Source organism: Arthrobacter sp. Y3225209, from assembly GCF_059090685.1.
On record NZ_JBNHFW010000003.1, the window covers coordinates 1 to 115,343 of the forward strand.

At 64.9% G+C, this 115,343-nt stretch carries 93 protein-coding genes and 1 pseudogene; 30 read left to right on the top strand and 64 right to left on the bottom strand.

Annotation, left to right across the window (positions count from 1 at the left end):
* Positions 1-515, bottom strand: a pseudogene (locus AC5RVB_RS02890) (hypothetical protein); the annotation flags it as partial.
* Positions 516-883: 368 nt separating this feature from the next.
* The gene (locus AC5RVB_RS02895; RefSeq protein ID WP_494141900.1) at positions 884-1,681 is read right to left on the bottom strand and encodes an excalibur calcium-binding domain-containing protein; all 798 of its coding nucleotides are present in this window, start codon (positions 1,679-1,681) and stop codon (positions 884-886) included.
* 198 nt (positions 1,682-1,879) lie between these two features.
* Here AC5RVB_RS02895 and AC5RVB_RS02900 point away from each other — a divergent pair, with 198 nt between their 5' ends.
* A complete protein-coding gene (locus AC5RVB_RS02900) occupies positions 1,880-2,575 on the top strand; it encodes a DUF6650 family protein (protein WP_494141901.1) in 696 nt (231 codons plus the stop codon).
* Here AC5RVB_RS02900 and AC5RVB_RS02905 read toward each other — a convergent pair.
* The 6 genes from AC5RVB_RS02905 to AC5RVB_RS02930 all read right to left on the bottom strand — a co-directional run bounded on the left by AC5RVB_RS02905 (position 2,546) and on the right by AC5RVB_RS02930 (position 7,972).
* The gene (locus tag AC5RVB_RS02905) at positions 2,546-2,989 is read right to left on the bottom strand and encodes a hypothetical protein (RefSeq protein WP_493990704.1); all 444 of its coding nucleotides are present in this window, start codon (positions 2,987-2,989) and stop codon (positions 2,546-2,548) included. The genes AC5RVB_RS02900 and AC5RVB_RS02905 overlap by 30 nt on opposite strands.
* 44 nt (positions 2,990-3,033) lie before the next feature.
* Complete coding sequence (locus AC5RVB_RS02910; protein ID WP_494141902.1) at positions 3,034-3,783, bottom strand: SDR family NAD(P)-dependent oxidoreductase; 750 nt, start codon at positions 3,781-3,783, stop codon at positions 3,034-3,036.
* Positions 3,784-3,886: 103 nt separating this feature from the next.
* Complete coding sequence (locus AC5RVB_RS02915) at positions 3,887-4,666, bottom strand: SDR family NAD(P)-dependent oxidoreductase (RefSeq protein ID WP_493990706.1); 780 nt, start codon at positions 4,664-4,666, stop codon at positions 3,887-3,889.
* A complete protein-coding gene (locus AC5RVB_RS02920) occupies positions 4,663-6,033 on the bottom strand; it encodes an MFS transporter (RefSeq protein WP_494141903.1) in 1,371 nt (456 codons plus the stop codon). Before AC5RVB_RS02920 ends, AC5RVB_RS02915 begins: the two co-directional genes overlap by 4 nt.
* A 44-nt stretch (positions 6,034-6,077) precedes the next feature.
* Positions 6,078-6,962 (bottom strand): polysaccharide deacetylase family protein, encoded by an 885-nt coding sequence (locus AC5RVB_RS02925; protein WP_227905360.1) that lies wholly within the window; start codon positions 6,960-6,962, stop codon positions 6,078-6,080.
* 53 nt (positions 6,963-7,015) lie between these two features.
* A complete protein-coding gene (locus tag AC5RVB_RS02930) occupies positions 7,016-7,972 on the bottom strand; it encodes an asparaginase (RefSeq protein WP_494141904.1) in 957 nt (318 codons plus the stop codon).
* 181 nt (positions 7,973-8,153) lie between these two features.
* Between AC5RVB_RS02930 and AC5RVB_RS02935 the strand changes: the two genes are divergently transcribed.
* Complete coding sequence (locus AC5RVB_RS02935) at positions 8,154-9,155, top strand: LacI family DNA-binding transcriptional regulator (protein WP_494141905.1); 1,002 nt, start codon at positions 8,154-8,156, stop codon at positions 9,153-9,155.
* A gap of 5 nt (positions 9,156-9,160) precedes the next feature.
* On the opposite strand, the gene AC5RVB_RS02940 is transcribed toward AC5RVB_RS02935, so the two are convergent.
* From AC5RVB_RS02940 to AC5RVB_RS02955, 4 genes are all read right to left on the bottom strand, one after another.
* A complete protein-coding gene (locus tag AC5RVB_RS02940) occupies positions 9,161-10,273 on the bottom strand; it encodes an EcsC family protein (protein WP_494141906.1) in 1,113 nt (370 codons plus the stop codon).
* A 33-nt stretch (positions 10,274-10,306) separates the two neighbouring features.
* The gene (locus tag AC5RVB_RS02945; protein WP_494141907.1) at positions 10,307-11,503 is read right to left on the bottom strand and encodes an ROK family transcriptional regulator; all 1,197 of its coding nucleotides are present in this window, start codon (positions 11,501-11,503) and stop codon (positions 10,307-10,309) included.
* Positions 11,504-11,618: 115 nt separating this feature from the next.
* The gene (locus AC5RVB_RS02950; RefSeq protein ID WP_423724621.1) at positions 11,619-12,674 is read right to left on the bottom strand and encodes an ABC transporter permease; all 1,056 of its coding nucleotides are present in this window, start codon (positions 12,672-12,674) and stop codon (positions 11,619-11,621) included.
* On the bottom strand, positions 12,671-14,203 hold the full coding sequence (locus AC5RVB_RS02955) for a sugar ABC transporter ATP-binding protein (RefSeq protein WP_494141908.1): 1,533 nt from the start codon (positions 14,201-14,203) through the stop codon (positions 12,671-12,673). Before AC5RVB_RS02955 ends, AC5RVB_RS02950 begins: the two co-directional genes overlap by 4 nt.
* Before the next feature lie 118 nt (positions 14,204-14,321).
* On the opposite strand from AC5RVB_RS02955, the gene AC5RVB_RS02960 reads away from it, so the two are divergent.
* The 3 genes from AC5RVB_RS02960 to AC5RVB_RS02970 all read left to right on the top strand — a co-directional run bounded on the left by AC5RVB_RS02960 (position 14,322) and on the right by AC5RVB_RS02970 (position 17,818).
* Positions 14,322-15,365, top strand: coding sequence for a substrate-binding domain-containing protein (locus AC5RVB_RS02960; protein WP_423723784.1), 1,044 nt, complete (start codon positions 14,322-14,324; stop codon positions 15,363-15,365).
* 200 nt (positions 15,366-15,565) lie between these two features.
* Positions 15,566-16,771, top strand: coding sequence for a Gfo/Idh/MocA family protein (locus AC5RVB_RS02965; RefSeq protein WP_494142014.1), 1,206 nt, complete (start codon positions 15,566-15,568; stop codon positions 16,769-16,771).
* Between the two features lie 45 nt (positions 16,772-16,816).
* Positions 16,817-17,818 (top strand): sugar phosphate isomerase/epimerase family protein, encoded by a 1,002-nt coding sequence (locus AC5RVB_RS02970; protein WP_290245567.1) that lies wholly within the window; start codon positions 16,817-16,819, stop codon positions 17,816-17,818.
* Positions 17,819-18,217: 399 nt separating this feature from the next.
* Here AC5RVB_RS02970 and AC5RVB_RS02975 read toward each other — a convergent pair whose 3' ends face one another.
* The 5 genes from AC5RVB_RS02975 to AC5RVB_RS02995 form a co-directional block, all read right to left on the bottom strand.
* Positions 18,218-18,649, bottom strand: coding sequence for a hypothetical protein (locus AC5RVB_RS02975; protein ID WP_227905372.1), 432 nt, complete (start codon positions 18,647-18,649; stop codon positions 18,218-18,220).
* A 3-nt stretch (positions 18,650-18,652) separates the two neighbouring features.
* Positions 18,653-19,237 carry a hypothetical protein gene (locus AC5RVB_RS02980; RefSeq protein WP_494141909.1) on the bottom strand — a complete coding sequence of 195 codons (585 nt, stop codon included), beginning with the start codon at positions 19,235-19,237 and terminating at the stop codon, positions 18,653-18,655.
* Complete coding sequence (locus tag AC5RVB_RS02985; protein WP_227905378.1) at positions 19,188-20,192, bottom strand: hypothetical protein; 1,005 nt, start codon at positions 20,190-20,192, stop codon at positions 19,188-19,190. The genes AC5RVB_RS02980 and AC5RVB_RS02985 overlap by 50 nt, the downstream gene beginning before the upstream one ends.
* Positions 20,189-20,677 (bottom strand): hypothetical protein, encoded by a 489-nt coding sequence (locus AC5RVB_RS02990; protein ID WP_494141910.1) that lies wholly within the window; start codon positions 20,675-20,677, stop codon positions 20,189-20,191. The genes AC5RVB_RS02985 and AC5RVB_RS02990 overlap by 4 nt, the downstream gene beginning before the upstream one ends.
* A gap of 101 nt (positions 20,678-20,778) precedes the next feature.
* Positions 20,779-21,399, bottom strand: a complete 621-nt coding sequence (locus tag AC5RVB_RS02995) for a phosphatase PAP2 family protein (RefSeq protein ID WP_494141911.1) — start codon at positions 21,397-21,399, stop codon at positions 20,779-20,781.
* Positions 21,400-21,525: 126 nt separating this feature from the next.
* Here AC5RVB_RS02995 and AC5RVB_RS03000 point away from each other — a divergent pair, with 126 nt between their 5' ends.
* A complete protein-coding gene (locus AC5RVB_RS03000; protein WP_494141912.1) occupies positions 21,526-21,879 on the top strand; it encodes a hypothetical protein in 354 nt (117 codons plus the stop codon).
* A 30-nt stretch (positions 21,880-21,909) separates the two neighbouring features.
* On the opposite strand, the gene AC5RVB_RS03005 is transcribed toward AC5RVB_RS03000, so the two are convergent.
* Positions 21,910-23,358, bottom strand: coding sequence for a basic amino acid/polyamine antiporter (locus AC5RVB_RS03005; RefSeq protein ID WP_494141913.1), 1,449 nt, complete (start codon positions 23,356-23,358; stop codon positions 21,910-21,912).
* 176 nt (positions 23,359-23,534) lie between these two features.
* Positions 23,535-24,806, bottom strand: coding sequence for an arginine deiminase (locus tag AC5RVB_RS03010; protein ID WP_494141914.1), 1,272 nt, complete (start codon positions 24,804-24,806; stop codon positions 23,535-23,537).
* A gap of 133 nt (positions 24,807-24,939) precedes the next feature.
* On the opposite strand from AC5RVB_RS03010, the gene AC5RVB_RS03015 reads away from it, so the two are divergent.
* Positions 24,940-25,275, top strand: a complete 336-nt coding sequence (locus tag AC5RVB_RS03015; RefSeq protein ID WP_494142015.1) for a type I restriction-modification system subunit M N-terminal domain-containing protein — start codon at positions 24,940-24,942, stop codon at positions 25,273-25,275.
* A gap of 13 nt (positions 25,276-25,288) precedes the next feature.
* Complete coding sequence (locus AC5RVB_RS03020; RefSeq protein ID WP_494141915.1) at positions 25,289-25,507, top strand: N-6 DNA methylase; 219 nt, start codon at positions 25,289-25,291, stop codon at positions 25,505-25,507.
* A gap of 300 nt (positions 25,508-25,807) precedes the next feature.
* Here AC5RVB_RS03020 and AC5RVB_RS03025 read toward each other — a convergent pair whose 3' ends face one another.
* The 5 genes from AC5RVB_RS03025 to AC5RVB_RS03045 all read right to left on the bottom strand — a co-directional run bounded on the left by AC5RVB_RS03025 (position 25,808) and on the right by AC5RVB_RS03045 (position 37,129).
* Positions 25,808-31,273 (bottom strand): ATP-binding protein, encoded by a 5,466-nt coding sequence (locus AC5RVB_RS03025; RefSeq protein ID WP_494141916.1) that lies wholly within the window; start codon positions 31,271-31,273, stop codon positions 25,808-25,810.
* Positions 31,274-31,371: 98 nt separating this feature from the next.
* Complete coding sequence (locus AC5RVB_RS03030; protein ID WP_494141917.1) at positions 31,372-32,811, bottom strand: hypothetical protein; 1,440 nt, start codon at positions 32,809-32,811, stop codon at positions 31,372-31,374.
* A gap of 6 nt (positions 32,812-32,817) precedes the next feature.
* Complete coding sequence (locus AC5RVB_RS03035) at positions 32,818-35,262, bottom strand: hypothetical protein (protein ID WP_494141918.1); 2,445 nt, start codon at positions 35,260-35,262, stop codon at positions 32,818-32,820.
* Positions 35,262-36,617, bottom strand: a complete 1,356-nt coding sequence (locus AC5RVB_RS03040) for a DNA cytosine methyltransferase (protein ID WP_494142016.1) — start codon at positions 36,615-36,617, stop codon at positions 35,262-35,264. Before AC5RVB_RS03040 ends, AC5RVB_RS03035 begins: the two co-directional genes overlap by 1 nt.
* A 74-nt stretch (positions 36,618-36,691) precedes the next feature.
* Positions 36,692-37,129 (bottom strand): very short patch repair endonuclease, encoded by a 438-nt coding sequence (locus tag AC5RVB_RS03045; protein WP_494141919.1) that lies wholly within the window; start codon positions 37,127-37,129, stop codon positions 36,692-36,694.
* A 138-nt stretch (positions 37,130-37,267) separates the two neighbouring features.
* Between AC5RVB_RS03045 and AC5RVB_RS03050 the strand changes: the two genes are divergently transcribed.
* Entirely contained in the window at positions 37,268-40,018 is a 2,751-nt protein-coding gene (locus tag AC5RVB_RS03050) for an RNA polymerase sigma factor (protein ID WP_494142017.1), read from the top strand.
* Between the two features lie 22 nt (positions 40,019-40,040).
* Here the strand turns inward: AC5RVB_RS03050 and proA are convergent, their stop codons facing one another.
* A complete protein-coding gene (proA, locus tag AC5RVB_RS03055; protein ID WP_494141920.1) occupies positions 40,041-46,484 on the bottom strand; it encodes an anti-phage protein ProA in 6,444 nt (2,147 codons plus the stop codon).
* Positions 46,485-46,712: 228 nt separating this feature from the next.
* On the opposite strand from proA, the gene AC5RVB_RS03060 reads away from it, so the two are divergent.
* The 4 genes from AC5RVB_RS03060 (at position 46,713) to AC5RVB_RS03075 (ending at position 51,078) form a co-directional block, all read left to right on the top strand.
* Complete coding sequence (locus AC5RVB_RS03060) at positions 46,713-49,223, top strand: sigma-70 family RNA polymerase sigma factor (protein ID WP_494141921.1); 2,511 nt, start codon at positions 46,713-46,715, stop codon at positions 49,221-49,223.
* 489 nt (positions 49,224-49,712) lie between these two features.
* Positions 49,713-49,982 carry a hypothetical protein gene (locus AC5RVB_RS03065; RefSeq protein ID WP_494141922.1) on the top strand — a complete coding sequence of 90 codons (270 nt, stop codon included), beginning with the start codon at positions 49,713-49,715 and terminating at the stop codon, positions 49,980-49,982.
* A gap of 56 nt (positions 49,983-50,038) precedes the next feature.
* Complete coding sequence (locus tag AC5RVB_RS03070) at positions 50,039-50,689, top strand: DUF8548 family protein (RefSeq protein ID WP_494141923.1); 651 nt, start codon at positions 50,039-50,041, stop codon at positions 50,687-50,689.
* Positions 50,686-51,078, top strand: a complete 393-nt coding sequence (locus AC5RVB_RS03075) for a TY-Chap domain-containing protein (RefSeq protein ID WP_494141924.1) — start codon at positions 50,686-50,688, stop codon at positions 51,076-51,078. The genes AC5RVB_RS03070 and AC5RVB_RS03075 overlap by 4 nt, the downstream gene beginning before the upstream one ends.
* Positions 51,079-51,093: 15 nt before the next feature.
* Here the strand turns inward: AC5RVB_RS03075 and AC5RVB_RS03080 are convergent, their stop codons facing one another.
* The gene (locus AC5RVB_RS03080; protein ID WP_494141925.1) at positions 51,094-51,747 is read right to left on the bottom strand and encodes a TY-Chap2 family putative peptide chaperone; all 654 of its coding nucleotides are present in this window, start codon (positions 51,745-51,747) and stop codon (positions 51,094-51,096) included.
* Between the two features lie 126 nt (positions 51,748-51,873).
* On the opposite strand from AC5RVB_RS03080, the gene AC5RVB_RS03085 reads away from it, so the two are divergent.
* Positions 51,874-53,547: an NERD domain-containing protein gene (locus AC5RVB_RS03085; protein ID WP_494141926.1), complete on the top strand. Its 1,674-nt coding sequence runs from the start codon at positions 51,874-51,876 to the stop codon at positions 53,545-53,547.
* Between the two features lie 224 nt (positions 53,548-53,771).
* Positions 53,772-57,305 (top strand): TM0106 family RecB-like putative nuclease, encoded by a 3,534-nt coding sequence (locus tag AC5RVB_RS03090; RefSeq protein ID WP_494141927.1) that lies wholly within the window; start codon positions 53,772-53,774, stop codon positions 57,303-57,305.
* A gap of 10 nt (positions 57,306-57,315) precedes the next feature.
* On the opposite strand, the gene AC5RVB_RS03095 is transcribed toward AC5RVB_RS03090, so the two are convergent.
* Positions 57,316-57,984, bottom strand: a complete 669-nt coding sequence (locus AC5RVB_RS03095) for an NUDIX hydrolase (protein WP_494141928.1) — start codon at positions 57,982-57,984, stop codon at positions 57,316-57,318.
* A 105-nt stretch (positions 57,985-58,089) separates the two neighbouring features.
* On the opposite strand from AC5RVB_RS03095, the gene AC5RVB_RS03100 reads away from it, so the two are divergent.
* The 3 genes from AC5RVB_RS03100 (at position 58,090) to AC5RVB_RS03110 (ending at position 61,088) form a co-directional block, all read left to right on the top strand.
* Complete coding sequence (locus AC5RVB_RS03100) at positions 58,090-59,565, top strand: ADP-ribosylglycohydrolase family protein (RefSeq protein ID WP_494141929.1); 1,476 nt, start codon at positions 58,090-58,092, stop codon at positions 59,563-59,565.
* 81 nt (positions 59,566-59,646) lie between these two features.
* Complete coding sequence (locus AC5RVB_RS03105) at positions 59,647-60,558, top strand: LEM-3-like GIY-YIG domain-containing protein (RefSeq protein WP_494141930.1); 912 nt, start codon at positions 59,647-59,649, stop codon at positions 60,556-60,558.
* A gap of 260 nt (positions 60,559-60,818) precedes the next feature.
* Entirely contained in the window at positions 60,819-61,088 is a 270-nt protein-coding gene (locus tag AC5RVB_RS03110) for a hypothetical protein (protein WP_494141931.1), read from the top strand.
* A 30-nt stretch (positions 61,089-61,118) separates the two neighbouring features.
* On the opposite strand, the gene AC5RVB_RS03115 is transcribed toward AC5RVB_RS03110, so the two are convergent.
* The 6 genes from AC5RVB_RS03115 to AC5RVB_RS03140 all read right to left on the bottom strand — a co-directional run bounded on the left by AC5RVB_RS03115 (position 61,119) and on the right by AC5RVB_RS03140 (position 67,280).
* The gene (locus AC5RVB_RS03115; protein WP_494141932.1) at positions 61,119-61,457 is read right to left on the bottom strand and encodes a hypothetical protein; all 339 of its coding nucleotides are present in this window, start codon (positions 61,455-61,457) and stop codon (positions 61,119-61,121) included.
* The gene (locus tag AC5RVB_RS03120; protein WP_494141933.1) at positions 61,454-62,602 is read right to left on the bottom strand and encodes an ATP/GTP-binding protein; all 1,149 of its coding nucleotides are present in this window, start codon (positions 62,600-62,602) and stop codon (positions 61,454-61,456) included. Before AC5RVB_RS03120 ends, AC5RVB_RS03115 begins: the two co-directional genes overlap by 4 nt.
* A gap of 69 nt (positions 62,603-62,671) precedes the next feature.
* Positions 62,672-63,370 carry a hypothetical protein gene (locus tag AC5RVB_RS03125; protein ID WP_494141934.1) on the bottom strand — a complete coding sequence of 233 codons (699 nt, stop codon included), beginning with the start codon at positions 63,368-63,370 and terminating at the stop codon, positions 62,672-62,674.
* A gap of 285 nt (positions 63,371-63,655) precedes the next feature.
* Positions 63,656-65,500, bottom strand: coding sequence for a cytochrome b/b6 domain-containing protein (locus AC5RVB_RS03130; protein ID WP_494141935.1), 1,845 nt, complete (start codon positions 65,498-65,500; stop codon positions 63,656-63,658).
* Positions 65,500-66,492, bottom strand: coding sequence for an electron transfer flavoprotein subunit alpha/FixB family protein (locus tag AC5RVB_RS03135; RefSeq protein WP_494141936.1), 993 nt, complete (start codon positions 66,490-66,492; stop codon positions 65,500-65,502). Before AC5RVB_RS03135 ends, AC5RVB_RS03130 begins: the two co-directional genes overlap by 1 nt.
* Before the next feature lie 11 nt (positions 66,493-66,503).
* The gene (locus tag AC5RVB_RS03140) at positions 66,504-67,280 is read right to left on the bottom strand and encodes an electron transfer flavoprotein subunit beta/FixA family protein (RefSeq protein ID WP_494141937.1); all 777 of its coding nucleotides are present in this window, start codon (positions 67,278-67,280) and stop codon (positions 66,504-66,506) included.
* A gap of 245 nt (positions 67,281-67,525) precedes the next feature.
* Between AC5RVB_RS03140 and AC5RVB_RS03145 the strand changes: the two genes are divergently transcribed.
* A complete protein-coding gene (locus AC5RVB_RS03145; protein WP_494141938.1) occupies positions 67,526-68,737 on the top strand; it encodes an FAD-dependent monooxygenase in 1,212 nt (403 codons plus the stop codon).
* A 48-nt stretch (positions 68,738-68,785) separates the two neighbouring features.
* On the opposite strand, the gene AC5RVB_RS03150 is transcribed toward AC5RVB_RS03145, so the two are convergent.
* From AC5RVB_RS03150 to mdlC, 13 genes are all read right to left on the bottom strand, one after another.
* A complete protein-coding gene (locus AC5RVB_RS03150; RefSeq protein WP_494141939.1) occupies positions 68,786-69,538 on the bottom strand; it encodes an IclR family transcriptional regulator in 753 nt (250 codons plus the stop codon).
* Between the two features lie 94 nt (positions 69,539-69,632).
* Positions 69,633-70,490, bottom strand: coding sequence for an IclR family transcriptional regulator (locus AC5RVB_RS03155; RefSeq protein ID WP_494141940.1), 858 nt, complete (start codon positions 70,488-70,490; stop codon positions 69,633-69,635).
* Between the two features lie 55 nt (positions 70,491-70,545).
* Positions 70,546-72,030: an aldehyde dehydrogenase family protein gene (locus AC5RVB_RS03160; RefSeq protein ID WP_494141941.1), complete on the bottom strand. Its 1,485-nt coding sequence runs from the start codon at positions 72,028-72,030 to the stop codon at positions 70,546-70,548.
* A gap of 9 nt (positions 72,031-72,039) precedes the next feature.
* A complete protein-coding gene (locus AC5RVB_RS03165; RefSeq protein ID WP_290245596.1) occupies positions 72,040-72,843 on the bottom strand; it encodes an enoyl-CoA hydratase/isomerase family protein in 804 nt (267 codons plus the stop codon).
* Positions 72,840-74,078, bottom strand: coding sequence for a CaiB/BaiF CoA transferase family protein (locus tag AC5RVB_RS03170; protein WP_494141942.1), 1,239 nt, complete (start codon positions 74,076-74,078; stop codon positions 72,840-72,842). The genes AC5RVB_RS03165 and AC5RVB_RS03170 overlap by 4 nt, the downstream gene beginning before the upstream one ends.
* Positions 74,075-75,220 (bottom strand): hydroxymethylglutaryl-CoA lyase-like TIM-barrel protein, encoded by a 1,146-nt coding sequence (locus AC5RVB_RS03175; protein ID WP_494141943.1) that lies wholly within the window; start codon positions 75,218-75,220, stop codon positions 74,075-74,077. The genes AC5RVB_RS03170 and AC5RVB_RS03175 overlap by 4 nt, the downstream gene beginning before the upstream one ends.
* Positions 75,217-76,596 carry an MmgE/PrpD family protein gene (locus AC5RVB_RS03180; protein WP_494141944.1) on the bottom strand — a complete coding sequence of 460 codons (1,380 nt, stop codon included), beginning with the start codon at positions 76,594-76,596 and terminating at the stop codon, positions 75,217-75,219. Before AC5RVB_RS03180 ends, AC5RVB_RS03175 begins: the two co-directional genes overlap by 4 nt.
* Before the next feature lie 25 nt (positions 76,597-76,621).
* Entirely contained in the window at positions 76,622-77,809 is a 1,188-nt protein-coding gene (locus AC5RVB_RS03185; protein WP_290245600.1) for an acyl-CoA dehydrogenase family protein, read from the bottom strand.
* 66 nt (positions 77,810-77,875) lie between these two features.
* Complete coding sequence (locus AC5RVB_RS03190; protein WP_494141945.1) at positions 77,876-79,201, bottom strand: MFS transporter; 1,326 nt, start codon at positions 79,199-79,201, stop codon at positions 77,876-77,878.
* Between the two features lie 149 nt (positions 79,202-79,350).
* A complete protein-coding gene (locus AC5RVB_RS03195) occupies positions 79,351-80,454 on the bottom strand; it encodes an ABC transporter substrate-binding protein (protein WP_290245602.1) in 1,104 nt (367 codons plus the stop codon).
* Positions 80,455-80,519: 65 nt separating this feature from the next.
* Complete coding sequence (locus AC5RVB_RS03200) at positions 80,520-82,334, bottom strand: ABC transporter permease (RefSeq protein ID WP_290245603.1); 1,815 nt, start codon at positions 82,332-82,334, stop codon at positions 80,520-80,522.
* The gene (locus tag AC5RVB_RS03205; protein ID WP_290245604.1) at positions 82,331-83,446 is read right to left on the bottom strand and encodes an ABC transporter ATP-binding protein; all 1,116 of its coding nucleotides are present in this window, start codon (positions 83,444-83,446) and stop codon (positions 82,331-82,333) included. Before AC5RVB_RS03205 ends, AC5RVB_RS03200 begins: the two co-directional genes overlap by 4 nt.
* A gap of 8 nt (positions 83,447-83,454) precedes the next feature.
* The gene (gene mdlC / locus AC5RVB_RS03210) at positions 83,455-85,035 is read right to left on the bottom strand and encodes a benzoylformate decarboxylase (protein ID WP_290245605.1); all 1,581 of its coding nucleotides are present in this window, start codon (positions 85,033-85,035) and stop codon (positions 83,455-83,457) included.
* Between the two features lie 111 nt (positions 85,036-85,146).
* On the opposite strand from mdlC, the gene AC5RVB_RS03215 reads away from it, so the two are divergent.
* From AC5RVB_RS03215 to AC5RVB_RS03225, 3 genes are all read left to right on the top strand, one after another.
* Positions 85,147-86,088 carry a LysR family transcriptional regulator gene (locus AC5RVB_RS03215; RefSeq protein ID WP_290245606.1) on the top strand — a complete coding sequence of 314 codons (942 nt, stop codon included), beginning with the start codon at positions 85,147-85,149 and terminating at the stop codon, positions 86,086-86,088.
* A 116-nt stretch (positions 86,089-86,204) separates the two neighbouring features.
* Positions 86,205-87,236, top strand: coding sequence for a cupin domain-containing protein (locus AC5RVB_RS03220; protein ID WP_290245607.1), 1,032 nt, complete (start codon positions 86,205-86,207; stop codon positions 87,234-87,236).
* Positions 87,236-88,090 (top strand): fumarylacetoacetate hydrolase family protein, encoded by an 855-nt coding sequence (locus AC5RVB_RS03225; RefSeq protein ID WP_494141946.1) that lies wholly within the window; start codon positions 87,236-87,238, stop codon positions 88,088-88,090. Before AC5RVB_RS03220 ends, AC5RVB_RS03225 begins: the two co-directional genes overlap by 1 nt.
* A gap of 3 nt (positions 88,091-88,093) precedes the next feature.
* Here the strand turns inward: AC5RVB_RS03225 and AC5RVB_RS03230 are convergent, their stop codons facing one another.
* From AC5RVB_RS03230 to AC5RVB_RS03245, 4 genes are read right to left on the bottom strand one after another with little or no spacing between them, the layout of a single operon-like run.
* Positions 88,094-89,143, bottom strand: a complete 1,050-nt coding sequence (locus AC5RVB_RS03230; RefSeq protein WP_494141947.1) for an MBL fold metallo-hydrolase — start codon at positions 89,141-89,143, stop codon at positions 88,094-88,096.
* Positions 89,140-91,833: an aconitate hydratase AcnA gene (gene acnA, locus AC5RVB_RS03235; RefSeq protein WP_494141948.1), complete on the bottom strand. Its 2,694-nt coding sequence runs from the start codon at positions 91,831-91,833 to the stop codon at positions 89,140-89,142. The genes AC5RVB_RS03230 and acnA overlap by 4 nt, the downstream gene beginning before the upstream one ends.
* Before the next feature lie 36 nt (positions 91,834-91,869).
* The gene (locus AC5RVB_RS03240) at positions 91,870-92,664 is read right to left on the bottom strand and encodes a citryl-CoA lyase (RefSeq protein ID WP_494141949.1); all 795 of its coding nucleotides are present in this window, start codon (positions 92,662-92,664) and stop codon (positions 91,870-91,872) included.
* On the bottom strand, positions 92,664-93,896 hold the full coding sequence (locus tag AC5RVB_RS03245; RefSeq protein ID WP_290245612.1) for a CaiB/BaiF CoA transferase family protein: 1,233 nt from the start codon (positions 93,894-93,896) through the stop codon (positions 92,664-92,666). Before AC5RVB_RS03245 ends, AC5RVB_RS03240 begins: the two co-directional genes overlap by 1 nt.
* A gap of 238 nt (positions 93,897-94,134) precedes the next feature.
* On the opposite strand from AC5RVB_RS03245, the gene AC5RVB_RS03250 reads away from it, so the two are divergent.
* The 3 genes from AC5RVB_RS03250 to AC5RVB_RS03260 are packed head-to-tail and all read left to right on the top strand — an operon-like array spanning position 94,135 to position 96,750.
* Positions 94,135-95,076, top strand: a complete 942-nt coding sequence (locus AC5RVB_RS03250; protein ID WP_494141950.1) for a transporter substrate-binding domain-containing protein — start codon at positions 94,135-94,137, stop codon at positions 95,074-95,076.
* A gap of 7 nt (positions 95,077-95,083) precedes the next feature.
* On the top strand, positions 95,084-95,956 hold the full coding sequence (locus tag AC5RVB_RS03255; protein WP_290245614.1) for an amino acid ABC transporter permease: 873 nt from the start codon (positions 95,084-95,086) through the stop codon (positions 95,954-95,956).
* Positions 95,953-96,750, top strand: coding sequence for an amino acid ABC transporter ATP-binding protein (locus AC5RVB_RS03260; protein ID WP_494141951.1), 798 nt, complete (start codon positions 95,953-95,955; stop codon positions 96,748-96,750). The genes AC5RVB_RS03255 and AC5RVB_RS03260 overlap by 4 nt, the downstream gene beginning before the upstream one ends.
* Before the next feature lie 22 nt (positions 96,751-96,772).
* Here the strand turns inward: AC5RVB_RS03260 and AC5RVB_RS03265 are convergent, their stop codons facing one another.
* From AC5RVB_RS03265 to AC5RVB_RS03275, 3 genes are all read right to left on the bottom strand, one after another.
* A complete protein-coding gene (locus AC5RVB_RS03265) occupies positions 96,773-97,942 on the bottom strand; it encodes a GDSL-type esterase/lipase family protein (RefSeq protein ID WP_494141952.1) in 1,170 nt (389 codons plus the stop codon).
* 151 nt (positions 97,943-98,093) lie between these two features.
* Positions 98,094-98,351: a hypothetical protein gene (locus AC5RVB_RS03270; RefSeq protein WP_227905479.1), complete on the bottom strand. Its 258-nt coding sequence runs from the start codon at positions 98,349-98,351 to the stop codon at positions 98,094-98,096.
* A complete protein-coding gene (locus AC5RVB_RS03275; protein WP_494141953.1) occupies positions 98,348-100,027 on the bottom strand; it encodes a hypothetical protein in 1,680 nt (559 codons plus the stop codon). Before AC5RVB_RS03275 ends, AC5RVB_RS03270 begins: the two co-directional genes overlap by 4 nt.
* Positions 100,028-100,397: 370 nt before the next feature.
* Between AC5RVB_RS03275 and AC5RVB_RS03280 the strand changes: the two genes are divergently transcribed.
* The 3 genes from AC5RVB_RS03280 to AC5RVB_RS03290 all read left to right on the top strand — a co-directional run bounded on the left by AC5RVB_RS03280 (position 100,398) and on the right by AC5RVB_RS03290 (position 102,891).
* Positions 100,398-101,075, top strand: coding sequence for a bifunctional 4-hydroxy-2-oxoglutarate aldolase/2-dehydro-3-deoxy-phosphogluconate aldolase (locus AC5RVB_RS03280; protein WP_494141954.1), 678 nt, complete (start codon positions 100,398-100,400; stop codon positions 101,073-101,075).
* Positions 101,072-102,031: a sugar kinase gene (locus tag AC5RVB_RS03285; protein ID WP_494141955.1), complete on the top strand. Its 960-nt coding sequence runs from the start codon at positions 101,072-101,074 to the stop codon at positions 102,029-102,031. The genes AC5RVB_RS03280 and AC5RVB_RS03285 overlap by 4 nt, the downstream gene beginning before the upstream one ends.
* Before the next feature lie 110 nt (positions 102,032-102,141).
* Complete coding sequence (locus AC5RVB_RS03290) at positions 102,142-102,891, top strand: hypothetical protein (RefSeq protein ID WP_494141956.1); 750 nt, start codon at positions 102,142-102,144, stop codon at positions 102,889-102,891.
* Positions 102,892-102,971: 80 nt separating this feature from the next.
* On the opposite strand, the gene AC5RVB_RS03295 is transcribed toward AC5RVB_RS03290, so the two are convergent.
* Genes AC5RVB_RS03295 through AC5RVB_RS03315 form a run of 5 tightly spaced genes read right to left on the bottom strand, consistent with a single transcriptional unit; the run spans position 102,972 to position 107,761 of the window.
* The gene (locus tag AC5RVB_RS03295; protein ID WP_227929147.1) at positions 102,972-103,985 is read right to left on the bottom strand and encodes an ABC transporter substrate-binding protein; all 1,014 of its coding nucleotides are present in this window, start codon (positions 103,983-103,985) and stop codon (positions 102,972-102,974) included.
* Positions 103,982-104,854 (bottom strand): ABC transporter permease, encoded by an 873-nt coding sequence (locus tag AC5RVB_RS03300; RefSeq protein WP_227929148.1) that lies wholly within the window; start codon positions 104,852-104,854, stop codon positions 103,982-103,984. The genes AC5RVB_RS03295 and AC5RVB_RS03300 overlap by 4 nt, the downstream gene beginning before the upstream one ends.
* Positions 104,854-105,648: an ABC transporter ATP-binding protein gene (locus tag AC5RVB_RS03305; RefSeq protein WP_227905488.1), complete on the bottom strand. Its 795-nt coding sequence runs from the start codon at positions 105,646-105,648 to the stop codon at positions 104,854-104,856. Before AC5RVB_RS03305 ends, AC5RVB_RS03300 begins: the two co-directional genes overlap by 1 nt.
* Positions 105,649-105,662: 14 nt before the next feature.
* Positions 105,663-106,505, bottom strand: coding sequence for an NAD-dependent epimerase/dehydratase family protein (locus AC5RVB_RS03310; RefSeq protein ID WP_227905491.1), 843 nt, complete (start codon positions 106,503-106,505; stop codon positions 105,663-105,665).
* Entirely contained in the window at positions 106,502-107,761 is a 1,260-nt protein-coding gene (locus AC5RVB_RS03315; RefSeq protein ID WP_494141957.1) for an FAD-dependent oxidoreductase, read from the bottom strand. Before AC5RVB_RS03315 ends, AC5RVB_RS03310 begins: the two co-directional genes overlap by 4 nt.
* A 135-nt stretch (positions 107,762-107,896) precedes the next feature.
* On the opposite strand from AC5RVB_RS03315, the gene AC5RVB_RS03320 reads away from it, so the two are divergent.
* Complete coding sequence (locus AC5RVB_RS03320) at positions 107,897-108,826, top strand: LysR family transcriptional regulator (RefSeq protein ID WP_494141958.1); 930 nt, start codon at positions 107,897-107,899, stop codon at positions 108,824-108,826.
* Here AC5RVB_RS03320 and AC5RVB_RS03325 read toward each other — a convergent pair.
* Positions 108,786-109,586 carry an AraC family transcriptional regulator gene (locus AC5RVB_RS03325; RefSeq protein ID WP_494141959.1) on the bottom strand — a complete coding sequence of 267 codons (801 nt, stop codon included), beginning with the start codon at positions 109,584-109,586 and terminating at the stop codon, positions 108,786-108,788. The genes AC5RVB_RS03320 and AC5RVB_RS03325 overlap by 41 nt on opposite strands.
* A gap of 98 nt (positions 109,587-109,684) precedes the next feature.
* Between AC5RVB_RS03325 and AC5RVB_RS03330 the strand changes: the two genes are divergently transcribed.
* Positions 109,685-110,218, top strand: a complete 534-nt coding sequence (locus AC5RVB_RS03330) for a VOC family protein (protein ID WP_227905499.1) — start codon at positions 109,685-109,687, stop codon at positions 110,216-110,218.
* Here AC5RVB_RS03330 and AC5RVB_RS03335 read toward each other — a convergent pair.
* The 5 genes from AC5RVB_RS03335 to AC5RVB_RS03355 form a co-directional block, all read right to left on the bottom strand.
* Complete coding sequence (locus AC5RVB_RS03335; RefSeq protein WP_227905501.1) at positions 110,215-110,631, bottom strand: VOC family protein; 417 nt, start codon at positions 110,629-110,631, stop codon at positions 110,215-110,217. The genes AC5RVB_RS03330 and AC5RVB_RS03335 overlap by 4 nt on opposite strands.
* A gap of 89 nt (positions 110,632-110,720) precedes the next feature.
* Positions 110,721-111,926, bottom strand: coding sequence for a multiple monosaccharide ABC transporter permease (gene mmsB / locus AC5RVB_RS03340; RefSeq protein ID WP_423723785.1), 1,206 nt, complete (start codon positions 111,924-111,926; stop codon positions 110,721-110,723).
* Entirely contained in the window at positions 111,923-113,470 is a 1,548-nt protein-coding gene (gene mmsA, locus AC5RVB_RS03345) for a multiple monosaccharide ABC transporter ATP-binding protein (protein ID WP_290245633.1), read from the bottom strand. Before mmsA ends, mmsB begins: the two co-directional genes overlap by 4 nt.
* Before the next feature lie 31 nt (positions 113,471-113,501).
* Positions 113,502-114,617, bottom strand: coding sequence for a multiple monosaccharide ABC transporter substrate-binding protein (gene chvE, locus AC5RVB_RS03350; protein ID WP_269436346.1), 1,116 nt, complete (start codon positions 114,615-114,617; stop codon positions 113,502-113,504).
* Positions 114,618-114,827: 210 nt separating this feature from the next.
* Positions 114,828-115,220 (bottom strand): hypothetical protein, encoded by a 393-nt coding sequence (locus AC5RVB_RS03355; protein WP_290245635.1) that lies wholly within the window; start codon positions 115,218-115,220, stop codon positions 114,828-114,830.
* Between the last annotated feature and the right edge of the window lie 123 nt (positions 115,221-115,343).

Consider the following 115,343-nt stretch of genomic DNA (forward strand, 5'->3'; position numbering starts at 1 on the left):
CGTTCCGCCCGCTGCGCTGCCAGCCGTTCGGCGGCGGCCCGCTCCATCCAGACCAGGCGCCCGGCGTCGTCCTGTGTGCACCGGTAGTCCGCATCGCCCAGGCCGCGGGCATCCCCCGGCGTGGCACACGCGGCACCGGCAAGCGACGTGCCGGAGTGCGGCATCCCGCTCAAAACGTTGGTCTCCGCCAGGTCCGGATCCGGTGCCACCGCAGGAGGCTCCGCCGGCAGGGGAAGCGGCGGGGGCAACGGTTCGGACTTCGGCCACTCTTCCTGCGGAACGTCCTCCGCTGTGGGCTGGGCGGGGCGAAGCTGCGGTGCCGCCACCGCGCCGGCAGCCATGCCCGCCACCAGCACCAGACCGCTGCCGGTCAGGGCCAGGCGTTTTTGCTGCACGGTGTCCAGCGCCGCCCAACTGCGGCGGCGAAATCCCAGCGAGTACAGCGCGGTGACCAACAGCAGCAGCCCCACGGCCAGCATCCACGCGGCAATCCCCACCGTTCCGCGCAACGCCAACACACAAAGCAGCACTGCGGCCAGGCCCAGCACAAGCCAGGCTGATCTGGGACTTCGCCTCGGCCCCCGCGGCTCCGGTATCCGGCTGCCCGACGCCGGCTTTCCGGACGGCCGCTGTCCCGGCCACTGTCCCGGCCGCGGAGAATCAGAAGGAGATGGGACGGGGTCTGCGTGGTGGGACATGGCGCCTCAGCGGGGATCTGCCGGAGCCTGCCGTGGCAGGGCCCCGGTCCGGCTTCTGATGCGGCAACATGCCCGGACGCTGTGGCCCGTTTTTGCTCCGGCGGATGTTGCCCTCGAAACAACGCTAGGCGGGTCCGAGGGCAACATCTAGAGCTAACGCAAACCCCGGCGCGGGTCCGGCCGACTTACTCGCAGCCCACGCCGTCGCCGTCGCGGTCCAGGTGGGTGCCGTAACCGGGCTGGCCGATCCGTACCGGCGCTGCGCCGGCGGCGCGGGCCGCGGAACAGTTCGGATAGTAGGCCGGGGCCGGAGCGGGCGGCGGAATCACCGGAGCGGGTGCGGGCGGTGCAGGTGCCGGGGCAGGAGGTGCTGGTGCCGGGGCAGGAGGAGCCGGTGCGGGAGCCGGCGGTGCCGGAGCCGGGGCAGGTGGAGCCGGAGCCGGACCGGGATCAACCGGCGGCGGAGCCTGCTCAGAGTTCCTCTTTTTGTCCTCGGCGGCTTTCCGTTCCTCCGTCTCTTTCCGGTCTGCGAGCAGTTTCTCCGACTCGTCCTTCTCCATCCAGATCAGCTTGCCGTTGTCGTTCTCGGTACACACGTAGACAGTGCTCTGGACGGTGGTGGTCGGCGAGGGTGAGGCCGCAGTGGTGCTCGGAGAGGAGGACGGCGACGCCTTTGCCGAGGTCTTCGACGGCGTCGGCGTGGGGCTGGCCGTAGCCTGCTTCACCGTTTGCGTGGAGCCCGCCGAGTTGCAGGCCTTGTTCGCGATCTGCGTGACGGTGGGCGTAGGAGACGGCGAGGGGGACGACGTCGTTTTGGCGGGCGAGGGCGTCGCAGCAGCCTGCTCCATCTCACCCCCTCCGCAGCCGGTGAGAACGACGACGGCGCTCAGCGCCACAGCCCCGAAGGCCAACGGCCTGGTGCGGCGAGAAGAAGAGATGTGTTCCGTCATCGAAGCGATGCGGACGCCGGGCAAAGCAGGCATAGGTCCCCCATGGACAGAAAAGCGAAAGTCGATGCGAATGCATCGAGGCACACGCTACCGCACCTGTGGAGGACCAGTTGACCAGGGCTCGCCAGTAGTTTTGAGCTGAAACCGGGTAGCGGGCCCGGTACCGGCCGTCCCCTCTGGTTGATACCGGCGCGCAGCCGTAGCCTCTCCATGCATCGACAGGAGGCTGGGATGGATTGGATCTGGATTGTCGTGATGCCGGTGACGGGCGTGGTGCTCGGATTCGCCGCCGGATGGCTGACGAAACGCGGCCTGGCCCGCAGGGAGGAAGCCCGGGCGCTCAATGAACTGGTCACATATCTGCACCTGAAACGGATGCTTGCCCCGATGGATCCCCGTTCCGCGGAAACTGCGGCCCTGGAACCGAGGTTCCGCAGCTCGGTGCACGATATCCGGGAAAACCTGATGGAAACCCTCGCCCGGCTTCAGCCCGGTTCCACCGCAGGCGAGGTCCTGATGCGTATGTCCGCAGCCTGCAACCGCTACCTGCGCATCACTGCAGCGGAGCCACACCAGTACCAGTTTGAGCTGATGGAGCTGCGCCGGAACCTCGACGAGGACCTGCGGATACTGACCGACGGCCGCCGGGACATCCGTTATCTCAGCCCCGGCGAAGCTCCGGGCCGCCGGGACCGGCCGCATTCAGCGACGCCGGGGACGACGACGGGGACAACACCGCCGCCGGATACCTCCACGGAGCCTGACCCTGGCCCTGACCCAGCACCCGGTTCCAGCCCCGCACTTGGCTCCGGCCCCACTCCGGCCGTCGGCATCGCACCCGGTTCCGACCCAGCACCCGGTTCCAGCCACTCCCCTGCTGCCGGCCCCGTCCTTGGGTCAGTCCCGGGCTACAGCGCCGGTACCTGAGCCGGCACGATTGGCCGCATGCACCAGCAGCCCCGCCGCAAACTCCCCGGCGGTGAGTTCCGGCCGGGGAGCATCCGGGGACAGCGGGGCGGCGGCAATCTCCTGCAGCACGGGCAGCGCCGGGCAGGACAGGTCCGGGACCCGGCCGGTAACCTCCTGGCCGGTGAGCCGGGCAACCGCGTCCCAGTCCAACGGCCCCGCCGCCACCGCTGCGGCAACCTCTTCCAGCCCGGGCAGCACCTGCTGCTTCCCGAGCCGGTCGCGGACAGTCCAGGCATCGCCGAAGGCCCGCACGGTCAGCCGCCGACCGGCAATCTCCTGCAGCACCCCGGCCACGGAGGAGCGGATTCCGGCCAGCGCGGCATACGCCGACAGCCGTGGGATTACCGTTCCGCCGGGACATGCTCCGCACATGCTCTGCCTTCCTGTTGCTGGACCTGCTGGTGGGGTTTCGGGACCTACGGCATCACGTCGCCGCTGTTCGGGCCCAGTGTCTGCCCGGTGTACAGGTTGCCGCCGGGCGAGGAGGCCAGCAGCAGCGCGGTGGGTGCCACTTCCTCCGCCGTGCCGAACCGGCCCACCGGCAGTTCGGCCTGCTTGGCGGCTTTCCAGTCCTCGGAGAGCCCGTCGATCAGCGGCGTGAAGATCGGGCCCGGCGCAATGGCGTTGACCAGGATCGAGTGCGGTGCCAGTTCCAGGGCCAGCGCCTTGGTCAGGCCGATGACGCCGGCCTTCGCGGAGACGTAGTGCGCCAGCCCGGTGCCGCCCTTGATGCCCAGCTGCGAGGAAATGTTGATGATCCGCCCGCCGCCGCGTTCCACCATGTGCGGCGCGGCCCACCGGGCGGCAAGGAACACGCCGCGCAGGTCCACGTCCAGGGTCCGGTCGAAGGTTTCCGGGCTCAGTTCCAGGAACGGGGTTTCGTCCAGGATGCCCGCACTGCTGACCAGGATGTCCAGTCCGCCCAGCTCCCCGGCGGCGGCGTCCATGGCGGCACGGACATCCTCGCTGTCCGTTACATCCACGCGCCGGGCAGTGGCTTTCACGCCCAGGGCGGTGCACTCGGCGGCGACGGCGCCGGCCTGGGCCTCATCCAGGTCCAGCAGGGCCAGGTCCGCGCCTTCGGCAGCGAAAAGCCGGGCAATGGCGGCACCGATGCCGCTGCCGGCTCCGGTGATAACGGCGGTCTTGCCGCGAAATGAGCTCATGGATACATCCTTTGCAAAAGTTGAGGCTCCGGCCGCGGAGCCGGGGGAAACTCCACGGCCGGAGGGTTGAGGGGGCCTCCCGGGGGAAGGCCTGGCGTGCGGCCTAGCTGGGCCAGCGGACGGTGAGTCCGCCGTCGACAATCAGCTGCTGGCCGGTGACATAGGCGGAGTCATCGCCGGTGAGGAAGCGGATCACGCGGGCGGCTTCATCCACGTTGCCTACCCGGCCCCACGGAATGATGCTGCCGGCCGCCTCCAGGCCGTCCTTGCCCAGCGAGTTCACGCCGTCCAGGGACTGCGGGCTTTCGATCAGCCCGGGGATGACGGCGTTGACCCGGATTTTCCGGGGCGCCAGTTCGACGGCGAGGGAACGGCACATGCCCAGCAGGCCGGCCTTCGCGGCGGCGTAGTGGCTGTGGTCCTCCCAGCCGTAAACCCCGCCGGCAATCGAGGAGGTAGCCACCATGGCACCGCCGTGCTCCATCCGGGCGGCGCAGGAGCGGAAAGTGCGCATCACGCCGGACAGGTCCACCGCCATCATGTCCTCCCACGCCTCGTCGGTCATGTCCGCCAACGAGGCGCGGCGCAGGATCCCGGCGGCGGCCACGGCAATGTCCAGCCGGCCGAAGCTATCCAGCGCGGCCTGCGCCAGGGCTTCGGTGTCCGCGTAGCTGCGCACATCCACCGGCACCGGAACGCACTTGGCTCCTGCGGCCTCCACCAGCGCCACCGTTTCGCCGACGTCGTGCGGATCGTTTTCCAGGTAGCCCACCACGGTGTTGGCTCCGGCCCGGGCGTAGGCCACGGCCAGGGCCTGGCCGATGCCGGAGGCACCGCCGGAGATTACTGCTGTTTTGCCTTCGAATCCGTCATCGCGGTTCATGCGGTTACCTTCTTTTCGGTCGCTTTGCCGGTGGCCTGGTCCACCTTGCGGGTGCCGATCATGCACAGTGCGGAGATGACCAGGCCGCCGGTGCCGGTAATGATGGCTGCGGTCTGCATGCCCAGTCCCATAAAGAGGAAGAGGCTGAGCAGGCCGGAGCCGGCGATGCCGCCCAGCGGCGCCATCACGTGGGCCACGTTGGTGCCCATGCCGCGGACGTGCGCGGGGTAGGACTCGCCCATGTAGTAGAGCAGGGCGGCGTAGGGGCCGGTGAGGAAGAACAGGGTCAGGGCGTACATGATGATGATGAAGACCTCGCTGCTGGGTCCCAGCAGCATGATCAGGCTGGCGGCGCCGCCGCCGAACCAGCCGAGGATAACGGTCTTCTGCCGGCCGATGCGGTCACCGAGCCAGCCGTGGAACACGTAGCCGGCAAAGCCCACGGCGTTGGCCAGGACCAGGATCAGCAGGGCGTTTTCGAAGGAGACGTCCTTGGCTTCCACCAGCACGGTGGTGCCCAGCACGGAGAAGACCTGGATGGCGGCCCAGTTGAACAGCCAGGCCAGGGAGAGCAGGGTGGTGTGGCGGCGCAACTCGGGGGTGAAGACGTCCTTGAAGCCGGTCTTGTGCTGGCTGCCCTCTTCCAGATCGTGCTCGGCGGCCAGCGCCCGTGCGCCTTCAACGTCCCCTGCGTCCTGGCGGCGGCGGACTTCCTTGATGGCGGCGAAGGTGGGTGATTCGGGCAGCCGGGAGGCCATCACGGCCACCAGCAGCGCCATAACGGCGGCCACCACAAAGCTCCAGCGCCAGCCGATAACCGGCAGCAGGGCTGCGGAGAGTCCGGCGGAGAGCAGTGCGCCCACCGGCCAGCCGCCCTGGACGATCGAGTACATCAGGCCGCGGTTCTTGACCTTCTTGTAGATCTCGTTGAGGTAGACGGCGTTCACCACTTCCTCGGACATGGAGAATCCGGAGAAGGAGCGGATGATGATCAGGCTGACGGCGCCGGCGGCCAGGCCGGTGAAGCCTGCCGCGGCGGCGCCGCCGAGCATCAGCACAATCAGCGCGTTCTTGCGGCCGAGCCGGTCAATGATGGTGCCCACCACGAGCGCCACAATAAAGATGCCCACGTGCGCAATGGTGTTCACTGCGGTGGATTCCGCGGCGGTCCAGCCGAAGTCCTCGGCGATGACCGGCAGCAGCGTGCCGAAGAGGGTGAAGTCGTAGACCGACACTACCCAGGCGATGAAGCAGACCAGCGAAACCTTGCGGACCACCTTGGGGGTGATCTCCACGTCCCAGGGGGCGACGTCGCCAACCCGGCGGCCGGTTCCGGTGGGCGGGCGTTTATGGGGTGCAGCGCTCATTGAGGGGGGGTCCTATCCTGTACCAGAGGGATCTTGAGTGGGGGTTAAGTGGTGCGGGGGTTGCGGGCGGCGAAGTCCCGGGCAATGGTTTCCATGTTCACGAACTCCACGCCGTCGTGGCCGGCAATGTGGTCGAAGAGCCGCTCGAGCATCAGCAGGTTCTGCGGCCGGCCGGAGACGTCCGGGTGGATGGTGATCGGGAAGACGGCGTAGTCCATTTCGCGGTAGACCCAGTCGAACTGGTCCTTCCACATCTGCTCGATGTCCCGCGGGGAAACGAAGCCGTGGCTGTTGGCGCTGCCCTTGATGAACATCATGGGAGGCAGGTCATCCAGGTACCAGTTGGCCGGGATTTCGATCAGGTCGGTCTCCTCGCCGCGGACCAGCGGCTTCATCCATTCCTTCGCGGACGCGGCGTCGTAGTTGATCTTGGTCCAGGAATCGCCCACGCGGACGTAGTACGGGGTGAAGTCGTTGTGCATGAGCGAGTGGTCGTAGAGGAAGCCGCGCTCGAGCAGGATCTCGTTGGTGACGTTGGAGAATTCCCACCAGGGGGCCACGTAGCCCACCGGCTTTTTGCCGGTGCGGGTGGTGAACAGCTCGATGCAGTGGTCCAGCACCTCGGTTTCCTGCTCGCGGGTCATGGCGATCGGGTTTTCGTGGCTGTAGCCGTGCACGCCCACCTCGTGGCCGGCGGCGACGGTGGCTTCGAACTGCTCCGGGAAGGTTTCAATGGAGTGGCCGGGCCAGAACCAGGTCACCGGCATCTGCCGGTCGGTGGCCAGCTTGAGCAGGCGGGGCACGCCCACCTCGCCGGCGAAGATGCCGCGGGAAATATCGCCCGGCGAATCCTCGCCGCCGTAGGAGCCGAGCCAGCCGCCCACGGCGTCGACGTCGATACCGACTGAAACTTGGATTTTCTTGCTCATGGTGTTCCTCCTGGGTTCGTGCGTGGTGGGGGTGGAAGTAGGGACGGGGTGGTCTAGGCGTAGGCGGAGAAGCGTTCGGGGAACGTCTCCGACGACGGATCCAGGGCGAGCAACAGCGCGGCCAGGATGCGGGACTGGAACGGGTTCAGGGTGCGGGCCGTGACGGCTCCGGCGCGGACCAGGTCCTTGCCGCCGCCGTTGCCGTAGGTCGGGATCACCGGGCCCCACGGGGTGCGGCTGGCCAGGATCACGTGGACGCCTGCCCCGGTCAGGTCCGCCACGGCTTCGGCGAAGCCGGGTCCCGCGTTGCCGATGCCGGTCCCGGCCAGCACCACGGCCTGCGCACCGTCGGCCGCCGCGTGGCGCAGCAGGTTCGGAGTGGCCCCGGGGTAGGCGGTAATGATCTCCACCCGGGCGGCATCAAAGGCGGCGCCGGGCAGGGGCAGCGGCGGGCAGCGGTCCGGGCGGGCGGCCACGACGACGTCGTTCCCGGCCAGGTGCGCCACCTCCGTGCCGCCGGCAAAGGGGCTGGCGGCAGTGGTGTGTGCCTTGCGGGCGCCGCGGGCGGTGCGGACGGTTCCGGCGAAGCTGATCAGCACTCCGGTGCCGTGCAGCTGCTTCTCGGCAGCGGCCTCCACGGCTTCGGCGAGGTTCTGCGGGCCGTCCGGGTTGGCGCTGTCGGCCGGCTGCTGGGCGCCGGTAAAGACCACGGGTTTGGAGCCGGCATGCACCAGGTCCAGCAGGAACGCGGTTTCCTCCATGGTGTCGGTGCCGTGGGTGACTACGACGCCGTCCACGTCCTCCTGCGCCACGGCGGCGGAGGCCGCTTCGGCAATGGTCCGCAGGTTGCCCAGGTCCAGCCGGTAGCTGCCCGTGGTGAGGATGTCCCGGGTGGTCACCGTGTGCCGGCCGGTAAGGGACGCGGCGAGTGACGCCGCGCCGTCGGCAGCCACGGCTCCCTCCGGACCCTGTCCGCGGGAGGCGATGGTGCCGCCTGTACCCAAAACCACAATTGAAGCCACTGCCCAGTTCCGTTCGTTGATTGCCTCTGGCCGGCCGAACGATTGCCGCATACGATTGCCGCAAACGTTTGTGTAACCGGTGGAAGAGATACTATGGGGCAGATCATGTGAAGCGCAACACATTCACACACTCGTTACATTTCCCCGACATACGAAACGAAACGGAAACATGCCATCCTCAGGACAGGTCACGCTGAAGCTGCTGGCCAAGGAGCTCGGCCTGAACGTCTCCACCGTTTCCCGCGTCCTGAATGATCCGGCCGGAACCGAGTCCAAGTGGGCTGCGCCGGCCACCACGGAGCGGATTTTCAGCCTTGCCCGGGAGCGCGGCTACAGCCGTAATCCGCATGCGGCCTCGCTGCGGACCTCCCGCTCGGACATTGTGGGCGTGATTGTTCCCCGGCTGCAGGACTTTGTCCTGGCCACCATTTACGAGGGCGTTGACGAGGCCGCCGCCGAAAACGGGCTGTTCGCCGTGGTGGCCAACTCGCTGGATGATCCCGGCAAGCAGCGGGCCAAGGCCGAGATGCTGCTGGGGCGGCGTTCCGACGGGCTGATTTTCGGCGACGCCCATCTGCATGAGCCGTATCTTCAGGAGCTGGCCGGCCGCGGGGTGCCGCTGGTGCTGGTCAGCCGGTCCTCCGCCGGGCATGTCAGCGTGACCTGCGACGATTACGCCGGCGGACGGCTGATGGCCGAACATTTCCTGGCCTCGGGCCGCCGGTCCTTTGCCCTGGTGGCCGGTTCCGCGAATACCTCCACCTCGCAGGGGCGTACCGGCGGTTTCCTGGACGTGCTGTCCGAGGCCGGCATGGAGGTTCCGGAAGAGTGGATCATCCACAACGGTTTTGACGCGGCCGCCGGCCAGGACGCCGCCCGGCGGATCCTTGCCTCCGGCCGGGTGCCCGAGGCCGTGTTTGCCGTGAATGACTTTGCCGCCATCGGCGCCACGGGCGTCTTCCGCGAGCGCGGGCTCAGCGTTCCCGGGGACGTGGCCGTGGGCGGGTTTAATGACACCCCGCTGGCCGGCGGGATCAACCTGACCACCATCCGCTCCCCCATGCATGAAATGGGCCGGCGCGGACTGCTGGCGCTGCAGTCGCTGATGGGCGGCGGGTCCGCGGAGAGCCTGCGGCTGGCCCCGGAACTCGTGGTCCGGGCCAGCGGATAAGCCGGTTAGGTCAGCTCCGGCCCGCCCACCCGGGCAAGCTCGGCGAGCACACTGATGGCTTCGTCAGCATCCTCGTCCGCCTCCGGGTCAATCACCACGCCGGGGGCATCCTCCGCACCGAACTGCGGGTACTTCTCCAGCAGGAAGCGGCGGCGGTAAGCGGCGTCGGCCGCGTCCACCACGGATTCCAGCGTGGCCCAGTTGAACCCGCCGCCCACCAGGATGCCCGCCGCGGGCACCACCTTGCCCCGGGACTGCCTGCTGATCCGCATCGCGAAGGCCTTCGTGAACTCCGCGGAGACCCGGTCAACCACCGGTGCCTGCAGGTCCGCCCACGCCGTGCGGCGGACCAGTGCCTGGGTCAGCCGGGACACGTCAGCCACCGCGGCGGTTTTCGCGCTGGCGGAGAGGGCCGTGCCGGCGTTCACCACTGCCAGGATGAACAGCTTTTCGGCGGGCTCGTCGGGGTCATAGCCGTAGAACAGCCCCACATGCCCCGCCGACCGCTGCGCCAGTTTCAGGAGCACTGCCGCGTCGCCTTCGGCTCCGGGAACATTTCCCCCGGCAGGTACCGCAGCGGTACCGGTGGCGGCGGCGAACAATGCCCCGCCGGACATCACCAGTCCGGCGCCCATCCCCGACACTGCGGCGGCAATCGGGTAGTACAGGTTCACTCCCCGTCCGCGCACGGCGTCGAGCTGGGCCAGGTCCAGCCGGCGCAGGTCCGCCAGGGAGGACACCTCGTGGCCGCGTTTGCGGTGGGCCTCGAGCACCCAGCGCGGATTCAGTTCCGTCCGCCCGGCCCGTGCCAGCACCCGGTTCACGGAGTCGACGGCGGAGCCGCCCCAGTCGGCCACGGCCTCGGGAACGGACCCGGCGGTTTTGCGTGCTCCGGCGCGCAGGGCCTCGGCACCCCGGCCGAAGAGTTCCTGTCCGCGGGAGACGGCCGCCTTGGCACCGGGGCGGTCCCCGAGGTATTTGGCGGCGCGCCGGCCCAGCCCTTCCGCGCCGTCGGCCACCTGCCCGCTGGCCTGTTTCATCACCCGCGAGACCGGACGGGACCGGACCCGCTGAAGCCGGCGCCAGGCGTGGATCTCGTAATTCGAGGGTTTTGTCATGAGGGGAACTATAGGGCCCCGCGCGGGCGCGCCCTACCCCACCCGGGCGGCCAGCATGCCGTCCACGCTCTCCGGAGAGAGGGCGTGGTGGATGGCCAGCATGCTCGCTCCGAGCATGCCGGCGTCCGGCCCGGACGCGGACTGGACTATCTGCAGGTGCTGGGTGGCCAGCGGCATGCTGCGTGAGTACACCGCTTCCCGGACCCCGGCAATAAAGTGCTCGCCGGTCAGGGCCATGGACCCGCCGATCACAATGACGGCGGGGTTCATCATGCTCAGGCAGGCCGAGAGCACCTCGCCCACGTCCCGGCCGGCCTGGCGGACCGCGCGCACCGCGTCCTGGTCGCCCCGGTTTACCAGGTCCACAACGTCGCGGCTGTCCTCGGCGCTGTGTCCGGCGGCCTGCAGTTTCAGGGCCACCGCGGGTCCGGAGGCCAGTGCCTCCAGGCAGCCGACGTTGCCGCACCGGCACAGCAGTTCCTCGCCGCTGGCCACCCGGATGTGCCCGATGTCCCCGGCCACGCCGTCGGCGCCGCGCAGCAGCTCACCGTTGCAGATGATCCCGGCGCCGATGCCGGTGGCCACCTTCACGAAAATCAGGTTTTCGACGTCGGGCCAGGCGGTTTCCCGCTCCCCCACCGACATCACGTTCACATCGTTGTCCACCAGCACCGGCACGCCGAAGTGCCCGTGCAGGTAGCCGGGCACGTCGAAGCCGTGCCAGCCGGGCATGATGGGCGGGTTGATGGGGCGTCCGGTGCTGTGTTCCACCGGTCCGGGCAGGCCCACGCCCACCGCCAGCAGGTCAGCGGCGGACCGGCCGGCCTCCGCCAGCACGGTGGTGGCCAGTTCCACCACGGCATCCAGGACGGTCCGGGGTCCGGCGCTGACCAGCAGTCCGTCCCGGAAGGCGTCCGCCAGGGCGGTGCCGGAGAGATCGGTCAGTCCCACGTGCAGATGCGAGGCGCCGATGTCCACGCCCAGGACCAGCCGGGTGTCGGTCTGCAGCGCCACCTGCGCCGAGGGCCGGCCGCCGGTGGAAATGGCGTCCTCCACCGGAGCCACCAGGCCCAGGTCCATCAGCGCATCCAGCCGCAGCGCCACGGTGGAACGGGCCACTCCCACCAGGTCCGCCAGCTCGGTCCGGGTGCGGGGCTGCCCGTCGCGCAGCAGCTGGAAGAGTTCGCTGGCGCCGGCCGGAGCCGACGCGGTTTTCCTTATATCGACCACTGGCCAATTGAAGCATAGTGACCGGCGTTACCCGGCAGCGCCCGTAACCCGGCAGCCGGGGAACAGCTCCCCGCAGTTCCCGCCGGGCGCTCCCCCGTGTTCCCTGCCCGGCGGTTCATAGTGCGCCCTTGCGCCGGGTGCCGCGCACCGCGAAGCGCTGCTGCAGCAGGACGGCGGCCACGATGATGGCACCCTTGGCCACCTGCTGCACCGAGGTGTCCAGGTTGTTCTGCGTAAACACGTTGATGAGGATGCTGAACAGCAGCACACCCAGTACGGTGCCCACAATGGTGCCGCGCCCGCCGATCAGCAGCGTGCCGCCCACCACGACGGCGGCGATCGCGTCCAGCTCGAACAGCAGGCCGTGGGTGGAGGTGCCGGCGGTGGTGCGGCCCATCATCATCACCCCGGCAATTCCCACGGTGGTGCCGGAGAGTACGTACAGCCAGACGATGTGCCGTTTGACCTTGATGCCGGCCAGCCGGGCTGCCTCCAGGTTGCCGCCGATGGCCACGGTGCGTCGGCCGAAGGTGGTGCGGTTGAGCAGGAACCAGCCGGCGGCGGCCACCAGGGCGAAGATCCAGATCAGCAGGGGCACGCCCAGGAAGTTTGAGCGCATTACGGACAGGAAGTCCGGTTCAATGACAATCTGCGTCCGCCGTCCGGAGATCAGTTCCGCGGCGCCGCGGGCGGCCACCAGCATGGCCAGGGTGGCCATAAACGCCACCACGTTGCCGTAGGCGATGATCACCCCGTTGATCAGCCCGGCAAACATTCCGACGGCGAGCGCCACGGCCACCATCAGCAGCCAGCTGGTCTCCCCGGCGGTGCGCTGCACTGCGGTCAGCGACGCCACCACGGTGGTCAGTCCCATCACCGAGCCCACGGAAAGGTCGATGCCGCCCGCGGTGATCACAAACGTCATGCCGATGCAGATCACCCCGGTGATCGAGGCGTAGCGAAGGATGGTCAGCATGTTTTCCAGGTTCAGGAACCGGTCCCCGCTGGTTGCCGCGCCTACTACGCACAGCAGCACCACGGCCAGCGCCAGGCCCAGGTTGCGCCCGGCGGAGCCGCCGAGCCAGGTACGCATCGGGTTCTGCCGGATGGCCGGGGCGGTGGCGCCGTCGGCCGGGGGCGGCTGGACCGCCGCCGTTTTGGACTCACTCACTGCGCGTTTCCTTTCAGCACGAGGTCAAGCACGGCGTGCTCGTCCAGATCAGTGGCATTGCCGGTGGCGAGCACCCGGCCGGCGTCGAGCACAAGCACCCGGTCCGCCAGCCCGAGCACCTCCTCCAGTTCGCTGGAGACCACCACCACGGCCACGCCGTCGGCGGCCAGGTTGCGGATCAGTGTGTAAATCTCTGTTTTGGCGCCGACGTCGACGCCGCGGGTAGGTTCATCGAGCAGCAGGACCTTAGTGCCGTGCAGCAGCCAGCGGGCCAGCAGCACCTTTTGCTGGTTGCCGCCGGAGAGGGTTCGGGCGGGCCGGTCCGGATCCGCCGGATGCAGCTGCACCGCGGCCGCCTGGGTGCGGGTGGCCTCCTTCTCCCGCCGCTCGTTGAGCAGCCCGCGCCGGGCGAACCGGGCGAAGGTGGAAAGCGTGGCGTTGCGGTAGATGGGCTCCTCCAGCAGCAGGCCCTGGCTTTTGCGTTCCTCCGGGGACAGGCCGAGGCCCACGCCGATCGCCGCCGGCACGGAGCCGGGCTGCAGGGTGGTGCCGTTGACCCGCACCGTTCCCGCAGTGGCGCGGCGGGCACCGTAGATGGTTTCCAGGATTTCCGAGCGGCCCGAGCCCACCAGCCCGGCCAGGCCGAACACCTCCCCGGCGCGGACGGTGAAGCTCACCCCGGTAAAGGAGCCGGCCAGGCCCAGGTCCTGGACCTCGAGCACCACGGGCGCCGCACCGGGCACGGGGATCCGCGGCGGAAAGGCGTGGGCAACGTCGCGCCCGGTCATCAGCCGGACCAGGTCCGCCCGGGACGTGCCTTCCACGGGCAGCGAGGAGGCGGTGCTGGAGCCGTCCTTGATCACCGAGATCCGGTCCCCGATCTGCCGGATCTCCTCCAGCCGGTGCGAGATGTAGACAATGGCGATGCCCTGGCCGGTGAGCTCGCGGATCACCCGGAACAGGTTGGCCACCTCCCCCACGTCCAGGATGGCGCTGGGCTCGTCCATGATGATCAGCCGGGCGTTGCGGGAGAGGGCCCGGGCCATGCTCACCATCTGCTTGCCGGCCGCGGACAGGCTGCCCACTTCGGCGGACGGGGAGATGTCGGTGTGCCCCAGCCGGGCGAGCAGTTCCCGGGCCCGGCGGCGGGCGTCCCGAACCCGCAGTACGCCGGCCCGGGAGTCCTCGTGGCCGAGGAAGATGTTCTCCGCGACACTCAGCCCGTCCACCACGTCCAGTTCCTGGTACATGGTGGCAATGCCCAGCTCCAGCGCCGCCGTCGGGCCGGAGAGTGTCACCGGTTCCCCGTTCCAGCGGATCTCGCCGGAATCCGGCTGGTGCACACCGGAGAGGGCCTTGATCAGGGTGGACTTGCCGGCACCGTTCTGGCCGAGCACGCAGTGCACCTCACCGGGAAGTACCTGCAGATTCACTGCTTTGAGCGCGCGGACTCCGGCGAAGCTCTTGCTGAGATTGTGAACCTCGAGCAGCGCAACGGCGGGCTCGGAGGAGACGTGGGATGCGGCCATGTGACGGAGCTTACACACTTATGTCGATTGCCAGTAGTATCTTGGCGCTTTATCGTCGGACTTCTGTTACTGTGACGCATGTCACCCCAGTAGTGCTCTATCGACAGAGGAGAACACCATGCATGGACGCATGACGGGCAGGAGGCAGTTCGCGGCCACCGCGGCGTGTATTGCCGCTGGCGCGCTGGTCCTCACCGGATGTACCAGCGGCGATGAAAGCAACAGCGAACCAACCAACAACTCGGCCGAGGGCAACCAGGCTGAGGGCGAAACCGCCGTCATCGGGTTCTCCGGCCCCGCGGCAGACCACGGCTGGCTGGGCGCCATCAACTCGGCGGCCCTGGCGGAGGCCGAGAAATACCCGGACATTGACCTGCGCGTGGCGGAGGGCACCAATGACGCCAACCTCCAGATCAGCCAGGTGGAACAGTTCATCAATGACCAGGTGGACGCGATTGTCCTCCTGCCGACGGACGGCGCCGCCCTGACCGACGTCGCCACGCGGGCCATGGAGGCAGGGATTCCGGTGATCAACGTGGACCGGGAGTTCTCCAGCCCGTTTGCCGCCCGCGCCACCGTGCTGGGCGATAACTACGGCATGGGCGTCAGCGCAGGCACCTATATCTGTGAGCAGGTGGGCGATAACCCCGACGCCGTTGTGGCGGAGATCGCCGGCATCGACTCGCTGCCGCTCACCCAGGACCGCAGCCAGGGCTTCGAGGACGCCCTGGCCGGCTGCGGGCTTGAGGTCAGCAACCGGGTGGCCGCGGACTTCACCGTCCAGGGCGGCGAGGCCGCAGCATCCCAGCTGCTCTCCGCCGCACCCGAAATCGATGCCCTGTGGAACCACGACGACGATCAGGGCATCGGCGTCCTGGCCGCCATCGACGCCGCCGGACGCGACGAGTTCATCATGGTGGGCGGCGCAGGCTCGGCCAACGCCATGCGCGAGATCCAGTCCGGCGACGGCGTTATGCAGGCCACCATCATCTATCCGCACACCCAGGCCGCGGACGGCATCCGGCTGGCCCGGCTGCTGGTGCAGGACAAGGCGATGAGCGATCTGGTGGAAATCGAAGTACCCAACCGGGTGGTGCTCAACGCCCCGGTGGTGACCTCGGAGAACGTGGAGCAGTACCTGCCCACCGCGTTCGAATCCTGACCGTTCGAGTCTTGACCGTTCGAATCATGCCGTTCGATTCGTGACGCGGCCTGGTCCCGGCCAAACCCGGGGAGCCCGACGGCGGGACGCACCGACACACGCGTCCCGCCGTCGGCCGCACTATCCAGCACTACCCAGCCGCACCCGTACGGCCCGGAAAGAGGAAATCCATGCAGGAGAACAAGCCCCTGAAAGTGGCCATGATCGGGCACGGTTTTATGGGTGCCGCCCATTCACAGGCCTGGCGGGTGGCACCGCGGTTCTTTGACCTGCCGCTGCAGCCGGAGCCCACGCTGCTGGTGGGCCGGGATGCCGGCCGCACCGCCGCTGCCGCCGCGAAATGGGGCTGGGCGGAAACTGCCACCGACTGGCGCGAGGCAGTGGCGCGGGAGGACATCGACGTGATCGACATTGTCACCCCCGGTGCCTCGCACGCGGAGATCGCCATTGCGGCGCTGCAGGCAGGCAAACACGTGCTGTGCGAAAAACCGCTGGCCAACACGGCCGAAGAGGCACGTGCCATGGCCGAGGCAGCTGCGGTGGCCCGGACCTCCTCCGGTGCGCGGGCGATGGTGGGATTCACCTACCGCCGGCTGCCCGCCACCACCCATGCCCGGAACCTCGTGGCCGCCGGGGCCGTCGGCGACGTACGCCAGGTACGGGCGGTCTACCTGCAGGACTGGCTGGTGGACGAGGACGCCCCGCTGACCTGGCGGCTGCAGCAGGAACAGGCCGGCTCCGGCGTGCTCGGAGACCTGGCCGCCCACGCCGTGGACCTGGCCCAGTACATCACCGGGCTCCGGCTGTCCGAGGTCAGCGGCACCATGGAAACCCTGGTTCCCACCCGTCCGATCCCTGCGGACTCCCCCGCCGCTGCAACAGACGACGCCACAGACTCCCCCGGCGGGAAGGCACGCGGCGGCGGGCTGGGCGGGACGGCCGGCAGCAGCCAAGAGCGCGGGCCGGTGACCGTGGACGACGTCGCGCTGTTCACCGGACGCTTCGACACGGGGGTGCTGGGCAGTTTCGAAGCCAGCCGGATGGCCACCGGGCGCAAGAACGCACTGCGGGTGGAAATCTCCGGCACCCGCGGGGCGCTCAGCTTCGACCTGGAGGACCTGAACTTCCTGGAGTTCTATGACTACACCGCTCCGGCTGACCGGCAGGGCTTCACCCGGATCATGGTCACCGAACCCACCCATCCCTACATGGAGGCCTGGTGGCCGGCCGGACATTCGCTGGGCTACGAGCACGGTTTTGTGCACCAGGCGAAGGACTTTGTTGAGGCCGTCGCCGCCGGAACCGACCCGTCGCCGTCGTTCGCTGACGGCCTGCAGGTCCAGGAAGTGCTGGACGCCGTATCCCGCAGCGCAGGCAAGTCCAGTGTTTGGACGCCTGTCGCCTGACCCAGTTAGTCACCGTCGATAATCCCCGTCCCGAAGGAGCCAGCCATGCCCCGTCCTGTCACCCTGTTTACCGGCCAGTGGGCCGACCTGCCGCTGGAGGAAGTAGCCCGCCTTGCCTCGGAGTGGGGCTACGACGGCCTGGAGATCGCCTGTTGGGGCGATCATTTGGACCCGTGGCGGTGGGATGACGAAGAGTACGTGCAGAGCCGCCGCGACATCCTGGAGAAGTACCATCTGAAGGTTTATGCCATCTCCAACCACCTCAAGGGCCAGGCAGTCTGCGATGACCCGATTGACCAGCGGCACCGGGACATCCTGCCGGACCAGGTCTGGGGCGACGGGGAGCCGGAGGGTGTCCGGCAGCGGGCCGCCGAGGAAATGAAGCACACCGCCCGGCTCGCCGCCGCCCTGGGGGTGAAGACCGTGGTGGGCTTCACCGGTTCCTCGATCTGGAAATACGTGGCGATGTTCCCTCCCGTATCCGCCGAAGCGATCGACGCCGGCTACCGGGACTTCGCGGACCGCTGGAACCCCATCCTGGACGTGTTTGACGAGGTAGGCGTTCGGTTTGCGCACGAGGTGCATCCCAGCGAAATTGCCTACGACTACTGGACTACGCAGCGGGCGATGGAAGCCATCGGGCACCGTCCGGCCTTCGGCCTGAACTGGGACCCCAGCCACTTTGTCTGGCAGGACCTGGATCCGGTCAGCTTCCTCTGGGACTTTGCCGACCGGATCTACCACGTGGACTGCAAGGACACGAAGAAGCGCATGTCCAACGGGCGCAACGGCCGGCTCGGCTCGCACCTGGCCTGGGCCGACCCGCGGCGCGGCTGGGACTTCGTTTCCACCGGGCACGGCGACGTGCCGTGGGAGGACGCCTTCCGGATGCTCAACAGCATCGGCTACGAGGGGCCCATCTCCGTGGAATGGGAGGACGCCGGGATGGACCGGCTGGTCGGCGCCCCGGAGGCGCTGGCCTTTGTGAAGTCGCTGGCGATGGATCCGCCGGACGCTGCCTTTGATGCGGCCTTCAGCTCGCGGTAGTTGCCGCCGGAAAACAGCGAAGCCAGCGGACGGTATCCGCTGGCTTCTGTTGTCATCACGCACTGTCCCCCCACAGGCAGCGGATGATCCGGACTCGGGGGCGCCGAGGCACCTGATCCGATCCGCAACAAACGCCGTACGGGGCACGCCCCGCTGATTCACTCCCGATCAAGGACCGAGCCACCAACCGGAAACCAGCGGAACTCCTGCGGCGGAGAGATTCGGCGGTGACCCCCCAGTCACGGTGCACAAACATCCCCGGACCAGGATTGCCCCGTCCAGCGTTTATCGAGTTATCAAACACGTCTCACACATGTGTGAAACGTGTTTGTGAGCGTACCACTGCCCTTTACGGGGCGTCAAAGTTTCTCGCGGATGTAACTATTCGGAAGAGGAGGCTTAGTCGCTCTCGTCCAGGATCTTCGCAATGGCCTTCAATGCCTCCGGGTCCACCGGGCCCAGGGCACGGGCAGCGAAGTTGCGCACCTCGGCCCGGCGCATGCTGCGCAGCAGTTCCAGCTCGGCCTCCACCCGTTCGGGCAGGTTGCCGTCCTCCAGCAGCAGGTAGTCCGGGTCCACATCGAAAACGGCGGCAATGGCCCGCAGCGCTTCGTCGGGGACCACCTGCTCCTTGCCGGATTTCAGCAGTGACCAGCGGGTGCGGGAGAGGTAGTAGCCGGCCTTCTGCGCCCCGTCCCGGATGGCCGGGTAGTCAAAGGGCTTGCCGGACTCGGACATGATGACGTCCAGCAGGAGGTTGATCTTCCGGGCCAGCGTTTCGGCGCGCCGAAGGCCCGCAGTGCGCTCCGGGGGAAGATCAAAATCGTTCACGTGTCAGCTCCAAGTCATCACTGCAAGGAAGCAGCAGAAGGTTGCCAGTCCCAGGGCGGCGCCGGACAGCGCCTCCCGCAGGCTGTGTTCGCCGAGGGACACCCGGCTGAGGATCATCAACGGCGATAATATCAACAGCCATGCCCAGCCGGCCCCGTAGGTCGCCATCATCCAGAGCACGCCGAAGGTCAGCACGGACACATGCGCCGAGACGTTGAGCCAGCGGCGGAAAAACACCAGGCCCAGGTTGCCGAGCAGCAGCCCGGTCACCGTTTGCGGCACCGGCGGGGCCACGGGCAGCAGGTAACAGACCACGGCGCCGGCCAGCATCAGCGCAGCCACTATCGCGGCCCGCCACCGGTCCGAGATTCCGCGTCGCCGGAACCATCCCTTGGTGCCCTTGTAGATCGCCCCGGGCACCACCACTATGCCGACCAGCAGCAGGAGCACGCCCGGCAGCCGCAGCCCGGCCTCGATGCCGGCCGCGATGATAAGGACCGCCAGCACCAGGGCCGGCGGCAGGATCTTGGAGTACCAGCTAGCCGCCGGAGAGCGCTGCGCGGCGGGCCGGTGTTCCAGTGTCTTCAATTCTTCTGCCTATCTGATCAACAATGCGGGTCTCCTCCGGCGAGAGCAGCCCGGGTTCCAGGACCCGGATGTCGCCGATGAGGATGAACCAGCGGTAGAGCTGGGTCTTGGAGGTGCGGGCGGCGAGGGACACGTTGGCTGCTTCCAGCGCCCGGGTGCCTTCGCAGGTCGTCATCAGGCGGCGCACGATGGGCCGCAGGGCGTCCAGGTCCTCGGCACGACGACGACGGGCGGCGGCGGCGGTTTTCATCCGCGCGTAGGACGGCACCGCGAACCCGACGGCGAAGCCGAGCATGGTCAGCGCCATGAGGATGCGGTAGCCGATGTAGAGGCCAAAGGGCGCCTGCATGCCGAAGAACTCCATCCCGATCAGCAGCATCTTCACCGCCACGGCGCCCACGCCGGCGAGGCAGCCGGCACTGAGGATGCGCACGCCGATGCCGAATTCCCGGGATTCCCCTGCCTTGTCCCGGCGCAGGCATTCGATGCCGGTGTAGCCGAGCACCACGCCGATCCAGGCGAAGAAGCTGGCCTGGTAGGGGGCGATCGTGGGGATGGACGCGAAGGCGTCGGTGAAGTTGGTGGCGGAGCCCGGGGTGTCGGACACCAGCAGCAGGGTCGTCTGGATCACCGCGAGGACAATACCCAGGCCGACCAGTACCCGGATGTGCCGCCCGCCGTCGTCGTCCGTCCTGCCGGTGGCCTTGAGCAGCAGCCGGCACAGTTCGGTCATGCCGGCGCCCATGATCAGGTGCACGATCAGGTTGAGCAGGTTCCGCTCCCCCAGCAGGGAATCAACGTAGAGGTAGACCTGGTCAATGTTCAGGGTTGCGCCGGTGGCAACGGCGGCGATGCCGGGCAGGATGCCGGGCTTCCAGCCGAAGCGCAGGCCGATCAGCCGGATGACCACGAGCGTCCAGAGAGCAGCGGCCGGCAGCATCTGCAGGGTGATCACAGGAACGTCCGTTCAAAGCTGCTGGGGCTCTCGGGTTCCTTGGGCAGCAGGGTCAGGGAGAGCAGGTAGGCCACCTGTTCGGCGGCGCGTTCGGTCTCGTTCCAGGTCAGGGACCGGGCGAGCATCCGGCGGATGCCCTTGCGGCTGCCGATGTGCTGGAACAGGGAGGGCATGGTGGTTTCCACGCCGCCACAGCCCTGGTGGCGCAGCAGGATGTGGCCGAATTCGTGGCACGCCGCGTGCGTGCGGTGCAGTTTATTGTCGCCGGAGGGCAGCAGGATGATGGACTTTTTGTCCTTTTCAATCCAGAGGCCGGTGACGGAGGGGATGACGGCGGAGTCAATGTCCCGCAGTTCGATGGGTTTGCCGTGTGTCTTGGTGACGGCGGCGAGCAGGTCATCGAAGGTGACGTGCTCGCCCAGGTTGAGGGCGTCGACCACTGCTTTTGAGGTGGCCCGTTCCCCGGCGGACTTCCCGAAACGCATTGTCATTCTTTCCCCATCGTTGTTTTTCACACTTTTCGTGCTGGCTTGGTGTGAAGAGACTGTCCTGACTTTATCGCAATCCGGGGATGCTTCGGCGGGGCTTAGGGCAGCAGCAGGGCGAGGGTGAAGGCCAGGCAGCCGGCGATGTGTCCGGCGAGGACCTGGGTGGGCGTGTGGTCGCCGAGCTTCACGCGGGACCAGCCCGTGGCCGAAGCCAGCAGCAGGGCCAGCGCCGCACCGAGTGTGGGGATGGGTGCGAGCAGCGCCAGCCCGACGTAGGCGGCGACGGCGGAATGCACGGACAGCTTCCACACCAGGTTCGCTGCCAGGCACAGCATCATGCCGATGAACACGCCGCCGATTTCGCCGAACATCGCCGCGGGGGCATCCAGCAGCACCAGGAGCAGGGCGCCGATGCCCATCGAAACCGCAGAGGCGGCCAGGATCGGTGCCCGCTGGGTCCGCACACCCACGTGATGGTCGGTCACTTTGCCGCGCCGCTTCAGCACCAGGATCCCGGCGAAGGGCAGCCCTACGGTGAACAGTGCCGCCGTGATGCCCTGCAGCCAGGTCACGTCCGGGGTGAGCAGGGGCTGCAGCAGCAGGAGGATGCCCACGAGGACCGCCGGGGCGGAAGCCTCGGTGACGATCCGGGCCAGGCGGGTGGAGGCGGTGGTGTGGTGCGGCGCGGCGGACGTGGCGGGCTGCAAGGTTTCGGGCATCGGTCGATTCTACGGGGCTTCCGGGCAGGTCCCGCTGTAGTGCCTCATCCACCATCACGGCCGGTGAAGGGATCCGCGTCTGGTTGCGGGGCTCACTTTCCGGCCGGCGCGCAGCAATAATGGGGCATGGACCGGCGCAGCGCACTGCTTAGGGCGGTAAAGGCTCTTCACACGTTTTTGTGGTTCACCATTGAGGCCTGCATGCTCTACGTCCTGTACGCCGGGTTCCGAAGGCAGTCTGACCGGAGGGCGGGGATCGCGGCCGCGGTGGTTGCGGCGGAGACCCTGGTCTTCGCCGGCAACGGATTCCACTGCCCTTTGACAGCGGTGGCACGCGACCTCGGCGACAGTACGGGCTCGGTCACCGACATCTATTTACCGCGCTGGCTGGCTCGAAACCTCCCGGCCATCCACGTGCCCCTAATCGTTATTGCGGTGGTCCTTCATTGGCGGAACCTCTCGGCCCGGGCCAGCCAGTGACCCGCCGTCGTCGTCAGTCCAGCGGATCCCCTAGAGCTCTATCCAGCCCCGGGCCAGGGCGAGCACGCATGCGACGGCTCCTGCCAATGTAATAAGGAAAAGAACCAGCTCCCCTCCCCGGAAGACGCGTTTGCCTTGTTCACGGCGCGCGATCACAAACAGGACGGTGGCGGGAGCGTAGAAGATCATCGAAAGCAGCACCAGGGGCAGGCCGGCGGCGTAGACCAGGAACACCGAGTAAATGGTGGCAATGAGGGCAATGGCCAGGTCGCCCCTTCGAATGCGGCTCGGGGCTCCTTCATATGTTTCGCCGGTCCAGCCCAGCTTGAGGGCGTAGAGGGCCGCGAAAAAGAGGGAAAACAACGTCAGGACCGCGGTCATGTCCAGGGCGAAGTTGAAGGCGTCCTCGGAGAAGTAGGTGATGACCATGACCAGTTGGCTGAGCAGGGTGCTCAGCAGCAGGGCGTTGACCGGAACGTCGTCATCACTGACCCGGGACAGGAACCGCGGCATGTCCTTCTCCCGGGCGGCCACATACAGAACCTCCGCTGCCATCAGGCTCCAGGCCAGGTAAGCGCCCATCACCGAAATGATCAGGCCTGCGCTGACGAACACCAGCCCCCAAGTCCCCACCCCCGCTTCCAGGACACCCGCCATGGACGGTTGGCGCAGCTCGGCGAGCTGTTCCATCGGCAGGACGCCGTAGGAAACGATCGTGACCGAGGCAAAGATGGCAAAAACGCTCAGAAAGCCGAGGATGGTGGCCCGGCCAACGTCCTCCCGCCGTCGGGCATGGCGCGAATACACGCTGGCACCTTCAACACCGAGGAACACGAAGACCGTTACCAGCATCGTGTTGCTCACCTGCTCGAACAGCGGCCCCGTAGAGTCCGCCCCGGTAAGGTTTCCCGCGAAGACGGCGGGGTCGAACAGGAAGACAGCAAAGAGCACAAAGACCAGGATGGGAACAACCTTGGCTATCGTGACTATCCGGTTTATGGCCGTGGCTTCCCTGATGCCGCGCCTGATCAGGAAGAAGAATCCCCACAGCCCGGCCGAGGACAGCAGGACGGCGAGGAGGGTGTCCCCTGCACCCAGCTGCGGAAACAGGGCTCCCAGCGTGGACATGGTGAGCACCCAGTAGGTGACGTTTCCAACACAGGCACTGGCCCAGTACCCCGCTGCGGAGAAGAACCCCACGTAATTTCCGAAGCCGGCCTTGGCGTAGGCGAAGACCCCCGCATCAAGCGCCGGCTTGCGCATGGACAGCCGCTGGAACACGAAAGCCAGCATCAGCATGCCGGACCCCGCAATCAGCCAGGCGACCAGCGCACCCCACACCCCGGTTTCCTCGGCGAAGCGCTGGGGCAGGGAAAACACCCCGGCCCCGACCATGGACCCGATCACCACAGTGGTGAGGGTCAGCAGCGAGAGTTTGGCCGCTGGGGTTTTGTCCCCCGAAGCAGGCGCATTAGACACGGTTCTTTTCCAATCGGATGTAGCGGCCACTAAGGCAACACCGCTTAGATGGAGAAACCGACCGCTTCCTGCGGGGAACTCCTCCGTCAGCGGCTCACCACAATCCTCTCAGAGGGAGACGGCTGGCTCCGAATCGGCGGCCGGCCGACGCCGCGTCCGGCCCGCCGCCGTCGTCGTTAGTCGAGCGGATCCCGGATGATCGGGCAGGTCATGCAGTGCCCGCCGCCGCGGCCGCGGCCCAGCTCCGCGCCGACGATCGGGATGACCTCCACGCCCGCGTTGCGCAGCGCAGCGTTGGTCTGGGTGTTGCGGTCATAGGTGAACACCACGCCCGCTTCCAGGGCGACGGCATTGTTCGCGCTGTCCCACTGCTGGCGTTCGGTGGCGTGGTAGTCCCCGGCGGTCTCCACCAGGCGCAGTTTTTTGTAACCCATGGCCTCGGCGACCACGTCCACGAAGCGGCGGTCCCGGTGGTCGCGGACCTCCAGGCCGGGGGCCTTGTCCGAGGGGTGGATGGTGAAGGGGTGGATGCCGTCCACGATGGCCGGGTGGATGGTGGCCAGGTCCCGGTCCGCGAAGGTGAATACGGTGTCCAGGTGCATCGCGGCGCGCAGCTTGGGCATGCCGGCGACGACGATCCGTTCCGCCGCTTCGTCCTGGAACAGGGCCTGCGCCAGTTGGGTGATGGCCTGCCGGGAGGTCCGCTCCCCCATGCCCAGCAGCACGGTGCCGTTGCCCACCGGCATGACGTCGCCGCCCTCCAGGGTGGCCTGGCTCCAGTCCTTTTCCGCGTCGCCCCACCAGATTTTCGAGCCGGTGTAATCCGGGTGGAACCGGTAGATGGCCTGCATCAGCAGGGTCTCGTCGTGCCGGGCCGGCCAGTACAGCGGGTTCAGGGTCAGCCCGGAGCCGATCCAGCAGGTGGTGTCGCGGGTGTAGAGGGTGTTGGGCAGCGGCGGCAGCAGGTACTCGGGCCGGCCGGTGGATTCCCGGACCAGGCCCACATAGCCACTGAGGTAGTCCACCGGGAGGTCCGACGTCGTGAGCCCGCCGATGAGGAAGCGCGCCAGCTCCGCGCCGGTGAGGGAATCCAGGAAGGCCCGGGTGCCGGGGACCAGGCCGAGGCCGACCCGGTTGGCGATGATCTTGCGGTCCAGCAGCCAGGCCCTAGCCTCGGGAATGTCCATGGTGGCGCCGAGCAGGTCGTGGAGTTCGACGACGTCGACGCCGTGGTCTGTCATTTTGGTGACGAAGTCGGCGTGGTCGCGCTGGGCGTTCTCCACCCACATCACGTCGTCGAAGAGGAGGTCTTCCCGGTTGGTGGGGGTGAGCCGTTCGTGGGCCAGGCCGGGGGCGCAGACCAGGACCTTGCGGAGTTTCCCGACCTCGGAGTGCACGCCGTAGGCGGAGGCGGGCCCTTGTGCGGCGGCGGGGGCGGGGGAAGGCATCGGGAACTCCTTTATCAGCAGGCTTACCAGCATCCTTCCAGACGGCGGGGCGGGGAGGCGAATTGGGGATGGGCGCCGTCCTCGAGCCTCAGCCGGGGCGAAGAAGGACCTGAACATCCCGCTAGACACCTTCCTGCAGAAGACCTCCGGGTACAGCTTCTTCAACACGTCGCCCTTCAATTTTGACCGTCTGCTGAATGACTCCAGCAACAAAAAAGCCAACATCGAGAACTACATCCAGGGCTTCTCGAATAACACCCGCGACATCTTCGAACGCGTCGAGTTCTACAACACGCTCGAGAAGCTGGATGCCGCTGACTTGCTCTACCACGTAACCAAGGCCTTCGACACGATCGATCTCCACCCGGACACCATCACAACACCGAGATGGGCCTCATGTTCGAGGAGCTCATCCGCCGCTTCGCAGAATCATCCACGAGACCGCAGGCGAGCACTTCACCCCGCGTGAGGTCATCCAGCTGATGGTCAAGCTTCTGCTGAACTACGACAGCGAAGTCCTTACCAAGCCTGGCGTCGTCCGCAGCATCTACGACCCGACGGCAGGAACCGGCGGTATGCTCACCGTCGCCCAGGAACACCTGCACGAGCATAATCCGAGCGCGTCACGAGGGCGGGTCCCGCATCGGCATCGTCCTCAACGGCACGCTAAATCATTTGACATCCACGCTTTTCCCCTATGATGCATTGATGGCTCTCATACGAAAACTTGAAAAAGGAACCTCCAACGTAAGGCCGCACGATTCCGAAGTGGATGCCACCTACCAAATTCTTCATAACTCGAACGGCCAACCGCTCCTACATATTGCTACTTATGGATCGGATTATCGACAGAGCGATCCAAAGGTAAGCCAAACCGTCCAGCTCGATCAGTCAACCGCCTTGGAACTGGGCAATATTATCGAAAGAGTATTCGGCAGGAGCGAGCGTTAAACCAATGAAGGTGGGAGGAAGCCTTCTGCGCCCTCCCACCTTCGCTGCTGCTATTTGCCTAGTTCATAAAACGGAGTTCCCCTCACGAATACCCCCGGGAAATCCAAGGACTTATATAGCGCTTCATGGACCTTCAAGTTTGTGATCCGCTCCGCCGTTTCCTTGGGCATCCCGCTAAAGCCAAGCTGCTCTAGTTCCTTCGGTGTCACATTGGGCACCTTGTGGATAAACCAGGTTAGCAACGGTTCGCCGTAGTTGGTATGCGAGTTCTTGAAGTGGGAGAGGTACTGGGAAGCCAGGATAACCCCGAAGCCGAACTCGCGGCCCTGAAGCATGATGTCCATGAGCACAGGGAAGTCGTACTTCATGATGTTGACTGCTTCGTCGACAAGGAGGAATGAATTCAGCCGACGCAGCTGCTCACCCGACTCCGAGGTCGCATACGGCCACTTTTCACTCTGCAGCTTGTAGTCGTAGTACATGTTGAGGAAGAGCACTACAAGTGCATTTTTCGCGTTCTGATCAGCACCCAGATCGCTGAGCGTGACTACGAGGACAGTGTCTTCCAGCAAGTCGCCAAAGGGAACGAGATTGTCCGGATCGTCACTGAATATCTCGCCCAGGACGAACGTGCTCAACATACTCGTGACAGAGTCCGCCGTGCCGGTTACTTCGCGGTATTCATCGAGGATCTGGGACAACGTAGGCGGCCGCCCGTTCTGGTCTGCGTAGAGTCTGGTTATGACGGTAACGAGCCGCTCACGCTGAACCGGTCCGACACCGGAATAGATTTTTGCCAGAATGTCGGTGAAGGCAGTTGCCCGCTGATAAGCCGCGAGTTTTGTATAGCCATTGGGCAGGGCAAAGATGTTGAGCGGGATGCCCTGCGGGCGCAGGACCCGGCCACCAACCACTTCCAGGAACTCTTCATCCTGAAAGTCCCTCTTGTAGTCGAAAATCAAGGTGGACACGGGGGTTTCCTGGGTACCGGCGCCCTGGGACCGCAGCTGCGTAATGAGCGCTTTGAGCAGCTGTGTCTTGCCCGTTCCTAGATCGCCAACTACGCCAACGTTCATTTGGTTCAGGGCAGTGTTGCCCGGCCAAAAGACGGCTTCCTTGTCGCCGATCGAGTTGAGCACCCGGCCGACCGGGAACTTTACGCCCTCGCGGCGGATACCCTCCCTAAAACGTTCCGTGGCTGTCTCTGTCTGTGGCACCATCTCGCTGACGGGCTCCGGCTCCGGCTCCACATCAACAACAGGCGGGAGTCCCTCCACAGGCGCCCGATCGTCATCGAGCGTCGTTACAGCGTCAGCTCGGATGGAATCGTCGGGGTCCCGCACTACTTCCACGGTCCCATTATCCGGGTCCACAAGGTGGACCATACTCGTTTGGTTGCCGTTCGTGTTGGCGTCCTGCGTAGCGGACCACTTCAGCAAACTGGCCCACTTTTCGTTCATGACGCCCCGCCCGTCTTCGACCTGACGAAGAGCTACGCCTGCGTTGGCTACCAGCGCCCCATATTCCCCGAACCCGGTTGCCCGGTCGGTGAAGGTTTCGAAGCCTTCCCCCGACTGGGTTTCCGCTTCATGAAGGAAATAGGTGATAAGCGGTTTGCCCAGCTGGATGTCCATTTCGCCAAGCGCCACGCTTTGAAGCCTGTCGGCAAGCGCATCCGGATTAGCGCTTCGGCTCGGAGTAAGGCGGACACCAGTCTCGACAAGCGTGGCCATGGCATTAGCCCATAGCTCCCTGTCTGCCCCCGGCTCGCCGTTTCGCAGTTCATCCCATCTGGACTTCACCTTGGAAAGGAGCTCCATTGTCGACGCAAGCTGCTCGACGGCTTCGTTCAAGGATGAGTGTCCCGCACCGGGCAGGTTCTTACTGCTCCCATTCGATCCGAGACCATAGAACTTGATCTCGATGGGAGTCAGGGTAAGGCCGGTATCGTCCAGTCCGAGAACGAGAAGGTCGGCACGTCGGGATGAGGTTTCCTTGGCCCCGTCTCCTGAGAGAGCGCGTAGGAATGTGTCGCATGCGTCTATCGGAAGAACGAACTGCTCGGTTTCGCCCGATCCTGCCACATCCATGAGCGCAAATGCCAGGTAGAACCCCAGCGCGCCGGACGCATGGGTGCCGCCCATGGACAACAGCGAGGACAGACCGACTCCACGCGAGCCGAGCTTTCCCAATAGCTCGTCGATGGCATTCTCGGACGGTTCGGTACCGAGCGCTTTTGCGAGGAGGGAACGGATCTGGTCGCGGAATCCCTGCGGAACACGTGTCACGGAAACAAATGGCCGACGCTCCAAGGCCGGCACGTCCCGCGACTTTTCCAAGAACGGCGGGCGCCATTCCCAAAGCATTTGGGCACTTCCACTGGAGGTCTTGATGAGTTCGGCCATCGCACTGGGGTTCATGAGCGCTTCGCCGGACACCGTCCAGTCCGCCGACTCGTCGACCAGCAACGCGTTGAAAAGCTTCGACATGACCTTGGGTTGGACCGACGCGCCCTCGAGGGCCATGAGAGCACGTGTGAACGGCTCCCATCCCGTTCCGATCCTGAGCGCAGGGTGTGATTCAGTCTTCTTCGCGCCCGTAGAAGGTGGAAGGTATGCCTCCAACCTGCGCAGGGGGGTTCTTCCCATAACCCCGTAGTTGCCTTGGCCACCGACACCAACTTCCAGGCGGACGCCACTATCCTGGAGGATACGAATATTGCATGCCTTGGATGTGCCGTTTGACGGCTGATAGCGCGACCAGGTGAGGGGAACTCCGCCGGATTCCCGGACGAGCCTGGTCACGGCTTCCCTTGGCGCCTCTCCGCCACGGTTCAACGAATCCCAGATACGCGCTCCTCCACTCAGCTGAAGCGAGGCCTTCGCTGACCATTCCTTGACTGTAGATAGCACGGCATCGTCGACTTCGCTAAGTCGAGACGTCGGAGTTAAGGCGGCGAGATCGACCGTCAAAGTGGAAACGTGGGGATTCATTTTCCGATAGTTCCTGAGCGCCGCCGCTGCCGCAGTAGCGTTGAGACCGCTTGCCGCATTGCCCGGTGCGGGGTAGGAACCGAGCTTTCGCGGTGCGACCAGCGGTTCCGGACCGTCCACCGATGCCGCGACCAGCATCGACCAACCAAGGAAAACTTGGCCGCTTCCGCTGTCCGTAGGGACGGCGATCATTTTCCCGTTGCCGCTATGCCTCGGTCCGATGAGGGGGATATTCCAGCCTTCCACTGTCCCCGCTAGTTCCTCAGCCTTAGACGCGTGCCACAACGTGCTTTCGACTCCGGCCACCCAGGCCAGGCGGACGGGATGGAGCGGGCTCAGGAGAATGGATTGGCAACCAATCCCACCTTCCGTCTTCCACGCGGAAATGCTAAATGGATAGGTCGCCCAGAAGATTGCCTCCGCATCCCCACTCTGCCGAGCGAACTCCACCAAAGCTGCATACGCGTCAAGATAACGCCGCAGCGCAGCTTTGCCCTCAACGCTTTCCCACAGGTGTCGCCATGATGACCGCGAGGGCCAGGCCCGGAACTCCACGCCATCCGCTGTCCGGCTTCGTGTCGCTTTTCCTACCTCTAGCTTCTTGAAGGCTTCACGCAACTCATCCGCTTCGGCTGATTGGACGATGTCCGCCGGAACGGAAAAATCGGAAATCTTGGGCCATAGGGCTCCAAGTTTGTTTTCCATAAGCAGGCCATGGACAGGAGAGAGGTCTTCGAAATCGGCTTCGCGGTCGATAGGAATGGCTACATGGCCCATGGTCCGCAAGAGTATGTCCGCATTCTCATCGTCCAATGCCTCGGAGAGGAAGGACTCATACGCGCCACGGATCGATTTCTGCGCGTCGTGATCCGCGCTGACTGGTCCAACCACTTGATTCTGGACCGCGGCCACTACCGGCGACTGGAAAGCAGTCTTTGGCTGTGCGGTTGTTAGGTTGAAAGACTGATCGCCGATCAAAACCGTTGACCCATTCCCCATCGGAAGCATGGACCACCACGTATTGGTCCGCCCGTCGAGAGGAGCAGCTTCCTTTCCCTCGACAAGGACCTCCGTTGTTCGGCTGTCCCACATGACCGCGAGATGTGGGTTTCTGATGTCCTGCAGCTCTGCGGAATAAGGCACGTCGACAGGAGCTAGGCCCCCGGAGGCGTCGAACTTCCCCTGGCCCAGATGTGTGATTTTGCCGGGACCGGCCTTCCCCTTGTCTGGCCAGTAAATCAATCCGGGCCCGTCGGGCCCTTTGAGGATGACGCTGCACGTAGCAGAGTCATCGACCTTTCCGGCCAGCGAATCCTGTGCACCGAGCTCCAGACCGACGACGAGGGGCTTGGGGACGTGGGTGAAGGGCTCGTTGCCAAGGGAACGGATCAGGTTACCGACGAACCACAGGTCTCCCTTGGGATCCAGTTCAAGGAATCCATCCCAACGTGTCTTCGGTGCCCGAACTGTTGGCTCGAGGTGGCTACCGTCCACATTATCGACGGCGGTCAGGGTGGGGATCAGGATACGAACGGTTTCTGATACCAGCTGAAGGTCGCCCTGCTCTCCGGACACCGAGCTATCGAGGAGGAAGGGGGCCGTGCCGCCGGCGGGGATTTCGCGGTCGTGGCCGTCTTCAGAAAGGAGGGTCAGTTGCCCCTTCTTCTTTTTCGTGTTCTGCGGGTCGACGAACTGCCCTTCGGTCAAGCCTGCCAGCGCCTGGACAGACTGGATATTGTTGCCGTGGCGGATCAGCGCTGACAGCGTATTCTCTTCCGCGGCTAGCGTCTGGTCGAAACCAGCCCAGTCCATCCCGCCTAATGGATGCGTCTCTCCAGCTGTCTCCGGGTGGAAATCGAGCTGCTTCACCGTCATTTGAACCTGGTCTTCGTCGGACCACCACTGTTCCAATGCATCAACGAGGACCCCGTGCTTGCTGGTCAGCCCGGAGGCCTTCGCGGCCTTGGGCAGGCCAAAAGCTGCATAGGTGTAACGATCAAAGACTTCGTCCAGAACCAGCTCTGGTTCGTGTGCGGCGGAGTGCTTGAGGATTGACTGTAAACGGTCAAATCCGTCCGATGCGTTCTCAAGCCACAGGGCATTCCATGCCTTGGAACCTTGCCGAAGATTTTCTTGGATACGGCGGAGATCATTCAGGCAGGAAGCCAACCGTTGTACGGCTGCGTCCCTGTTCCAGTATGTGGCATCGAGCTTTCCTGCATCGGAAAGCATTAGGTTAACCGCTTCCGAAGCTATGGCAGAGAGTGATACCCGATCAGCCGGTGCGATCGGAAAATCCTGTCCAAGCACTTCGCGGAATGCCTGGATGAATGAGGCGAGGTCCGGGTGGCGCCCGACCACGACAGCAAGTCGGGATCCTTGCCGGTATTGGATAGCGGACTGGGACGTGAGCCTTAGGCATTCAGGATCGGAAAGGTTATCCGTTCCTGCGGTGACGAGGATCGCGTAGGGCGGGGTGGTGGGCCGGGCCCGGTTTGCTGCACGAACAATGTCTTCGCCCATGCGTTCGCTTACGCCGTGCGGAAGGTAAGCGGCAGTCAACGCGTCCTCGTTGGCCAGGAGACTCCCGAGGACACGTCCGAATAGCCGAGCCGATTCCGTCATTTTGTTCCCCCTGAGAAAGCGCTTTGTACAATTACTGCCTGGTCTGCATCCGCGCTCCCACGGGCGAGGCCGGCCCTCTCAAGGAGGGCGACCAGGTCATTTAGCTCTGGTTGCATGCCGAGCTCTGCGAGCGAATCCATGACGTCCCGTACGTTGGATTCCTGTCCCGGAGCGCCGCAGGCCAGGCTCGCGACGACGGCGATCCACTCGGTTCCCGGGTCGACCGTCATGTATCGGCCGTTCGACCTGAGCAGGCCGTAGTAGTCCGCTGACGGGCCCGTCGCCTCTCGGGTCAGCAGCGCATACTTAACCGCTTCCCAAGCGTTGTTGGCACCTTTTTCCTTGCTGCCTAAGGCCACGGTCAGGTCGGAACGCAGCTCAGCGTTGGCGGCCAGGCGCTCCCAGCCCTGCGCGAGGGTCTCCCCTTCGGGATAGTCCTTGAGCTCTTCGTCCAAGAGACCACGAATTTTGTATCCGCGGTGGATCCGCCAGCTGAGAACCGGCGCAACGTCTCGTACCGATGTCATCGAGCGTGAGGATTTCCAGGGCAGGACTTCCCCCACCTCGGATGCAACCCAGTCCACGAGGTCCTGGCCCTTTGCCGGACCTTCTTGCCTCAGGAGCTTTCGGGCGATGGTTTCATACCACGCGGCTTCCCATAGGAACCCCATGCCCAGCCCCAGCCGAAGTACAGTCGTGGCCCAGTCGACCCATACCCGGGCAGGCAGGGCCTCGACCCATGGGCGGGATGTAAGAGTGTCCCAGGAGCGTGCCAGCCAGGAGTACGGTGTGCCGGCAAGGACGCTGCTGCCGGCGAGGCGGACAGCGGTCTTGCCCATGGGATCCCCTAGGGCGTCCTTGCGGGGAGCCCCCAACAGCGAGCCGCTGACAGCCACATCCAGTGCGCGAAGCAGACTATCAATTTCCATTCGCGTCGCGGTCGCGTGGAGCCACTGGGCGGTCATGCTCCCGCGAGCGGACTCTGCCCCGCCGCCAAGTCGATACATGCTTTCCAGGATTTCCGCCAGATCGGGCGGATTCTTTGCGCCTTGCAGTCCACGCATGTTTTGCAGCAAAGCCAATCCTGGAGTTATCGGAGTGGCAGGCTGCTTCCCGCTTTTTTCCGCACGCACACCGACGACGCTATTCAGCACGGCCCTGGCAAGCGTCTCCGGAGCGACCTGCGACCTCACGCCGGAGTCCTTCAGCGCCTCACCGAACTCCGCCAAGCTTTCGCTGGAGCCCGGCTCCGTTGCCCGGAGGGTGAAGGTCTTGGGTTGCTTTATGCCCGGATCCGTACGGTAGACGAGGCCGACTGGTTCGTCGTCGAGCTCGACATCGAATGCCCGCCAAGCAAGCGCGGAGATCAGGGCTTCTGGAACTGCTACGTACTGCGGCCGCGGGAGGGGAAGGATCATCTTGTGTTGGATCGACATGTTCTTCTAGCCCCTCACGCTCAGGTTTGCTTCTTCGTCGTTGCTGACCACGCTGTAGTGCGCGCCGTCGAGTTGGGCGGGCACAAGCCTGGCCGCTCGGAACCTTTCGAGGCGCGGCGAAGTAGCGTCGGTCAGTTCCGTAACCCCCGCATATCCATCGTTGGAAGCCAGAGCCTCCCGAATGAGGGAAAAGTCCATCGAAATGGAAGCAACGCGTTGTGCATGCTCGGACAGGTGTAAGACGACCGCGTCGGACGCGGCCTCGGTTGCCATCGCGATGTCCCCGAGCTTGAGTGTGAGCTTGGGTTGGACCTGTGTCCCTCGGATGGGGTTGGTTCGGCTGTCGAAAACCGGGATCATTGATGACGCTCCGTACTCCCCCGGGCGGCTGGAAGGTCGGAGCAAGGTTCGAAGCCGGGCGTCGAGCTGGTCCGGTACTACCGGCGCCTGATCCCAGGTCTGCGTCCACAGGACGACTTCGGCCCGGAAAGCGGGGATTCCGTTAGCAACCGCATATAGGCGAGTGAGGTAATCCCCATACCAAGAGATGGCGTCATAGCGTGCAGCATCCGAGACTGTCGGCTCGCCTACCAACGCCGCGAAGCTGGCGTCAAGGGCCCGGTCAAAGCTCGTGATGGCCGCTGGGAAGCAGTCTTCATTCGGGAGCGTTGATTCAAGGCTGGCTATCGGGGACCCCTCCGTCATGTAGCCGGTAAAGGCGTCAGAAACCGGAGTCGCCCAACCGGTATCCCAAGACCCGTCGAAGTAGCCGGGGCGAGCGTCCTTTGTGGGGTCGACGATGTGTGTGAGGCGCGTGATGGGATTTGACAACGGCTCATACGGATCTCGAGCGCCGAAGATCGACTGCGTATACCTGAGTTCCGCCAGACGCCTATACGAGGCGAACTGCGATTGCGCATCGGCGGTGGCGTCCGGCTGGTTTTCCCTCAAGAATGATGCTAATTCATCCTGGGATATCCTGCTCGGCAGTTCGCCGATGAAGCTCCGAGTGATAGCGCCCCACAATTCCCTGAAGGTCATCCGCTGGCTAGAGGCAATCTCGGCACTTCGCAGGATTGACATCAGATTCGTCCGGAGCCGCGGTTGACCTAGGGCCTCAATGTTTGCCGCAATAGGGTCTACCAGGCCTGTGTCGGCACTATGTTCTTTTGCCTGCTGCAGAATGCCAGCCACTGCCGAGAATAGAATCCCAGCCGGCGTTTCCCGTGGTTTTGCGGCCCGCTCGAGGTAATCCTGAACGGCGTATCCCTTGGCCTGGATTCGAGGAGTGGAGGTCTCGCCTGGGGTTATTTGCACCTCCGGGCTGGCCTCCATCATGGAACAGGTATCCAGGTAGACGGCCAGGATCTCTGCCCGTGGGGTACCGCCTTCTGTGAGGGTGCCGGCCTTCAGGTAGTCCTTCCCAATACTGGGGGAAATCCTCCACAGTCCTTCGGGATATTTTCCGGTGTGCAGCCATGCCAAGAGGCATGCCCCCGCTTCCGAATCCGCTGACTCCGTGAGTCGCCCGGTCGATTCTTCGACAAGGATGCCCCGGTTTACGCAAGCGAGGAGGTATGCACCTTCCCGCGCCGCATTCGAGGCATCGGCGACAAGCGAACCGTGTTCCTGCCCGTGGCTCCGGATGGTCGCATCGTTGATCACGACCAGCCGACTGTTACGGGAAGGGCCGACTGCGTATTCGTAAGTCCTGTGGGCGAGGCCGTCGTTTCGGGCGTTGGACTCCTGCCAAGCCGATACCACTGCCGCTGCCGCATGGGACTTCCCTGCGCCGGGTCCTCCGATGAGGAAGAGCATCCGGGGAAGACCACCGTTTCGGAGCCCTTCACTGAACCACTCTGTTGCTTCATCGACGCCTGCCGCCCGGGGTGCGGTAGGCCAGAAGGAATCAACGGAATCCGAAGGCCGCGCAGCGACGTCGGACCCGCCCGTCGACCTACTCCAAAGTTCTCGAAGCGCACCCCAATAATCCACTGAATCCTGCATATTTCCCCCAGTTTTTGCTGTGTCTGCAGCGGTATCGATTTCCAGCACTCCTCGCGACACGTTTATCAGGACCATGCGTCCGGCATCGACGATAGTCGCGATGACGTCTCCCTCGGCGCAGTAGTCACAGAGCCCTGTCACCCATATGCGGGTATCGCCCCGACTTGCCGACCGATACAAGCTGGCTTTGGTTTCGACCAACTCGCCTGCCGGATCAAAGATTGTCGCGGGCAAGGAAACTTTGTGCTCGGGACCGTTTAGCTGCTGTCCGTAGTTATGGATTCCATGCCGGTGGAGAAACGCACGATACTCCCACGTGGCATCAAGGATGGACTTTTTGAGGCCCGTCTTCGTTGGAGACAGGAGTGCATATTCGAGACCTAGTTCGTCGAGCTTGGAGAGATTGGCACGCTCCACCTCGGTAAATTCCCCCAATGGCGCCATTAGGCCATGACCTCCGCTATTCTTCGTCCGACCGCATTAGACAACCACGGCGAGACGGCATTTCCAACCTGTGAATACTGCGGCACTTCAACCTTGCGACGCTGGGCACCTGTCGTCTCCTTGCCCAGAAACTCAAAAGTGTCCGGGAATCCTTGAAAACGCGCCAACTCCCTCACCGTGAAGATCCGAGGCTTCTCCGGGTGGACGTAGTCGTCCGGGAGGGTAACCACCGTCCTTGCCGGCATGTCCCATCCGAGGACCTTCTGTGAGTGTTTCTTGGTGCCCAGCTCGATAACCAGATCCACGAGTTCTTCCAGGTTGTTTGCTAGCCGGGAGCCATCCGGGGACATCGCCGGCATTGTCGCTCCTGCTAGCTGGGTCTTCGCGTACAGCTGTGCATCAGAGAACGGGAGTGAAGACACCTTGGAGACAACCTTTTGGTCCAAGCCCTCTGCGCTTAGGTACTGGTACAGACGGAAACGCTGCATGGTCTTGGGGGCGTGCTTCCGAGTGACATGGTTCAGCACCCGGCCACTTCGAGGCAACCTGCAGATGTCCTCTTTGTGCTTGAGGTCAGTCAGGTATTCATTGTTTCCGCGATCTGTTTCACCGTCGTTGAGATCGGTGACGGCATGACGGACAGTGCGTAGGGATGTACGGGTAACTGTCGGTTGCGGAGCGAGCGGAGGCACCGTCCCCACCTCATCGGCGAACCCGGACCGCCAAAGGGCGCCGTCAGTTCTGATTCCCTTTGCTGTTGCGATGTCGGAACGAAGGCCGATAATCATGAGCCGGGGCCTGTGCTGTGGTGCGCCGTAGTGCATGGCATTGACATGCACTCCCTGGACCTCGTATCCGGGTGCTGTTTCACGGAGGGCCTGCTGCAACTGCACGAATGACGATTCAAGGTCTTCGGAGAATCGCTGGTTCATACCGACGACGTTCTCGATGACGACGGCTTTTGGCTGGACCTTTTCGACGAACTGGAGGTATTCCCAGGGCAGCTTGTTCCTTGCGTCTTCCGGGTTGCGACGACCAGCGAGCGAGAAGCCCTGGCAAGGAGGTCCGCCCACCACCAGATCGATCCCAACAGCTGCAATCTTGTTCATGACCTCTTCGTCGCTGAGAAGGACAGAAAGCTCACGTACTACTACACGTGCTGCGGCCTGTTCCTTAACAGATGAGTTGACATGGCGCATCCAGGCCGAAATATCCGAGGCATCGCCTACCAGATTGTGGTAGAAGGTGCGGGCAGCCATATCGGATTTTTCGACGGCCAGTACCAGCTCGCCACCCGCCTGTTCGATACCGAGGGACAGGCCGCCGCAGCCGGCAAAAAGGTCAATATATTTCATCACCGTCCCATTCTGCCGTACGGCACGGACAGAAGTCCAGGACGGGCTCCGCGGCCGGTGAGGTGCCGTGCCCCCTATACCGCGGTCCGGTGGGCTGTGGCTGACCCATCAAGGTACTCCGTCACCCCGGTGGGAACTCCCTGCGATGCCTTGATGTCGCACTCCCAGACCACGAGGCTTTCCCATCCCAGTAGGTTCAGCTGGGCTAGCTGGCGCTTTTCTCGTGCCTGATTCTTCGTCCGCTTGTCCCGCCAGAACTCGGTGTTGGACTTAGGCAGGCGTGATCCCACGGGACAGTCATGGCCATGCCAGAAGCACCCATTTACGAAGACGACTTTCTTGCGGCTGGGAAACACGAGATCTGGTTTTCCCGGCAGCTTCCGGTCGTGGAGCCGGTACCGGTACCCCAGAGCGTGAAGACCTTTCCGCAGGCGCAGCTCGGGTTTGGTGTTCTTTGACTTGATTTTGGCCATATGGGCGCTGCGTTGAGCTGGGTCCATGAAGTCTGCCATAACCCCATTCTAGGAAGACACCGGTTTCGCCGAAGCGGAAATGTCAGTGGTGAAGATTACAGTTGGGCTCAGGTGCTTCTAGGGGGAATCATGTTTAACTGGCAGGCGCGGATAGGGCAAAACACGCCCCAATCAGCGATGAGCGGTTCGGTACTGTCACTACCGCGCAAAGAACAGGGCGGACCCTCTCGACAGGAGCTCCCTGCCTCAGTCGACTACCCGGGCCTATACACCTGGCAGCAGGAAGCCATCGATGCTTGGAGGAGCCAGGCGCGGCGAGGCGTCGTAGAAGCCGTAACGGGTGCGGGTAAAACCCGTGTGGGTATCGCAGCTGCCTCAGATGCCCTGCGAAAAGGGTTCAAGGTACTCGTGCTCGTACCCACAACCGAGCTCCAGAACCAATGGCTTCGTTCCTTGAAACAGGCTCTTCCCCGTATCAAGCGGGGCACCCTCGGGAACGGACGGCAGGACTCACTGGCAACAGTGGATGTACTAGTGGCCATTGTCCATTCAGCCGCGACTAGGGAGCTTCTCGCCAGCCACAAGGCTGGACTCCTCATAGCCGACGAGTGCCATCGATATGCATCGCCGATGTTCGAAAATGCGCTGCAGGACGGATTCGCCTGGCGCCTGGGCCTCACCGCCACATACGAACGTACGGATGGAGCGCACATCGAACGGCTTGATCCGTTCTTCGGCGGAGTGATCTATTCCCTCTGGTACGACCGCGCCCTGCGTGATGAGGTGATTTCTCCCTTCGTGGTTGCTCTGGTGGGCGTGGATCTGGCACCCGCTGAAATGGCCGAGTACCAAAAGCACACGGAAGTGATGAACGACGCCGGTCGGTGGTTGGAGCGGTATGAAGGCATCACACGTCGTCGTTTCGCCGAGTTCATAGCCGCGGTGGGCAGGCTCGCCGAATCAAAGGACTTGGGATTGGCACCCACCTTGGCCCGCAAGTACATGAAGGCGATGTCTGCCAGGCTTGCGCTCCTTGCAGAAACCGAAGCCAAGAACGCAGCAATGTCCCATCTTCGGGAAACCGCCGCAGCTTCTAAGGGAACGCTCATCTTCACCCAGACCCAGGCGTCCGCCCGCGCAGCGCAATCCATCTTCGATGGAACCGATTGCCGTGCATCCGCCCTCTACAGCGGAATGGACAAGGCGGAACGGGCTTTGAACATGGAGGAATTCCGCACCGGCATTTCCCAAGTGCTCGCAGCTCCTCGAATACTGGATGAAGGTATCGACGTCCCTGAAGCCGATCTGGGGATAATTGTCGCTGCTAACCGCAGCCAGCGGCAGATGGTCCAGCGTCTCGGACGCATCATTCGGAAAAAGGCCGATGGGCGCCATGGTCGTCTTGTCGTCTTGTACGCCAACAACACCGTCGAGGACCCCGCCATCCGCGGGGACGAGCACCTTGGTCGCATCCTTCCCCATGCAAAGCACCTTGAGTACTTCAACATCTCACGGGATCTGGATCGGCTCGTTGCATTCCTCGCATATTCGCGTGTCGAATCACCTACCGCGGCCTCGGGAGCAGGAGAAGCACCCGTCTGCGGCTCGTCAGCCAGTCACAGCACCCAGAGCGACGTAGGAAATTCAGGGTTCCAGCCGGAAATGCTGAAAACCGCCATCATTGATTTGGATGAAGAATGCCAAAACGTCAATGTCGATCCGGTTCGCGACTATTTGCGCAAAATCGGCAGAGTTTCCCTCCTCACGGAGAACCAGGAAGTCGATCTCGCCCTGCGGATCGAAGCCGGCCTGTACGCCGAGGAAAAGCTGGCCGCTGATCCGGACATGGACCCGAAGCTGAAGCGCGAGCTGCAGTGGGTGTCCCACGACGGAAAGCGCGCCAAGAACCACCTGCTTGAAGCAAACCTTCGCCTGGTGGTCTCCCTGGCCAAGCGTTACACCGGCCGCGGCATGCTGTTCCTGGACCTGATCCAGGAAGGCAACCTGGGCCTGATCCGTGCAGTCGAGAAGTTCGACTACACCAAGGGCTTCAAGTTCTCCACCTATGCAACCTGGTGGATCCGCCAGGCAATTACCCGTGCCATGGCGGACCAGGCCCGCACCATCCGTATCCCGGTGCACATGGTGGAAGTCATCAACAAGCTGGCCCGCGTTCAGCGTCAGATGCTTCAGGATCTGGGCCGCGAGCCCGCTCCGGAAGAGCTCGCACTGAAACTGGACATGACCCCTGAAAAGGTCGTTGAGGTCCAGAAGTACGGCCGCGAGCCAATATCGCTCGATCTCCATGTCCCGGGGCTAACTGAGGATGGTGAGTCTCTTCAGGATGTCATCTATGACGCTGAGGAAGCTCTACCGCTAGACCAGGTGACCTATATCCTTCTCCAGAAACAACTGCGCGCTGTACTGGATACTTTGTCAGAAAGAGAAGACGGCGTAATCTCCATGCGGTTCGGCCTTAATGATTGGGAGCCGAAGACGTTGGAGGACATCGGCAGGGTCTACGGGGTTACCCGGGAGCGAATTCGACAAATCGAAAAGCAAACGCTTAGCAAGTTGCGCCATGTTTCCCGGTCAGGGGTTCTCTACGATTACTACGATGATCACCCGCCTCGGGAATCCGCCGTTACGCCAGGCCCAGCCCCGGCCAAATCAGAGCTCGGGGGAACCAGCACCGCGTCAGTGTTCCAGACCGGACAGGAGCGGCACGAGGATGCGGATTTCAGAATCGGTCAACGATTGACCATTCTTGAAGGTCCCTTCGCTAGCCTCGAGGGAAGGCTTGTTGAGCTCAAGCCCAATTCTGACCAGCTGGTGGTCGCAGTGACTATCTTCGAGCGGGAGACTCCTGCCACGCTTGGTTTCCATCAGGTCTCGAAGATCGAAGAGCCCCTTGGCGTCCTGCCCTAGTCCCAGCGATGGCCTCGCCACATCATGCACCACCACGGCTGCCCGGCAGCAACAAGCCGTTCCCCGTGATCCCCAATTTTCTGGAATCAAGGGCGGCGATCAATGCCTCGTCCAAACGCTGCCCGATGCCCTCGGTCACCCGCTTGCCACCGAAGACCCGGACCGCCTGCCGCTTGAGCTCCTCCGGAGCCAACCCGGCAGCATCCCGGCAGAGGTCAACCATGGCATTACCGATTTCCACGAGGCTGACGTGCTCGATTTTCCGCGGCTCGGATTCGTCGGCTTCCCTGTAGCCCGTCCAGGTTTCCGGAGCCAGGAACGTCGGCCAGACGAACCCATCCCGGTCTACATGGAACTTCTTACGGTTGGTCAGCTTCAGCACGGAAGCTGACCGCTGCCCGTTCACCTTGTTCAAGTCGAACTCGGCGCAGACCAGCTTTGCCAATCGCACCGTGTGGACGGGACCCTCGGCTTCAATAATCGCCTCGAGCACGGCACGTACCGTATCGTGGGCGCGGGAAGAAGAGCTGAGGTTGTCCAGGTACTCGATGCCGCCGGTTCCCCGATAGCGCCACGGGATGTACGTCTGGGCGTCCGAGACGTGGACAGCAGCAGGCACCGGCGCGTTCCTGACCAGAGCCGGTTCCTCCACAATTGCCGCAGGTACCGGCGCCGCAACCGACTCCGGCACCTCCATCTCAACCTCCGGTTCCGCCAACAGGTCCTCGCGCCGGATTTCCTTCTCCAACCTGTCCAGCACCGCTGCGGAATCCGACAGCCACTCCGGCAGCCATACCCGTTGGACTGACGGCCACCGCAGCATCCGTGAAAGCACATCGGTGGGCAGGCCGTCCCGGTCCCCCACGGTTCCGCGGGACGCCCACACGGGCGAGTCCAAAAGTATGGCCATCAGCGGGCGCTCGGGTTCCTCGGGCAGGGCCACGCTGAGGTCCACCTTGAAGTCGGATAGCCCGACGTCGGTGGACACCACCAGCCCGCGCTCCCGGAGGGCATCGGCAATCTGTTCCCGGTGCCGGTCCACGGCGGGCTGGCGCCGGCCGTCCGACGGCAGTGACTCGGTACCGCTTGCCGCCAGGTCCAGGTAGCTGCGCAGGTGCTTGATCCCCAGCGATGAGGTCTCCTCCGCCCGCAGGTCAGACGGATCGAAGCTGGAGAACACGATGACCTGCCGCCGGGCACGCGTCACCGCCACGTTGAGCCGGCGTTCACCGCCGCTGCGGTTCAACGGACCGAAGTTCAGGGGCAGGTAGCCCTTCTCGTTCTTCGAGAAGCCCGTGGAGAACAGGATGGTGTCCCGCTCATCACCCTGCACGTTCTCCAGGTTCTTCACGAAGAGCCCGTCCGGCGCATCCAGCGCTGCGGCTATCCGGGGATCGTCGGAGTCGCGCAGCAGCGACTCGATGTAGGCGCGTTGTTGCAGGTTGAAGGTCACCACGCCCACCGAGGGATACACCTGCGGCGAGGCGAGGAAACGCCGGCGGATCTCCATCACCACTGCTTCTGCCTCCACCGGGTTGGTGCGGAGCAGCTTGCCTTTGCCGGTGCGGTTGAAGTGCCCGCCGGTTACGCGGATGAAGTTCACGCCGTACCCGTCCACGTCGGCACTGGCACTGCCGTGCACGGGTGCCGGGAAGGAGGAGAGCTTGCTGTCGTAGTACTGCTGGTTGGAGAAGGCGATCAGTGACTCGTCCTGACTGCGGTAGTGCCAGGTCAGCCACTGCCGCGGTACCCGTGCGGACACGCACTCGGATAGGATGGACTCCTCATCCGCCACGGTGTCCACTGCGTCGTCCTCTTCGTCGTCCCGGTCCAGGCTGGTTTCGGCGAAGGATGTCGGCGGCATCTGCTTGCTGTCGCCGACGACGACGACGGAACGTCCGCGTCCCATCGCACCGACGGCGTCGGCCACCCGAATCTGTGATGCTTCATCGAAGACCACCAAATCGAACAACTCTGACTTTGCCGGGAAGAAGCGGGCCACCGAATCGGGGCTGACCAGCACGCAAGGGGTAATCCGGGTGATCAGTTCCCCGAAGTTCTCCAGCAGGGGACGGACCTTCATCCCGCGTTTGGCACTTAGCTGGCGTTGCAGCTTACCCATCTGTCCCGCACCCGACTGCGGATTGAAGCTGCGCTGAGCCAGTACTTCGGCCGGCACAGCGACCTTCAGCTGCTGCCGGATGGCGGCGGAGCGGGTGATGAAAAGGTCGATCATCTTTTCGTGCCTGCGTGCTTCGAACCCGTTCAGCCCGGTCGCCGCCGAACGCTCGCTTTGGGCAGCGAGGGCGAGTCCGCGTTCGAAGGCGCTGACGGCGTCGTCGGCCGGAATCGTCCCGGACTTGAGCTGCTCCCGGGCCTCCCCCAGACCGGCGCTGTTCAGGCGGTCAAGCGCCCCAATGAAGTCCAGCCAGCGGGCAAGTGACGGAAGCCCTGGACGATCGACGTCGCGGCCGCGGCTGGTCTGGTTCCAGCGCTCCACCAGCGTGAAGCCACCCAGCCAGGTTTCAAGGTCCTTGGGGCCCACTCCGGCAGCATGGAACATCTCGGCTGCCGCGTGCGCGAGGTCGACCGCGGTCTTCGTCAGCCTCTCGGGCACCTGTCGTTCCTTGCGGAGGTAGGTTCGGATCACCTCCAGGAAGGTCTGCTCGCCCGGCTTACCCGTGACCTTGACCAGATCCGATGCCCAGCGAAGCCATTCGACCGAATTCCGTAGTATTTGCTGACCGGCCTCGGTCAACGGGTTCCAGGACTCCGGCAGGCGAACACCCGGAACCGATGCCGCCTCTCCCGCCAGGCCACGTGCGGCGCCCTGGACCATAAGCAGCGCCTCGGTGAGGGCAGGAACTTCCTTGGGCTTCACCACAACTCCGGGGCGGATGTAAGTGGCCAACTGGTCCCGAACAGCGATCAGGCGTTTCTTCCGCCCGAAGAAGCCGGATCCCGCTGCAGCAACGGCCTGGGCGTGCAGATCCGCCACTGGCAGGTCGATGGCTTCGGGCACCACCTTGTCCAGTCCCGGATGGGCCGCGCCGATAAAGGCGGTGACATGGCTCCCCAAACCCTCGATGGCGTTGTCCCACCGGGAGGAGGCCACTTCGTCCAACAGGTCCAGGTCCAAGCTGCCGGCGGCCAGCACGTCCCGCAGCTTGCCGAGGTCGGCCAGGGTACGTGCCGATTCCACCACCCGCGCGAATTCGGCATCCGCCGTGGCCCGGTCCAACGCAGCCTGGAACCGGCGGGCCGCGTCGCCTACCGCCTCAGCCTTGGCTTTCGTGAGGGGCCGGTTGATGAACCCCCATGGGGTGCGGTCCCCCGGGGAGGCGGGATCGGCCACGTCCGGGAGTTCGGCCAGCAGGGACCTCAGCTGCTGAAGCTGGTCGATGCTGGTCTTTTCAACGAAGTATTCCGGGACGACGAGCGGGTCAGTCTCGTCCCCGACTGCGAGCTCCTTGGTCCGGGCGGTGTAGAGCGAGAGCTCGGCGTTGTTTTCGTCATGAAGGCGTGCGGCATAGCGCACCAGGCCGCGCCGTGCCTTCGTCAGTTCGCTCATCGCGGCATCCAGGCCCTGGCGGTCCGGGTCGGCACGGTGGTCCAGTGCACGCCGAATCTGTTCACGGACCGCTGCCGGTTTGCTCCCCTTGTCATGGAGGTCCAGCGAGAAAACGCCCATGCCTACGTCGTCGAGCCTCTTCTGCACGACCTCCAGCGCGGCTCGTTTTTCCGCCACGAAGAGGACCCGTTTCCCGTCAACGACAGCGCGGGTCAGCAGGTTGGTGATGGTCTGGGACTTGCCAGTGCCCGGAGGTCCTTCCAGGACAAAGGTTTTCCCTGTTACTGCTTCGGAGATTGCCTGTAACTGGGATGAGTCAGCCGGGATGGGCACCCGCGCCGCCAGTTCGTCGAGGTCTTCGCTCGCATCCGTGGTGACGGGATCGGTGAACGGATCCGTGGGTGTATCGACGAGGTGCCGGACCAGCGCGTTCTTGGACAGCTCCTCCCAGTGCTCGTCCAGATCCTTCCATAGACGGAATTTCGCGAACTGCAGGATGGACAGGTCCACGGTGGGTTCCACCCGGAACGGCAGTCCCTTGGCCTGCACGGCAAATCGAACGGCGCCCAGCGCGGCGTCCAGATCGATGCCGGAGTGGTCCTCTTCCGGTTCCGCGAGCCCGGGAATCTCCATCCCGTGTTCCATGCGGAGCTTTTCGAGTAGGCAGTAGTTCGGCGTCGAGCCGCCCGTCTCGTCCAGGACCACCTCGTAAGGACCCTGTTTCGACGTCGGGCGCAGTTGTACGGGTACCAGGACCAGCGGGGACCGCAGTTCCTTCCCGTCCAGGCTCCATACCAGCGAGCCCAACGCAAGGTAGAGGTTGTTTGCGCCGGTTTCCTCGACGAGGGTTCGTGCCTTGTACGCGAGGTTGCGCATCCGCGTCTGGTACCCGGCCTCGGTGACGTCCGCGAAAACCGCGTGCCGTTTGGTCAGCATGTCCGCGAGCTGTTCCTGTGGCAGGTCACGGCCGTAGCGGATACCGCGTTCGCGCTGCATGGCGGCGACGTCGTCGGACGCCGCCAGCGTGATCGGGATTCCATCGCTGATCAGGTCCTCGAACTGGCCAATCCGGTTATCCGGCACCGCCAGCGGGAAGCGCGCTGTCTTGGTGAAGTTGATGAGCCGGTTCCGCAGGCTGAGGTCAAGCAGCGCGTTCTTCCACTGACTGATGCGTGGGGGAAGCTGTTTGGCTTCTGTCCTGTCCTTTGATCCCTTGGTACGGGCGTGGGGCACGGATGGAGTGACCGGACGCGGGGGCATGTACTCGTAGACTTCGACTTTTCCGCCCACGTTGGTGAGCCGGGCCGGGATAGGTCGGATGCCGGCGCTGCGGGCGCCGAAGATGTCCACAACCCCGCGGACGTCCTCCATCTCTCCGGTGAGGTAGCGCTTGTACGCGGCGTCATGCACGTCCTCCGGCCGGAGAGTTTCACCGCCGTCCGTGACCATGGTCGATTCCATGAGGCGGATATTGCCCAGATCTACCTCGTTGACCAGGTAGGCGGCTTCTTCCAGTGCGGGGGTCTGGAAATTGCGTTCATCGCGCCAGTAGCCAACGAAAATGTGTCCGTCCATCAGCCAGAGGTTCGCCTGAAGGCCGGCGAATTCCAACGCCGCGGCAAGGATCACGGTGGTATCCATACAGGTGCCGAACTGGCCATTGAGGACCTGTTCCGGCGTCCGGATCCGCTGGGCGTGCCGGCCCCAGGACGGCGCAGGTTCGCTGTAGCGGACGCCGCGATTCTGGACCGCCCGGAAGATGGCCCAGGCAATCGCGTCGGCGCGTTCGGATCCGGACTGGTAGCCGTTCAACGCGCTGTTGCCGGTCTCCGCCTTCAGGAGGTCGGATGCTTCCGAGCACAGCTTCGCGATTTCCGGATGGTTGGGCTGGACGAAGGCCGCGAGGGATTCCAGTGCCAGCAGTCCTCGGCGCAGCTTCCAGTGCTGCGCCCCCAGCAGTTCAATCTCCCGGCTGGCGGACGCCACGACGCCGTTCTCTGCCTTGAGTTCGGCTCGGACGGTGCCGCGTTGCCGGTCTTCGAGCTGCAGCATCACGGCGGGATCGCCCTGCAGATTTGGGCTGGACAGGGTGATGGAACCGCCGGCGGGAATGTCCAGGTAATGCTCGCTGGTCCTGGACATCAAGCCGATCTCCGCGGTAAGCGACAGTTGCAGCACCGCTCCGCGGATCTCGGGTCCTGGGTTGGCGACGACGAGCCGGTTGATGACCTGCCCGCCGTTGTAGGACATGGCGTAGCTGAGTTCTGACGCCGTTTCCAGGGTGACGGTGACGTGCGGAGTTGCCTCGGGCCGCGAAAGATCGGAAGTTTCGGGAGGGAGTTGCGCCGGCTGGGTGGGTAGGGCTTCCTTCTCCAAGGACAGAGGTACGGGGGCGGGCGTGGGGAAGTCGGGGCGGGGCTGGAGAAGGGCGGGTACGGGGGCGGGAGGCGCCGGTGGCGAGGCCGTGTCCCTAGCTCGGAAGTCTTTGAGCAGTTCCTGGGCGTCCGAAGCCTGCTTGTCCAGTCGCATCCACCGCATGAGCCGCCACGACGTATCTATGGCACGGACGACGTCGTCGTCCGAGAACGGCTCGTTATGAGCCCAGTTGTTGCGGACCTGGCGCAGTTCCTTGGCGTAGGCGCCTGCTTCCTGCGGGAGGGCAAAAGGGTAACCGAGGGGACCGAGACGCTCGGTTAGTACCCGGAGCTGGGTCTGGACGTCGCTCGCCTTGTACGTCTTGAGTCCGCGGCCCGCCAGCTCGTCTTTCCGGGATAGAAGCGATGGCCAATCGACTCCCGGCGAGACTTCAGCCATCGCCCGATCGATATAGGGTTCCAGCCCTTTGGACAAGATTTCGAGGGTTCTCCCGATGAACTCCCGGTTGGATAACGCCATGCCACTTCCCTATGCTCGATCGGCGCCTCCCCAGACGTCGCTCAGCCAGAATATACCGATCGGTAACTTGCGGGCGGTCCTGCAGCCAGGAACTTACAAAAGTTATGCCCAGGGTTACAAAAAGTTTTTTCTGGCTGCAATTCCAGGAATGTCAGTTCCGAGTCCTAGTGTGACTCTCATCGCACCATCTCTGCATCACAATTCCGTCCGTCTTTGCATTGGGGAAACATGACCGAGCTCATCACCGGTTCCGAGGGAGCCCCGGGGGCCACCAGTGAAGGGGTACCAACCGGCTACGACTATGCCTTCCTTTACCCATGGCAACAGGAAGCCCTGAAGGCTTGGCACTCGAATGCCAGATGTGGAGTGATCGAGGCAGTTACAGGGTCGGGCAAAACAAAGGTCGGAATCGCGGCGGCGTTTGAAGCCGTCCGCCAGGGAATCAAGGTACTCATCCTCGTCCCCACTGCTGAATTGCAGCGCCAGTGGCTGTCAGCGGTTCGGGCTGATTTGCCCCGGGTTCGACGCGGGGCACTTGGCAACGGCCAGACTGACTCACTCGACGAAGTCGATGTGCTGGTGGCGATTGTTCACACTGCGTCGAATCGGGCGACCCTGCGTAGCCATAAAGCCGGACTGATCATTGCCGATGAATGCCACCGGTATGCCGCGCCGATGTTTACTAATGCCTTGCAGGAGGGTTACGCCTGGCGGCTAGGACTCACCGCGACCTATGAACGAACGGATCAGCAGCATGAGGCGGTCCTTTCCCCCTATTTCGGCGGCGTTGTGTACACGCTCTGGTACGACCGGGCCCTCCGGGATAAGGTTATTGCTCCGTTCGATATCGCATTGGTCGGTGTGGAGTTAACTCCCGGTGAACGTGAGAACTACGATGAACTTTCGGCGACGTTGACGGAATCTGCGCGTATTCTCACGACCTACGCCGAAGTACCGCGAAGCCCGTTCCACGCCTTTATCGCTGCAGTGGCCACGTTGGCAGCGTCCGAATCCCAAACACGTGAAGCCACGGTAGCCCGTAGGTATATGCGCGCCATGGCCTCCCGACTCACTCTCTTGGCAGATGCCCGAACGAAGTACCACGCGTTGGCAGCCCTGAAGGAAACGGTAGACCGTTCAAATGGCACGTTGGTATTCACCCAAACTCAGGAGTCCGCTCGCCGTTCCCAGCAGGTGTATTCATCCATGGGCACAAGCGCCTCTGTTATCTTCAGCGGCATGTCGGACGCCGACCGGCAGCAGGGGCTGACCGATTTCCGAAGTGGTGCTTCCCAACTCCTTGCCGCGCCACGGCTCCTGGATGAGGGTGTTGACGTTCCGGAAGCAGATCTGGGCATCATCGTGGCGGCCAACCGCAGCCGACGTCAAATGGTTCAGCGGCTCGGCCGCGTCATCCGCAAGAAAGTGGATGGGCGGGCGGGGCGCTTGGTGGTGCTCTATTCGAAGGGGACCGTCGAGGACCCAGATGTCCAAGGTGAAGAATTCTTGGGCCGCGTGCTCCCGTTTGCCCGGAACGTGGAGTTCTTCGACCTCGAGACCGACCTCAAACGACTCGAGGACTTCCTCAATCCGCCGGTCCTGGAACCGATGAAACAGTTGGAGCTCTTTGACGTCCCGGTTCCGGAGCATACGGAGGAAAGCGCTGCCTCCCAGACCGAGACTTCCGAAGAGCCATGGCCACAGGGCTTCGTACTTGATGATTGGGATGACGACTGGCCCGAGGTGCTTCGTAAAACGGTGAAGATATCCCCGGACCCCGTTCATGATTATCTGGGCCGTGTTGGAGGGTACGGGCTCCTGACGGCCGAAGAGGAAGTTGAACTCGCGCAGGAGATCGAGGCTGGCCTTTATGCTGCTCACCTGCTGTCAGATCAGACTGTCTTCCGCCCCAGACGCGAAATCCGCGAACTTGAAGCGTTGAGGCATGCAGGGCAGCTGGCAGCTGACCGGCTGCTGAACTGCAACTTGAGGCTCGTAGTTTCGCTGGCTAAGGGGCATATTGGCAGGGGCTTGGATTTTCTGGATCTAATCCAGGAAGGAAATTTGGGCCTCCACCGGGCCGTCCGCAAATTCGATTACCGGCTCGGCAACAAGTTTTCGACCTACGCCACATGGTGGATTCGACAAGCTATCACCCGTGCACTGGCGGATCAGGCTCGCACGATTCGATTGCCTGTTCACGTGGTTGAGAAGTTGCAAAAACTGTGGACTGCCCAGCAAGAGCCTGGCCCGTTGGGGGACGCACCTAGTTTCGATGACCTTAGCTCGCGGACTGGTATGTCGGTAGAACAAATCACGGCGCTGCTTTCCGCCGACAAGCCCATGATCTCGCTTGAGCTCGAAGTCCCCAACGGCCGGGGTGGCATGGAAGCCATGTCCGAACAGCTTTGGGACCCGTTCGGGCTCGACACCGCCGATCCAATCATTCATCAACTGATGACGGAACAAATCCACAGCGTGCTGGACACCCTCTCCGAAAGGGAAGCAGGGGTGATCGCCCTTCGTTTCGGGTTGGTTGATGGGGAAGAGAAAACCCTCGATGCCATTGGTCAGTTGTACGGCGTGACGAGGGAACGCATCCGGCAGATTGAATCCAAGACCATGAAGAAACTGCGCCACCCCTCCCGATGCAGCGTGCTCTGGGCGTACCTCTACGACGGCGACGGGATGGCACCGGGCGCCGAAGATGAATCGGAAGCGTCCGACGACGCGGCGTAGTGACCCAGGACTAGTAAGCACCTGCTGCTAGGTTGAGTGCACTTAATAACAAGGGGGAGTTCATTGAGTACAGATTCATCCGGTGCCGGTTCAGCACCGAGCGCAGGCCCTCGGCCGCGGGCGTCCACCAGCGCACCAAACGCATTGCAGGACCTGGCCGAGGCAGTGGCCCAGGCCCAGCAGGGCCACTGGTGAAGAGGTCAGCGAATTGGTGCTCATTTTCTGCCGCGCCAGCGGTGCCGAGGTTTTGAGGAGGACGCGTGGTTAATGTGGGTGCATTCAATGAATCGGATCTAAGAAGGCGGGGCTTCACCGGATTTAAGGCGTTCGGAGACCTCGATCTGTCGGCCGTTCCTCGCGAGCCCGGTGTGTACTCAGTGCTGCAAAGCACGAACAGTGCGCACGAGGTGCTCGACACCAGTGTTGAGGGATGGTTCAAGGGCGCGGATCCGACCGATGATCCTGCCAAGCTCAAGGGCCGCTTGTGGGATGCACCGACGCTTTATCGGCAAAGCCGATGCGGGTACGAACGGCACCCGAGGTCTGCGGAAGCGTATCAGCGAGTTCGCCAAGTTCGGCCAAGGTCTACCCGTCGGCCACAAGGGCGGGCGGTACATATGGCAACTCTCCAACTCCCGGGACCTACATATCGCCTGGCTTCCGGTTACCGACCGTTCCGCTAAGGCCGTCGAGGACGAACTGTTGGGGGAGTTCTTCGTGGCCTACGGCCAGCTGCCCTTTGCGAATCTCCGGCGGTAAGTGCGAATTCCAGGCCGAGCCAACCTCCTCGAACACCCCTATGAAAAGGAAATACCTTGTCTGAATCTGACATCTCCACTCTGGTTGAATTCGTCCAGGCTGAGCTTCCGCGTGACACATGGAAGCCGTGGCCCGGCGGCTGGCCGGAGCAAATCGAAGCTGCCTTGATTGACGCCGTACTTAGCATCGCCGCTCAGTACGGGACACCGGAAAACGGGGTCCGCGGCGCGGTCTCCCGCTATCGAAAGGCAGTTGGCACAGACCGGCCGAATGATCTGGCACGGTTGACCGCCTACGATCCAGACGAGCTGCAGGCTGTCCTCACCGACCAGAAGGTTAGCGGACGCACCAAAGCATCGGCGATCGTTGAAGCCGCTGGGAACCTGCTGGCTCTCGGAGTGAAAACGGCCTCAGACCTCGATCCGCACGACCCGGCCCAGAAACGGGCCTACACATGCGTCCACGGCCTCGGCCCGGTGACCTGGGAATACTTCGGCATGCTGCTCGGTAAGCCGGGAGTGAAGGCAGACCGATGGATTCTTCGCTTCGTAAGCCGAGGACTGGGTCGAGATCTAACGCCTGCCGAGGCGCGTTCTCTGCTGCACGAGGTTGCCGACCATCTTGATGCCACTCCCACGGAATTGGACCACGCCATCTGGGCGTACGAACGTGAGCGGCAAGCCCCCGAAAGTGGGGCGACCGAGTGAAGGACAAAACTTGGGATGCCTTCCACGAATCCATCCACGAGGAAATCAAGTGGCTCAAGGACGGGGATTTCGTGTCCATTGAATACGGACAGGAAATCGAAGACGCGGTGTCTCCCTACGCGCAGGTCGCCCGCGAAGACGACTACTTCTGGTGCGAGATAGTGTCCAACACCTACCTTCCCGGCGACACATGGCCGCTGCACGGAGACATCTTGCGTGAGGCCGGTTGGAGCCCGCCGGACGAGGACTGCCCGAACTGGTACAGCGAACGGTTCGGCGCCGTGGCTGCCACCGCTGCGGTCATCCATGGCCTGCGGTATGGGCGGGCGTGTTCCGATCCGGACTTTATGGAGTGGCACGCTGCCACGGCGCCGCCGGAAGCGGAGTAGACCCGCGGCAGAGGACTACGGAAGCAGACCGCCGAAGACGTCCATGGTCAGTGCGAAAATGCTCCGATTTAGCTCTTGGTATCTGGCGCTCAGGTCAACGATGTTCCCGTCAACTTTGAGGAAACCAAAATTATCGACGATCGCTATGGGTTCCTCATCGCGCCGCAGAACCCATCGGGTGTCTTCGTAGTTCTGGAGGCGGGCGAGTACCTCCTCCCGCGGCCCCGCAAGAGGCCCCCCTTCAGTCTCGTATACCTGCCAGGAACGGCGGTCGCCCAGCGTCATCTCCAGAATTGAAGCAATAAGCCGATATCCGAGGGCACGTCCGCTGGTAGCGGGAGCCTTGAAAGGCAGATGAACGCCGGCTGACATCTCAAGAGCCATAGCAATATCCCGCGCACTTCGCATTTGAAGTGCCCTGTCCCAAGGGATCATCAAATGGTCACCGTGGTCGACGCTTGCGGAAAGCCCACTGCCCCTACGCCGTGCGTCATAAGTGATGCCAGTGCCATTGGTGAGCATCAGGGCGTCGACTTGGGAGGCCCCGCCGCCGTACCCCGTTCGTCCTACGAAAACCGCGGGATCCCGTCTAGCCAGCTCACTTGCGACCCGCCATGACAAAGCATTGATCTGCGCGTAACCAATGGTTCCCTCTTCTGCCTGTTGCATTACGGCCCTTCACCTCGCTATGCGGAAGTCCTCATTATCCGGGTTGCAGCACGGTAACCTGCTCACAACACCTGGCGCACCGCCGGCACACGAGGGGGAACCGTGGAGTGCATACCCGAAGAACCGATGTTTAACGACGGCCATCTCGCCGAGAAGGCAGTCTGGGACGCCCTGCGCGCCCAGCTGCCCGACGACGTCGTACTGGCACACTCCGTCCAGGTGCGCAACGGGCGGGCTGAACACGAAATCGACATTTTGGTGCTGTGGCCGGGTGTCGGGCTGGCGGCGATCGAAGTCAAAGGCGGCTTGCTCTCCGTCCAACAGGGCCAGTGGTACCAGTCCGACCGGCAAGGACCGCACAGAATCCCAAGCCCGATCGCACAGTCCCAAGGCGCGCAGCATGCCTTCAAAATGTGGGCGACCGACCAGCTCGGATCACCACTGGTCAGTAGGTTCGCCTACATGGCAGCGTTCCCCTACAGCCCCGTACCCCGCGACTGGGAAATGAACGGCGTCCCGCGGCCGCTCATCCTGGACCCCGACGATCTGGCGGACGTCAGCGAACGCTTACGTGCCGCCATCGAGACCCAGGCCCAGGGCGGAAGTCCGCTGGCACTCAGCTACGCCGGTCGTATCGCCCGGCTGCTGTCCGGGAACCTCGAGGCCGAGGCCACCCCGTCGCTGAGTGCGTTGGAGCTGGAAGACCGTCAGGAACAGCTCACCGTACGGCAGAAGGTCCTGCTCGACTGCAGCCGGTCCATCCCCCGGGCACGGTTTGTGGGCGGGGCAGGCAGCGGCAAGACCTGGCTGGCCGTGGAGAAGGCGAGGCGACTGGCCAAGGAGGGGAAGCGGGTGGGGCTGTTCTGCTACAACCGAGGCCTCGCCGAGCACCTGCGCCGGCAGGTCGCCGGCTGGCGGCAGGCCAAACCCGTGCACGTGGGCGAGTTCCACGACTACGCCGTATCCCTTGGCGTTCCCAACGGCTCCGGACAGGCCTACTTCGATGACGACATGCCCGCCCTGATGAAGGATCTCGCAGCCGGGCTTCCAGCGGAGCAGAAGCTGGATGCCATTGTCATCGACGAGGCGCAGGATTTCGCACCGCTGTGGTGGGAAAGCCTGCTCGCCTGCCTCCGGGATCCCGACGACGGGGAAATCTACGCCTTCATGGACGAGCGCCAGAATGTCTACGGCCGGTGGGACTCCCTGGCTGCAGGCACCGCACTTGATCCCACCGCTGGGCTGGTCACCCTGCACATCGACGAGAACCTCCGGAACACCAAACGCATCGCCCAGACATTCAAGGGCTTTGCCGGCAAGCACTTCGCGCCGCGCGGGGGCGACGGGCTCCCGGTGCGGCTCGTGCCGTGTGCCACTGAGTACGCCATCGGCGTGGCCGGGGACTGCGTTGACGCCCTGATCGACGAAGGATGGGCCAACAACCAGATTGCGTTCCTGACTACGAAGAACCGGCATGACATCCACAAGGAATTCGAGAACGACCCCGTCGGGTACTGGAAGGCATTCCACGACGACGAGGAAGAGTTCTACGGGCACGTCTTGGGGTTCAAGGGACTGGAACGGTCAGTGGTCATTCTCTGCGTGAACGGGTTCAAGGACATGAGCCGGGCCGCCGAACTGCTCTATGTGGGCCTATCCCGGGCCCGTTGCCTGCTGGTGGTGGTGGGTGACCCAGCTCTCATCGCCGAGGCCGGCGGTCCGGAGCTGGAGCGTGCCATGGGCTTGATGCAGGAGTGGCAGCCGCAGTTGCCGTCCGTTACCCAGACCGGTTCCCTCTAGAGCTGTCTGGGTACAGAGGCTCCCCTGCCACAGGCGAGTCTGTCCTTATCGCTCAGGGATTCCCGAGTTACAAAAAAAGTTTTTGACCTATCAGGGGCTCTCCTCGGGCTGCACGCAGAGCGTCGCGGGCTTCGACCGAAATGGTCGGCTAGGGTTTCCATAAACCAAAGCCGGCCAGGATTCTGTACGCTCCCTTACCGGATTTGAGCAAACAGGGGGAAAGAATGTTTTTGATTGAAGCACTGTCACCTTCAGCGCCACAGGACCTGGTTTTTTCCGCCAGTGATCTCGTCTCCGCCGCCGAGTGTGAGTACCAGGTCTTGCGCAAGCTGGATGAACGGCTCGGCCGCCGCGAGCGAGCCGACTTTGAGACGGATGCGCTCATGGCTCAGGCCGCGAAACTCGGTGACGCCCACGAGCTGCGCGTCCTCAACCAGTTCTACGAGCAATTCGGTAGCTGGAATCCACAGACCTCGTCCGGAGTCTACGAAGTAGACGTTGCCCCCGACACGGAGCGCTCCACGTTGGAGGCCAAGCACGAGGAATCCATAGCCGCCCTGCGGTCCGGGGCTAACGTCGTCTTCCAGGCAGCCTTCTTTGATGGCTCCTTCCACGGCCGCTCCGACTTCCTGGTCCGAGACGGCAGTGAGTATGCGGTATTCGATACCAAGCTGGCCCGGCACGCCAAGACCACAGCGTTGCTCCAACTTGCCGCCTACGCAGACCAGCTCGTGAAGGCGGGAATCACAACATCACCAACCGCCACCCTCATCCTGGGTACGGGTGAGCGAACCAGCCACCGAGTCGCCGATATTCTGCCGGTGTTTCGCGAACGCAGGAACAGGTTCTTGGAACTAACTGCGCGGCATCGGGCAGAAGGCAAACCCGCCGTCTTTGATGACTCCCGGTTCACCTCGTGCGGTCGCTGCGATTACTGCCAAGAAGAAGTCGAGCAGAACCGAGATGTGCTTTTGGTGGGGGGAATGAGCACTGTCCGGCGGAAAAAGCTTATGGAAGCAGGCATACACACGATTGACCAGCTCGCCGCCCTTCCTGACTCTCAAGCCGTCGGCCCCCTCCGCAAGCTACGGGACCAGGCTCAGATGCAGCTAGGACTCGGAGAAAAAGACGGCAGCGTCTCCTACCCCAAGAACGACACCGAGCAACAGCTTAGCTACCGGGTTGTGGACGAGCGCATGCTGGCCAGAATTCCGGCGCCGGATCCCGGCGACATCTTCTTCGATTTCGAAGGTGATCCGCTCTGGCAGGACCCACAGAGTGGCAGTTGGGGGCTTGAATACCTCTTTGGAGTTGTTGAAAAGCCCTCCGGTGCAGGAGGCAATCCTCCGTTTAAGCCCTTCTGGGCCCACTCCAGGAGTGAAGAACGCCGCGCTTTCACCGATTTCCTGACCTATGTCACCGAGCGGCGCCGTCAATACCCCGGGATGCACGTTTATCACTACGCGGACTATGAAAAGGCAGCCCTCCGCCGGCTGTCCCTCATACACGTGATCGGCGAAGACATGGTGGACCAGTTGCTTCGCGACAATGTGCTGATAGACCTGTATGACGTCGTGCGCCACAGCCTGCTGATCTCGGAGAAGTCCTACAGCATCAAGAAACTTGAGCCGTTGTACATGGGCACCAATCTAAGAGCAGGAGATGTAACCGATGCAGGCGCCTCAGTGGTCGCCTACGCGCAGTATCGTGAGGCCCTGGACGAGGGAAACACCAGTCTCGCAGCCGGCATCCTTTCCAGCATTGCTGATTACAACGAATACGACTGCCTCTCGACACTGGAGCTGCGGGATTGGCTCCTGAAACTCGCTGCGGACCGGGGCATTTCCCCCGCCCCTGCCTGGGACCGCCAAGAAGCCAGGGAGGCCGAACCCCCAAGTCCTGAAGAACAACGGCTGCTGGACCATGTGTCCCGAAATGGCGACGGACAGATGGATTCCGCGGACGACCGGGCTGTTGCCATGATTGCCGCCGCCACCGGATACCACCGCCGAGAAGACAAGCAGTTCTGGTGGGGACACTTCGACCGACTCAATCAGCCGGTTAGTGAATGGTCAGGTTCACGGGACAACTTCATTGTGGAGTCAGTCGAAGGAGTCACAAGCTGGGAGAAACCTACGCCCCGCAGCTCCCTAGCCCGTGAGCTGACGCTCACCGGCACCCTCGCTGAAGGATCCAGCCTTTCAACCGGCACCGGCGTCAAGGATCTTTTCTGTATGTACGAAGTCCCCCTGCCCGAACACCTCCGCCTCACGGACGACGGCAGCAACCTCCGTTCCGGCCATTTTCAGGGCACTATCAAGGAAATGGCGTCCGACGGTGAGCGCACAGTGATCACCTTGAGCGAGCGTTTGCCAAAAGGCGCAGATCCGTTCTTGGAACTTCCCGCAGCAGTGACGCCGGGGAATCCCATCGACACTCGAAACATCCGGAAAGCCCTGAAGGAACTGGCGGAATCAACCGGGAAGGCACTGCCCGGGTTGCTCCAGCACCCCGGTGTCGATCTGCTCCGGCGTGCTGTTCCCAGGCTTCGCGGAGCCACAACGCTGCCTGCCGTAGTCGATCACGATTACGTCGGCGCTATCACAGCCGCGGTGCAGGCTCTGGACAACTCCTACCTAGCCGTCCAAGGCCCGCCCGGTACGGGAAAAACACACGTCGGCTCCCATGTGATCAAAGAACTGGTGGTGAATCACAAGTGGAAGATCGGCGTCGTCGCACAGTCCCATGCCGTCGTCGACAATATGCTCAGCGCCGCCATTCAGAAAGCCGGGTTGCCCCCTGAACTCGTCGCCAAAAAGACAGGGCGGTCGGAGGTACCGTGGGAATCTCGAACCGATCCCGCGCTCAGCAAACTGCTGGCGTCAGAGGGCGGGTGCTTGATCGGCGGCACAGCGTGGACGATGACCGGGTCGCTCGTAGCCGAAGGGGCCCTAGATCTGCTGGTCATCGACGAGGCAGGCCAGTTTTCTTTGGCGAACATGCTCGCGGTCAGCCGCGCGGCCAAACGGTTGCTGCTCCTGGGAGATCCTCAGCAGCTGCCACAAGTCTCGCAGGGAACCCATCCGGAACCTGTGGATGTCTCCGCACTGGGATGGCTCTCTGCCGGCCATGCCACCCTCCAGCCGGAGTTCGGTTACTTCCTTGCCGACAGTTGGCGGATGCATCCGGACCTATGTAGGGCAGTGTCTCTGCTGGCCTACGACGGAAAGCTCGACTCCGCGCCCAAAGCTGCTGCCCGCCATCTAGCGGACTTACCGTCGGGGGTTGAGACGGTACCCGTGCTTCACCAAGGTAATTCGACATCATCTGTCGAGGAGGCACATGAAGTGCTTGCCCAGGTACGACGGCATATCGGCGCTATTTGGACCGAGGGCGCCGATACACCCCGTCCCTTGGAGCAGCCCGATATCTTGGTAGTTGCCGCCTATAACGCGCAGGTCAACCTCATTAGGACGGTCTTGGATGCCGGGGGGCAAACTGCGGTCCGCGTTGGAACTGTGGATAAGTTCCAAGGGCAGGAAGCAGCGGTCGTGATCGTATCGATGGCTTGCTCGGCACCCTCAGAAGCACCTCGAGGAATGGGGTTTCTCCTCAATCGCAACAGAATCAATGTGGCGGTTTCAAGAGGCCAGTGGCGTGCCGTCATCATCCGCTCCCCCGAACTCACCCGGTACATGCCCACACGGCCGGAGGCGCTGGAGGAGCTGGGCGCATTTATCGGATTGTGCGGGGGCTGATGAATCATACCTAAGCTGCTTGTCCCCTACGCCACAACCGTGACGGCCGTCCGCGGGCGCCGTCGGACACCAGCCCTGTGCCCGTCAGCTGCGGTTCCATAAGCCGGCGAAAGGTGTCCCGCATCAGCGGCCGGCCGGCCACCGCCTCGTGCAGGTCCCGGAGGTCCTTCAACGTGAAGGGCTCGGGCAGCAAGCCGGCGGGATCGGGGGTCTGCAGATAGTCCTGCCGGAGACGCTCCACCGCCAGGCGCACCATGTCTGCGTGACCGTAGGGCAGCCCCGCAATCAGGTCCGCGTCCACCGTGACCGAGGCCAACTGGACGTCGTTGGATTGCAGCGGCTGCTTCAGATCTAAGAACGGCACTGCGTCCACGTGCGCGACGGACAGTGTCCAGCCCCGGTCATCCCGGCCCGGATCATCGAAGACGTGAAGCTGCTGCGGCACCCGCCCCTCAATGCCTGCCTTGTCCCGGAGCGAACGCAGGACGGCGTCCGCCAGGGTTTCGCGTTCCCTCAGGAAGGTGCCGGGCAGCGCCCACCCCCGCGTTCGGTGTTCCTCCCGCCGGCGGACGAGCAGGACCATCAGCTCACCCCCGTCCACGGTCAGGGCTGCGGTGTCCACGGCGACCGAGGGCCGCGGGTACTCCAGGAGGGACGGGGGTGTGCGGGACTCACTCATACCCCTATTTATCTCAATCTTGCGCAAAAGATGCAAGGCGTGCATACTGGAACCTGTTAGCGCAGAAATGCGCTAAAACCATTCACTATTCACTCTGGATGCCGTATGAACCTCAACTCCCAGCAGAATGACCGCGCCGCAGGCGTCCTCGTGGCCCTCGCCGCCGGAGACGCCCTCGGCGCCGGCTACGAATTCGATGCCCCACTACCCGACGGCGCCGAAGTGACAATGAAGGGCGGCGGGCCGTTCGGGTTCGATCCGGCCGAGTGGACTGACGACACTTCCATGGCTATCCCTATTGCTGACGCGCTGCTCGACGCCGACCCCACCCCGGCGGCGCTGGACGCCGTCGTCCGGGCCTGGACCGCGTGGGCACGCGACGCCAAGGACGTCGGCTCTCAGACGAGCAACGTCATTGCCCGCGCCTGGCGGATCGCCGGTGACGACGGACGGGCGGATCTCACGGCAGACGACTTCACCCGCGCCGCATCCGCATTCCACGCCCGCACCGGCCGCAGCGGCGGCAACGGCTCCCTGATGCGCACCGCTCCCCTGGCCCTGGCCTACCTGGACCGGGAGCCGGCCGAGCTGATGGCACAGGCCGGTGTGCTCAGCGCGCTGACCCACGTGGAAGACGATGCCCAGGATGCCTGCGGCCTGTGGTGCGTTGCCATCCGCGAGGCCGTCCTCACCGGACAGCTAGAGATCCGCACCGGGCTGCCGCTATTGCCACCGGACCGTGCCGCCCTGTGGTTGGAGCGGATCGAAACCGCCGAGCGCTCCCGGCCACGGGACTTCACGAAGAACGGATGGGTGGTTGAAGCACTCCAAGGAGCGTGGAGCGCCATCTCCACCACTCGTACCGAAAGTGCCGGTCCTGTTCACCTGCGGGCCGCGCTGGAAGAGGCGGTCCGCGGCGGCCGGGACACCGATACGGTGGCCGCCATCGCCGGTTCCCTGCTCGGTGCCGCCTACGGCTTCTCTGCCGTCCCGTTCGAATGGCGCCGGAACCTGCACGGCTGGCCGGGCCTGCGGGCACGCGACCTGATGACCCTCGGCGTCGAACTCGCCGCCGGCAACGGATGGCAAGCCGACGCCTGGCCTCGCACGACGCACTTTGACTACAGCTCCTGGTCCCGGACCGATGTACTCGTCCGGCACCCGGACGACGACGGCGTGTGGCTCGGCGGCGTCGGCGCACTCGGCAGGACGGCTGAGCTGGGCATCGATGCAGTGGTCAGCCTCTGCCGGCTGGGCACGGAGGATGTTTCCGGCATTGCCCCAGAGGATCAGGCAACCTTCTGGCTGGTGGACTCCGCGTCCCCCGAGTCCAACTCGCATGCCGCCTTTGTACTGCAGGAGGCTGCCGGCGCCGTCGAACGCTTCCGGGCCGAAGGCAAAACTGTGCTGCTGCACTGTGTGCGGGCCGAGTCGCGGACCCCGACCGTCGCTGCCTTGTATGGGGCGCGTGCTGCCGGGCTGACCCCGCTGGAATCGCTGGAGCATGTGCGCCGGGTGCTGCCGAATGCCCATCCGAATCCGGCGTTCCGCGAAATGCTGGCTGCGGCGGCGGGAAATTAACCGGTATTTGGTGACGTGTCCCCGGGATTTTTAGAAGTGCACCTGCGATCGTGTAACACCAATTACCAAATGGGGGAAATCTTGGACAGCAAACCTACACCTGATCACGATTCACGCGTCATAGAACAGGTAGCTTCACTCCTCGGCCGTTATGTCTACCTTTTAGTAGATCCGCGCACCCGCCAGCCGTTCTACGTTGGGAAGGGAATTGGCTCACGCATGCTGGCCCACGGGTTGGAAGCCGAAGCTCTCACTCCCGAAGAAGAAGAGCAGGACGCAGAACGCTCTCGCAAGATCAGCAGTATCAAAGATATTCGAAGCGCAGGCCTAGAGCCGAAGATTTGGATTCTTCGCTACGGAATGGGAAGCGAGTACACACAGGTGGAAGCCGCTGCCATCGACTTGCTGATGACCTTTCAGCTTGCCCCCGTTCAGCCCTCCTACCCGCTGGAAACAGCGGCCCAGCTGACCAACGCCCGCCGTGAGGCAAGCCGCGGCCAGGGAATTCGCACACTCGACAGCATCGTGGCTGAGTTCGCCGCACCAGAGCTGTCCTACGATGTCGACCCGCTGCTTCTCATCACGCTCAAGAGCTGGAATGACGAGGTGCTGGATACGCCTGGTGGCACGATGCGGACCGGATATGGTTTCAAAGCTTCCTGGTTCAATCAGGACACTCTTGTGGAAGAGATCGACCATGTTGCCGACTCCGTCCGCTGCTGGTGGAAAGTCGACCAGGTCCACGTTGAGCGGGAGGGCATACGGCATGTGGTTGCCGTGCACCGCAGCGTCACGCGTGCCCTTTTTGAAATCGTCCCCGGAACATGGGAAACGAGCGAAGACGGCCGTCGCGGGTTCCAAGTAAAACCCGTACTCGACGGTGAGATGTTCGACCGTGTAGTTGGTCCCTTCGGACACCGCACCCCAAAGAAGCTGATGGGCGACCGGAGCACCCTTAATTATTGGCCGCGCACCAAGAGACCAATCAGCTAAGCGCCGGAACGAAGGGCCGAAAGGGCTGGACATCATACAAATCCCCCGTAGGGGAATCACACGTCTTCGTCACCAGAGGCAGCCTGACCAATTTCATCCGTCGATGAACTCATTCCTCCGCTAAGGGAATTCATCCGTATGGTTGCCGAAGGCGCCAAGCAACGGCGACACGAAGCCACCTCGAGCCGTCCCGCCCCGTCCCCTACTGGCGATGCCGCTTGGACCGGCATATATGGGCCGATAAGCTCAGCCTTATGCCGATGACGAAGGGCTCCCGCACGGATTCCGGTTCCGCTGCAGGACGAACCCTCGAAATTTTCCTGGACCTGCTAGTGACCCTGTCCACGGACAGCCATTCATACCTGCTGGCGGAAGAATACGAACAAGCGCTAACGGAATCGGAACGGTCCCTGCGGGAAAGCCTGTTGGATCTCGAGAAGCGAATCACCGAAGACGAAGCCCGAAGCAGCGGTGGCGTCAGGCTGCGGGAGATGTTGGCTGAGCTGGGAGCTCCGACTCCCAGCTCATGATCCGCTTAAGCCTCTTACGTCAACCGGCTTTCAGGCCCTAGGAGACGACGTTTTGGACCAGTCCCGCGCGTATTCCGACGCGACTTCGGGCCAAACGATCCTTTGCCCATCAGCGACGGACTTGATTTCTTCCACCACCGCCCCGGATACGACGAAATCATGAGGAATCGGCCTTCCCGCTCTGTCTTTCCGTCCTTCCGGATCCAGAAATCGCAGCACCACCTTCTCGCCGACACGGCGGCAGACCTCAGGTTCATCTTCTAAGCCGGCGAACGCCTCCTGATAGGTGGGGAGCGGGTCCGTAAGACCTCCGTCGCGGAGAAATGTGAAGCCCCAAGCCTGTCCGCGGGTCGCCCAGATCAGGCTCATCTGCGGCTCCTCAGAAGAACGCCGTCCTCTTCTGCCTGGTCCAGGTCCATCTTGAAACGGGTTAAGGTCGCGGACATATACTCCTTCTTGGCCATCGCATCAGCGTTCATCTCCCTAACCTTGCCTGCGGCCAAATTGACGGCACCGCTTAGTACGTTCGGACCAATCAGGTTAACTAGAACTCCGATCCGACCAGGAATGTCCAATTTGCGTCCCGTTAGGGCGGCCGCCAGTGCTCCAACCCCATCCAGAAGGTTCTCTACCACTTTTCTGGGGAGCTGCTCAGCCTGGGCCCACTTAGCATGTCGCTCAAATGGGAGGATCGCTGCCAAGGGCTGGATCAAGTCGATACCGATGCGCTTGTTGACCTCAATTTCGCCAGGGCTGAATTTCGCTGATGAGAACAGTACGAAGTCCTCACCCACCGAGAGTGCGTCGTTTCCATCTACGAGCTGGGCCAGGACTCTACGCAGCTGGTCCATGTCGTCCCCGGCCTTCTCAATGAGAAGATCTCTGAACCTGAAAACATCCATATCTGGCAACAGGTCAGCCTTCGATAGGGCCATGACCCAGATGCGCGGAAACTCGACGAGTGGCTTGCCCTCTTCCAAAAGGTCATCTTTGAGCGACAAAAGGCCGTTGCGGAAGTTGGAAATCAACGATTTCAGGTATCGCTCTTCCTCGCCAGCATTGTCCAACAACCGTTGAGCATCCACCAACAAAAACGCTGTATCAGAGCCAAGCAAAGACCTGAAAGTGTCAATCCTGTGCTGCGCCTCGGTTGGCCCGCTTACGCCCTTTTCAAACCATTCGCCAGGGTAGTCATGCCACACCAGACGGAGTGCATCAAAGGGTTTGGTTTTTATCCCTCTTGCTTTCGCGCCTTCCTTCAACTTCACTGAAAAGCTATAGGAGGAGGATGTTGGCGTGAGCATAGGTGCACGAGCCGAATCCCGCATTCCCAAATAGTTTCGGTGTAGACGCGTGCCTTGGCCAATATCGTCGGCCACCACATGGAACACATTCTTCTGCAGGTACTGGGGCTCCTGTGTACCCCCGTAGAACGACGAAAGCATCACCGTCTTGCCGCTGCCGCTCTCACCAAACACTGCAATCTGTTGCTCTAACGCTCTGCTCAATTTCATATGGTGAACAATACGTGACCATATGGAGTGCACAGGTCTGACAGCACCGTGATCCGTAAGCTTGGAAGGTTATCGTCCCAGATGCCAGCTGTAGCTGGCTGCATCCCAATTGACGGTTGCCGAGAATACGTAACCGCTTTCAGAGCCGTTCTCTTTCTTCTCATTGACCGCAATGCATTCAAACGTTCCCGTTATCGCGGTGAGGTCATCGACTGATCCTCCGCCCAAAGGCGTGCACTCGGTGCGCTGGATTGGTCCGTCCAACCGCCCGGCGTCCACGCGCTCGGTTGCGTCTTTCTGCACAGCTTCTTCCAGACCATCAACAATGAGTGCCCGCACAGCCCTCTGGGCCGATGCTTTTGCTTCGGCAGCCTCTTGTAGCTTCTTCGCTTCTGCTGCCGCCTTTTTTGCTGCTTCTGCTGCTTTTCGGTCAGCTTCCTCCTGCGCGGCGACCTCCTGCGAATGCTGTACTGCGAGCGTGATTGCTGTACCCGCACCCACAACAAGTACTAGCGCCAGGATGATGGCCGTGGTTTTTTTGCTCAGCCGGGCACGCTTGCGAATGTACGAGGCACCACATTTTGGACAGTAGTCCCCTGGAACAGAACTCTGGACGCTGCATTTAGGGCAAATGCGGGTCCAGTGCTGCTCAGGAGCCCGTCCCTCGCCTTCCGCAGGTACACTCGCCGTCGTAGCCGCGGTCGCTTCTGATGGTTCTGCGTCGCCTACGTCATTGGTATTTGCGCTGGATCCTGTTTCGTCTGCCATGTTGCTCTCCTTGTTTCTGTGGTTACTGGAACAAGGGATTCGGCAGATTCGAATGCGGCGGGCACGCCGAGAATCGGCGGCGGAACTTCAAGCGTCAGTGCAGTTTCCCCATATAGCTATCGGGTAACTGCCCAATTGCGTGAACAGTATATGCGCTTTTTTGGGCGGGTTATTGCCGCAACCAACGCTCAAACGGCCCGGCTTATGCAACTTGCAGAGCCCACTTTCCTGGAGACACCCCGGCCACGGGACAGGGGAATCCCGTGGCCGGAGGACTGGAAACCGTTACCGGGAACTGACCTTCCCGAACAGGGAGGCCACCGGCGCCAGAAGGAACGGCCGGCTGGCTGCCCATGCTCCCGCAATAACGGCCAGCGACAGGACGAACATCCAGAAACCGAACCAGTTGGAGGCATACGCCGAGGGGTCGCTGGAACCCTGCGCCGCATACATATGGTTCAGGTTGCGCAGGGCACCCGTGGCGAAGACCAGGATGACGTGAACGGCAATAAACGCCACGAAGTAGAGCATCACCGGGAAATGCACCCGGCGGGCCGCCTCGATGGGGAACAGCTGGCTCGCCTTTGCCGCCTTCTTCGGCCACACGCCGGACATCCGGAAACCGGTAACTGCGGCAAGCGGCGCGGCTATGAAGATGGTGACAAAGTAGGCCAGCTGCTGCAGGGCGTTGTAATTCACCCACCCGTTGTCCGTCGGCCAGTCCAGGGACATGTACTGCAGACCGGCAGACACCGCATTGGCAAAGACCTCCCACGAGGTGGGGATGACACGCATCCACTGGCCTGTGGCGAACAGCAGCACAATGAAGACGGCCCCGTTCACCAGCCACAGCAGGTCGAGGGACTGGTGGAACCAGACGGTCAGGCTGACTTTTGCCCCGCCCGTGCGCTTAGGCGTCCAGTACGCGGAGGGCCGCTTTTCGCGCCGGATCTGCAGGCCGGAACGGATGATCAGCACCATCAGGAAAACGTTCATGAAGTGCTGCCAGCCCAGCCACGCCGGCAGCCCGACCGGAGCGCCCTCGGGCAGGTGGTACTCCCCCGGATACGCCGCCAGGAACGAAACGCCCGCATCGCTGCTGAGGAACCAGCGCGAACACAGCACTGCCACGGCGGCAACAACTACCAAAGCTGCGGCGGCGGCACCGAGCTTCGCCCAGCGGTTCGACAGCCAAGCCCTGCCGGCTCCGGTGGAGGGACCGGTCGATACCGGATTGGCCGGGGTTGCTGGGGTGGCCGACGCGACAGGTGAAGCCGGTTTGGCCTGGGCGTCTCGCGCCGCCTGAGCTGTAGTCCCGGCGGGAGCAGCAGACTTGGCGGGTGCAGCCGAGGCTTCCGTGCCCGCAGACTGGTCAGTTGCAGCCGACGACGACGGCGTGGCGACGGATTCGACGGCTGCCACCTCCGTCTGGACTTCGGCAACGGTTGGCCAGGCGTCTTCGCCGGTTTTCCGAGGCAGTCCCTGCCGCAGCCGGACCGTCTCGGTGCGGCTGCCGGCCGCCGGAGTGGAAACAGCCGGATTGGCGACAGCCGCAGCGACGGGCGTTTCCGTCACCGGCGCCGAGTGTCCACCCGCTGAAACGGCAGGTGCTGCATCGTGTGCTGCAGGGGCACCGGTCGTTGAATCATCCGGTGCGGCAACGTGCGCCGCCGCCGGTACCGATACGCCGCCGGGCGGCCACGGCTCGCCGCCCGGGGTGCGCGGCAATCCGCGGCGCAGGGAAACGGTCGCCGATGATGATGCAGACTTGGTCGGCGGAGCGGGCTGATCAGTCGGTTCAGGAGCTTCAGCCGCAGGAACAGCCTGGGCTGTGGACTCGACTGACTCCTGCGGCGTCGCCTCGCCCGAAACCTGCACTGTCGCCTCACCCGGAGCTACCGTTGCCGGGGCAACCGCCGCCTTGGGCGCCTCGGCGGCGACGCGCGCGTCTCCGGCCGCTGTCGCCTCAGCCGGAGCTACCGGAGCCCCGGCACCAGCCGTAGCAACCTCCGCCGCAACCGGCGCCTGAGCCCCGCCAACATCCACCGCTCCCCCGTCGACCTCCGGCCACGGTTCCCCGCCCGGCCGGCGGGGCAGCCCGCGGCGCAGGGTCGTGGTTGCGGCAGTCATCAGGAGGCCGCCTTCTTCGCCTGGAGCACCTCGATGGCCTGCGGGATCACGGTAAAGAGATCACCCACCACGCCGAAGTCCGCCACCTCGAAGATCGGCGCATCGGCATCCTTGTTGACGGCCACAATGGTCTTGGCGGTCTGCATGCCGGCCTTGTGCTGGATGGCGCCGGAAATGCCCAGGGCCACGTACAGCTGCGGGGACACCGAAACACCGGTCTGCCCCACCTGGTGGGCGTAGGGAATGTAGCCGGCGTCGACGGCTGCACGGGAGGCACCCACGGCCGCCCCAAGCTCGTCGGCCAGCTGCTCCACCAGGGCAAACTGCTCCAGCGAGCCCAGACCGCGGCCACCGGCCACCACCTTGGCGGCACCGCGCAGCTCCGGCCGGGAAGCGTTGACTGCAGCGGCATCGAAGGAGTCCACCGCGGCGGCACGGGCACCGGAGAGGGTGAAGGACAGGTCCTGCCGCTGCAGCGGCCGGGCCTCGGCCCGTGCCTCCACTGCACCCTGGCGGAGCGTGATCACCGGAGTGCCGAAGGTCAGGGCGGATTCGGCCAGGAACTCTCCGCCGTACACGGAATGCTGGGCCACAATGCCCTCGGCATCCCGGGCCACACCCACCGCGTCAACGGCCACGGCGGTTCCGGCGCGCACCGCGTACCGGCCGGCGACGTCGCGGCCCTCCACGGAGTGGGAGATCAGCACGGCGTCGGGCCGGACCAGGGCGGCTGCCGCTTCCAGGGCATCCACGGTGGGCACGGTCAGCTCCCCACCGGAGGCGGAAGTGTCAGCCACCAGGACCTGCGCGGCACCGAAGCCGGCGGCGGCCTCGGCCGCCTCCGCCAAGTCGTCCGGTGTTCCGGCCAGTAGCACCACGGGGGTGCCGATGCTGTCCGCGGCCCCCAGCAGCGCCGAAGCGCTCTTGGCCAGGGCTCCGCCGGGAAGGGTGTCCAGCAGCACGAGAATGGAATCAGTTGCGAATTCAGTCATGATGGTGCCCCTCAGGCCAGTTTGTTTTCGAGTAGGTACTCCGCCAGCTGCCGGCCGCCGTCGCCGTCGTCCACAATCTTCACGCCCGTCCCCCGGGCCGGACGCACGGATACCTGGGTGAGGATGGAACGCGGAACGTCCAGGCGTTCGGCGTCCAGGCCCAGGTCCGCGGCGCTCAGCACCTCGAACGGCTTCTTCTTGGCGGCCATGATGCCCTTGAAATTGGGGAAGCGGCAGGGCGGCAGTGCCTCGGTCACGGAAATCACCGCGGGCAGGTCCGCAGACACCTGTGCCGTGCCGGCGTCCGTCATCCGGGTTCCGGAAACCGCGGTCTCGGAGATCTCAACGGAGGAGAGGAAGGTCAGCTGGGGCAGGCCCAGCCGTTCGGCCAGCATGGCCGCCATCATGCCGCCGGAGCCGTCGGTGGACTGGTTGCCGGCGATCACCAGGTCGGCGTCGATCCGCTGCACTGCGGCCGCCAGCACTTCCGACGTCAGGTTCATGTCCGCGCCCAGCAGGGCCTCGTCCGCCACCTGCACGGCCGAGGACGCACCCGCGGCCAGGCCCTTCCGAAGGGTTGCGGAGGCGGATTTCGGCGCCATGGACACCAGGACCACTTCGGTGCCGGCATTGGCATCGGCATAGGTCAGAGCCGCCTCCAGGGCGCGCTCCCCGATTTCGTCCATCACCACGTCCCCGGCCGCACGGTCGGCAAGCCCGGTCTCCAGGGACAGCTTGCGGTCCCCATAGGTGTCCGGGACTTCCTTGACCAAGACAACGATTCTCATTACGGCTCCTTAAGTGTGCGGAAGCTACGGCGGCCCGGCCCGCGGGCACCGCCTCAGTTTCATCAGCGCCAGCCTAGTGGCGGAGTCGCAGGCTGCGTACCGGTCCTCTCACTGGCTGATAGTGCGGTGGCAACCCATTGACGCAGCTTCCATCCCTCCCTATTCTGTTTGAACGAATGAAGTTCCGCTATACAGAATCAGCAGGAACCGCGACGCCGCGGATTCGCACCGGAGGAGAGCAAGACATGACGCAGGAAATCACGAAGGTCCACACCCTGGTGGTAGGCGGAGGAATCGGCGGCCTGGCCGCCGCTGCCGGGCTCGCCCGTGCCGGCAAGGACGTCCTCGTCCTGGAACGCGCCCCCGAATTCGCCGAGGTGGGCGCCGGCATTCAGCTGGCCCCCAATGCGCTGTCCGCACTGGACCGGCTGGGCGTGCTGGACAAGGTCAAGAAGGACGCGGTGGTCCCGGAGCGGAAAATCTACATTGACGCCGTCACCGGCCAGACCATTGCCACCATTGACCTGGGCGAAGAGTTCCAGGCGCACTACGGCTACCCCTACATCGTCACGCACCGCGCGGACCTGCACTCGGCACTGCTGGAGGCCTGCCAGGAGAGTGGCCGGGTGGAGCTGCAGACCGATGCGGAGGTGCTCAGCGCCACCAACCAGGCCGACGGGACGGTGCTGGTCAAGACCCTCTCCGGCTCCCAGTATCTTGCCGAAGCGGTGATCGGGGCCGACGGCGTGCGCTCCAACCTGCGCGGGGCCATCATCGATGACGATCTGGTGCCGTCCAAGTACGTGGCCTACCGCGGCACGGTCCCCATTGAAGCCGTGGGCGAGGACGTCACCTCCTCCCCCGCCGTGCTGTGCTGGCTGGGCCCGAACATGCACCTGATCCAGTACCCCCTGCGCGGCGGAAAGCTGTACAACAACGTGGCGGTCTTCAAGTCCGACGCGTACTCCCCGGACCACGACAACTGGGGCACTCCGGAGGAACTGGATGCCCGCTTCTCCGCGTGCTGCGACGCCGTGCAGAACGCCGGCCAGTACCTCAGCCGCGACATCCGCTGGCCCATGTATGACCGCGAGCCGGCGGATGTGTGGGTGGACGGCCGGGTGGCCCTGCTGGGCGACGCCGCCCATCCGATGCTCCAGTACCTCGCCCAGGGCGGTGCGCAGTCCATCGATGACGCCATCGCGATCTCCGAGGAACTGAACCGGACGGAGGACGTGGAGGGAGCATTTGCCGCGTACCAGGACCGCCGGCTGAAGCATGCCGGCAACATCCAGCGCCTGGCCCGCGCGGCCGGAGAGCTCTTCCACATTGAGGGCGTGGGCCGGAACATGCGTAACTTCATCTTCCGTGACCACGATCCGAAGGACTACTCGGATCTGGACTGGATGTTCATGCCGCTGGACCGGGCTCCGCAGGAGCGGAACTACCCGATCTAAGCCCCGATCCAAGCCCCGGCCCAAGCCGGCCGCCCAACCCGGCGCCTGTCAGCGGTGCAGCTCATCCCCGAGCTGCGCCGCTGCTGCTTTGGCGGCCTTCACCAGTTTCGGCAGGTCCGCCTCACCGATCCTTCCGGTGGGGTAGGTGACGCCGATGGCGTAGTCCACCGATTCCCCGTCCCGCCCGTATACCGGGACGGCCAGGGCGCTGACGCCGTGCTCCACTTCCCCGTGCTGGAGCAGGAAACCGTTCGCCTCGATCTCGGCCAGGTGGTTTTCGAACCGTTCCCGGCCGACGCCGGCTGACTTGAGCATGGGCGAGGGCACCGGGGTGTCGACGCCGGAGAGCAGTACCCGGCCCATGCCGCTGCTCACCGCGGGCTGGGCATGGCCCTCGCGGTTGCCGACGCGCAGCAGATGCGGGCTTTCCACGGAGGCAATGGTCAGGGCGTTCCATCCGTCCAGCATGGCCAGGTGCACGGTCTCGCCGAACTCCTCCACCAGACCGGTCAGGATGGGCCGGGCCAGCTGCCGCACCCGCTCGCGCTGGTCGGAGAGCCGGTCCAGGGTTTCACCGGGATGGTAGGCCTTGGTGTCCGGGTCCTGGCGGGCGAACCCGCGGTGCACCAGCATCTGGAGCAGCCGGTGGGCCGTAGACGGAGCCACGCCCAGGACGGCAGCAACCTCGCCGATCCGGATGCCGGCCGGGTGTTCGGAGACCAGGACCACCAGGCGCAGGGCCTTGTCCACCGATCCGATGGGATAGGTGGGCTCGTCCTTCTCTCGCTGCTTAGCTGTCATACGTCAAGACCTTAGCGGGGTCTCGCCCTCCAGAATGCGATTCTGCGCCGGTGTCGCTGAAAACCTAGGTCGCTGTAAACGAGCTTCCCGGTAATTAGTGGGCAGGTTCCGGCGGCACAGCGGACGACGCAGGCAGCGAGTGCCGGGACAGGTCGCCGCTGATGGCCCGGGCGGTCCCCAGCACCTGCGGCAGGATGGTGCGCGGCTCAGGAATCCGGGTTTCCGGGAAGGACACGGTGAGGCTGGCCACCACCGTGCCGAGTTCGCCAAACACGGGCGCTGCCACGGAGGTCCGGCCGGGCAGCCCATCGTTGAGCATCACACCGTAACCCTGCCTCCGGATCTCGGCCAGCTCACGTTCCAGCGCGGCCAGCCCGTACGGAACCGCGGCACCCGCGGCGGAGGCGCCGTCGTCGTACGCTGCGCCGCTGCTGTCCTCCGCTTCCAAGGCCGCGTCCTTCCGGACCTGCGTCCAGGCGTCCTCGCTGTAGGCCAGCAGCACCCGGCCGCCGGCCGTGCTCTGCAGCGGCATCCGGCGGGTGACGAAGGAGGAGGCTGCGGTGGGTTTGACCCGGGTGATCCGGTCCCCGAAGACGGCGTCCTGGCCGTCACGGACGCCCAGGTAGACCGTTCCGCGGGTGGCCATGTGCAGGTTGACCAGGTACGGCTGGGCGAGCTCCCGCAGGCGCCGCACCTGCGGTGCGCTGACGCCCAGCCGCCAGATGCGCGCGCCGAGGCGGTAGCGGCCGCGGGCCAGGCGCTCCACGCCCTCCCACTCCACCAGGGCCGCGAGCATCCGGTGCACGGTGGCCGGCGGCAGGCCGGTCCGTTCGCAGATCCCGGCCACCGTCATTTCCTGGCCGCCCTCGAAGCAGTCCAGGATTTCGAAGGCCCTGCCAAGGACGGACCGCTTTGTGTCCTCGTGCGGATCCACCGTGCCGTTGCCTGCCATAAAATCTCCGTCTATCCCGTGGGGCGGGCCCGTTTCCGCCAGCCACCCGGCGATTCTATCCGTTGAGCGGCGCCCGCCCGGACGGCACGGCGTAGGTCTCAATGGTTGGACGTACTGTGACCCATTGTGTCTCCGTGAAGGCCTCAAAGTTCGCTTCCGGGCCGCCGAAGCGAGCACCGTTTCCGGAGGTTCCCATCCCGCCGAACGGTGCCGTGGCCTCATCCCCCACGGTCTGCTCATTGATGTGCACTACCCCGCTGTGGATCCGGTCCGCCACCGCCATGGCCGTGCCGGCATCACCGAGCACCGCCACGGAGAGGCCGTACGGGCTCGCATTGACCAGCTCCACCGCTTCATCAAGGGTTTCGTAGGCCAGGACAGGGGCCACCGGCCCGAAGATCTCGTCCCGCCACACGGGCATGCCCGGTTCGACGCCGGAGAGCACGGTGGGCAGGTAGGCCCGGCCGTCCGTCCGTCCGCCGGCGTGCACCCGGGCACCGGCTGCCACGGCGCCGTCCACCAGGGCTTCGACGGCGGCCAGCTGGCGTTCATCGATCACCGGGCCGATCTGCACGCCTTCCTGCCTCCATGGGTCCCCCACCATCAGGGATTTGGCGATCCGGGCCAGCTCCGCAAGGTAGTCCTCCACCTGGGACACGTGCACCAGATGCCGGCCGGCCGCCTGGCAGATCTGCCCCTGGTGCAGGAAAGAAGCGAAGGCCCCGGCAGCCGCAGCGGCAGCAGTGTCCGCCCCCGGCAGCACCAGGACCGCGTTGTTGCCGCCCAGCTCCAGGTGCGCCCGCTTCATCTGCCGTGCCGCGGCCTCGCCCACCTTGATGCCGGCCGCCGTCGAACCGGTAAAGGAAATGATGCGCACCTCGGGGGCGCTGACCACGGCCGCGCCGATCTCGGCCCCGCCGGGAAGGACCTGCAGCACGCCCGCGGGCAGGCCGGCCTCGTCGAAGATCCGCTGGATTACGGCGCCGCCGCACACCGTGGTGCGCGGATCCGGTTTCAGCAGCACGGCGTTGCCGACAGCGAGCGCCGGAGCCACCGAGCGGATGGCCAGGGTCAGCGGATAGTTGAACGGGGCAATGACGGACACCACTCCGGCCGGAACCCGGCGGGAGAAGGACCAGCGCTGCTTGTTGGTGGCCAGGGTGTCCCCCTGCGGCAGGGTGGGCAGCGCGGACGCCTCGGCGCACTCGGAGATGGCGGCGAGGATCTCGGTGCCGGCCTTGGCCCAGGTGCCGCCGCTCTCGCGGACAATCCACGGCGTGATCCGGTCCGCGTGCTGCGCGAACAGCTCGCTGGCGCGGCGGAGCACGGCGGCGCGGGCTGACGGCGGGAGCGCGGCCCAGTCCCGCTGGGCGCGGGCCGCGGTGCGGGCGGATTTTTCGGCCTGTGCCACGGAGGCGGTGGCCAGCGTGGTGATCACCTCACCGGTGGCAGCCTCGCGCACCGGCAGCGGCTCGCCGTCGCCGTCCGTCCAGATCCCGCCGCGCGGGACGGCCCATTCCTCAACCTGAAGCATGTCCATGGCCGCTTCCTACCTGTTCTTCCACTGCGGGGCGCGCTTCTCCAGGAACGCGCGGACCCCCTCGGCACGGTCCTCGCTGGTATAGGGATTCGGACCCACGTTCAGGCGCAGCGCCGAGCTGACGGGCAGGCCCCAGCTCTTGGTGGCCATTTCCTTGTAACGGCGCAGGGATACCGGGGAGTTGGCCACAATGCCGGCCACGTAGTCCTTCACCGCGGTCTCGAACTCCTCGCGCGGCACCACCTTGTTGACCAGGCCCATCTGCAGGGCTTCCTCCACCGGTACCATCCGGGCGGTGTAGAGCATGTCCATGGCCAGGGCGCGCGGGATCAGCCGGGGCAGCACCACGGAACCGAAGTTGGCGCCCATGCCGCGCTTGGCCTCGGTGAGGCCCACGGTGGCGCCCTCCACGGCGATCCGGATATCGCAGGCCAGGGCTATTTCGCAGCCCCCGGCCAGGGCGTGCCCGTTGATGGCGGCGATCACGGGTTTGTAGGTCTCCAGCATCACTTCCAGCAGCGCACGGTACTCACCGGTCATGGGGGTGTGTACCTGCCGCCCGGCGCGGGCCACGCTGTCCATTTCCTTCATGTCGCCGCCGGCGCAGAACGCTTTGTCGCCGGTGCCGGTGATGACCACGGCCCAGACATCCGGATCCTCCTCGGCCTCCACAAAGGCCTTCACCAGGAGCTGGACGGTGTGCCGGCTGATGGCGTTGCGCCGTTCGGGCCGGTTGATGGTGATCCACGCTACCGAGTCCCGTACTTCGTAGCGGACTTCCTCGGCGCTGCCGCTGATCAGGCCGTCGCTCATGCGTCTGCTCCTTCTGTGGTGGTGCTGTCTGTTGCGGTGCCGGTCTCGATGACGCCGGCGGCCAGCAGTCCGTCAATCTGCTCGCCGGTGAGGCCGAGGGCGGTGAGGACGTCGGCGGTATCCGAACCGAGTTCGGGCGGGGTCCGGCGCTGGGCCAGGTACTCCCCGTTGAAGGTGACCGGGGTGTTCACCACGGTCACGTCTCCCAGGACCGGGTGGCTTACGTCTTCGAGCTGGCCGAGGGCCTCCACCTGGGGGTCGGCCAGGACCCGGTCCAGGGTGTTTACCGCGGAGTGCGGAACCTTGGCCTTCTCCAGGCGCTGCAGCAGGTCATCCATGGTGAACTTGGCCGTGGCTTCGCCGAGCCGTTCATTGACCGTGTGCCGGTTCTTCACCCGGGCCAGGTTGTCTTCAAACCCCGGTTCGTCCCGCAGGTACGGGGCTTCAATGGCGTCCAGCAGGCGGTAGAAGCTCTCGTTGTTGCCCACGGAGAGGAACACGTAGCCGTCAGATGCCGGAAAGGCGCCGTTGGGGACGTTGCCGCGGAACCCGGAGCCGAGCCGTTCGGGGACGGCACCGCCGGCGGCGACGCTCATCAGCGGGGTGTTGACCCAGGCCAGGGCGGTCTGCAGCAGCGAGACCTCCACGTGGGTGCCTTCACCGGTCTGCTCGCGGCGGCGGAGCGCGTCAAAGACGCCCAGCGCCAGCCACATGCCGGTGCCCATGTCCATCATGGACAGCGGCACCCGCGCCGGCGGGCCGTCGTCGGAGCCGGTCATGGCCACCACGCCGGCGTAGGCCTGCAGCATGGCGTCATAGGCCGGCTGCTGGCTGCGCGGCCCGGTGCGTCCGTAGCCGGTCATTTCCACATAGACCAGCTTCGGGTTGATCTCCCGGATCCGTTCCCAGGAGAATCCGGCCGCGGCCAGGGCGCCCGGGCGCAGGTTCTGCACCAGGACGTCGGCGGAACCGAGCAGCTCCTCGAGCAGTTCCGCGCCGCGCTCGTCCTTGTAGTTCAGGACCACGGATTTCTTGTTCCGGTTCAGGGACAGGAACGTGATGGAGATGCCGCCGCTGAGCGGTGCCCAGGTGCGGGCGTCGTCGCCGCCGCCCAGGCGTTCCACCTTGATGACCTCGGCTCCGAAATCGGCCAGGATCTGGCAGCCGTAGGGAACGGCCACGCTGGTCCCGATTTCGATGATCCGGATTCCGGCCAGGGATCCCTGGGTACTCATAGCGCCGGTTCCTTTCCTGCGGCGAGCCGCGCGTCGTAGTTCTTCCGGGCCGGGGACTGCACCGGCTCGCGCCAGGGTGAGAGCGCCCCCTGGTAGACGGAGGGTCCCAGCCGGAAATGCTGGGCTTCCTCGAAGGTTTCAATGAAGGGCATGTCCATCGGGTACACGTCCTCACCGGTGGGGCGGGGGCCGGCCGCGGTCACCTTTGACCACAGCGGATGGCCCACCACCTCCTCGGCGATCTTCCCGGCCTCGATCAGCAGCGGCAGGTCGATGCCCGTCTCGATTCCTTCGGATTCGAGCAGGTGCACAAAGTCCTCGGTGGGGATCATCCGGGTGGCGCGGCCGTTGCCGCAGTAGGGGCAGCCGCCCATGCCGCCGATGGCGGTGTCAATGAGCAGGGTGTGCCGCTCATCCAGTTCCTCCATCGCCACGTAGGCGGAGAGCATCGCCATCCCCCGCGCGTCGTGCAGGTGCAGGTGGTAGTTGCGGACCTCGGGCCAGGTGTGGACCACGCGGCGCATCATGGACCGCACGGCGGCCGGGGTGTTCCAGCTCATCGGGTCGCCGATCTGGATGCGAGTCACTGGGATGCCGGCGGCGGTCCAGGCGTCATACTGCAGCTGCAGCAGCCGCATCCGCTCGTCCTCGGTGAATTCGCCCAGCCAGTTCGAGCCCCAGGCGGCGTTGATGGAGATCTCCGCGTGGGTGATGCCGGACTCGCGGGCGGAGGCCACGGAGCTTTCCAGCGCGTCCAGTTCATCCTGCTGGCTGCGGTTGGTGTTGCGCCGGACAAACACGTCGCAGAGGTGGACCTTGATGCGGCCCAGCGTGGGGTCCGGCAGGGTGAGCTTGGAGGCATATGCCGCCCGGCGCTCGGCGCCCTTCCGGTTCAGCACGATCGCCGTGTATTCCACGCCGTCGGCCGGGGTGAAGCCGTCAATGACGGCCTCGACGTCGGCCATTTGGGGTGTCCATTTCGGGCTCACGAACGAGCCAACGATGATTTTTTTCAGTCCGGTCCGGGACAGTGCGTCCAGCAAGCGGATCTTGCCGTCGACGGGGATGTCGCGGCTTTCGATCTGCATGCCTTCGCGCATGCCTTCTTCCTGGATCACGACGGTGGGCCTGCCGTTGCTCATGGATTCCTCCCGGAAATAACTCGTGTGAAGGCGGGGCCCGGTGCATCCGAGACCGCCTCGATGATCTGGTCCGCCAGCTCGGCGGAATAGCCGCCGGCCCGGATGCACTCCACGCTTTTCTCGCGCAGCTCGGCATCCGTCAGCGGATCGGCATACTGTCCGTGCGTGATTTCCACGCGGGCCGCCCGGGTGGACCCGTCCGCGAAGGAGGCCTCCACCACGGTGAACCCGGTGGCATACTCCGCCGGCCCCACCGGCGGTTGATCGCTCTCCCCCACCTGGACCCGGCCCATCAAATCCCGGACCTGCCCGTCCGCGAAGGCTTCTTCGGTGAAGTCCTCCAGCGTGACCCGCCCGCGCAGGTAGGCCACGGCCAGCACGTATTCGAGACTGAATTTCGCTTCGGTGCCCGATGTAGGGGCGGTCCGGCGCAGCGGACGGGTTCCGCGGCGGTGCAGCGTCGCCTTGAGAGACACCGGCAGGTCCCGGGGATGCTGCCGGCGCAGTTCCAGGACGGCGTCGATGCCGCGGTGGGTTCCGTAGCAGCTGGCGTAGCGTTTGAGCCCCCAGTCCTGGACCCACGCGTCCGTCCAATATTCCAGGCGCTCGTCCAGGGTCTGGGCTGCCGATCCCACCGGTGCCAGCTGCGGATCGCCGTAGCGTTCCAGGAACCCGTTGGGCGCTTCCAGCTCCTCCGGGTTGGCGGTAAACCCGGCCCGGGCCAGTTCCACCGCCATCACCGCATCGCGGGCGGCTGCACCGGCGTGCAGCGGTTTGGTCATGGAGCCGAAGTTCGGCCGCGAGCCGGCGGCCAGCGAGGAGACCAGGCCCAGCGCGTGCCGGGTGGTCTCCACATCCAGGCCGCTCAGCCGGGCCAGGGCGGCGACGGCGGCGAGCCGGCCGACCGTGGAGGTGCTGTGCCAGCCGCGGGCGTAGTGGACGTGCTGCGGCAGCAGGTCCGCCAGCGCGCGGAACGCGGCGGCGCCGACGTCGTACGCGGCGGTAAAGTTCACCGGCGCGGCGGCTTCGCCGCCCCAGGCCTCGGCGGCGGCCACCAGTGCCGGCATCAGCACGGCGCTGGGGTGCAGCGGCATGGACGGGGAGATGTCATCGAAATCCAGCAGGTGTGCCGCTGTTCCGTTGACCAGCGCCGCGTTGGACGCCGAAGTCCGCTCCCCCGAGGTCCACACCGTGGCAGGTCCGGACGGAGACTGGGTCCGGGCCCAGTCGCGCAGGATCGTCTCCCCGGCGGACCCGGCGCTGCCCAGCGCCACGGCCACCGTGTCGATCAGTGCCCGGGCAACCTCGTCCCGGTGGTCCGCCGCCGCGCTGCTGCCTGTTACGGCATAGGTGGCGAGGACCTCCGTGGCACCCATTTCCGCTGTGTTCCCGGCCAAGGCGTCAGAACGACTTCGGCAGGCCGAGGGTGCCGTGGGCAATACCGGCCAGCACCAGGTTGTTGCTGATGGGCGCGGTACGCGGCAGCCGCGCTTCGCGCCACTTGCGCTCAATGCCGTATTCCTCCGCGGCGGCGTATCCGCCGAACGTGTCGAAGGCGGCGTCGGCGGCAGCCCACAGCGCCTCCGAGGCCAGCAGCTTGGCTCCGTTGACTTCGAAGCGCGGGTTTTCCCCGGCAGCGTACATTTCGGCGGCACGCCAGCGCATCAGCGAGGCGGCCTGCAGCTGGGCGTAGGCCCGGGCCAGGGGCACCTGAATCGCCTGGTTCTGGCCGATCTTGCGGCCAAACACCTCGCGCTCGTTGGCGTACTGCACGGCACGGTCCAGCAGGTAGAACCCGGCGCCGATGTATTCGCTGGTGACGATCACCCGCTCGGAGTTCATGCCGGAGAGGATGACGCGGAAGCCCTTGCCCTCTTCGCCGATGCGGTTGGCCACCGGCACCCGGAGGTTGCGGATGGCCAGCTCGTTGGTCTCATGGTTGACCATGGTCTTGATGGGCGTGGCTTCGATCTGTCCGTTGGCCAGGGCCGTCTTCAGGTCCACCAGCAGCACGGTGAAACCGTCCGTGGGCTTGGCCCCGTCCTCGCGCTTGGCCGTGCGGGTCAGCAGCAGCAGCAGGTCCGAGTGCTGGACGCGGGAAATGAAGATCTTGTTGCCGTTGACTACGTATTCATCGCCCTCACGCACGGCGAAGGTCTTGATGCGGGTGGTGTCGGACCCGGCGTCGGGCTCGGTGACGCCGAAGGACTGCAGCCGCAGCTCACCGGAGGCGATCTTCGGCAGCCACTCCGCCTTCTGCTCCTCGGAGCCGTGCCGCAGGATGGCGCCCATGGTGTACATGCCGGCGCGGGCTGCCCCGGCGTGGCCGCCGTTGCGCTCAATCTGTTCCAGCACCACGGCCGCGTCGCGGATATCGGCGCCGCCGCCGCCGTATTCCTCCGGGATCAGCATGCTCATCCAGCCGGCTTCGTAGAGTGCGTCAACGAACTCTTCCGGGTAGGTGTGCTCGGCGTCGTGCTTGCGCCAGTACTCGTTGTCGAAGGGGGCACACAGATCATCAATGGCCTTGCGGATGACGAGCTGGTCCTCAGTGAGGCCGAATGCCGATGACTCAATGAAATCTGCCATGGTTACTCCTTATGTCGTGTTGGACTCCAGTGAAACGAAGCCGGAGCCGGGGCGGTACCGGATGTATCACCGGGTGGAATTAGCGCCGGGAGTTTCCGGTTCGGTGTCTTTTGGGGAGGCGTTCGCGGTGCCGGCGCTGGCACTGGCTCCGGCGCGATCCAGCAGGGCTGCGGCCCGCGGGATGCAGACCAGGATCAGCGCGGCCAGCAGCAGCGCGCCGCCCAGGAGCAGGAAGGTGGTCTGGACGCCCAGGGCATCCGTGAGCAGGCCCGCCAGGAGCGCACCGGCGGCCACCGAGGTGGAGAACACCATGTGCCGGGCAGCCAGGATGCGTCCGCGCAGCAGATCCGGTGCCAGCAACTGGATGACGGAGTTGAAGGTGGACATGGCGGCCAGGAACGCCGCGCCGATCAGGACCGCCGCAAAGATTCCCCCGCCCAGCCCGGAGACCACCCCGAGGGCGATGTGGCCGATTCCCAGGACGGTGATGCCGACTTGCGTGCGGCGGGCGAAGGAAACCGGCCGGCGGCGGGGCAGCAGCCCGGCCAGGGCGTAGAGCACCGACCCGGTGCCCAGGGCCGCCGTCAGCAGCCCGAGTCCGATGGTGTCCGTACGGTAGACCGTTTCGGCGAACACCACGGTCATGCTGAAGACGGGGTTGCTGAGCATGCCCACCACGCAGCACAGGGCCACGGCCAGCATCAGCGGACGGCTGGACGCCAGGTAGGCGCCGGCCTGGCGCCACTGCGCCACAAAGCCCTCCCGGTGTGCCGGCGGATCCATGGTCCGGTAGGCGCGCACAAAAAGCAGGCTCACCACCACTACGGCGAACGAGGCGGCATTGAAGAAGAACGCCCAGGTGGCGCCCAGTGAGGCCAGCAGGACACCAGCCAGGGCGGGTCCGACGGCGCGGGCCAGGTTGAACTGCAGGGAGTTCAGGGTGACGGCGGAGAGCACATCGCCCCGGGGCACCAGGTCATTGACCAGTGACTGCCAGGCGGGGTTGTTCAGCCCGTTGAACACTCCGGAGAGGGTGAGCAGGGCGATCAGCAGTGCGGGTGAGTGCAGGCCGGAGGACCACTGCAGCCACATTGCCACCGCCACCCCGCCCATGCACATCTGGGTCCACAGCAGGAGCCGGCGGCGGTCCAGCGAGTCAGCCAGCAGTCCGCCCAGCGGAGAGAGGATGACGGCCGGGCCGAACTGGGCGGCCGCGGCGAGCCCCACCCAGAAGGCGCTGCCGGTGCTCTGGTACAGCACGTACGGAACAGTCAGGTTTCCCAGCCAGGTGCCGGTATTCGAGAGCAGGGCACCTGTCCAGAACAGGGCGAACCCGCGGTGGCGGAGGGCGGCGAAGGGATGTCCCTGGACATTCGGGCCGGTGGCAGCCATGTTTCCCCCATTAGGAAGTCGGTCGGCCCCGTTCAATAACGGGCCCGGACAAAAGCGAGCCCGGCACGGGGTCCGTGCCGGGCTCTGCGTGGCGTTCGGTGCTGATCCGAACGCCGGCCGTTCGATGCCCTGACGGGCTGCGCGGCAGATCAGCGGCCGAAAGCGCTCCGCCAGAGGGCGGCGTCTTCGGTGGCGTACTTCAGCTCATCCTGGGCCGGCATCAGCCAGACCTGCTCGGAATCCAGGGCGGGCAGTTCACGGCCGGCGGCCACGGGCGGATCCACATCGGCACGCGCCGAGTAGTCCCCCACCTGCCGGACCACGGACTGGCCCCGCTCGGAGAGGGCGTAGTTCAGGTACAGCTCCGCCGCCTCCGGGTTCTTGGTATCCGCAGCCTTGCCCGCGAAGAAGCTGAAGAGCACAATCCCCTCTTCCGGCACCACGTACTGGATGGGGGCGCCGTCCTCCGTGATGGCCACGTTCACGGCAGCGGTTCCGGCGGTGGCAACGTTGAGTTCACCACGGGCCAGGGCCTCCTGACGCTGTCCGCCGCTGTCATAGACGGTGGGCTTGAGCGCAGCCATCTTGGTCCAGTAGTCCGGGTCGACTTTTTCCTGGATGAAACGGTTCAGGGCAATGGAGGACCCGCCCGCGGTGCCCTGGACAATGCCGATCTTGCCCTCGTTGGCCGGATCCAGTAGATCCTTCCATGAGGTGGGGGCATCCTCTTCGGCAACGTTGTTGGTGTTGTAGGCGAAGGTGACGGGAACATTGGCGAAGGTGACGAACTTGCCGTCATTGTGCTGGAGCTCTGGCAGGTCCGCCACGGCGTCCGGGACGTAGGAGTCCCAGATTCCGGCCTCGTCAAAGGCGTTGGCGACCTTGTAGTCGGAGGTGATCAGCACGTCGGCGCCGAGCTGGCCGGCACCGGCCTCGGACAGGACCCGTTCGGAGAGCTTGTTGGTTACGTCGCGGACGTACTCCACCTTGATGCCGGTGTCTTCGGTGAACGCCTCGTTGAGGACATGCTGGTTGGCTTCCTGGTAGCCGGTGTAGACCGTGAGGGTCTGCTCCTTGGCCGTCTCGTAGGTCTCCTTGTCAGCAATCTGTTCCCCGTCGATGACCAGGCTGCCGTTGCTGGTGTCCACCTCGGCTTCGTCGGTGACCACGGAGTTGGCCGATGCACCGGAGCAGGCGGAGAGGGCCAGCATGAGGGCGGCAAGCGAGGCGACGCTGCCAATTCGCTTCTTCATGGGTGTGCCTTTCATTGTTGTGGGGGGGGTGGCGGGCAGCGCCTGCGCACTGCCCGGTAGAAAACTCAGTGCCCGGGTTCCTTGAACTTCTTTTCCCGGATGCCGATCACCTGGGTGGCAATGGCAACAATGGCGATCAGGAGCACGAACACCAGGCTGATGGCGGCCGAGTAGCTGATGCTGCCGTTCTCGAAGCTGTGGAACACCAGGATGGAGAGCACCCGGGTGTCCGAGGTGTAGACGAACAGGATGGCGCTCATCTCCCGCAGGCCCAGCATGAGCAGCAGCAGCAGGGTGGAGACCATGCCGGTGCGCATCAGCGGGATGGTGATGTCCCGGACGGCCCGGAGGCGCCCGGCCCCCAGCATGACCGCACTGTGTTCCAGGTCCCCGTCCATCTGCAGCATCGAGGAGGAAATGCTGCGGTATCCCTGCGGCATGTTGACCGCCACGGTGGCGATGACCAGCAGCAGCAGCGTGCCGAAGACGGGCAGCGGCAGGGTCAGCCAGCCCCAGAGGATGCCCATGCCCAGGACCACCTGCGGGATGGCCAGTGGAAGCATGGACACCTGTTCCAGCAGCTGGCCGGCCTTGGACGTGGTCCGGAACCGGACATAGGAGGCCATAAAGGCAATCAGGGTGCCCGCCACCGCGGCGGCAAGAGCCATGAGGATGGAGTTCCAGGTGGACTGCTGGAAGTCCGCCTGGCCGACGGCCTGGATCAGCCGGTGGGCGGAGAATCCGCCGAACAGATCCCCGAAGCGGCTGATGTAGGTCTTCTCCCCCATCGCTGTGAACACCAGTGCGCCAACGGGCAGGACCACGGCCAGGGCGAAGTAGACCGCGGCGAAGCCGGTGGCGACCCACCGCAGCCAGCGCAGCGGAATGGTGCGCGGCCGGTTGCCCTTGCCGGTGAGCGTGGTGAACCGCTTCCGGTTCACCACCCGCTGCTGCAGCCAGGTGACGGCCACCACGGCCACCGTGAGGGCGATCGCGATGCCGGCGGCCGCATTGGGACGGGCGTCCCCGGCCATCAGCCGGTAGATGTAGGTGGGCAGGGTTTCAATGCCGGCGGGGTTGCCCAGGATGGCGTTGACCGGGAAGTTCTCCATGGCCAGGGTGAAGCAGAGGATGGCTGCTCCCGCCAGGGCGGGAATGGACAGCGGCAGGGTGACCGTGCGGAACAGCCGGCCCAGGCTGGCGCCGTGCACCGATGCCGCCTCTTCCAGGTCCGCGTTCATCATGGAGAAGGAGCTGTAGGTGAGCATAAAGGCGTACGGGGCGTAGTACAGGCCCAGGACGAAGATGATGCCGCCGTAGGAGTAGATGTTCAGCGTCCCACCGATGCCGATGGCCTCCAGGAAGAGGTTCAGGTGCCCGGCGTTGGGGCTGGCGAGGATGGACCAGGCCAGGGCGCCGACCAGTGCCGGCAGGAACATCGGGGCAATTCCGGTGATGTAGATGAACCGCTTCCAGGGCGCATCGGTCCGGGCCGCGATGAAGGCCAGCAGCGCCCCGATCAGCAGTGAGAGCACACCCGCTCCCGCACCGATGATCAGCGAGTTGATGATGCTTTGGATGCCCTCGGGCGTGCCCAGGATTCCGAAGTTGGCCCAGGTGAAGGAGCCCACTTCGGCGTTTCCGGGCCGCGGCACCGCGGTGGAGAACGCCGCAATGACAATGAAGATGATGGGCAGGATAATCAGGAAGAACAACAGCACGCCCAGGATCCCGCTGGGGATCTCGCGGCGGAGGTTCTTCAGCCGAACCAGGCCCCGCCCGCCGCGGGACCGTTTGTGATGCGGCCGGTTTAGCGGGTTTTGGGTGCCGGTGAGGGTCGGGATGGCTTCGGGTTCGACCGGGCGCAGTGTGGACGTCATGCGGCCACCGCCGGCTGCAGCGTCTGCGGTGCGGGATTCTCCGGGAGGATCTGCACTGCAGCGGGATCAATGGTGACCCAGACATCCTGCCCGGGCTGGAAACGCTCCGCGGCGCTGAGCGGCGCCAGGACATCGAGTTCCATGTGCCCGTCGCCGAGCGCAACGGCATAGCGGATGCTGCTTCCCTGGAAGCTGGACACCTTGACGACGCCGCGCCAGCTGTTGGCTCCGGCCGCGCCGGCGCGGGAAAGCCTCAGGTCCTCGCTGCGGAAACAGGCCCGCAGATCCTCGCCGGTCTCCCGGACCGGGGAGGCCGGGGCCAGGAGAAGGTCCGAACCGGGGAAGCTCCACGCGCCGCCCGGGGCCGGAACCACGGGATGGACGTTGGAGACGCCGAGGAAGTGCGCAATGGATGCGCTGGCCGGCTCCAGGTACATGGAGGTGGGATCCTCCATCTGGACAATGATGCCGTCCTTCATCAGCGCAATCCGGTCCGCCAGGGCAAAGGCTTCCTGCTGGTCATGGGTGACGTAGACGGTGGTCAGGCCCAGCTGCAGCTGGATCTCGCGCAGTTCAATCCGCAGCCGGTCCCGCAGCCGTGCATCCAGGTTGGACAGCGGTTCATCCAGGAGCAGCACGTCCGGGCGCATAACCAGGCTGCGGGCCAGGGCAACGCGCTGCATCTGGCCGCCGGAAAGCAGGCTGGCGCCCCGGGAAGCGAAGTCCTCCAGGCCCACCAGTTCCAGGACTTCGTGTACGCGCTGCTTGATCTCGCTCTTGCCGACCCCCTGGATCTTGAGGGAATAGGCCACGTTCTCGAAGACGGTCATGTGCGGCCAGACGGCGTAGGACTGGAACACCATGCCGACGTTGCGCTTGTTGGGCGGAAGGTTGATCCCGGCCTCGGCATCGAAGACCACCGTGTCTCCGATGGTGATGCGGCCGGCGGTGGGCTGTTCGAGCCCGGCGATGCAGCGCATGGTGCTGGTTTTTCCACAGCCGGATTTGCCCAGCAGCACCACTGATTCGCGGTCGCCGATTTCCACATTCATGTTGTCGATTGCGGTGAACTTGCCGTACCGCAGCTGGAGGTTCTCGATAGTAATCTTCATTGTTCCGCCTATTCGAAGTAGGTGAATGCTTCAATCAGGACCGGCTCGTGGGCGCTGAACGCCCGGGCCAGTGCGTCGCGAAGCTCGGCCTCGGTGGTTGCGGACTCCGCCCGCACCCCATAGCCCTTTGCAATAGCCACGAAGTCGATTCCGGGAAGCTCAAAGGAAGGGGTTCCCAGGGTGTCCAGGCGCCGGCCGAAGTTGACCAGGGCGCCGTAGGTTTCATTCCGGAAGATCACAAAGACCACCGGCAGTTGGTGACGGGCCGCGGACCACAGGCCCGTAATGCCGAAGTTCGCCGATCCGTCACCGATTTCAGCGACCACCCGCCGTTCAGGCTGGGCCAGCTGGATGCCGACGGCGGCGGGCAGGCCGAAGCCAAGGCCGCCGGCGGCTGCGGAGTAGAAGGAGCCCTGCGAGCGCAGCTTCACATGGGACCAGAAGGACTCGGCGGTGGAGGTGGATTCGACCACGTGGATCAGGTCCTCCGGGCCCAGGTCCTGGATGGCCCGGAACACCGTATCCGGGTGCATGCGATCCGGCCGGTCGGTGCGCGGTGCGGGGATGGTCCGGGCCGGAACCGCGGTGTCCGTGCGCTTCTGTACCCGTGCGGCCAGGGCGGAGAGTGTGTCTGCGACCGGAGCCAGGTAGGCGTCACCGAACGGTGCCCGGGCCAGCTCGTCCGGATCCTGGGACAGGTGGATGAGCCGGGTGCCTTCCCCCAGGTAGGCTCCCGGCTTGTCATGGTGGTACCGGAACACGGGTGCCCCGACCACCAGCACCAGGTCGTGCTTCGACAGCAGTCCGGAGATGTCGCGGACGTTGGCGGGCAGCAGCCCGGCAAAGTGCGGATGGTCGGTGGGGAACGGGCAGCGGGCCGGCGAGGGGGCTATCCAGACCGGAGCGCCCAGCTGCTCGGACAGGACCACCGCGGAGTCGTTGGCGTGGGTGGCATCCACTTCCGGTCCCAGCACCAGCACCGGGGAGGCGGCCGAGTCCAGCAGCGCCGCCAGCTCTTCCAGCTGGGCCGGAGCCAGGGACATGGCATCCTGCACCGTGCGGCCAATGGTGAGTTGGGTGTTCTCATCCACCGGCCGGTCCCAGTCATCATGCGGGACCGAGATGTGGGCCGGTCCCTTGGGGTGCATGCCGGCAAGGTGGATGGCGTGCGCCATGGTGCGGACGACGTCGTTCGCGGAGAGGGGTTCGGCGCTGAACTTCGTCAGAGGCTGGGGAAGCTGGGCGGCGTTGGTGCTGCTCACCATGATTTCCTGGCCCACCATGTCCCGCAGCTGCTGCCCGGAGAGCACCACCACCGGGGACTTGGACTGGACGGTATTGGCCAGCACGCCCATGGACGTGCCCGTGCCGGCGGCGGAGTGGAGGCTCACCAGCGGGATTTCGCCGGAGGCCTGGGCATATCCGTCGGCCATGGCCATCACGGCACCCTCGTGGAGGCCCAGGATGTAATGGAAGTCTTCGGGAAAGTCCTTGAGGAACTGCAACTCGTTTGATCCCGGGTTGCCGAAGACCTTGGTCATTCCCTGCCGCCGCAACAATTCATATGTCGCTTCGCGGTTTGTAGTCATGTGGTTGCCTTTGGAATCAGTAAATGTGTTGCATATCACCCTAGGAGAGCCCTGCATAAATTCAAACAATGAATACTTGATGCAGACATAGAGGGTCTTTATAGTCGGGGAATGTCTTCCTACGATCTCGGGATGCTCCGCGTTTTTGTCCTCGTGTACGAAACCGGCAGCGTCACTCATGCCTCCGAACGGCTTTTCATTAGCCAGCCCTCCGTCAGTTACACGCTGCGGAAGCTGCGCGCACACTTCGGGGACACCCTTTTCCAGCGCAAGGGCCACCGGCTTGAACCCACCCGCCTGGCGCATGAGCTTTACCCCAAGCTGCGCCACCTGCTGGAGTCACTGGACGACATCATGGAGACCCCGGGGGAATTCTCCCCGGCCGTCTCGAGCCGCCGCTTCCGGCTGCGGATGACCGACGTCGGCGTGAGCGGACTGCTGCCCTCCATCCTCCGTTCCGTCCGCAGCCAGGCGCCAGGGGTGACGCTTGAGGTGGAATCACTGAACCTGTCCACGGTCCTGCATGACCTGCGGACCGGGGCTGCAGATGCCGCCATCTGCACCACCCGGCTGGACGAATCGGATATCCGCAGGGACCTGCTCTTCAACCAGGAATATGTCGGGCTGTGCGCCGCGGACCATCCGCGCATTTCCGAGGAGCCCGCCCTGGGTGCCTATGAGGATGAAGAACATGTGGCAGTGGCAACCTCCACCGGCCACACCGCCCTGGATGTGCGGGTGCGTGAACTTGGCATCAACCGGCGGGTCTCGGTGGTCATCCCGACCTTCAGCTCGCTGCCGGACCTGCTCGAGGGCAGTGAGCTGGTCTCCTACGCACCCACCGGCGTCGCCAGCCGCCTCATCCGGCGCCATGAGGTCCGCTCCTTCCGGCTGCCGTTCGACGTTCCCCTCACCCAGGTGGCGATGTACACCCTGCGGCGGGACCTGCCGGCAGCAGATCTGGAGTGGCTCCGTTCCACGCTGATGTCCTCCGTGCAGACCCGGCACACGCAGGCACCCAATTCCGTACGCGTAGCCGGAGGCTTCACCTGATTCCGCACGCGGCGAGGGAGCTCCGTACTCTCACCCAGCGAGAGGGGTCTTGACGCGGCGTGACCGGTGACACATTCTTGTAAGCGGAATATGAATCTGTCATGCAGAATGGAGCCATGATGACAACCGAGACAGTCACCGCTGACCAGGCCTTCTACGCCGAGCTGGCCGAGAACCACTACTCCCCGCTGTGGAAGCTCATGGGCGGCATTGGACCCGAGGCCAAAACCAACCTGGTGCCGCACATCTGGCGCTATGAGCAGGCCCGCGAACTCATGGTGAAGGCCGGCCAGGTGGTTCCCCTCGAGGATGCACTCCGCCGCGTCCTGGGCTTCCGCAACCCGGGGTCACGCCCGGATCAGCGCACCGGTGCCACCGACTCCCTCTGGGCCGCCCTGCAGCTGGTCATGCCCGGCGAGGTGGCACCCCCTCACCGCCACACCCCCTCCGCCCTGCGGTTCATCGTTGAGGGCGAGGGCGCCTACACCGTGGTGAACGGGCAGCGCGTCCCCATGGAGGTGGGAGATTTCCTGCTGACCCCGTCCCTGCACTGGCACGAACACGGCCACGAGGGCGACGGTCCCATGATCTGGCTGGACGGCCTGGATTCCCCGCTGATCAGCCGGCTGAACCAGTACATCATCGACGAGTCTTCGGATGAGCAGCCGGTGGAGAAGGCCATGCCGGCCGCCTATGTGGAGGGCATGCTGGCGAAGACCTACGGCGAGCCGCACCAGCTGCAGCAGCCGCTGGTCTACAAGCTGGCGGATGCCCTGGCGGCACTGGAATACCTGCGCGACGGCGAAGGCGACCCCTATGACGACATCATCGTGGAGTACAAGAACCCGGTCACCGGCGGTCCGGTCATGACCACCATTTCCGCCTACCTGCAGCTGATCCGCCCGGGTGTGGACACCCGTTCGCACCGGCACACGCACAGCACGGTCTACCACGTGGTCAGCGGCAGCGGCTACTCCATTGTGGACGGGCAGAAGATCGAATGGACCAAGGGCGATACCCTGGCCGTTCCGCTCTGGTACGAGCACTCCCACCACAACTCCACGTCCGAAGACGCGGTGCTGTTCTCCTACACCGACCGCCCGGCCATTACGGCACTGGGCCTGTGGCGCGAGCAGGTGGGCAAGTAATGCGGCTTTGTGTTTTCAACGACCAGCGTCTCGGCGGTCTGGCCGACGACGGCACGGTGGTGGACCTGACGGATCTGGTGCCGGAGCACACGCACGCTGAGGACCGGATGAACGCCCTGATTTCGGGGTGGGATTCACTGCAGGCCGCCGCGGCCGAGCGCGCCGCGGCCGGCGGCGGCATCCCGGAGGCCGAGGTGACGCTCCGTGCGCCGCAGCCGCGCCCGCGCAACCTGTTTGCCGCTCCCGTGAACTACCACAAGCACCAGCAGGAAATGGGCGGCGAGAACGGTGTCTACGCCGACCGCAAGATCCTCACCGCCGAGGTGCGGAAGGGATTCCTCAAGGCCGTGACCTCCGTGGTCGGGCCCGACGGCGCCATCGAGCTGCCGTGGGAGGACCGGCGGTTCGATCATGAAGCGGAGATCGGCGTGATCATCGGCAAGACCGCCAGCCGGGTGTCCGCCGAGGACGCGCTGGACTACGTGTTCGGCTACACCCCGCTGCTGGATATCACCCTGCGCGGGGAAGAGGACCGTTCCTTCCGGAAATCCTTTGACACGTTCACGCCGATCGGCCCCTACATCGTCACCGCAGACGAGGTGCCGGACCCCGAGAACCTGGATTTCTGGCTGACGGTGGACGGCGAGGAACGCCAGCGCTCCAACACCTCCTACCTCATCTACGGGATCGCCAAGCTGATCGAGGTGTACTCCGAGGTGATGACGCTCCAGCCCGGCGACATCATTGCCACGGGCACGCCCGAGGGCGTGGGCCAGATCCTGCCCGGTGAAACCGTGGTGCTGACCATCCCGGAGGTCGGGGTGCTGACCATGCCGGTGGTTGCCCGCGCGTAACCCTCAGGCCGTTCGGGTCCTGGCAGCCAGTGGCTGCCAGGACCCGAACGCTTTTTTATGCCCGCCGGACGCCACCAGGTCCATGTGCATGGCGGTCTGGCGCAGGGCAGAGACAAGGTAATGCCGGGTCAGTGCGTCCCAGCCCCTCCCCCAGCTCAGCCGTTCAGCGGTCTGCCACACCGTGGCATCCGGATCCGCGGCCAGCACCTGCTCCACCTCCGCCGTGCGCGTCAGATGGCGTGTGGCGATGGCGTGCGCCCGGTCCGCGATACCCCGGTACCGGTACTCGTGGCCGGGCAGGTTCTGGCAGTCGTCATAGGCACGCAGCCGGTGCAGGCTCTGCAGATACAGCTCCAGGGGATTCTCCGGGAAACCGCCGGACGCGCCGATGCCCGGCGTGACGCGCGGCAGGAGGTGGTCCCCGGAGAACAGCAGCCGCTGGTCCTCCTCCACCAGGCACATATGCCCGGGGGTATGGCCGGGGCTGTGCAGCACCCGCAGCGGGCGTCCAGGCACCGGCAGCAGGTCCCCGTCCGCCACCAGCCGGTCCGCGGGAACCACCACGCGCGGGCTGCCCTTCGCATAACCCAAAACCTCCGTGTAGCGGCCGTGCGGTACGGCCCAGGCGTCCAGATCGGCGCGGATGCGGGAGTCATCGGCCGTCCAGCGGGCATAGTCCTGCTGCGCCTCCTGCTCCCGGCGGTGCATCACGGTCCGGGTTCCGTGCTGCTCCCGCAGGCTCCCGGCCAGGCCGGTGTGGTCCGGGTGCAGGTGGGTGAGGATGGCGGAAGCCGGTGCCCTCAGCCCTGGACGGATCCGGTCCAGGGCCGCGGCCAGGATCCCTGTGTTCGGTGGCAGGTCCCACCCCGGGTCCAGCACGTGGATGTCCCCGGCCGAATCCTGGATCAGGTAGGACAGGGTGAACGGCATGTGCCCGGGTTTGTTGGGCTGCGGAAGGGTCCAGACGCCGTCGGCCACCTCTTCAGGGGCCGGCAGTTTCCCGGCAGTATGCGCGGAGAACTCCTGGTTACTGGCGGGGTGAATCCCGCTCATGCGGCCAATCCTGCACGGAAGGCGAACGGCAGGATCCCGCCGTGGCGGATGTAGCCCGCTTCAGTGGCCGTGTCCACGCGGATATCGACGTCGAACATCACGCGGGTGCCGTCCCGGCGCCGGGCTTCCACACCTGCGGTGCGCGGCCATCCGCCGTCGCTAAACCCGGACAGACCGGACACGCTGTACTCCTCGGTCCCGTCCAGTCCACGGACCTCGGCACTGTCGCCAGAGCGGAACTGTAGGGGGATGACCCCCATGCCTACGAGGTTGGAGCGGTGGATGCGCTCAAAGGACTCGGCGAGCACGGCCCGGACGCCCAGCAGATAGGTACCTTTGGCGGCGTAGTCGCGGGCTGAACCGCTGCCGTATTCCCTGCCGCCCAGCACCAGCAGCGGGACGCCCTGGCGGCGGTAGCCTTCTGCGGCGTCGAAGACCGTCATTTCCTCCCCCGAGGGCAGGAACTGCGTGAATCCCCCGCTCCGCCCGTTGGCCAGCTCGTTTCGCAGGCGCACATTGGCGAAGGTACCGCGCACCATGACGTCGTGGTTGCCGCGGCGGGAACCATAGGTGTTGAAGTCCCGGCGCGGCACGCCCTGCGCGAGCAGGTACTGCCCCGCCGGGCTGTCGGCCCGGATGTGCCCTACCGGGCTGATGTGGTCCGTGGTCACGGAGTCGCCCAGTTTCAGCAGCACCCGGGCTCCGGCCAAATCAGCCACCGGCTCCGGCTGCAGGCCGGCACCGTCCAGGAACGGGGAGGGGCGCATGTAGGTGGACTCGCCGAATTCATAGGATGGGCCGGCAGGGATAGCCATGCCCTCCCACTGTGCAGTGCCGGCGAAGGCCTCAGCGTAGGTGTCGCGGTACAGGGCGCCGGTGACCGCCCGGGCGAGTTCCTCCTCCACTTCCTGCGGGCTTGGCCAGAGGTCGGCGAGATGGATTGCCCTGCCGTCCCTGTCCTGTCCCAGCGGGTCCCGGTGCAGGTCAATGTCCATGGTTCCGGCCAGGGCGTAGCTGATGACCAGGGGCGGGGAGGCAAGGTAGTTCATGCGGACATCGGGACTGATGCGGCCCTCGAAGTTCCGGTTTCCGGACAGCACCGAGGTGAGGACCACGTCCTGCGCGGCGTCGGAGACCGGATCCGCCAGGGGGCCGGAATTTCCCATGCAGGTGGTGCAGCCGTAGCCCACCACATGGAAGCCCAGCGTTTCCAGGTCCGGCATCAGTCCAGCCTGCTCCAGGTAGCGGGTCACCACCTGCGAGCCCGGTGCCAGCGACGTCTTAACCCAGGGCGGGACGCGCAATCCGTGCCGGACGGCGTTGCGGGCCAGCAGCGCCGCCGTCATCATCACGTGCGGATTGGAGGTGTTGGTGCAGCTGGTGATGGCGGCAATGGCCAGCGCCCCGTGCCGCAGGCGGACATTGGCCCCGTTGACTGTCACGTCCACGCCGTCGGCGGTGCTGCCGCGGCTGCCCGTGCTGCCGTCGCTGTCCCCCTCGCTGTCCCGGTCGAGCAGCGCAACCAGGTCTCCCCGGAAGCGGTCATGGGCCGCGTCCAGGGATATCCGGTCCTGCGGCCGGTAGGGGCCGGCTATCGAGGGAACCACTTCGGACAGGTCCAGCCGCAGTGACTCGCTGTAGTGCGCCGGTGAGCTCCCGCCGTCGCTCCACATTCCCTGTGCCCGGGCGTAGGCCTCGATCAGTTCCACCTGTTCCCGGGGGCGGCCGGTGAGCGTGTAGTACTCCACGGTCTTGGCGTCCACGGGGAACATTGCTGCGGTGGAGCCGAACTCGGGCGACATGTTGGCGATGGTGGCCCGGTCCGCCACCGGGATGTCGGCCAGGCCGGCGCCGTGGAACTCCACGATCTTGCCCACCACCCCGTGTCCGCGCAGCAGTTCGGTGATGCGCAGGACCAGATCCGTTGCGGTGGTTCCCGGCCGGAGGCTGCCGGTGAATTCCACTCCCACCACCGGGGGAACCAGCATGGACAGCGGGTGGCCCAACAGTGCGGAGACGGCTTCGATGCCGCCCACGCCCCAGCCCAGGACGCCGAGGCCGTTGACCATGGTGGTGTGGCTGTCCGTGCCGATGCAGGAGTCCGGGTAGGCGATCCGTTCGCCGTCCGCATCGGTGGTCATCACCCCGCGGGTCAGGTGTTCAATGTTGACCTGGTGAATGATGCCGCGTCCCGGCGGAACCACTTTGAGTCCGTCGAAGGCGTCCTGGGCCCAGCGCAGGAACCGGAAGCGTTCCTCATTACGCTCAAACTCCCGTTCAGCGTTGCGCCGGAACGAGGAGCGGTTGCCGGAGCTGTCCACGATCACCGAGTGGTCCACCACCAGCTCCGCGGGGATCAGCGGCTTGACCCCTGCCGGGTCCCCGCCGTGCCGGGCGACGGCCTCCCGCAGCGTGACCAGATCATGGATGACGGGGGCGCCGGCCATGTCCTGCATGACCACCCGGGCCGGATGGAACGGGACCTGCCGGCCTTCTCCCGCTGACGGGGAGTGCATAAGCGCCGCCACCGCCTCCGGCCCGGCCCCGTGCCGGAGCACGTTTTCCAGCAGGATTTTCAGGCTGAGCGGCAGGCCCTCCACGCCCGGCACCGTAGTGATATCCACGTAGCGCACGGGGCCGGTGGAGAGGTCCAGGGTCCCGGTTGAGGCGGTGGAGGACGTGGTCAGCATGGGGGTAATCCTTTGTGTGTAACCGGCAGGGCGGGATCAGGGGACGTCGCGGGGGGCGGGCCCCACGTAGTCCGGAAGGATCGTTCGGTGTTCCGGGCCCTTGTTGCGTTGTCCGGAGTTGGATTCCTCCCAGGCGTGGGCCAACGCTCCGATGGAACGGGAGAGAATGAACAGCCCCCGGCCCAGGACCGGCGCAAACCCCAGCTCCGCGTAGATGATGGCCGTGGCGCCGTCGATGTTCATGGGGATGGGACGCTGGCGGCCCTCGTTGATCTGCCGTTCAATCTCCAGCGCAATTTCCAGCACGCGGCCTTCCACCACGCCCTGGTCCCGCGCCTCTTCCACCGCGGCCACCAACGGAGCCCTGCGAGGGTCCACGGGGTGGAAACGGTGCCCGAAGCCGGGAACATACTTGTTCTCCGCCCGCAGCCGGGCAATTTCGGCGGCCACCGCATCCGGCACCGGACGCGGATCCTGCCGGATCCGTTCGAAGATTTCCATCAGTTCCTGGCCCGCTCCGCCGTGCACGTCCCCCAGCACGTTGGTGGCCGAGGCCATGGCGTTGTTGATGCCGACGCCGCAGGTCATGGCCATGCGGGCAATGCCGATGGAGGGCGCCTGCGGTCCGTGGTCCACCCCGGCCACCAGGGCACGTTCCAGCAGCCGGGCCTGCGGCACGCCGGGCAGCTCACCCCGGGTCATCAGCCACGCCATGGTGGCCATGCCGACGTCGGCGGAGGCGATCAGCTGTTCCACCGGGTAGCCGTGGAAGCGGATCACGCCGGGCGAGATGTCCGAGATGGAGGTCTTCCACCAGGTTGAGCTTTCCATTAGATGACTCCCTCGTTGCGCATTGCAGCTATGTCGTCCGGGCTGTACCCGAGGCCGGCCAGCACCTGCTCGGTGTGTTCACCGAGCAGCGGCGGCGGCGCGTCAGGACCCACCGGTGAGCCGTCCACGTGCGTGGGGGCGCCGAGCAGCCGGATGTCCCCCTCGGGTCCCACGCCGGTGCCGGTAATGCCGGCTGCGGCGTCGATCCTCAAGGTCGAGACCAGACTCCGTTCCACAATCTGTTCGGAGTCCAAGACGGTTGCCACGTCCATGACGGGGGCACCGGGGATACCGGAAGCAGCGAATTCCTTGTCCCAGTGGGCGCTGGGGCGGGTGGTGAGGACGGCCTCGATTTCCGCCTTCAGTGCCAGGCGGTTGGTTTTGCGGGATTCCCGTTCAGCGAAGCGCGGGTCCCCGATGAGCTCGGGGCGGCCGATCACCCGGCACAGTTCTTCGAACTGTTCCTGCTTGTTGGCCGCGATGTTGAAGTCGCCGTCGGCTGTGGCAAAGGTGCCCGACGGCGCGGCCGTCCGGTTTTCGTTGCCCATCGGCACCGGTTCGCTGCCGCCCACCAGGTAGTCCGAGGCCACCCAGCCCATGGCGGTGAGCGTTGCTTCCAGCATGGACACGTCCAGGAAAGCGCCCTGCCCGGTTCGCCCGCGACGCACCAGGGCCGACGCGATGGCGAAGGCGGCGGCAAATCCGCCCACGGTGTCGGCGATGGGAGCTCCCACCCGCAGGGGCGCGGTCTCCCGGTCACCGGTCACGGACATCAGGCCGGACATCCCCTGAATGATCTGGTCATAGGCCGGCCGGTCCCGCAGCGGTCCGCTCTGCCCGAATCCCGAAATGGCGCAGTAGACAATGCCCGGATTGATCTCCTGCAGGGCCTCCCAGCCAAAGCCCAGGCGGTCCATCACCCCGGGACGGAAGTTTTCCAACACCACGTCGTGGGTTTCCACCAACTGCCGGAAGACCTGCCGGCCCTGCTCGGATTTGAGGTTCAGGGTCAGCGACTGCTTGGAGCTGTTCTGCGCGAGGAAGGAGATTCCCAGATGGCGGGCACTGAGGTCTGCGGACGCCCCCAGCTTCCGGGCAAGGTCTCCCCCGCGGGTTGCCTCGACCTTGAGGACTTCGGCGCCCATGAGCGCCAGCTGGTAGCCGGCAAACGGCCCGGACAGCACATTGGTCAGGTCCAAAACCCTGACACCGTCTAGCAAATTTGTTCTCATCCCAGTCCTCCTCCGGAGCGCGGCCGCGCTTATCAGCCGGCCCTCCGGACTCTATTTCCGTAGTTCGTGGCCTTGAACCGCTTCGATCATTCAGCGGAACGGCGGCGGGCGCCGCTGGGTACTCGTTGCTGTGACTTGACTCACACACTTTGCCAGTGCCACCATTCTGCATGACAAAACCTTTTTTTACCAAGCAGAATTATGGCGTGCCCCTGGGCACACGGAATACGAGGACCCTGTGTTTTCTTCGCCTAAAAATCTTCGTGGGACATCCGCGTGGAAGCCCGCAGCACTGGCCTCCGCCGCCCTCATCACCCTCTCCCTGGCAGGTTGCGGAAGCAGCACCAGTGAGGCAGCGGATAAACCGGAGACGAGCCAGCAGGTCCAGGAACTCCATGACCGGTTGCCGGACGCCATCAAGGACCGCGGCGTCCTGCGTATCGGTACCGTCACCTCCACTACCCCGCTCACCCAGAAGCCGGGCAAAGAGGTGGAAGGGCTCATTCCCGAGCTTGCCGATGAAATGGCGGGAATCCTTGGCGTGGAGGTCGAATTCGTTGAATCTCCCATGGCCGCGCAAATCATTGCCCTGCAGTCAGACAAAGTGGACCTGACCTGGAGCGCCATGACGGATACCGCGGAGCGGGAAGCCAGCGTGAACATGGTTCCGTACCTTAAGACCACCAGCTCGCCGATAGTCCTTGAGGGCAACCCTTCAAACATCCAGAAGAGCGAGGATCTTTGTGGCCGGTCCGTGGGAATTGTCCGGGGCGGCAACAGCCACGTGGCCCTGGAAACATTCCAGGAGACCGTGTGCAAAGGGGGCGGGCTGGAACCCATGGAGGTGAAACTCTACGACAAAAGCACTGACGGCCTGCTGCAGCTCCAGTCCGCCAACATTGAAGCCTTCGTTGGTATCGGCATCCAGCTGAAACACAACGCTGAAACCGCGAACAACGGCAGCACGTTCGATTTTGTCGATGTGCCGATTGATGAATCCGTGATGACCATCTGCACCCACAAGGATGAGGCGGAGCTGGCGGACATCGTCCGGGCAACGCTGGTGGAAATGGCCGATTCGGGTAAGTACGGCGAAGTGCTGGAACGCTACTCGGCGCAGGATTACGCCATGGATTCAGCGGACATCGTTGTCAATCCGCTGCAGGGTGAAGGCAAGTAGGGGTCCCGTGAACGCTTCAACCATCACCGGGCGGCCCGGTACGGCTGTTCCGCCCCGCTCCGACTACGTCCCGGTCCGCAACCCCGCGCAGTGGGTTGCTGCCGCCGTCGGACTCATCATCCTGGCCTGGATCGTGTCCCTCATCCTGGTGAATCCGAACCTGGATTTCGGCACGGTACTTTCCAACATCACCAACGAAATGATCCTCGAGGGCCTCCTGCGGACCTTCCAGCTCACCATTGTGTCCATGCTCATCGGCACAGTGCTGGGGGTTATCATCGCCTGTGCCCGGATCTCCAACAACCGGCTGATGAACGGACTGGCGAATCTGTACATCTGGTTCTTCCGGGGTGTGCCCCTGCTGGTGCAGATACTCATCTGGGGCAACTTCGCCCTGCTCTTTCCGAACCTTGGGGTGGGCATACCGTTCACCGACGTCATGTTCTTCGATGTGCCCACCAACTCGGTCATCACCGTCTTCGTCGCGTCCATCCTGGCGTTGTCACTGCACGAAGCCGCCTACATGGCCGAGGTGGTCCGCGGCGGCCTGCAGGGTGTGGACCAGGGACAGGAGGAAGCCGCCAAGGCTCTTGGCATGTCCGGACCGCGCATCATGATGCGCATTGTGCTGCCGCAGGCTTTGCGGATGATCATCCCGCCCACCGGAAACCAGCTGATTTCCCTGCTGAAGGCCAGCGCCCTCGTCTCGGTCATCGCCGGTGGCGAACTCATGACAGTGGCCAACGATATTGGCGCCATCAGCTACAAGACCCTGGAGCTTCTCGCAGTCGCCACCTTCTGGTACCTGGTGATCGTGACAGTCCTGTCAGTAGCGCAGAAATTTCTTGAAAAGCGGATGTCCAGAGGAGCACGGCGATGAATCAGACCCAGACAACGGAGGCTGCTGCCCGAGAGCCGCTGCTGACGATGCATCAGGTCCGGAAGGCGTTCGGCAGCAACCAGGTATTGCAGGGAATCGATCTGGAGATCTACCCCGGGGAAGTGGTGTGCCTCCTGGGCCCCTCCGGATCCGGCAAGTCCACGGTCCTGCGCTGTATCAACCAGCTGGAAACCATCGATTCCGGATCTATCAACTTCAAGGATGAATACATTGGTGTCCGGCCGAAGAACGGACGCTGGTTTGACCTGACGGAACGGCAGAAGGCACGGCAGCGCCGCGAGATCGGCATGGTGTTCCAGAAATTCAACCTATTTCCGCACATGACCGTGCTGGAGAACATCATGGAGGCCCCGGTAAAGGTCAAGGGGATCACACCGGACGCTGCCAGGCAGACGGCACGGGACCTCTTGGAACGGGTGGGAATGGAAGCCTTCGGCGATCGTTACCCCGTCCAGCTTTCAGGTGGGCAGCAACAACGTGTGGCCATTGCCCGTGCCCTGGCAATGGATCCGGAGCTGATGCTCTTCGATGAGCCCACCTCGGCACTGGACCCTGAGTTGGTGGGCGAAGTGCTGGACGTGATGAGGCAGCTTGCCAAGTCCGGCCGCACCATGATGGTGGTTACCCACGAAATTGGTTTTGCCCGGGAAGTGGCCGACCGGATCATCTTTATGGCGGACGGCACCATCGTGGAGGAAGGCCCCGCCGCCTCTGTGGTCGGGTCACCGCAGATGGAACGGACCCAACAGTTCCTCTCCGCCGTCATCCACTAGCCGGGCATCGCGGGCTGCCGGATCACCCTTGGTCGAGGTGCCGGCCGCCCGCGAAGGGCCCCGCCCCCGCAAACGCATACTTCGCAAACCGCTCCCCGATGATCTGGTGCGTGGCGGTATCCGGATGCAGCGCGTCGGGCAGCGGATGCTCCTGGGCGTCCGCTTCCCCGTACAGATCCAGTCCGTCCAGGTAATACAGGTTAGGATCCTCAGCGCGGCGTGCCACCAGCGATGCCAGCGCCTCGCGGATGACCCGCAGGGTCAATTGGCCGGCCGCCACTCCGGCCGGATCACCGGTGGCAATGAACTTCACCTGCTCCGTGCCGAAGGACGCCGGATCGAACGCCCCGGGACCCGGAGTGTCCTCGTGGATACCGCAGAAAATCGGCGAAATCAGCAACAGCGGGGTCTCCGGATGCCCCTGCCGGATGGTGTCCAGGAAGCCGTGCACCGCCGGCACGAAGGTCCGCAGCCGCATCCCGTCGAGGTTCACCATGTTGATGCCCAGCTTCACGCTGATCAGGTCCGCAGGCGTATCCCGCATGACCTGCGCGGTGAACGGGTCCACCAGGGCACTGCCGCCCAGGCCGAGGTTCGTCAGCTCCACGCCGCCGATCCGGGCCGCCACGGCAGGCCAGATGCCCGACGGCGTCGCCGCATTGGAGCCGTGGCTCACCGAACTGCCGTGGTGCAGCCACACCGGCCGGTCCGAGGCGACCGGCTCCACCGGCGTATCCGAGCGCAGCTCGACCAGTTCCACCGATTCGTTGTGCGGCAGCCAGATCTCCACCCGTTTGCCGCCCACGGGCAGCCCGGGGAACACACTCACATGCGACTCCCCGTCCACCTGCCGGCTGGCTCCGGTGGACATGTTCACCTCGGTGTAGGAGCCGCCGGTGAGTTCGTCGCTGTGCAGCAGCTCACCGCCGACCATCAGGTCCACATGGCCGCGCGGCCGGTCCGCCCCGAGGTAGACCACCCGCGTGGAATGCAGGACCAGTTCCAACTGCTGCGCCGTCGTCGTAAAGACCAGCCGGACGCCGGAGGGCTGGGCCTCGACCATGAGCAGCTGCGGGTCCGGGAAGCGCGTGCGCACCTTCGCGGGCAGCCGGTGCGGGCGCAGTCCGCGGACGGTGGTTTTGTATTCCGCGGCGCCGCGGACCAGGGATTCGGTGATGGGCGTGCTGATCATGCGGAGAGTTCTCCCAGGTTCGGGGCAAAAGTTAGGAGCCCTCAGTTTATGCGCAGCGCCACGCCAACCGGATCTCGGAGAGGAGCGGCAGCGCCGCGGCCGGGAAAAAGATGCTTCCTACCCGCGTCCTAGGTGGCGGAAGCCGCCCGGTTTAGAGCTCCCCGTGGCTGGCCACGTGCCCGGCGAAATCACCCTCGCAGTCCGGCAGGTGCAGCTGGCAGAGCCGGGCCAGGGTCAGGACGTAGTGCCGGACGCAGAACACCTCGGCATCGGTGCCGTCCGCCCATTCCTGTGCCACAAAGTGGGTGGGCGGGTCCACGCAGACCGAGTCATCCCATAGGCAGCGCACGGACCCGAAGTCTTCGAGGGTTCCGGTGCCGGAGGTGGTGTCGTCCTTGGTGCCGATCATTTGCTGTTCTCCTTGATCATCCGGTCCAGTGTCTGAAGTCCCCGCCGGACCTCCTCATGGGTGAGCTGGTGTTCCTCGTCCAGCCAGTCGGCCCATTGGGCGGCGAAGTCCCGTTCCCGATCCAGCTCCCGGCGCCGGCTGAAGTACTCCCGGGCGACAATCCGGCCGGATGCGCCGTCATGGTCGGTACTGACGTTGAGCATGGTGCCGGCGGCAGGGAAGAGGATGCAGGTCCGGGACTCCCCCACGCTGAGCAGGAACCAGGAATTCAGGTGGACCGGGGTGCCGGCGGGCAGCAGATAGGGATCCAGATTGTTCAAATCCAGGCAGTTCACGGCGAGGAAGGATTCCAGTTCCCCGCCGTCCATCACCGTCTCCAGTAACGGTTGATAGGGATGGCCGCTGCGGTCCGGGCTCGTCCAGTCCGCGGCGCCGGCCCAGGGGTAAAAGAACTTCTCGGAAGTCCGGATTTTCAGCACCTTGCCGGCGGAACGCTCGTAGGTGTGCTCCTGATAGAGCGGCGTCATCTCCGCCTTCAGCATCAGAGCGACGTCGTCCAGGACGTGGACGGCCAGCGGTGCGGCATGGTTGCCCAGGGCATGCTTCAGCCAGGTTTCCAGTTCCAGGGCGGTACTGAACTGGGCGGTGGACGTCTCATGCTCGGCAAAGTCCACAATGTTGTGTTCCAGCCGGTAAAGCCGGGCTTCGGTGCTGTTGCCCTCCCAGGGCTGCCTTGCGGTCCGCAGTCCCTCAGGAACCGAATCCGCCATAATCCACTCCGCCCAGTCGGGCCCGAGCGCACCCCGTCCCCGCTCAGCGCCGGTATCCGGATCAGCGTAGTGCTGCAGCACGCCGTCCCTGGCGCAGAGCAGCTCCAGCGGCCCCAGCTCCTCCGTCACCGGATGCAGCAGTTCATATCGGTGCGTGGAACTGCGCGCATAGGCCACCACCGGGCGGTCCGGATCAATGTCGTCCCGGTACGGGAACTGCAGGTCCCGCGGGGATAGCTCTGCGCCCTTGGGGAGGGCCAGCCGCCCGAGGTCATGGGCAGTAACCCAGTCCCGCAGCAGAGTCTGCCGGCTGGCGGCCACCCCTTCAACCGTTGGCAGGGCCGGCTCTCCGGCCTTGCGCAGGACGACGCCGGGCAACTCCAGTGCCGCGTCCAAGCCCTGGGCAAAAAAGGTTTTCCGCACCGTGGCCAACGGCTCAGCGCCACCCGTGCACTCCGCAACCGTGACATTTCCATCCACGGCAATAAAGGAGGCCAGGAGCATATTTCCGTGCCGGTTTTCCACCAGCATGGGAGTGCGCCAATACCCCGCCAATACAGCCAGGGTGGGTGATTTCCTGCCTGCGATCTCACAATTCAGATGGTCGCGGGAGAGGACAAATAAAACAAACTTCTGCACTGTCCACCCGGTCTCACCGAACACGTCATACCCGGTGGATTCGCCAACGACGACGTCCGCGTCCACGGTACCGCTGCCGGAGTACGAGACGTCCCCGTTCTCAGCGACGTCAACCGCGGCAGGCCAGGGATCGGCCGGAAGCCGCAGGCCCGGACCATCCGGATCCTCAGTGTTCATGGACTCGAATCCGGCCCGCACCCGCGGCCACTCCGCGCCGGGGATCCAGACGGTGTAACCGGGCGCCAATGGGGTGGCCGCAGCTGTCATAACAGGAAATCTCCAGGGGTTGCAGGATAAGGCCTCTAATGGTGAAAGGTGCGGGGATTCGGATACTAAAAATCCGCCCGTGGCCGTGCACAACAAAATACAGTGGCGCACCGACATTCTTTGGCAGCTGAAATGAGTCGCTGATTCCTATGCCGAATCGTGATTATTGGCTCGCGTGATTCCCGAGGTGGCGGGTTCTTCCACGCAACCCACAACACGCACGCGCGCTCCCGGACAATCCGGACCGTCAACGGGGTATTCTCTAGCGCATCCCGGCTGCCCGTCGACGGCGGCTGGCTTGGCCGCTGACGTACCACGCTCCTCACCGGCGGGTGACCGCCACCGTGCACCACGAGACGAAGGACCTGCCGTGTACTCCACCGAAGACGCTCCGGCCGCCACGCGGCGCATCCCCGCTTCCCCTCTGCTGCAGCGCACCCGGACCATCGCCGTGATGCGCGCCGCGCATGCCACCGACTATGCCCCGGTGGTCGAGGCCCTGATCAAGGGCGGGGTGCTGAGCATTGAACTGACGCTGAGCACCCCGGGGGTCTTCGCGGAACTGCCGCGCCTGCGGGACCGGTTCGGCGACAGTGCGGAATTCGGGGTGGGCACAGTGACGAACGTTGATGACGCAGTGCAGGCTATCGACGCCGGTGCCGCCTACCTGGTCACCCCCTGCACCGACACCGCCGTGATTGACGCTGCGGTGCAGCGCGGCGTCGCGGTCTATCCCGGCGGCCTCACCCCCACCGAGCTGTACACGGGGTGGTCCGCCGGGGCGTCCGCGGTGAAGGTTTTCCCCGCCTCGGTGGTGGGTTCCGGCTATGTCTCGGTGCTGCGCGGCCCCTTCCCCGACATCCAGGTGGTTCCCTCCGGCGGCGTCGGAATCCAGGACGCGGCGGACTGGATACGGGCCGGAGCCGCGGCCGTCAGCCTGGGCGGACCGCTGCTCGGCGACGCGTTCGACGGCGGGGACCTGCGCCGCCTGGCCGAACGTGCCGCCCGCCTGCGGGACGTCGTCGATGAAGCGGCGGCTGCACTGTGACCGGGCTGCCGCAGCCGTACCTGCTGACCGTCGGGGAAACCATGGCCCTGCTGACCGCCGGACATCCGGGACCGCTGGCCCATGTGCCCTCCATGGACCTGGGCATCGGCGGTTCCGAGTCCAACGTCGCCATCGGAGTGCAGCGCCTCGGCGGCCACGCGGTATGGTGCGGCCGCACCGGCGCCGATTCCCTGGGCCGGCTGGTCCGGCGCGAAATCCGAGCCGAAGGGATCACGGTCTGCAGTGTTGAGGATCCGGAAGCGCCCACCGGACTGATGCTGAAGGAACGCCGGACGGCCTCCACACAGAAGGTGAACTATTACCGTGCCGGCAGCGCCGGCTCCCGGCTCTCCCCCGAAGACGTGGATGCCACGCTGATTGCCGGCGCTGCCGTGCTGCACGTCAGCGGCATCACCCCTGCCCTCTCGGACTCCGCGGCGCGGACCATCCGGTACTGCATCGACACGGCCCGGGCCGCGGGAGTCACCGTGTCCTTTGACCTGAACTACCGGGCCAAGCTGTGGAGCGCGGAGGAGGCCTCGCACAGCTACCGTGAACTGATTCCGCTCACCGACATTGTGTTTGGCGGTGACGAGGAAGCGGCGCTGGCACTGGGGGAACACGATGCCCCGGCCGAACTCGCCCGCCGGCTGGCCAAGCTCGGGCCCGCGCAGGCGGTGATCAAGCTCGGCAGCAAGGGCGCGGTGGCGTACATCGACGGGCAGGTCCTGGTGCAGCCGCCGGTGCCTATTACCCCGGTGGACACGGTGGGTGCCGGGGATGCCTTTGTTGCCGGGTATCTGGCCGAGCTGATGAACGGGCGGCCCCCGGCCGAACGGCTGGCGACGGCGGCCAAAACCGGGGCGTTTGCCTGCCTTGCCTCCGGCGACTGGGAGGGCCTGCCCACCCGCGATGAACTGGCCCTGCTGGATCAGGACGAAGCAGTCACCCGGTAGCCGGCCGCGTAACACTTCGGCCCCTGTGAAAGGATTTCTTCCGGCCGCAACCGCTGCGGGCCAGGTGGAAACGGGGGCCGGGGAACGTGCTGGGGATAGGTTTTTGGACCGTGCTGCAGGCAGCAGCTCTGGTGACCGCCGGTTTCGGGATCTGGATCCTGGCCCGGGCCTGCTGGGACTACGCCGGGCTGCCGGAGTTCCAGGACCGCTACCTGCAACTGGTGGAAGACCGGCTGCAGGACCCGGAGATGGAACACGCCGCCAACCGGCAGGAGTCAGGCTACCTCCGCCGCCTGCGCCGCTCACTGCAGGCGCGCCCCTCCCCGGCCGCACGTGCAGCCTCCCAGGAAGCACTGCTGCAGCTGCTGAACCGGCCCTCGCTGGCCCCGGGCCTGCAGCCGTCCGCCGGGGATGAGCTCACCGGGCTGGCCGTTGCCGTCGCCGCCGCGCGCACTCCCGGGGAGCTGGCCGCCACTGAGAAGCTGCGCCGGGCCGCGGGGCTGCGGCTGCTGCGGGGCGGGGTTCCACACCGTTTCCGGGATGCCTTCCTGCCCGGCATGGCGCGCTATCTGGATTTCGTGGGCCGCGGCAGCTCGCTGGGGCTGGCTGTGGGTGTGCTGCTGGCGGGCGGGCTGAGCGCCAACGCGGACCTGGTGGGCGCCCTGACCACCCTGTGCGGTGTGGGCGGGGCCGTCATTTTCACGCTGACCGTGATCCGGTGTGAATCCCGGTCCTGGCCGGCCGGCCAGCCGGGAGTGTGGCTGCGCCTGGCACGCAGCTATCCGCAGGCCTACTTCCTGCTCCGGCTTACCCTGACGACGGCGGCCGCCCTCCTCGCGGTGTACCTGCTGCGGACGTAGCCCGGGAGCATTTCCCCTGCAACAAAAACAGCGGCACCCCGGTTTCCCGGGGTGCCGCTGCCGTTCTGCCTCAACCGAAATTACGGCGTCTTCTCCGAGAAGGAGGCGTCGATGTAGGAATCCTGGTCAATGGCGTCCTTGTACTCAATGGCACCGGATTCCATCCAGACCGCTTCCATGCCCTCGAGCTGCTCCGGCAGCGGTTCGATATTCGGCAACCAGGTGTAGAGCGGAACCGACTTCAGTTCCTCCACGCTCTGGCCGGTGGCCTCGCCGATGATCTTCAGGTTCTCATCCGAGTAGCGGTCCTCGCCCTGCAGGTCCTTGGCGGCACGGGCCACGGCGTCGAAGAACTTCTGGGCGTTCTCACCGTCTGCGAACTGCCCGCCGTAGAGCATGCCGGTGCCCGAGGTGCCGGCCGGCGGCACGGCCATGGACACGCCGGTGCCGTCTTCGATGGCCATGGTGGAGAACGGTGCGGAGATCAGGCCTGCGTCCAGGCTGCCGTTGGCCAGCGCCGTCGGCATGTCCGGGTTGCCCAGGTTCACAATTTCCACGTCGTTGATGCTCAGCCCGGCTTCTTCCAGCGCCAGGCTCAGCAGGAAGGCACCGGTACCGCCGGCACCGCCTGCAGCGCCGATCTTTTTGCCCTTCAGTCCGGCAATGTCAGTGATCTCGCCGGAGTCCACCTTGGCCTTGGAGACCACCAGGTCCGTGGGGCTCTTCTCAGTGTCGCCGTCGCTGACGCCCATGGACGCCACCACCTTGATGTCCAGGCCGGTTTCGATGGCGCTGAACATGCCGGCGGAGAACCCGGCGGCAACGACGTCGAGCTTTCCGCTGGAGGCCAGCGGCACCGCGTCCTGGCCGGACTTCACGGTTTCCAGCTGTACGTCCAGGCCGGCTTCGTCAAAGTAGCCCTTGGCGTCAGCCACGTAGATGGGCGCGAAGATGGGCAGCTGCACAATGCCGACCTTCACCGTCGCGTTTTCCTGCGAGTCACCTTCGGAGGAGGCGCTGGTGTCTCCCCCGCAGGCGGAGAGGGCAAGTCCGGCCAGCACCGTTGCTGCCAGGACCTTCAGGTGTTTTTTCATTTTCGATCTTTCTTCTTGGATCCGGATTTGTATTTCCAGGGCAGGGCCGCCCGTTCGAGGAGGATGATCAGTGCGGTGACGCCGGCGCCCACCAGGGACACCACAATCAGGCCGACGTACATTTTGCTGGGCTGGAACAACTGCCAGGAGTTCCAGATCAGGTAGCCGAGGCCGTTGTTGGACGCGACGAATTCGACGGCGGTAATCACAATCACCGACATACCGGCGGCGACGCGCAGGCCGGTCATGATGGCCGGTGTGGCGCCGGGCAGCAGCACGTAGCGGAAGAGTTTCAGTCCGCTGGCCTTGTAGGCGCGGGCCGCTTCCAGCACGCGGCTGTCAATCTGGACAATGCCGGCCAGGGTGTTGATCTGCATTACGAAGAACACGGAGATGGCCACGGAGAGGACCTTGGGGGTTTCGGTCAGCCCGAAGATCAGCAGCAGCAGCGGGACAATGGCGATTTTCGGCAGCGCATACAGCGCCGTGAAGGTGGGCCCGAGCGCTGCGCGCAGCGGCCGCCAGACCCCCATCAGCAGCCCGGCCAGGATCCCGGCGACGGCGCCGAGCAGGAAACCGGCCATCAGCCGGGCAATGGTGGCCGAGGTGTGGGTCCACAGTTCCCCGCTGAGCAGCATGTTCCACGCCTGCTGGGCGATCAGGCTCGGCGGGGTGAACAGCCGGGCGTCCAGGGCCCCGGTCCGGGCAGCGACTTCCCAGAGGGCCAGAAGCAGGACCGGGGTGAGCGTGGAGAGCAGGACGTCGCGGTAGCGCAGCCGGACACCCTGGCGGTATTCGCGGCGGATGGCGGCGTCCAGCTCGGGCTGATTGGCCTTCGCGGCGGTGCGGTCGGCAGTCGTGTTAGTCATTAGGAGAACCTCAAAGATGCTTGTACCTCGTCGCGGAGCGAATCCCAGATCCCCTGCTTCATGGAGCCGAACTCGCTGGTGCCTTCGATTTCCATGCTGCGGGGGCGGCCGAAGGGCACGTCGATGATTTCCTTGATGCGGCCCGGGCGGGCGGACATCATCACAATCTGGTCCCCGAGCAGCAGTGCCTCCTCAATGGAGTGGGTGACCAGGACCACCGTCTTGCGTTCGAGTTCCCAGAGCCGGACCAGCTGTTCCTGCATCAGCATGCGGGTCTGTGCGTCCAGGGCGCCCAGCGGCTCGTCCATCAGCAGGGCCGGGGAGCCGGTGGCGAAGGCGCGGGCAATGGCAATGCGCTGCCGCATGCCGCCGGAGAGCTGGTGGGGGTAGCTGTCCTCGAAGCCGGACAGGCCCGCCTCGGCAATCCAGTGCCGGGCGTGTTCGAGCCGCTCGCGTTTGCCCACACCGGCCATGTGCTCGCCGAAGGCCACGTTCTGCAGCACGGTGAACCAGGGGAACACTCCGTGTTCCTGGAAGACGAAAGCGGAGGCGGGCACCTTGTCTGCGGTGACGTTGCGGGTAACCGTGCCGGCAGTGGCGGTTTCGAGTTCGCCCAGGATCCGCAGCAGGGTGGATTTGCCGCAGCCGGAGGGTCCGACGATGCAGGTGAAGGAGCCCTCCTTCAGCTTGAGGTTGATATCTTCGAGGGCATACACGTTCTGCGATCCGGAGAAGACTTTGTGGACCGCGTCGACCTCGAACGCGTAATTCACCGCGGGTGGGGCTGGTGTCATGTTCTGATTCCTGGTCATTTGGAGGGGTGCATATCGGTATGGCGCGGAGGCCGGGGTGAGCAGAAAACGCCGCCGATGAATTGTCTGTCCCAGTCGGTTTCCGCGGCGGCGCTGGGCGCGGCCGGGCCGATCAGGTCCTTGGCGTAGCTCTCGGCGTCGTCCTGTGGGACATAGCCGATTGCCCTGCCGGCATCCGGGGAGAGGTAGCTTCTGGTGTTCGCGGACACCCCCCAGACAATACGGAAGCCGTGCCCGGAGTCGGTGAGGGCCGCGCGGAACAACCGTGCGGCGTCGTCGGGCGAGAGCCAGGTGCTCAGCATTCGGACATCGCGGGGGCGGTCGAACCGGGAGGCGATGCGAAGGCAGATAACATCCATGCCGTATCGATCCGAATAGTAGCTTCCAAGGGCTTCAACCGCCGCCTTTGAGACGCCGTATAAAGTGTTGGGCCGCACCGCGGTGTCATCCGGAACCAGTTCCCCGGGGCGGGGCACAGCGGTAAATCCGGTGGCGTGAATGGAACTGGCCAGCACGGCGCGCGGCACCCCGGCCCGGTGGGCGGCGTCCAGGACGGAGTGCGTGCCGTCAATATTGGCGGTGAGGATCCGGTCCCAGTCAGCTTCCAGCGGGATGCCGGCCAGATGCACGACGGCGGCGCAGCCCGCGAACGCGTCGACGAGGGTTTCAGTCTCGGTCACCTCGGTGATGACCCATTCCTGGCCGTAGGACTCCGCGGGCGCCACCCGGTCCACGCAGACCAGGGAGTATCCGGCGTCGAGCAGGTGCGGGATGATATCACCGGCGAGGCTGCCCGCAGCCCCGGTGAGCGCGATCTTCGCGCCGCGTTCCGGGTTCACAGCAGCGCCCCCTGGTCCTGGAGCAGGCCGCGCAGCTTGGGCAGGTCCACGCTGCCGGCGGAGCTGTGCAGGGACGCGGCCAGGCCGGCGGCGTGCCCGGTGGCGAAGGACGTGCCCATCACGCGCAGCGAGGCGAAGGAACGGCTGTCGCTGCTGGTGAGCCGGCCGGCGCCCCACAGGTTGGTGATGTTGGCGCTGGTCACCGCGCCGTAGGGGATGTCGTACCACTTGCGGTCCCTGATGCCGCTGTACTCGGTGGCGCCGGGGGTGGAATGGTCCTCCATCGGCCAGCCGCAGCGGGCAATCCCGTCCTCCGGACGACGGCGGGCGGAGAGTACGTCGTCGGCGCTGACGCTTTCCCTGCCCAGCATCCGGCGTGCTTCCCGGATGCCGATCTGCGGACCCGTGGAAGCAAGGTAGGCCCCGGACCAGCCGGGCATACCTGCCTTGAGCGCGTTGAGGTAGTGGCGGGCCCGGGCCCGTCCGTCCAGTTCGGCGCGGGAGAGCTGGTGTACGTCCAGCACGTCCACGTAGGCGTCCGCCAGCAGCAGCATCAGTTCGCGGGAGCGGGGCATCCGCACGCAGGTTCCGTTGCTGCGGGTCAGCACTTCGCCGGTGGCCTGACCGTAGGCGGCGAAGGCCGTGTCCATGGCCTCGGTGGAGAGGTCCGCGTCCTCGCCGACGCCACCCACCCGCATCACCAGGGTGCTGGCCTGGCGGCGTTCCACCGGGGAGAGCTGGAACTCCGCGCCGGCCGCTTCCAGCAGTGCGCCGTCGCCGCTGCAGTCCACAAAGGCGCTGGCGGAAAGGCGCAGGGTGCCGCCGCGGTGGGCAATGTGCACGGCACTGATGCGCTCGTTATCGGTGTCCGCGGCCACCAGGGTGCTGTGGAACAGGACGTCCACGCCGGCGTCCCGGACCAGCTGGTCCAGCACGGTTTTGGTGGTTTCCATATCCAGGACCACAATCGTGTTGCCGGTGGCCGGCGAGGTTTCCAGGGTCAGCAGTTCCTGGCGCTCGAGTTCATCCAGGAAGTCCTGGCCGATGCCGCGGACCACCTGCTCCCGGGTCTGGTCAAAAAAGCCGCAGTAGGCCAGGACCGAGCTGTTGGTCGCGGCGCCGCCCAGGAATCCGTAGCGCTCCACGAGGCACACGCTGGCCCCTGTCCGGGCGGCGCTGACGGCGGCCGCGACACCGGCGGCCCCTCCACCTACAACCACAACGTCGTAGCTGGTTCTTGCGGATATCGAAGTCATAAAAACGGGAATCCTTAGTTCGGTCCACGTGAGCCGCGTCACATGGCTCACATAAGAACCATCAGCCACGCCGGCATATAAATCAAATGCCTAAATGTGACCCCCGACATACTTTTTAGGCATAGGCTGGCCGGCATGGACATCCGGCAGCTGAAGTACTTTGTGCGCACCGCGGAAACGGGCAGCATCAGCGGCGCCGCCGTCGAGCTTCACATGACCCAGCCCGCACTGAGCCGGCAGCTGGCCGACCTGGAAAAGGAACTGGGCGGGGCACTACTGCAGCGCAACCCCCGCGGTGTGTCACTGACTCCGCTCGGCCGGGCGGTCAAGTCCCATGCCGACACCATCCTGGCGCAGGTGGACCGGACGCCCGAGATTGTCCGCCTGGCTGCCAGCGGCCATTCCCTGATCCGGCTGGGTGCACCGCCCGGGCTGCCGCATGACTGGTTCCGGGCCGCCGTCGGCCGGGTGCAGGCCGCCGGCCTGCCGGTGAGCTTCTCCCTCTACGAGGCCAGCAGCGATGAACAGAACCGGCTGCTGCGCGCCGGCCAGATCGATATGGCCCTGCTGCACACGGAACCCGCCGAGGGCATGCACCGGCAGCACCTGCTCACCCAGCCGCTGGGCGCTGCCGTCCGTCCCTCCTCGCCGATGAATGAGAGGGATGTCCTCAGCCTGTTTGATCTGGACGGGCTCACCGTGATGGCGCACGCCGCAGGGGAAATCCGCATCCAGGAAGTGAAACTGCGCAGCGCCGCCGAGGCGGAAGGCGTCCGCGCCCATTGGGTGTTCCGGAAGTTCAGCCACCACAGCCTGCTGATTGCGGATCTGGCGGACGCGGATGCGGCGCTGACCACCGAGGCATCGGCCGGCATCAACTTTCCCGGCTGGAAATGGGTGCCGCTTTCCGCTCAGGATGCCGGCGGACACTCGCTGCAGGTCCAGACCTGGGCCGCGTGGAACGCCGCCGCTCCCCCGGAGCTGGCGCAGGTGGCCGGGCTGTTCAGTTCACCATCCGGTCCTACTACGGTTTCACGGCCGAACGCCGGTAACCACTGGGGGTGAAGCCCAGGACGGTGCGGAAATCCGCCGTCAGGTGGGCATGGTCGGCGTAGCCCAGCTCGGCGGCAATGTCCGCGACGGGCAGGCCTGGTTCCAGGCGCAGGCGTTCGGCGGCTTCCTGCAGCCGGTAGCGCCGGATCATGGCCAGCGGCGGCAGGCCCACATGGCGCCGGGCCAGCCGCTGCAGCGTCCGCACCGATACCCCCAACAGATCCGCCGCCTGCCCCACCCGCGTCAGTGACGCATCGGCGGCGATGAGCTCCTCCAACCGGTTCACCAGCACCCCGTCGGCATCCGGAACCGGAACCCTGCGCTCCAGCCACCTCCCCGCCGAGCACGCCGTTGCCTCCCGCCGGCCCTCGCCGTCGCTCTTCCCCTTCTCCCCGGCCATGGCGGCGACGACGGCGGCATGGAGATCGGGCATGTCCACGGGGATTTCGCGGTTGCGCAGGCTGCCGGGTTCGCCGGTGAACGCCGGCACCGCGGCCGGACGCAACAGCATCCCCACCGCCCACCCACGCCCGGACAAGTCGCGGAAGGAACGCCGGGTGGCAGGCCCGGACAGCGTCACCCCGTCAGGCTGCACCACCAGGTTCAGGGCAGGAAAGGGCAGTACTTCCTGCCGGCTGACCCGTCCGGGAGCGAGCTGCCATTCCGGGATCCAGAACCAGCGCACCCGGTCCGCGAGCGCTGCCGGGGCCGGGAGCCGGTGGAAGGAGGGCAGCCGGGCGGGATACAGCGTCCCACGCCACTGCTCCTCCACGTCCCTCCCCCTCTGTGCCTCATTTCGGACTGTCGCAAAATTCCGGACTGTCGCAAATCTTCAAGCCCGATGCAGGTCCGGACCCCTAGCGTCTAAGCATGACTACTTCAGCCAACACCAATCCCGCAAACACGCCGCAGAGCACCTCAGGTGTCACCGGCCGGCACACCACCGGCGGCGTCCCGCACGGCGTCACCACCCTGACTCCGTTCCTCGCCGTTCCGGACGCCCGCGAGGCCATCAGTTTCTATCGCGATGTCTTTGGCGCCCGGTTGATCGATGCCACCGAGATGGGCGGCATTGTGGTCCACGCCGATCTGGACTTCGGCACCGGAAGGCTGCAACTGGGCGAGCCCAACCCCGACTACGGTCTGGTCCCCGCGCCGGATGGTGATGCCGACTGCTATTCGATGGGCCTGTACTGCGAAAACGCGGATGACACCGTGGCCAGGGCAGAAGCAGCCGGGGCCACCATTCGGGAACCGCTGCGCACCTTTGTCTCAGGAGACCGGTTCGCCAGCATCCGCGACCCGTTCGGGGTGCGCTGGTCCGTGATGAGCCGGGTGGAGGATCTATCCGAGGAGGAAAGCGCCGCCAGGGTCGCCGAGTGGGCCGCGGCGCAATCCGGCTAGGAGTCCTCGCCCTCAATGCTGATCATCCAACTGGTACCGAACCGATCGGTGAGCATGCCGAACAGGTCTCCCCACGGCGCCTTTTCCAGCGGCAGGTCCATCTGGCCGCCGTCAAGCAACCGATCCCAGTAGCCGCGCAGTTCCTCTCCGTTATCGCCGCTCAGGGAGATGGAATAGCTGCTGCCCTCGTCCAGGTTCATGCTGGAGGGCGTGTCCGAGGCCATCAGGACAAAGCCGCTGTCCGTGGTCAGCGAGGAATGCATGATCTTGTTGGCTTCGGCCGGATCATCGGACATGTTCATGTCACCGAATGTGGAGCTTTCCAGCGTGCCGCCAAAGACGCTCTGGTAGAAGTCCATGGCCTCACGGGCGTTGTCCCGGAAGCTGAGGTAGGGGTTCATCTGGCTGGGCATAATGGTCTCCTTACGCGTGGCAGATCGGATGCCTCCGAGTATGCTCCGGCGGCAGGCCCGGTGGAAGCGCTCCGGCTAAATCTTCCCGCCTACCGCGCACCCTTCCGCCGACTGAACCCGAAGGCGACCGCAGCCAGCAGCACCAGGCCCTTGATGACCTGCTGCCAGGCGGCATCCACGGACAGGATGGACAGGCCCTGGTTCAGCACGCCCATCACGAGCGCCCCGATCACCGCCCCCACCACCGTGCCCACCCCGCCCTGTACCGAAGCGCCGCCGATGAACACCGCGGCAATCGCGTCCAGCTCGAACCCGCCGCCAGCCGAGGCCACGGCGCCGCCGGCCCGCGCGGTGCTCACCACCGCAGCCAGCCCGGCGAGGAAGCCCATGTTCACGAACACCAGGAAGTTCACCCACCGGGTTTTCACCCCTGACATCATCGCGGCATTCAGGTTCCCGCCCATGGCGTATATGTGCCGGCCGAACACCGTGCGGTTCAGCAAAAAGGAGTACGCGAGCACCAGCACCGCCAGGATGACCACGATGATCGGCATGCCGCGGCTGTAGGCCAGCAGGTAGCAGAGGTACATGATGGCGATCACGGCCAGGGCGATCTTGAAGACGAAGGAGCCGTTCCTCTCCCGGGGCAGGTCCAGCCGGCGCAGGTCCGCCCGTCCCTTGAGCTGCTGCACCACCAGGGCCACGCACGCCAGCGCGCCGATGCCCAGGGTCATCAGGTCCGGTGTGCCCGTGGAGGGCAGGGTGCCGGAACTGATGGCCGTGTACGGACGCGGCAGTCCGCTGATGGTTCCGCCGGTCAGCAGAATCAGTGCGGTACCGCGGAACACCAGCATCCCGGCCAGCGTGACAATAAAGGCGGGTATCCCCACAAACGCCACCCAGAACCCCTGCCAGGCACCGATCAGGGCTCCGACCACCAGGGAGAGGGTCACGGCCGCCCACCAGGGCAGGCCCCAGCTGTTCATGGACAGGGCGGCGATGGCGCCGACCGTGGCCACCACGGATCCCACGGAAAGATCGATGTGCCCGGCAATGATCACCATGACCATGCCGATGGCCAGGATCACCACGTAGGCGTTCTGCTGGAAGAGGTTGCTGACGTTACCCGGATACAGCAGCCGCCCGCCGGTCAGGATCTGGAACAGCAGGATGATGACGGCCAGGGCCCCCAGGATGCCGTACTGCCGCAGGTCCACCCGGCGGCGTTTTTTGCCGTTCCTGCCGGGCTGCGGCGGCAGCGGCGCCCGGGCCTGTTCGGGAGTTGTGGTGGTCACGGTGTTTCTGCTCCTTGGCTCCGGTCCGCGGTCATATGGCGCATGAGTTCCTCCTGGGTCGCGTCCGCCCGGGGGATTTCAGCTGTCAGCCTGCCCTCGGCGATGGTGTAGATCCGGTCCGCCAGTCCGATCAGTTCCGGCAGTTCGCTGGAAATGAGGATGACCGCCTTGCCCTGCGCTGCCAGCTCGTTGATGATTCCGTAGATTTCGAATTTCGCCCCGACGTCGATGCCCCGGGTCGGTTCATCCAGGATCAGTACTTCCGGGCCGGAGTAAATCCATTTGCTCAGCACCACCTTCTGCTGGTTTCCGCCGGAGAGGTTTTCCACCAGGGAGGAAACGCTGGGCGTGCGGATGTTCATGCGTTTGCGGTACTCGTCCGCCACCCGGTATTCCCGGTTCCGGTCGATGATGCCCAGTCTGGCCAGCTTGCCCAGCGCCGCGGCGGAGACGTTGACGGTGACGCTGCCAATCAGGTTCAGCCCGTACCGCTTGCGGTCCTCGCTGAGGTAGGCAATGCCGTGCCGGATGGCTTCCTCCACGGTGCGGGTGCGGATTTCCACGCCGTCCTTGTAGACCCGGCCGGAGATCCCGGAGCCGTAGGACCGGCCGAAGATGCTCATGGCCAGCTCCGTCCGGCCTGCCCCCATCAGTCCGGCGAAGCCGATGATCTCCCCCGCCCGCACCGAGAAGAAGGCACGGTCCACCACCAGCCGGTCCACATCAATGGGGTGGTGCACGGTCCAGTCCTCCACCCGGAACTTCTCCTCGCCGATCTGCGGTTCGCGCGGCGGGAACTGATGGTCCAGCGGGCGTCCGACCATCGCGCGGATGATGCGCGTTTCGATCTCTTCGGTGTCCTGGACCTCGAAGGTGTCGATGGTCCGTCCGTCCCGGATGACAGTGACCGTATCCGCAATGGAGCGGATCTCCTTGAGCTTGTGCGAAATAATGATGGAGGTAATGCCGGTTTCGTTCAGCTGGCGGATCAGTCCCAGAAGGTGCGCGGAATCGTCGTCGTTCAGTGCTGCGGTGGGCTCATCCAGGATCAGGATCTTCACCTCCTTGGACAAGGCCTTGGCAATCTCCACCAGCTGCTGTTTGCCCACCCCCAGCTCCACTATCTTGGTGGCCGGGTTCTCCGCCAGCCCCACCCGCTGCAGCAGCCGGGCGGCCTCCAGGTTGGTTTTGTTCCAGTCGATCACCCCGCCGCGGGACACCTCGTTGCCCAGGAAAATGTTCTCGGCAATCGACAGGAACGGGCTCAGTGCCAGTTCCTGGTGGATGATCACCACACCGTCGCGCTCGGAATCGTTGATCGATCCGTAGCTGACCGGGCTGCCCTCCAGGGTGATGGTCCCGTCGAAGCTGCCGTGCGGGTACACGCCGCTGAGCACCTTCATGAGGGTGGATTTTCCGGCGCCGTTTTCACCGCAGATGGCGTGCACGCGGCCGCGTTCCACGTCGATCGAAACGCCGTCCAGCGCCCGGACCCCGCTGAATTCCTTCACAATGCCGTCCATTTTCAGGATGACGTTACTCATGCCGAACCCGCTTCAGTAGTGGAGAACGGGGTCAAAGCCCGGCGTCGGAGGCGGACATAAAGCCCGAGTCCACCAGCTCTTTCTGGACCGTGTCCTTGGTGACCACCATCGGCTCCAGGATGTAGGTGGGAACCACCTTTACCCCGTTGTCGTAGGTCTCGGTGTCATTGACCTCCACCTCGTCACCGGCCACGATCGCATCCACCATGGTTTCCACCTGGCTGCCGAGCTGGCGGGTGTCTTTCCACACCGTCATCGACTGCCGGTCCCCCTGCATGGCCTGGACATTGGCGACGTCGGCGTCCTGGCCGGTGATCACCGGCCAGTCGGTGCCGGGCTCATAGCCGGCGGCATCCAGGGAGGATTCAATGCCCAAAGCGAGGCTGTCATTCGGGGACAGGACCACATCCACTTTTTTGTCCCCCGTGTAGAAGGACTGCAGCCGGTTATCCATTTCCGCCTGGGCGTCCGCGGACTTCCAGCCGAGGATGCCGATGGAGGTCCACCCGTCATTGCTGGTGGGCGATTTGCCGGAGGGAACCACCAGCTGCCCGCTTTCCACGTACGGAAGCAGCACGTCCCATGCGCCGGCGAAGAAGAACCTGGCGTTGTTGTCATCCGGGCTGCCGGCAAACGGCTCCAGGTTGTAGGGTCCCTCGCCGTTGGCCAGGCCCAGCTCCTCTTCGATGAACTCGCCCTGCAGCTGTCCCACCTGATAGTTATCAAAGGTGGCGTAGTAGTCCACGGCGTCGGTGCCGTTGATCAGGCGGTCGTAAGCGATCACCTGGATGTCCTGGTTCTTGGCATCCTCCAGGGTGGGGCCCAGGACCTCGCCGTCGATGGCCGCGACCACAAGGATCTTCGCACCGCCGGCCACCTGGTTCTGGATCTGGCTGATCTGCTGGTCGGTCTTGTCGTCCGCGTACTGCAGGTCCACCTGGCAGCCCTTGGCCTCGAGTTTTTCCTTCAGGCCCTCGCCGTCATTGATCCAGCGTTCCAGGCTGCGGGTGGGCATGGCGATGCCCACGTTGCAGGAGGCTGCTTCCCCCTCCCCCTCCTCGCTGGATCCTGCCGGTGCGCAGGCTGCCAGTCCGGTGGCGAGTCCCGCGGCCAGGAAGATGGCCGAAACATTCTTCATTGTGCTCATGCTGAAGCCTTCGAAAAGGATCCCGCAGTCGGAAGACGGGGGCCGTGCGGCCGGGAACCGGCGTCACGGCCGCGGCTGGCGGCGGCTGGATCAAGCGGATACAACGCTGTAGCACCTGTTGCCGGGTCCAGCCCGTCAACTATTTGTAGGCGCGGACAACTTATCCACGTGATCTCCGCTTACACAAGAGAAATTTGCCGGTTTCGGCGGTCAGATTCCGGTCGGCTGCCCGCGCACCGCGGACCAGCGGGCGTTGAGGGTGCCGTCGCCCACGGGCTCCCAATCATTGGTTTCGAACAGGGAGGCCACGGTGTCCCGGTTCAGGTCCGGAGTAACGCCGTCTATTTCGGCGGTGGGATAGCAGACCCACAGCACCCCGCCGGATTCCACGGATGCGGCGGCGGTGGCCAGCTCGTGGGCCAGGTCAGCGGCAGTGGAGACGAAAAGGATCACGACGTCGGCGGGGAACCGTCCGTCATCCTCCGCAAGGAACGCACCGGCCGGAACGAACTCCGCCGCCTCCGGACGCCCGTGGGCACCGTAAACGGTGACGCGGGAGTCCGCAGGAATGTTGAAGGGGGAGGCGGATGGTTCGGGGGTCATATGCATGCTCCTGCGTGAGACTGTTGGTGGCGCGTCGGCAGGGGGGTTCCACAACGGTTCCGCAGCGTGACTCCCCCGAGCCGGCGTTTCCCATTCTTTCAGGTTTGCCACCGTTCATGCCCA

What these genes read in the sequence shown, in the direction of transcription:
- AC5RVB_RS02895 (WP_494141900.1), bottom strand. Translation starts at nt 1,681, where the DNA reads ATGCCTGCTTTGCCCGGCGTCCGCATCGCTTCGATGACGGAACACATC.
- AC5RVB_RS02900 (WP_494141901.1), top strand. Translation starts at nt 1,880, where the DNA reads ATGGATTGGATCTGGATTGTCGTGATGCCGGTGACGGGCGTGGTGCTC.
- AC5RVB_RS02905 (WP_493990704.1), bottom strand. Translation starts at nt 2,989, where the DNA reads ATGTGCGGAGCATGTCCCGGCGGAACGGTAATCCCACGGCTGTCGGCG.
- AC5RVB_RS02910 (WP_494141902.1), bottom strand. Translation starts at nt 3,783, where the DNA reads ATGAGCTCATTTCGCGGCAAGACCGCCGTTATCACCGGAGCCGGCAGC.
- AC5RVB_RS02915 (WP_493990706.1), bottom strand. Translation starts at nt 4,666, where the DNA reads ATGAACCGCGATGACGGATTCGAAGGCAAAACAGCAGTAATCTCCGGC.
- AC5RVB_RS02920 (WP_494141903.1), bottom strand. Translation starts at nt 6,033, where the DNA reads ATGAGCGCTGCACCCCATAAACGCCCGCCCACCGGAACCGGCCGCCGG.
- AC5RVB_RS02925 (WP_227905360.1), bottom strand. Translation starts at nt 6,962, where the DNA reads ATGAGCAAGAAAATCCAAGTTTCAGTCGGTATCGACGTCGACGCCGTG.
- AC5RVB_RS02935 (WP_494141905.1), top strand. Translation starts at nt 8,154, where the DNA reads ATGCCATCCTCAGGACAGGTCACGCTGAAGCTGCTGGCCAAGGAGCTC.
- AC5RVB_RS02940 (WP_494141906.1), bottom strand. Translation starts at nt 10,273, where the DNA reads ATGACAAAACCCTCGAATTACGAGATCCACGCCTGGCGCCGGCTTCAG.
- AC5RVB_RS02955 (WP_494141908.1), bottom strand. Translation starts at nt 14,203, where the DNA reads ATGGCCGCATCCCACGTCTCCTCCGAGCCCGCCGTTGCGCTGCTCGAG.
- AC5RVB_RS02960 (WP_423723784.1), top strand. Translation starts at nt 14,322, where the DNA reads ATGCATGGACGCATGACGGGCAGGAGGCAGTTCGCGGCCACCGCGGCG.
- AC5RVB_RS02965 (WP_494142014.1), top strand. Translation starts at nt 15,566, where the DNA reads ATGATCGGGCACGGTTTTATGGGTGCCGCCCATTCACAGGCCTGGCGG.
- AC5RVB_RS02970 (WP_290245567.1), top strand. Translation starts at nt 16,817, where the DNA reads ATGCCCCGTCCTGTCACCCTGTTTACCGGCCAGTGGGCCGACCTGCCG.
- AC5RVB_RS02990 (WP_494141910.1), bottom strand. Translation starts at nt 20,677, where the DNA reads ATGCGTTTCGGGAAGTCCGCCGGGGAACGGGCCACCTCAAAAGCAGTG.
- AC5RVB_RS02995 (WP_494141911.1), bottom strand. Translation starts at nt 21,399, where the DNA reads ATGCCCGAAACCTTGCAGCCCGCCACGTCCGCCGCGCCGCACCACACC.
- AC5RVB_RS03000 (WP_494141912.1), top strand. Translation starts at nt 21,526, where the DNA reads ATGGACCGGCGCAGCGCACTGCTTAGGGCGGTAAAGGCTCTTCACACG.
- AC5RVB_RS03010 (WP_494141914.1), bottom strand. Translation starts at nt 24,806, where the DNA reads ATGCCTTCCCCCGCCCCCGCCGCCGCACAAGGGCCCGCCTCCGCCTAC.
- AC5RVB_RS03020 (WP_494141915.1), top strand. Translation starts at nt 25,289, where the DNA reads ATGGTCAAGCTTCTGCTGAACTACGACAGCGAAGTCCTTACCAAGCCT.
- AC5RVB_RS03025 (WP_494141916.1), bottom strand. Translation starts at nt 31,273, where the DNA reads ATGGGCGAAGACATTGTTCGTGCAGCAAACCGGGCCCGGCCCACCACC.
- AC5RVB_RS03030 (WP_494141917.1), bottom strand. Translation starts at nt 32,811, where the DNA reads ATGTCGATCCAACACAAGATGATCCTTCCCCTCCCGCGGCCGCAGTAC.
- AC5RVB_RS03035 (WP_494141918.1), bottom strand. Translation starts at nt 35,262, where the DNA reads ATGGCGCCATTGGGGGAATTTACCGAGGTGGAGCGTGCCAATCTCTCC.
- AC5RVB_RS03040 (WP_494142016.1), bottom strand. Translation starts at nt 36,617, where the DNA reads ATGAAATATATTGACCTTTTTGCCGGCTGCGGCGGCCTGTCCCTCGGT.
- AC5RVB_RS03045 (WP_494141919.1), bottom strand. Translation starts at nt 37,129, where the DNA reads ATGGCAGACTTCATGGACCCAGCTCAACGCAGCGCCCATATGGCCAAA.
- AC5RVB_RS03050 (WP_494142017.1), top strand. Translation starts at nt 37,268, where the DNA reads ATGAGCGGTTCGGTACTGTCACTACCGCGCAAAGAACAGGGCGGACCC.
- proA (WP_494141920.1), bottom strand. Translation starts at nt 46,484, where the DNA reads ATGGCGTTATCCAACCGGGAGTTCATCGGGAGAACCCTCGAAATCTTG.
- AC5RVB_RS03060 (WP_494141921.1), top strand. Translation starts at nt 46,713, where the DNA reads ATGACCGAGCTCATCACCGGTTCCGAGGGAGCCCCGGGGGCCACCAGT.
- AC5RVB_RS03065 (WP_494141922.1), top strand. Translation starts at nt 49,713, where the DNA reads ATGCACCGACGCTTTATCGGCAAAGCCGATGCGGGTACGAACGGCACC.
- AC5RVB_RS03080 (WP_494141925.1), bottom strand. Translation starts at nt 51,747, where the DNA reads ATGCAACAGGCAGAAGAGGGAACCATTGGTTACGCGCAGATCAATGCT.
- AC5RVB_RS03085 (WP_494141926.1), top strand. Translation starts at nt 51,874, where the DNA reads ATGTTTAACGACGGCCATCTCGCCGAGAAGGCAGTCTGGGACGCCCTG.
- AC5RVB_RS03090 (WP_494141927.1), top strand. Translation starts at nt 53,772, where the DNA reads ATGTTTTTGATTGAAGCACTGTCACCTTCAGCGCCACAGGACCTGGTT.
- AC5RVB_RS03095 (WP_494141928.1), bottom strand. Translation starts at nt 57,984, where the DNA reads ATGAGTGAGTCCCGCACACCCCCGTCCCTCCTGGAGTACCCGCGGCCC.
- AC5RVB_RS03100 (WP_494141929.1), top strand. Translation starts at nt 58,090, where the DNA reads ATGAACCTCAACTCCCAGCAGAATGACCGCGCCGCAGGCGTCCTCGTG.
- AC5RVB_RS03110 (WP_494141931.1), top strand. Translation starts at nt 60,819, where the DNA reads ATGACGAAGGGCTCCCGCACGGATTCCGGTTCCGCTGCAGGACGAACC.
- AC5RVB_RS03115 (WP_494141932.1), bottom strand. Translation starts at nt 61,457, where the DNA reads ATGAGCCTGATCTGGGCGACCCGCGGACAGGCTTGGGGCTTCACATTT.
- AC5RVB_RS03120 (WP_494141933.1), bottom strand. Translation starts at nt 62,602, where the DNA reads ATGAAATTGAGCAGAGCGTTAGAGCAACAGATTGCAGTGTTTGGTGAG.
- AC5RVB_RS03125 (WP_494141934.1), bottom strand. Translation starts at nt 63,370, where the DNA reads ATGGCAGACGAAACAGGATCCAGCGCAAATACCAATGACGTAGGCGAC.
- AC5RVB_RS03130 (WP_494141935.1), bottom strand. Translation starts at nt 65,500, where the DNA reads ATGACTGCCGCAACCACGACCCTGCGCCGCGGGCTGCCCCGCCGGCCG.
- AC5RVB_RS03135 (WP_494141936.1), bottom strand. Translation starts at nt 66,492, where the DNA reads ATGACTGAATTCGCAACTGATTCCATTCTCGTGCTGCTGGACACCCTT.
- AC5RVB_RS03140 (WP_494141937.1), bottom strand. Translation starts at nt 67,280, where the DNA reads ATGAGAATCGTTGTCTTGGTCAAGGAAGTCCCGGACACCTATGGGGAC.
- AC5RVB_RS03145 (WP_494141938.1), top strand. Translation starts at nt 67,526, where the DNA reads ATGACGCAGGAAATCACGAAGGTCCACACCCTGGTGGTAGGCGGAGGA.
- AC5RVB_RS03150 (WP_494141939.1), bottom strand. Translation starts at nt 69,538, where the DNA reads ATGACAGCTAAGCAGCGAGAGAAGGACGAGCCCACCTATCCCATCGGA.
- AC5RVB_RS03155 (WP_494141940.1), bottom strand. Translation starts at nt 70,490, where the DNA reads ATGGCAGGCAACGGCACGGTGGATCCGCACGAGGACACAAAGCGGTCC.
- AC5RVB_RS03160 (WP_494141941.1), bottom strand. Translation starts at nt 72,030, where the DNA reads ATGGACATGCTTCAGGTTGAGGAATGGGCCGTCCCGCGCGGCGGGATC.
- AC5RVB_RS03165 (WP_290245596.1), bottom strand. Translation starts at nt 72,843, where the DNA reads ATGAGCGACGGCCTGATCAGCGGCAGCGCCGAGGAAGTCCGCTACGAA.
- AC5RVB_RS03170 (WP_494141942.1), bottom strand. Translation starts at nt 74,078, where the DNA reads ATGAGTACCCAGGGATCCCTGGCCGGAATCCGGATCATCGAAATCGGG.
- AC5RVB_RS03175 (WP_494141943.1), bottom strand. Translation starts at nt 75,220, where the DNA reads ATGAGCAACGGCAGGCCCACCGTCGTGATCCAGGAAGAAGGCATGCGC.
- AC5RVB_RS03180 (WP_494141944.1), bottom strand. Translation starts at nt 76,596, where the DNA reads ATGGGTGCCACGGAGGTCCTCGCCACCTATGCCGTAACAGGCAGCAGC.
- AC5RVB_RS03185 (WP_290245600.1), bottom strand. Translation starts at nt 77,809, where the DNA reads ATGGCAGATTTCATTGAGTCATCGGCATTCGGCCTCACTGAGGACCAG.
- AC5RVB_RS03190 (WP_494141945.1), bottom strand. Translation starts at nt 79,201, where the DNA reads ATGGCTGCCACCGGCCCGAATGTCCAGGGACATCCCTTCGCCGCCCTC.
- AC5RVB_RS03195 (WP_290245602.1), bottom strand. Translation starts at nt 80,454, where the DNA reads ATGAAGAAGCGAATTGGCAGCGTCGCCTCGCTTGCCGCCCTCATGCTG.
- AC5RVB_RS03200 (WP_290245603.1), bottom strand. Translation starts at nt 82,334, where the DNA reads ATGACGTCCACACTGCGCCCGGTCGAACCCGAAGCCATCCCGACCCTC.
- AC5RVB_RS03205 (WP_290245604.1), bottom strand. Translation starts at nt 83,446, where the DNA reads ATGAAGATTACTATCGAGAACCTCCAGCTGCGGTACGGCAAGTTCACC.
- mdlC (WP_290245605.1), bottom strand. Translation starts at nt 85,035, where the DNA reads ATGACTACAAACCGCGAAGCGACATATGAATTGTTGCGGCGGCAGGGA.
- AC5RVB_RS03215 (WP_290245606.1), top strand. Translation starts at nt 85,147, where the DNA reads ATGTCTTCCTACGATCTCGGGATGCTCCGCGTTTTTGTCCTCGTGTAC.
- AC5RVB_RS03220 (WP_290245607.1), top strand. Translation starts at nt 86,205, where the DNA reads ATGATGACAACCGAGACAGTCACCGCTGACCAGGCCTTCTACGCCGAG.
- AC5RVB_RS03225 (WP_494141946.1), top strand. Translation starts at nt 87,236, where the DNA reads ATGCGGCTTTGTGTTTTCAACGACCAGCGTCTCGGCGGTCTGGCCGAC.
- AC5RVB_RS03230 (WP_494141947.1), bottom strand. Translation starts at nt 89,143, where the DNA reads ATGAGCGGGATTCACCCCGCCAGTAACCAGGAGTTCTCCGCGCATACT.
- acnA (WP_494141948.1), bottom strand. Translation starts at nt 91,833, where the DNA reads ATGCTGACCACGTCCTCCACCGCCTCAACCGGGACCCTGGACCTCTCC.
- AC5RVB_RS03240 (WP_494141949.1), bottom strand. Translation starts at nt 92,664, where the DNA reads ATGGAAAGCTCAACCTGGTGGAAGACCTCCATCTCGGACATCTCGCCC.
- AC5RVB_RS03245 (WP_290245612.1), bottom strand. Translation starts at nt 93,896, where the DNA reads ATGAGAACAAATTTGCTAGACGGTGTCAGGGTTTTGGACCTGACCAAT.
- AC5RVB_RS03260 (WP_494141951.1), top strand. Translation starts at nt 95,953, where the DNA reads ATGAATCAGACCCAGACAACGGAGGCTGCTGCCCGAGAGCCGCTGCTG.
- AC5RVB_RS03265 (WP_494141952.1), bottom strand. Translation starts at nt 97,942, where the DNA reads ATGATCAGCACGCCCATCACCGAATCCCTGGTCCGCGGCGCCGCGGAA.
- AC5RVB_RS03270 (WP_227905479.1), bottom strand. Translation starts at nt 98,351, where the DNA reads ATGATCGGCACCAAGGACGACACCACCTCCGGCACCGGAACCCTCGAA.
- AC5RVB_RS03275 (WP_494141953.1), bottom strand. Translation starts at nt 100,027, where the DNA reads ATGACAGCTGCGGCCACCCCATTGGCGCCCGGTTACACCGTCTGGATC.
- AC5RVB_RS03295 (WP_227929147.1), bottom strand. Translation starts at nt 103,985, where the DNA reads ATGAAAAAACACCTGAAGGTCCTGGCAGCAACGGTGCTGGCCGGACTT.
- AC5RVB_RS03300 (WP_227929148.1), bottom strand. Translation starts at nt 104,854, where the DNA reads ATGACTAACACGACTGCCGACCGCACCGCCGCGAAGGCCAATCAGCCC.
- AC5RVB_RS03305 (WP_227905488.1), bottom strand. Translation starts at nt 105,648, where the DNA reads ATGACACCAGCCCCACCCGCGGTGAATTACGCGTTCGAGGTCGACGCG.
- AC5RVB_RS03315 (WP_494141957.1), bottom strand. Translation starts at nt 107,761, where the DNA reads ATGACTTCGATATCCGCAAGAACCAGCTACGACGTTGTGGTTGTAGGT.
- AC5RVB_RS03320 (WP_494141958.1), top strand. Translation starts at nt 107,897, where the DNA reads ATGGACATCCGGCAGCTGAAGTACTTTGTGCGCACCGCGGAAACGGGC.
- AC5RVB_RS03330 (WP_227905499.1), top strand. Translation starts at nt 109,685, where the DNA reads ATGACTACTTCAGCCAACACCAATCCCGCAAACACGCCGCAGAGCACC.
- AC5RVB_RS03335 (WP_227905501.1), bottom strand. Translation starts at nt 110,631, where the DNA reads ATGCCCAGCCAGATGAACCCCTACCTCAGCTTCCGGGACAACGCCCGT.
- mmsA (WP_290245633.1), bottom strand. Translation starts at nt 113,470, where the DNA reads ATGAGTAACGTCATCCTGAAAATGGACGGCATTGTGAAGGAATTCAGC.
- chvE (WP_269436346.1), bottom strand. Translation starts at nt 114,617, where the DNA reads ATGAGCACAATGAAGAATGTTTCGGCCATCTTCCTGGCCGCGGGACTC.
- AC5RVB_RS03355 (WP_290245635.1), bottom strand. Translation starts at nt 115,220, where the DNA reads ATGACCCCCGAACCATCCGCCTCCCCCTTCAACATTCCTGCGGACTCC.